The sequence below is a fragment of the Oceanobacillus polygoni genome, assembly GCF_008304605.1.
Taxonomy (GTDB): domain Bacteria; phylum Bacillota; class Bacilli; order Bacillales; family Amphibacillaceae; genus Oceanobacillus; species Oceanobacillus polygoni.
In genome coordinates, this window is record NZ_PIJY01000041.1 from 24,867 (window position 1) to 105,607 (window position 80,741).

At 39.5% G+C, this 80,741-nt stretch carries 77 protein-coding genes and 4 pseudogenes; 44 read left to right on the top strand and 37 right to left on the bottom strand.

Annotation, left to right across the window (positions count from 1 at the left end):
• Window positions 1-94 precede the first annotated feature (94 nt).
• On the bottom strand, window positions 95-1,972 hold the full coding sequence (gene htpG / locus F1560_RS18155; RefSeq protein WP_149476060.1) for a molecular chaperone HtpG: 1,878 nt from the start codon (window positions 1,970-1,972) through the stop codon (window positions 95-97).
• Between the two features lie 150 nt (window positions 1,973-2,122).
• Here htpG and F1560_RS18160 point away from each other — a divergent pair, with 150 nt between their 5' ends.
• Complete coding sequence (locus tag F1560_RS18160; RefSeq protein WP_149476061.1) at window positions 2,123-2,833, top strand: NAD-dependent protein deacylase; 711 nt, start codon at window positions 2,123-2,125, stop codon at window positions 2,831-2,833.
• A gap of 62 nt (window positions 2,834-2,895) precedes the next feature.
• On the opposite strand, the gene F1560_RS18165 is transcribed toward F1560_RS18160, so the two are convergent.
• Window positions 2,896-3,513, bottom strand: coding sequence for a YpjP family protein (locus F1560_RS18165; RefSeq protein WP_149476062.1), 618 nt, complete (start codon window positions 3,511-3,513; stop codon window positions 2,896-2,898).
• Between the two features lie 175 nt (window positions 3,514-3,688).
• On the opposite strand from F1560_RS18165, the pseudogene F1560_RS18170 reads away from it, so the two are divergent.
• The 3 genes and pseudogenes from F1560_RS18170 to F1560_RS18180 form a co-directional block, all read left to right on the top strand.
• A pseudogene (locus tag F1560_RS18170) lies at window positions 3,689-4,291 on the top strand (GyrI-like domain-containing protein); the annotation flags it as partial.
• A 464-nt stretch (window positions 4,292-4,755) separates the two neighbouring features.
• A complete protein-coding gene (locus F1560_RS18175) occupies window positions 4,756-5,787 on the top strand; it encodes a S66 family peptidase (protein WP_149476178.1) in 1,032 nt (343 codons plus the stop codon).
• Window positions 5,788-5,799: 12 nt separating this feature from the next.
• Window positions 5,800-6,243 (top strand): VOC family protein, encoded by a 444-nt coding sequence (locus F1560_RS18180; protein WP_149476063.1) that lies wholly within the window; start codon window positions 5,800-5,802, stop codon window positions 6,241-6,243.
• Window positions 6,244-6,518: 275 nt separating this feature from the next.
• On the opposite strand, the gene F1560_RS18185 is transcribed toward F1560_RS18180, so the two are convergent.
• From F1560_RS18185 to F1560_RS18245, 13 genes are all read right to left on the bottom strand, one after another.
• Window positions 6,519-7,391 carry an ABC transporter permease subunit gene (locus F1560_RS18185; protein WP_149476064.1) on the bottom strand — a complete coding sequence of 291 codons (873 nt, stop codon included), beginning with the start codon at window positions 7,389-7,391 and terminating at the stop codon, window positions 6,519-6,521.
• The gene (gene phnE / locus F1560_RS18190; RefSeq protein ID WP_149476065.1) at window positions 7,391-8,176 is read right to left on the bottom strand and encodes a phosphonate ABC transporter, permease protein PhnE; all 786 of its coding nucleotides are present in this window, start codon (window positions 8,174-8,176) and stop codon (window positions 7,391-7,393) included. Before phnE ends, F1560_RS18185 begins: the two co-directional genes overlap by 1 nt.
• 13 nt (window positions 8,177-8,189) lie before the next feature.
• On the bottom strand, window positions 8,190-8,954 hold the full coding sequence (phnC, locus tag F1560_RS18195) for a phosphonate ABC transporter ATP-binding protein (RefSeq protein WP_149476066.1): 765 nt from the start codon (window positions 8,952-8,954) through the stop codon (window positions 8,190-8,192).
• Window positions 8,955-9,041: 87 nt separating this feature from the next.
• Complete coding sequence (locus F1560_RS18200) at window positions 9,042-10,082, bottom strand: PhnD/SsuA/transferrin family substrate-binding protein (RefSeq protein ID WP_149476067.1); 1,041 nt, start codon at window positions 10,080-10,082, stop codon at window positions 9,042-9,044.
• A 169-nt stretch (window positions 10,083-10,251) separates the two neighbouring features.
• Window positions 10,252-11,058 carry a PHP domain-containing protein gene (locus F1560_RS18205; RefSeq protein ID WP_149476068.1) on the bottom strand — a complete coding sequence of 269 codons (807 nt, stop codon included), beginning with the start codon at window positions 11,056-11,058 and terminating at the stop codon, window positions 10,252-10,254.
• On the bottom strand, window positions 11,048-11,767 hold the full coding sequence (gene phnL / locus F1560_RS18210; RefSeq protein WP_149476069.1) for a phosphonate C-P lyase system protein PhnL: 720 nt from the start codon (window positions 11,765-11,767) through the stop codon (window positions 11,048-11,050). The genes F1560_RS18205 and phnL overlap by 11 nt, the downstream gene beginning before the upstream one ends.
• A 16-nt stretch (window positions 11,768-11,783) precedes the next feature.
• Window positions 11,784-12,965 carry a phosphonate metabolism protein PhnM gene (gene phnM, locus F1560_RS18215; RefSeq protein WP_149476179.1) on the bottom strand — a complete coding sequence of 394 codons (1,182 nt, stop codon included), beginning with the start codon at window positions 12,963-12,965 and terminating at the stop codon, window positions 11,784-11,786.
• Between the two features lie 73 nt (window positions 12,966-13,038).
• Window positions 13,039-13,875, bottom strand: a complete 837-nt coding sequence (locus tag F1560_RS18220) for an ATP-binding cassette domain-containing protein (protein ID WP_149476070.1) — start codon at window positions 13,873-13,875, stop codon at window positions 13,039-13,041.
• Window positions 13,868-14,734: an alpha-D-ribose 1-methylphosphonate 5-phosphate C-P-lyase PhnJ gene (locus F1560_RS18225; RefSeq protein ID WP_149476071.1), complete on the bottom strand. Its 867-nt coding sequence runs from the start codon at window positions 14,732-14,734 to the stop codon at window positions 13,868-13,870. The genes F1560_RS18220 and F1560_RS18225 overlap by 8 nt, the downstream gene beginning before the upstream one ends.
• Window positions 14,724-15,839: a carbon-phosphorus lyase complex subunit PhnI gene (locus F1560_RS18230; protein WP_149476072.1), complete on the bottom strand. Its 1,116-nt coding sequence runs from the start codon at window positions 15,837-15,839 to the stop codon at window positions 14,724-14,726. The genes F1560_RS18225 and F1560_RS18230 overlap by 11 nt, the downstream gene beginning before the upstream one ends.
• Window positions 15,840-16,439, bottom strand: coding sequence for a phosphonate C-P lyase system protein PhnH (gene phnH, locus F1560_RS18235; protein ID WP_149476073.1), 600 nt, complete (start codon window positions 16,437-16,439; stop codon window positions 15,840-15,842).
• Window positions 16,440-16,547: 108 nt separating this feature from the next.
• Window positions 16,548-16,970: a phosphonate C-P lyase system protein PhnG gene (phnG, locus tag F1560_RS18240; RefSeq protein WP_149476074.1), complete on the bottom strand. Its 423-nt coding sequence runs from the start codon at window positions 16,968-16,970 to the stop codon at window positions 16,548-16,550.
• Window positions 16,971-17,104: 134 nt separating this feature from the next.
• A complete protein-coding gene (locus F1560_RS18245) occupies window positions 17,105-17,821 on the bottom strand; it encodes a UTRA domain-containing protein (RefSeq protein WP_187773778.1) in 717 nt (238 codons plus the stop codon).
• A 162-nt stretch (window positions 17,822-17,983) separates the two neighbouring features.
• Between F1560_RS18245 and F1560_RS18250 the strand changes: the two genes are divergently transcribed.
• Both F1560_RS18250 and F1560_RS18255 read left to right on the top strand, forming a co-directional pair.
• Window positions 17,984-18,319: a L,D-transpeptidase gene (locus tag F1560_RS18250; protein WP_149476076.1), complete on the top strand. Its 336-nt coding sequence runs from the start codon at window positions 17,984-17,986 to the stop codon at window positions 18,317-18,319.
• 310 nt (window positions 18,320-18,629) lie between these two features.
• On the top strand, window positions 18,630-18,833 hold the full coding sequence (locus tag F1560_RS18255) for a hypothetical protein (RefSeq protein WP_149476077.1): 204 nt from the start codon (window positions 18,630-18,632) through the stop codon (window positions 18,831-18,833).
• Between the two features lie 144 nt (window positions 18,834-18,977).
• Here the strand turns inward: F1560_RS18255 and F1560_RS18260 are convergent, their stop codons facing one another.
• Window positions 18,978-19,967, bottom strand: a complete 990-nt coding sequence (locus F1560_RS18260) for an arsenic resistance protein (protein WP_149476078.1) — start codon at window positions 19,965-19,967, stop codon at window positions 18,978-18,980.
• Window positions 19,968-20,176: 209 nt separating this feature from the next.
• Window positions 20,177-21,226 (bottom strand): NAD(P)/FAD-dependent oxidoreductase, encoded by a 1,050-nt coding sequence (locus F1560_RS18265; RefSeq protein WP_149476079.1) that lies wholly within the window; start codon window positions 21,224-21,226, stop codon window positions 20,177-20,179.
• 223 nt (window positions 21,227-21,449) lie between these two features.
• Between F1560_RS18265 and F1560_RS18270 the strand changes: the two genes are divergently transcribed.
• From F1560_RS18270 to F1560_RS18295, 6 genes are all read left to right on the top strand, one after another.
• Window positions 21,450-22,250 (top strand): ABC transporter ATP-binding protein, encoded by an 801-nt coding sequence (locus tag F1560_RS18270; protein ID WP_149476080.1) that lies wholly within the window; start codon window positions 21,450-21,452, stop codon window positions 22,248-22,250.
• Entirely contained in the window at window positions 22,247-23,155 is a 909-nt protein-coding gene (locus F1560_RS18275) for an iron-hydroxamate ABC transporter substrate-binding protein (RefSeq protein ID WP_149476081.1), read from the top strand. The genes F1560_RS18270 and F1560_RS18275 overlap by 4 nt, the downstream gene beginning before the upstream one ends.
• A 26-nt stretch (window positions 23,156-23,181) precedes the next feature.
• A complete protein-coding gene (locus F1560_RS18280; protein ID WP_149476082.1) occupies window positions 23,182-24,192 on the top strand; it encodes a FecCD family ABC transporter permease in 1,011 nt (336 codons plus the stop codon).
• Window positions 24,189-25,196 carry a FecCD family ABC transporter permease gene (locus tag F1560_RS18285; protein ID WP_149476083.1) on the top strand — a complete coding sequence of 336 codons (1,008 nt, stop codon included), beginning with the start codon at window positions 24,189-24,191 and terminating at the stop codon, window positions 25,194-25,196. Before F1560_RS18280 ends, F1560_RS18285 begins: the two co-directional genes overlap by 4 nt.
• A gap of 324 nt (window positions 25,197-25,520) precedes the next feature.
• A complete protein-coding gene (locus F1560_RS18290; protein ID WP_149476084.1) occupies window positions 25,521-26,723 on the top strand; it encodes an MFS transporter in 1,203 nt (400 codons plus the stop codon).
• An 85-nt stretch (window positions 26,724-26,808) separates the two neighbouring features.
• The gene (locus F1560_RS18295; RefSeq protein WP_149476085.1) at window positions 26,809-27,528 is read left to right on the top strand and encodes a YebC/PmpR family DNA-binding transcriptional regulator; all 720 of its coding nucleotides are present in this window, start codon (window positions 26,809-26,811) and stop codon (window positions 27,526-27,528) included.
• A gap of 109 nt (window positions 27,529-27,637) precedes the next feature.
• Here F1560_RS18295 and F1560_RS18300 read toward each other — a convergent pair whose 3' ends face one another.
• The 9 genes from F1560_RS18300 to F1560_RS18340 form a co-directional block, all read right to left on the bottom strand.
• On the bottom strand, window positions 27,638-28,270 hold the full coding sequence (locus F1560_RS18300) for a precorrin-2 dehydrogenase/sirohydrochlorin ferrochelatase family protein (RefSeq protein WP_149476086.1): 633 nt from the start codon (window positions 28,268-28,270) through the stop codon (window positions 27,638-27,640).
• Window positions 28,270-29,046: a sirohydrochlorin chelatase gene (locus F1560_RS18305; RefSeq protein ID WP_149476087.1), complete on the bottom strand. Its 777-nt coding sequence runs from the start codon at window positions 29,044-29,046 to the stop codon at window positions 28,270-28,272. The genes F1560_RS18300 and F1560_RS18305 overlap by 1 nt, the downstream gene beginning before the upstream one ends.
• 152 nt (window positions 29,047-29,198) lie before the next feature.
• Complete coding sequence (gene cobA, locus F1560_RS18310) at window positions 29,199-30,683, bottom strand: uroporphyrinogen-III C-methyltransferase (protein WP_149476088.1); 1,485 nt, start codon at window positions 30,681-30,683, stop codon at window positions 29,199-29,201.
• 113 nt (window positions 30,684-30,796) lie between these two features.
• Window positions 30,797-32,518: an assimilatory sulfite reductase (NADPH) hemoprotein subunit gene (gene cysI, locus F1560_RS18315; protein WP_149476089.1), complete on the bottom strand. Its 1,722-nt coding sequence runs from the start codon at window positions 32,516-32,518 to the stop codon at window positions 30,797-30,799.
• Between the two features lie 26 nt (window positions 32,519-32,544).
• Entirely contained in the window at window positions 32,545-34,371 is a 1,827-nt protein-coding gene (locus F1560_RS18320) for an assimilatory sulfite reductase (NADPH) flavoprotein subunit (protein WP_149476090.1), read from the bottom strand.
• Window positions 34,372-34,458: 87 nt separating this feature from the next.
• Window positions 34,459-35,064 (bottom strand): adenylyl-sulfate kinase, encoded by a 606-nt coding sequence (gene cysC / locus F1560_RS18325; protein ID WP_149476091.1) that lies wholly within the window; start codon window positions 35,062-35,064, stop codon window positions 34,459-34,461.
• 57 nt (window positions 35,065-35,121) lie between these two features.
• On the bottom strand, window positions 35,122-36,198 hold the full coding sequence (locus tag F1560_RS18330; RefSeq protein ID WP_149476092.1) for a sulfate permease: 1,077 nt from the start codon (window positions 36,196-36,198) through the stop codon (window positions 35,122-35,124).
• 25 nt (window positions 36,199-36,223) lie between these two features.
• A complete protein-coding gene (gene sat / locus F1560_RS18335; protein WP_149476093.1) occupies window positions 36,224-37,369 on the bottom strand; it encodes a sulfate adenylyltransferase in 1,146 nt (381 codons plus the stop codon).
• A 57-nt stretch (window positions 37,370-37,426) separates the two neighbouring features.
• Window positions 37,427-38,140 (bottom strand): phosphoadenylyl-sulfate reductase, encoded by a 714-nt coding sequence (locus F1560_RS18340; RefSeq protein ID WP_149476094.1) that lies wholly within the window; start codon window positions 38,138-38,140, stop codon window positions 37,427-37,429.
• 628 nt (window positions 38,141-38,768) lie between these two features.
• Between F1560_RS18340 and F1560_RS18345 the strand changes: the two are divergent.
• Window positions 38,769-38,909 (top strand): annotated as a pseudogene (locus F1560_RS18345) (YebC/PmpR family DNA-binding transcriptional regulator); the annotation flags it as partial.
• Between the two features lie 76 nt (window positions 38,910-38,985).
• Here the strand turns inward: F1560_RS18345 and F1560_RS18350 are convergent.
• From F1560_RS18350 to F1560_RS18360, 3 genes and pseudogenes are all read right to left on the bottom strand, one after another.
• Window positions 38,986-39,270: an RNA polymerase alpha subunit C-terminal domain-containing protein gene (locus F1560_RS18350; RefSeq protein ID WP_149476096.1), complete on the bottom strand. Its 285-nt coding sequence runs from the start codon at window positions 39,268-39,270 to the stop codon at window positions 38,986-38,988.
• Window positions 39,271-39,379: 109 nt separating this feature from the next.
• Window positions 39,380-39,756 (bottom strand): annotated as a pseudogene (locus tag F1560_RS18355) (alpha/beta hydrolase).
• 23 nt (window positions 39,757-39,779) lie between these two features.
• A complete protein-coding gene (locus tag F1560_RS18360) occupies window positions 39,780-40,259 on the bottom strand; it encodes a GNAT family N-acetyltransferase (RefSeq protein WP_149476180.1) in 480 nt (159 codons plus the stop codon).
• 211 nt (window positions 40,260-40,470) lie between these two features.
• Between F1560_RS18360 and F1560_RS18365 the strand changes: the two genes are divergently transcribed.
• From F1560_RS18365 to F1560_RS18380, 4 genes are all read left to right on the top strand, one after another.
• The gene (locus F1560_RS18365; protein ID WP_149476097.1) at window positions 40,471-40,695 is read left to right on the top strand and encodes a DUF1659 domain-containing protein; all 225 of its coding nucleotides are present in this window, start codon (window positions 40,471-40,473) and stop codon (window positions 40,693-40,695) included.
• 387 nt (window positions 40,696-41,082) lie between these two features.
• Complete coding sequence (locus F1560_RS18370) at window positions 41,083-41,301, top strand: DUF2922 domain-containing protein (RefSeq protein WP_149476098.1); 219 nt, start codon at window positions 41,083-41,085, stop codon at window positions 41,299-41,301.
• A 76-nt stretch (window positions 41,302-41,377) separates the two neighbouring features.
• Window positions 41,378-41,542, top strand: a complete 165-nt coding sequence (locus F1560_RS18375; RefSeq protein WP_149476099.1) for a YvrJ family protein — start codon at window positions 41,378-41,380, stop codon at window positions 41,540-41,542.
• A gap of 98 nt (window positions 41,543-41,640) precedes the next feature.
• Window positions 41,641-42,678 (top strand): DnaD domain-containing protein, encoded by a 1,038-nt coding sequence (locus F1560_RS18380; protein ID WP_149476100.1) that lies wholly within the window; start codon window positions 41,641-41,643, stop codon window positions 42,676-42,678.
• A gap of 204 nt (window positions 42,679-42,882) precedes the next feature.
• Here F1560_RS18380 and F1560_RS18385 read toward each other — a convergent pair whose 3' ends face one another.
• Window positions 42,883-44,493 (bottom strand): glutathione ABC transporter substrate-binding protein, encoded by a 1,611-nt coding sequence (locus F1560_RS18385; protein ID WP_149476101.1) that lies wholly within the window; start codon window positions 44,491-44,493, stop codon window positions 42,883-42,885.
• A 260-nt stretch (window positions 44,494-44,753) separates the two neighbouring features.
• On the opposite strand from F1560_RS18385, the gene F1560_RS18390 reads away from it, so the two are divergent.
• Window positions 44,754-45,398, top strand: a complete 645-nt coding sequence (locus F1560_RS18390) for a hypothetical protein (RefSeq protein ID WP_149476102.1) — start codon at window positions 44,754-44,756, stop codon at window positions 45,396-45,398.
• Window positions 45,399-45,460: 62 nt separating this feature from the next.
• On the opposite strand, the gene F1560_RS18395 is transcribed toward F1560_RS18390, so the two are convergent.
• Together F1560_RS18395 and ggt are read right to left on the bottom strand one after the other, a co-directional pair.
• A complete protein-coding gene (locus F1560_RS18395; protein ID WP_149476103.1) occupies window positions 45,461-47,071 on the bottom strand; it encodes an L-lactate permease in 1,611 nt (536 codons plus the stop codon).
• 31 nt (window positions 47,072-47,102) lie between these two features.
• Entirely contained in the window at window positions 47,103-48,752 is a 1,650-nt protein-coding gene (gene ggt / locus F1560_RS18400) for a gamma-glutamyltransferase (protein ID WP_149476104.1), read from the bottom strand.
• 230 nt (window positions 48,753-48,982) lie between these two features.
• On the opposite strand from ggt, the pseudogene F1560_RS18405 reads away from it, so the two are divergent.
• The 8 genes and pseudogenes from F1560_RS18405 (at window position 48,983) to F1560_RS18440 (ending at window position 56,408) form a co-directional block, all read left to right on the top strand.
• Window positions 48,983-49,489, top strand: a pseudogene (locus F1560_RS18405) (DUF1648 domain-containing protein).
• A gap of 54 nt (window positions 49,490-49,543) precedes the next feature.
• Window positions 49,544-51,904, top strand: coding sequence for a polyprenyl synthetase family protein (locus F1560_RS18410; protein ID WP_149476105.1), 2,361 nt, complete (start codon window positions 49,544-49,546; stop codon window positions 51,902-51,904).
• Between the two features lie 83 nt (window positions 51,905-51,987).
• On the top strand, window positions 51,988-52,839 hold the full coding sequence (locus tag F1560_RS18415) for a GNAT family N-acetyltransferase (protein WP_187773770.1): 852 nt from the start codon (window positions 51,988-51,990) through the stop codon (window positions 52,837-52,839).
• Window positions 52,840-52,886: 47 nt separating this feature from the next.
• Window positions 52,887-53,483, top strand: a complete 597-nt coding sequence (locus F1560_RS18420; protein WP_149476107.1) for a class I SAM-dependent methyltransferase — start codon at window positions 52,887-52,889, stop codon at window positions 53,481-53,483.
• A 357-nt stretch (window positions 53,484-53,840) separates the two neighbouring features.
• Entirely contained in the window at window positions 53,841-54,374 is a 534-nt protein-coding gene (locus F1560_RS18425) for a helicase (RefSeq protein WP_149476108.1), read from the top strand.
• Window positions 54,375-54,722: 348 nt separating this feature from the next.
• Entirely contained in the window at window positions 54,723-54,950 is a 228-nt protein-coding gene (locus tag F1560_RS18430; protein ID WP_149476109.1) for a hypothetical protein, read from the top strand.
• A gap of 629 nt (window positions 54,951-55,579) precedes the next feature.
• Window positions 55,580-56,116 (top strand): GNAT family N-acetyltransferase, encoded by a 537-nt coding sequence (locus tag F1560_RS18435; protein ID WP_149476110.1) that lies wholly within the window; start codon window positions 55,580-55,582, stop codon window positions 56,114-56,116.
• An 85-nt stretch (window positions 56,117-56,201) separates the two neighbouring features.
• A complete protein-coding gene (locus F1560_RS18440) occupies window positions 56,202-56,408 on the top strand; it encodes a hypothetical protein (protein ID WP_149476111.1) in 207 nt (68 codons plus the stop codon).
• Window positions 56,409-56,670: 262 nt separating this feature from the next.
• On the opposite strand, the gene F1560_RS18445 is transcribed toward F1560_RS18440, so the two are convergent.
• Window positions 56,671-57,405, bottom strand: a complete 735-nt coding sequence (locus F1560_RS18445) for a YqcI/YcgG family protein (RefSeq protein WP_149476112.1) — start codon at window positions 57,403-57,405, stop codon at window positions 56,671-56,673.
• Between the two features lie 331 nt (window positions 57,406-57,736).
• Between F1560_RS18445 and F1560_RS18450 the strand changes: the two genes are divergently transcribed.
• The 8 genes from F1560_RS18450 (at window position 57,737) to F1560_RS18485 (ending at window position 67,930) form a co-directional block, all read left to right on the top strand.
• On the top strand, window positions 57,737-58,432 hold the full coding sequence (locus F1560_RS18450) for a response regulator transcription factor (RefSeq protein WP_149476113.1): 696 nt from the start codon (window positions 57,737-57,739) through the stop codon (window positions 58,430-58,432).
• Window positions 58,425-59,429: a sensor histidine kinase gene (locus tag F1560_RS18455; RefSeq protein WP_149476114.1), complete on the top strand. Its 1,005-nt coding sequence runs from the start codon at window positions 58,425-58,427 to the stop codon at window positions 59,427-59,429. Before F1560_RS18450 ends, F1560_RS18455 begins: the two co-directional genes overlap by 8 nt.
• Window positions 59,430-59,529: 100 nt before the next feature.
• Window positions 59,530-60,291, top strand: a complete 762-nt coding sequence (locus F1560_RS18460) for an ABC transporter ATP-binding protein (RefSeq protein WP_149476115.1) — start codon at window positions 59,530-59,532, stop codon at window positions 60,289-60,291.
• Window positions 60,281-62,233 (top strand): ABC transporter permease, encoded by a 1,953-nt coding sequence (locus F1560_RS18465; RefSeq protein ID WP_149476116.1) that lies wholly within the window; start codon window positions 60,281-60,283, stop codon window positions 62,231-62,233. The genes F1560_RS18460 and F1560_RS18465 overlap by 11 nt, the downstream gene beginning before the upstream one ends.
• A gap of 491 nt (window positions 62,234-62,724) precedes the next feature.
• Entirely contained in the window at window positions 62,725-63,534 is an 810-nt protein-coding gene (locus F1560_RS18470) for a YitT family protein (RefSeq protein ID WP_149476117.1), read from the top strand.
• A 341-nt stretch (window positions 63,535-63,875) separates the two neighbouring features.
• Window positions 63,876-65,627, top strand: a complete 1,752-nt coding sequence (locus tag F1560_RS18475; RefSeq protein ID WP_149476118.1) for a sensor histidine kinase — start codon at window positions 63,876-63,878, stop codon at window positions 65,625-65,627.
• Window positions 65,615-66,346, top strand: coding sequence for a LytR/AlgR family response regulator transcription factor (locus tag F1560_RS18480; protein WP_149476119.1), 732 nt, complete (start codon window positions 65,615-65,617; stop codon window positions 66,344-66,346). The genes F1560_RS18475 and F1560_RS18480 overlap by 13 nt, the downstream gene beginning before the upstream one ends.
• 132 nt (window positions 66,347-66,478) lie before the next feature.
• Window positions 66,479-67,930 (top strand): carbon starvation CstA family protein, encoded by a 1,452-nt coding sequence (locus F1560_RS18485; protein WP_149476120.1) that lies wholly within the window; start codon window positions 66,479-66,481, stop codon window positions 67,928-67,930.
• A gap of 166 nt (window positions 67,931-68,096) precedes the next feature.
• On the opposite strand, the gene F1560_RS18490 is transcribed toward F1560_RS18485, so the two are convergent.
• Window positions 68,097-68,399, bottom strand: coding sequence for a metal-sensitive transcriptional regulator (locus tag F1560_RS18490; RefSeq protein WP_149476121.1), 303 nt, complete (start codon window positions 68,397-68,399; stop codon window positions 68,097-68,099).
• Window positions 68,400-68,793: 394 nt separating this feature from the next.
• Here F1560_RS18490 and hxlR point away from each other — a divergent pair, with 394 nt between their 5' ends.
• From hxlR to F1560_RS18510, 4 genes are all read left to right on the top strand, one after another.
• Window positions 68,794-69,150, top strand: coding sequence for a transcriptional activator HxlR (gene hxlR / locus F1560_RS18495; protein WP_149476122.1), 357 nt, complete (start codon window positions 68,794-68,796; stop codon window positions 69,148-69,150).
• A gap of 660 nt (window positions 69,151-69,810) precedes the next feature.
• Window positions 69,811-70,299, top strand: coding sequence for a hypothetical protein (locus tag F1560_RS18500; RefSeq protein ID WP_149476123.1), 489 nt, complete (start codon window positions 69,811-69,813; stop codon window positions 70,297-70,299).
• 77 nt (window positions 70,300-70,376) lie between these two features.
• On the top strand, window positions 70,377-71,183 hold the full coding sequence (locus F1560_RS18505; RefSeq protein ID WP_149476124.1) for a helix-turn-helix domain-containing protein: 807 nt from the start codon (window positions 70,377-70,379) through the stop codon (window positions 71,181-71,183).
• A 63-nt stretch (window positions 71,184-71,246) separates the two neighbouring features.
• The gene (locus tag F1560_RS18510; RefSeq protein ID WP_149476125.1) at window positions 71,247-71,360 is read left to right on the top strand and encodes a GapA-binding peptide SR1P; all 114 of its coding nucleotides are present in this window, start codon (window positions 71,247-71,249) and stop codon (window positions 71,358-71,360) included.
• Window positions 71,361-71,480: 120 nt separating this feature from the next.
• Here F1560_RS18510 and F1560_RS18515 read toward each other — a convergent pair whose 3' ends face one another.
• Window positions 71,481-71,792 carry a hypothetical protein gene (locus F1560_RS18515; RefSeq protein ID WP_149476126.1) on the bottom strand — a complete coding sequence of 104 codons (312 nt, stop codon included), beginning with the start codon at window positions 71,790-71,792 and terminating at the stop codon, window positions 71,481-71,483.
• Window positions 71,793-72,447: 655 nt separating this feature from the next.
• Between F1560_RS18515 and F1560_RS18520 the strand changes: the two genes are divergently transcribed.
• The 6 genes from F1560_RS18520 to F1560_RS18545 all read left to right on the top strand — a co-directional run bounded on the left by F1560_RS18520 (window position 72,448) and on the right by F1560_RS18545 (window position 79,627).
• A complete protein-coding gene (locus F1560_RS18520) occupies window positions 72,448-72,825 on the top strand; it encodes a cupin domain-containing protein (protein WP_149476127.1) in 378 nt (125 codons plus the stop codon).
• Between the two features lie 152 nt (window positions 72,826-72,977).
• A complete protein-coding gene (gene eat, locus F1560_RS18525; protein WP_149476128.1) occupies window positions 72,978-74,351 on the top strand; it encodes an ethanolamine permease in 1,374 nt (457 codons plus the stop codon).
• Between the two features lie 643 nt (window positions 74,352-74,994).
• Entirely contained in the window at window positions 74,995-75,978 is a 984-nt protein-coding gene (locus tag F1560_RS18530) for a heme-dependent oxidative N-demethylase family protein (protein ID WP_149476129.1), read from the top strand.
• An 18-nt stretch (window positions 75,979-75,996) separates the two neighbouring features.
• Window positions 75,997-76,824: a dimethylamine monooxygenase subunit DmmA family protein gene (locus F1560_RS18535; protein ID WP_149476130.1), complete on the top strand. Its 828-nt coding sequence runs from the start codon at window positions 75,997-75,999 to the stop codon at window positions 76,822-76,824.
• 1 nt (window position 76,825) lies between these two features.
• Window positions 76,826-77,788, top strand: a complete 963-nt coding sequence (locus tag F1560_RS18540; protein WP_149476131.1) for a PDR/VanB family oxidoreductase — start codon at window positions 76,826-76,828, stop codon at window positions 77,786-77,788.
• 234 nt (window positions 77,789-78,022) lie between these two features.
• Window positions 78,023-79,627 (top strand): trimethylamine N-oxide permease, encoded by a 1,605-nt coding sequence (locus F1560_RS18545; protein WP_246811953.1) that lies wholly within the window; start codon window positions 78,023-78,025, stop codon window positions 79,625-79,627.
• 312 nt (window positions 79,628-79,939) lie between these two features.
• Here the strand turns inward: F1560_RS18545 and hxlB are convergent, their stop codons facing one another.
• Window positions 79,940-80,506 carry a 6-phospho-3-hexuloisomerase gene (gene hxlB, locus F1560_RS18550; protein WP_149476132.1) on the bottom strand — a complete coding sequence of 189 codons (567 nt, stop codon included), beginning with the start codon at window positions 80,504-80,506 and terminating at the stop codon, window positions 79,940-79,942.
• A gap of 11 nt (window positions 80,507-80,517) precedes the next feature.
• On the bottom strand, window positions 80,518-80,741 hold a 224-nt coding region (locus F1560_RS18555), incomplete at its 5' end, for an orotidine 5'-phosphate decarboxylase / HUMPS family protein (protein ID WP_187773771.1).

The following is an 80,741-nucleotide window of genomic DNA, read 5'->3' on the forward strand; positions in this document are numbered from 1 at the left end:
GTGGTGTCTTAGTTTCGAGTTTCGTGCGGACGAGTTTCATTTCTTAGCAAATATACAAATTAGGCCCCTGCATCATGCAGGGGCCTTGTTAGTGTCACACCATTACTTTACAAATATCATTCGTAAAGTCAACTGGGTCTTCGATTGGCAGTCCTTCGATGAGGAGTGCTTGGTTGTAAAGAAGGTTTGTATATAGATTCAATTTTTCTTTATCTTGATCTTGAGCGTTTTTCAGCGCTTGGAAGATTTCATGATTTACATTGATCTCTAGCACTTTGTCAGCCTTGATGTTTTGGTCATCTGGCATTGCATTTATTATTTTTTCCATTTCAATAGAGATTTCGCCGTCAGCAGTTAATACGACAGGATGTGATTTTAATCGTTTGGATGCGCGCACTTCTTTTACTTTGCCCGCTAAGACTTCTTGCATTGCTGCAAATAGGTCTTTATTTTCTTGTTGCGCTTCTTCTGTTGCATCCTTTTCATCATCCTCGATACCTAGATCACCGCTGGATACAGACTTGAACTCTTTTTCTTTATAATTCATCAGCATGCGGATGGCAAATTCATCGATTTCATCGGTAAAGAACAAAATTTCGTAGCCTTTATCTGCTACAAGTTCAGTTTGTGGAAGCTTTTCAATGCGCTCATTGGACTCACCAGTTGCATAGTAAATATACTTTTGATCCTCTGGCATCCGTGATACGTACTCATCCAATGTGACGAGCTTCTTCTCTTTTGAAGAATAGAACAATAATAGATCCTGCAGCAAGTCTTTGTTCTGACCAAAGTCGCTATATACACCGTATTTCAGCTGTTGACCGAATGATTTATAGAACTTCTCATATTTCTCACGATCATCTCTTAAAATACTTTGTAACTGTGATTTGATTTTCTTATTCATGTTTTTTGCGATTAGCTTCAGCTGGCGATCATGCTGGAGCATCTCTCTGGAAATGTTCAATGATAGATCTTCAGAGTCTACCATTCCTTTCACAAAGCTAAAATAATCTGGGAGTAAATCTGCGCATTTATCCATGATCAACACGCCATTGGAATAGAGCTCAAGTCCTTTTTCAAATTCCCTCGTATAATAGTTATGTGGTGCGTTTTCTGGAATATACAGAATCGCGTTATAACGAATCGTACCATCAACATTAATGTGGATATGCTTTAATGGCTTGTCATAGCCGTAATGCTTTTCATTATAGAAATTCTCATAATCCTCGTCAGTAAGTTCGCTTTTGTTCTTTTTCCAAATTGGAACCATCGTATTGATTGTTTGCTCCTCAATCACGTCTTCGTACTCGTCCTCTGTTCCTTCTTTCAGCTTACTTTCTGTGATATCCATTTTGATTGGATAGCGGATAAAGTCAGAGTATTTTTTAATGATTTGTTTCAAACGATATTCTTCTAGGAATTCATCAAAATTCTCTTCTTCTTCATTCTCTTTGATTTCTAAAATGATTTCGGTACCAACCTCTGTTTTTTCAGCTGATGAAATGGTGTAGCCATCAGGACCCGTTGATTCCCATTTAAATGCTTCATCACTTTCAATTGACTTACTGATCACTGTTACCTTGTCAGCTACCATAAACGCCGCGTAGAAGCCGACACCAAACTGACCGATAATATCATGGCCATCTTTGATTTCATTCTCTGTTTTAAATGTATGGGAACCACTTTTCGCAATGACACCAAGATTCTCTTCCAAGTCTTCCTTTGTCATTCCAATTCCAGTATCCGTAATTGTTAAGGTGCGTGTATCTTTATTCGCATCGACCTTTATGTAGTAGCTATCTTTATTGAACGTGAGTGAGTCATCGGTTAGTGCTTTGTAATAGATTTTGTCAATGGCGTCACTCGCATTGGAAATAAGCTCTCGTAAAAAGACTTCACGCTGTGAATAAATGGAGTTGATTACCATATCTAATAGTTTCTTTGATTCTGCTTTAAATGCTACCTTGCTCATACTATCCATCTCCTCTTTTCAAGCAGTCTTTTAGCACTCTAAGACAATGAGTGCTAATCCCTAATCATTTAATAACACATCCTTTTTTTGATGTCAATTAAAATAGCTGTTGTATAATGGAACTATCTAGAATGAATCGGAGGGAATCCTATGTTGAAAGAATGGTTGCGTGATGCAAGCTATCCCGTTGTCTTCACGGGGGCGGGGATGTCAACCGAAAGTGGACTGCCAGACTTTCGCTCGGCAAACCAAGGGCTCTGGCAGAAAAAAGATCCTAGTAAAATTGCTAGTACGGATGCGCTAAATAATAATGTACATGAATTTATTGCATTCTATCGTGAGCGGGTACTTGGTGTGAAGGAATATCATCCACATAATGGCCACCTGATTTTAGCGGATTGGGAAAAACGTGGCATTATCCAATCGATTATCACCCAAAATGTCGATGGCTTTCATCAACTTGCAGGCAGCAAACGAGTTGCCGAGCTTCACGGCACATTGCAAAAGCTACACTGCCAATCCTGTGGCAAAGTGTATGACAGTAAGGAATATATTAAAAAGGAGTATCACTGTTCTTGTGGCGGAATCTTGCGCCCTTCTATTGTATTGTTTGGTGAAACTTTGCCAGAAGATGCTTTTCAATTGGCATTGGAAGAAGCTGAACGAGCGGATCTGTTTATTGTACTGGGTTCCTCGCTAAGCGTTACACCAGCAAACCAATTTCCCCTTATCGCAAAGGAAAGCGGGGCTAAATTGGTGATTGTGAATCAGGAGAAGACTGCGCTTGATTATGCTGCAGATGAGGTAATTCGTGATCGGAAGATTGGGAAGCTGTTGGAGGAGTTGGATGGTGCTCCATAAAAAATATAAGCTGCTTTCTCATTGTTAGATTGTCTCTAACAATGAGAAAGCAGCTCACGACTCTAAGCCATCCACCTCGGTGGTGTATTTTTATCCCAATAGATTTCGCCAATATCGTGATGCTCCTTAAATCCATCGCTGCTGACATGGTAATGGAAATTGAAATAATGCCCTTCTAGCGGACGGTTATCCCGGCGCACATGGAACTTCGCAACATCTTGCCCTCTTTTTTCATCATATACATTAAAAATGCGTTCACCATAGCCTTCTGCCGGGTTTTCTGTAATTGCAAAATAGGCGTAATTATCTGTACCAGATTCGTCTAAAATAGAAGCTAGAACTGCTTCGATGTTCGGTAAAATGATGTCTGTGAACTCTGCTTCTACTTGGCTTGCAATTCTAGAGCCAAATTTGATAATCGCTTGTTCCTTTGCCTGTTCAGTTAACTCTTTCACGGCTTGTTCTTTCGGATTCGCCTCTACTATAGGCAAGGGTATCGTATAATCAATTTCTTCTCGTAATTCCGTTACAGGACCAGAATGGTTGTTTATATCTGCTCCAGAGGAAAATGCGTCTTCATTTTCCTCTGCATCGATCTCTAAAAGAGCTGTCGGACTGTACATTCCTAATGTGAAAATAGTTACGAAGACAACCGCTAGTTTTCTCATCCAAAGCTTCATCGAATCTCACCTTCTTATGTAACTTCTATTTCAATTTTAACATGTTATCCGGACAAGTCTATCCTATTTTTTATTTTTACTAAAATTTTACACAATTACTTTCAGATAATACTATAGGGATGGAAGTACCCTGCCAAATCGGGCACATAATGTCGGGTAGCTCTATTCACTTCTTGCTTTTCACAGTTTGCACGGAGTCACACCATCTGAAGCGAGATTGAACGGAAAGGAACTAAAAGCTTTTCCACGAATGACCTTCCAGTTAACGATAAAAGGAGGAAGTGAAATGAACTACCGAATTGAAGAAAAAGGAGCATTTCGTATTGTTGGTCTAAAGAAAAACGTACCGATTCAATTTGAGGGGGTAAATCCAGAAATCGCTGCTATGTGGGAAAGTTTAACAGAGGATAAAATTTTGCAATTAAAGGAGTTATCGAATGTCGATCCACGCGGTCTTATTTCCGCATCGGCGAATTTTTCCGAAGAGCGCATGGAGGAAAAAGGTACGCTTGATCATTATATCGGTGTGGCAACGACGAAGGATTGCCCAGATAACTTCACTGCGCTTGAAGTTGCTGCAACAACATGGGCAGTTTTCGAAGCAATCGGCCCATTCCCCGACACGTTACAAAATATCTGGGGACGGATCTATTCGGAATGGTTCCCATCCGCAAACTATGAACAGGCAGAAGGACCCGAAATTTTATGGAATGAAAATAAAGATGTATCGTCGCCAAATTTTAAAAGTGAAATATGGATACCGGTTTTGACGAAGTAACTGGCTTACAAGGGGACTGAACGTATGTTCAGTCCTTTTTTGTGTATAGAGCGCTTCAACTTAGCTGCTGCTAACGCGACACGGACTGGGCACGCTCTAATTGTGAACTGCAGCATCTGTCCTACCAACTCCAGCGTTTAGAACAACACTAGCCTATCCTGAGAGGATTGTTAATATTATGATCTCGATTATCTTTTTTTAAAAATAAGACAGACTAATCAATAAAGGAGGGATTCAGATGTCAGGAAGACCAAAATCGAAAAATAAAAGCAAGGAAGAATTAAATGCATTAAAAAAAGAGAATAAGACTGGTGTTAAATTGCATGGACCGAATCGTCCATCACCATAACTGGATCAAAGAAGGAGCTGCTGATGAAGCTCCTTCTTTTTTTACTAATGAAAGCAGGAATTTAGCAAACAATCACGAATGTATATATATTATGCACACAAAGGAACGTGATTTGATGTTAATAAAACCAAAGAGACTACAGCCTGGGGACAAAGTTGCAACGGTTAGCCCTTCTTGGGGCGGTGCTGGGGATGAACCACTACAATGGCGCTATGAGCAAGGTGTCCAACGATTAAAGGATGTATTCGGTCTAGAAGTTGTCGCTATGCCAAACAGCTTAAAGGGATCGGATTATCTTTACGCACATCCAGAAGCTCGAGCCGAGGATTTGATGACGGCATTTGCTGATAACAGTATTAAAGGAATTATCGCTAACATTGGTGGAGAAGAAAGTATCCGTTTGCTTCCATATATCGACTTCGATACCATTCATGAAAATCCGAAAATATTTATGGGATATTCCGATGTCACGATAGCGCATTTATTTTGTCATAAAGCTGGGATTTCGTCATTTTATGGTCCAGCCATCTTAACGGATTTTGCCGAAAATATTGAGATGCACCCTTACACCGTAAATAGCATTCAGCAAACACTTTTCTCGAATGAAAAAGTTGGAGAAGTTAAACCTGCTAAGGAATGGACGAGTGAATTTTTAGAATGGGATATCGCAAACAAAGATACTCGGAGGCAGATGCAGCCCAATTCAGCTTATGAAGTGCTACAGGGAAATGGTGTCGTACAAGGCAGATTGATTGGCGGATGCATGGATGTTCTTGAGTTCGCAAAAGGGACAGCTCTCTGGCCAGAGTCAAGCTATTGGGAAGAAAGTATTCTTTTCTTTGAAACGTCAGAGGAACAACCCAAGCCAGACCTGATCAAATACTGGCTGCGAAATTACGCTGCACAAGGTATTTTACAGAAAACAAATGGTATCCTTGTTGCCAAGCCTTATGATGAAATGTATTACACTGAATATAAGGAAGCGATACGCACAGTTATGCAGGAATACGGATTAGCGGACTTGCCAATTCTTTATAATATGAACTTTGGCCACACTGAACCAAAATTCATTCTTCCATATGGGGTACAGGCTGAAATAGATTGTAATGAGGCTAACTTCTCGATTATTGAAAATGCTGTAGAATAGGGAGATGATTGCATGAATCGTTTAAATTTAATCACATTAGGTGTGAAAGACATGGTAGAATCGTTAGCGTTTTATCGCGATGGACTTGGATTTGACGTTGTTGTCTATGGTGAGGAATCTGATCCAGATGTTATTTTTTTCAATAATGGCGGCACAAAAATATCCTTGTTCCAAATTGATCGTTTAGCAAAAGATATTAATGAAGAGAATCCCCCGCAAGTTAGTACGGGATTTAGTGGAATTGCGCTAGCATATAATGGAAAATCCAAAGAAGAAGTCGATGAAGTTTTTGCAGTTGCCAAAAGAGCTGGAGCAAAAATTGTAAAAGCACCTGAAATTGTATTCTGGGGTGGCTATAGCGGTTATTTCCAGGATCCGAATGGATTTTATTGGGAAGTTGCTTATGGCGAGAACTGGCAATTTGATGAGAATGATATGTTGATTGTGAAAGAATAAAAGTATTTACTCGAAAGGACTTGTCATGTTTTATAAAGCCTTTTTTGAAGATCGAACTAAACCCTGACCACAAAAGCAATGCGCCCCCGAAGCTTTTGTTGATATTGTTTTAAAATCGTTTGGAGAAAACGAAAAAACAGTGCACAGGGATTATCCACTAACACAATTTAAATCAATATGGATGTACGTGTTAATAGAAAAAAAGACTACTAAAAAAAGATTAGTAGTCTATCTTTTGTTACTTATAGAGTGTGCCTAAGGATTTTATACCAAACTCAATTCTTTGTAGCCGCTGGGAAATAACGATTTTTCAATTGTGTTGAAACTATTTCTAAAAATATCGCGATAATGAGGATTGCGTACGTAATAAATCCAACCTCGCGCAAGTCAAAATAAAAACCGGATGCCATAAAGAGCTCAAATCCAATACCGCCTGCTCCTGCCGCGGCTCCCATTGCAACAGCGACACCGAAATTAATTTCGAACCGTAAAAATGTCCAGGATAATAAATACGTAAAGGTTGATGGGAGCACACCATGTGTCACCATATGCCACCAGTTTGAGCCGGTTGCTCGCATTGCATCTAAAATACCTGGATCGACCTCTTCAAACGATTCGGAGAAAGCCTTCACCAAATAAGCGATTGAGTGAAATAGCATACCGAGTACAGCAGCTTCACTGCCAAGACCTGCGGCAATTGCAAAAATGAGCACCCATAATACGGTTGGAACGGCACGAATAAATGCGACAACAACACGGACAGTTTTTGATATCCATGGCTTGGATAGATTTTCAGCTGCTAAAAAGGCTAGAAATAGGGCAATAATCGCTCCAATCACCGTTGCTAAAATACCTAAACCAACCGTAATACCAATCTGATAGAACGCCTCTCCCCAGCTAAAATGACTTAAAGTTGGCTCTAAAAACATCGTCTTTAAATTATATGCGGTTTCCGTAATTGCGCGTTCTAACTGCAACCCTGTGTAGTCAAAGAAAAAGAAAGCCATAATTGTTAAAACAGACAACATTGCGATCGTCCACTTCGTCACGAGCTCGACCTTATTTCCAGCTTTAATATTAATTCTGCCAGTTCGTGTTCGTTTTATGTAGGTTTGCTTTGGCTGTGCCCCTCCTCTTAGTATTTCCATTATAAGATCACCTTCCGTATCCGGTTTGAAATCAGTTCAATAATGATGACAGCAATGACAATCGTAAAGGTTACAAGTGCTACTGCATTATAGTTTAGCGATTTATAATATAAATCAAACGTATACCCGATTCCCGTACCGGTTAAAATCCCGACTAATGTAGCGCTTCGGATATTCGTTTCAATCATAAATAAAATCCAGCTCAGCATTTGTGGCAGGCTTTGGGGAATGACCGCCTTGTTTACAATTTGTGCATACGTCGCACCAGTAGCTTGCAGTGCTTCCACAGCGCTTTGGCTAGCCTCATCAATTGATTCGATAAATGCCCTTGTTAAAAATCCAAGCGTACCAACAAATAAAGCCAAAAACCCGGTTAAAGAATTTTGTCCGAATGAAATCAATAAAATGAGTGACCATGCAACGACCGGTATGTTTCGTGAAAAAGAGGCAATCAATCGAGCAAGCATACTGAAAACATTGTTTACTTTTGTTGTTTTTGATCCCATTAAACCTAGGAATAAGGAAATAATTGCCGCAAGCGTTGTTGCTGCTATCGACATAAAAATCGTTTCATTAAGCTTCCCTAAAATTGCGGGCAGTCTTTCCCATGTTTCTTGCGTGATCCAGAGATTTGCAAAGATCCAGCTTAACGCTTTTGGCAACGTTGCGATTCCGTCGATAAAGTTGAACTTTGTTATCATTGCTGACAAGTACGTAATACCTATAATGATGATTAAGAAAACTGTCGTAATCCATCTGCTTTTTCGCATCGCTTTTTCATTCACGCTTAATTGCTCCTTATACCGTAATTAATTCCCGTCGTTCCGTACCATAAATATGATTAATTTGTTCCTCACGCAGAAGAGCACTCTTTCCATCAAATACAATTTCGCCCTTTCTTAGCCCAATAATTCGATCCGAATAGCCTTGGGCAACCTCTACTTGATGTAGATTTACTAGACAGGTGATGCCAAGTTCATTTGTGATTGACTTTAAGTGATCCATAATAACCTTGGAGGAGTTGGGGTCCAAAGAGGCAATTGGCTCATCGCAGAGAATAAGCTTTGGATCCTGTATCAGTGCACGGCAAATGCCAACACGTTGCTGCTGCCCACCACTTAATTGATCACAGCGCTTATATGCATGCTCTTCAATCCCAAGTTTCTGAAGCAAGAAAAATGCCTGTTCCTTCTCCTCTTCACTAAATCGCCCTAACACGCCTTGTAAGGTTGTTTTGTAACCAAATCTACCATGAAGTACATTCTCGATTACGGTTAAACGTGGTACTAGATTATAGTGCTGAAATACCATCCCGATATCGGTACGCAATTTCCGCAAATCTTTTTTCTTTAAAGATCCGACATCTGAATTATTGAAAATAACTTTTCCTTCATTTATTTCAACCATCCGATTTATACAGCGTAATAGCGTAGATTTCCCCGCACCAGATGGACCAATGACAGAAACAAACTCACCAGTTTCCACAGTAAAATTCACATCTTTTAACACTTGCGTTTCCGAGTTATACGATTTTCCAAGGTTATTTACTTGTAGTAATGACATCTTTTTTCCACTCCTTTGTCACCTATTTAGTAAAATAGAGCATGCATTCAACCTTACATGCACACTCTATCTCCATGTGTAATCTACTTATTCTGAAAGCTCACGGATTGGGTCAAACCAGGAGTCTTCAACAGGAATAAATCGCTCCTCACCTGATTTAAAGAATAATCCAGACTCACCAGAATCTTCTGGTACAAAGATTTGCTCGTTATTTGCAATTTCATCCGAAGAAAATAGTTCTTGTAACGTATCAAAATCCTCTTGTCCTAACACATCTAAATTCGCAGCAAATGGTGCATTCAATACTGGAGTTACACTCATTAATACAAATTCACTTCCAGCAACGGTATTGAATGGCTCTGCAGCATCGTCTTTAACACGATAAACAGACCCAGGTGTGTTTGCTTCCCCTTCAACAAGCTCAACATAGCTTTCCACACACGTATCACAGAACGCTGCTACCTCAACAGAATTATTTAAAAGATTAACTGCTGAACCTTGGTGTGATCCACCAAATAATACTTGAGAGAATAATGGACCGCCTTCCATTAGATCCTCCCCAGTTAAATCTGCATATTCCTCTTGCTCACTGAAATATTCAATGATACCAGAAGATGGTACGACAAACCCTGAAGTTGAACTGTTTGACACAAAAGAGAAAGGTTTATCAGCAATCGTATCTAATGAAAACTCTCCGTCCACTTTAAAGTTATCTTGTTCATCCACGTTTACTGCTAACCAGCTATAATAAATGGCATCGTCTAATGTACCAGATTCACCAGATGGAACGACTAAAGGTTCTACCGCATCATTTCCATTTTTAGCCTCAATGTATCCAACTGCCCCCATAAACGCAACATCTGCATTATTATTAACAAGTGTTTCAATTGCAATGGCATAATCGGTTGTTAGATGGTGTTCTACTTCCTTGTCTGTTGCCTCTTCTATCACTCGTCCAATTTCATCACGTGAAGATTTCATATCATTACCAGATTCATTCGGGTACCATACAATGTTAATCACATCATCTACTTCTCCATCCTCACCTGAAGCTGTTCCGCCAGAACAAGCCGCAAGCATTACAAGTACTGCAACGAGCATTCCTACTAAATACCAGTTATTCTTCATGAATGAGTTCTCCTTCACCTTTTAAATTTAGATGTGCAGTATAACCATCGGTCATAAGGATTGCTGATTGTCAGTTCAACCCCTACCCACACAGCTACTATTAAAACATAATTTTTTCGAAAAAATAGGCTATTTACAATGTTTTAACATTATCTTAAGATAATTCAAACTAACTAAACAATGGGTATATCGGGCTCGTTATATTTCCTACCTGAATAGCTTCTCCAAATGTACCGTGATAGTCCGTTCCACCAGTCATCATTAGCTCATAGCGATTCGCTAGTGATTCAACTTTTAGCACGTCTTGTTCATCGTGATCCATATGATTACGTTCAATGCCACCTAATCCTACCTCTACAAGCTCTGGTATAAGGGCATAGGAATTCAATTGCCCTGGATGCGCAACGACCGCAATCCCGCCATCAGCGACCACTGCACGAACAGCGTCAAACGCATCAACATATTCAATATCGCCTGCTGCCGGCCCGTCTCCTTTAAAGAGCTTCTTGTAAAGCAACTGATAGGCAGCGGATGAAAAAGAAGCACTTGTCAGCTGCTGCATCACATGCTGCTTATAGACCGTTTTACTCGGCTTTGCAGCTTCAGTGATTGCTGTTACATCGAGTGAGTAGCCGGCTTGGCGTATCTGCTCGATTTGCCAAAGCGTGTGTGCATGACGACGTTTTAGGAGCGGATCACAAAGCTGTTTAATATGACGTGCATCTGGCTGATAGTTATATCCAAGAATATGCACTTTAAGATCTCGCTTAAAGTCGTATGCTGAAATTTCGATGCCAGGAATAACCTCAATTCCATACTGTTTTCCTAACCGTTGCGCTTCATGCAATCCCGCGGTCGTATCATGATCCACAAAGCTAAGATGTGTTACACCATTCAACTGTGCTTCACGCATCACCTTTTCAATCGAATCAGATCCATCGGAATACATACTATGCACATGTAAATCAGCCTTCATTTATAACACCAGCTCCAGCAAGAAGCTTACCAGCGCGCATATCGTAAACCTTATTGCAAAGCCCCTCCATAAATTCAATATCATGAAAAATCCCTACGAGCGTCGTCCCATTTGCTTTTAATTTTTCAATAATTTCACGTACCTTTAGCTTCGATTGCTGATCCAAGCTTGCAGTCGGTTCATCAAGCAATAAGAGTCTTGGTTTTTTTACCGTTGCCATCGCAATATTTAATCGTAACTTTTCTCCACCTGAAAAAGTGTTCGGGTATGTATCCCAGAGCTTCGGGTCCAATTCAAAATGGGTGAGCGCCTTCTCCGCTTCAATCTGCGCAATTGATTCCGTTTCGCCCATCTCAAGGAGCGCCTTTTCCACAAGCTGTCTTGATGTCGTTCGTGGCATCACATTTAAAAATTGCGACACATAGCCGATCTCATATTTCCTTAAATAAAGCATTTGTCGTTCTGAAGCCTTACATAAATCAATCCTTCCAAACCGTGCAGAATCATACATAATTTCTCCCATATCTGGTAAATAGGAACGGTAAATACTTTTTAAAATAGTCGATTTTCCGCTGCCACTTTTACCAACAATTCCAATAAATTCACCTTTCTCAATCGAAAAATTAACCTGTTCTACTGCTTGCATTGTTTTATTTAAATGATGGATTGTAAACCTTTTGCCAAAATCATTCACTTCAAGCATTGTCATATTAGCTACCCTCCCTTTAGTTCAATCGGTAGTTCGTCGTCGTGATAACTGCTCCGTTTACCATTGTCATTGTCAGCATCGGATAACCATCATCCATCCGCTCAATAATTAAAAGATCTGCTTTTTTACCAGGTTTAATGGAGCCAAGCTCATCATCCATCCGTACCGCTCTGGCTGGATTAATGGTGACCATTCGAAACATTTCATGTAAATCATAATGATGCTTTTCGTGTAATTCGAAGATGGCATGGAGTAATGCAGCTGGATAGTAATCACTGCAAAGAATGTCAATACAGCCATGGTTGATTGCTTCTGCTGCTGATAAATTTCCTGAGTGCGAGCCGCCTAACAGTACATTTGGAGCTCCAGCAACTGTTTGCAATCCCATTTCCTTAGCCTTTTTAGCGACCTCCAATGTAATCGGAAATTCACTAATCGTCGTTCCAAAGGATTTTACCAAATCAATCTTAGCAACATCATCATCGTCGTGGGAGGCAACGGCAATACCTTTCGCTAAAGCTATCTCCGCAACTTCTTTTATTTTTTCAATCGTCATAAAAGTACTGTTTTGACGTTCTGCGATGATCGTTTGCACATCGGAATCAGAGATATCGCGATAGCCTTTTAACGTTTCCCGGTAAACTTCTAAATCTCTGTACTGCCCTTGACCTGGCGTATGATCCATAAAGGATAGCAAATGTACCTTGTCATTTTCAATATTTTCAACAAGCCGTTCCACTTCATCGATATTATCAATTTCAAAGCGTGCGTGCAGGCGATGGCGAATCAATCGCAATTCATTATGCGTCGCGTCAATCGCATCCACTAAACGCTGAACATTTTTCGGATAGCGCATCGGTTTATGGGTAAACACATCTTCTCGATAAAAGGATAGCGAATGGAACATCGTCGTAATCCCATGGCTAATTAGAATTTTCTCTGCTTCACGCAAGCTAATATTGACATCCATCATGCTAGTCGGACGTGGTGAGACAATTCCTTCAATATAATCGGAATGGATGTCGATAAAGCCCGGGGAAATATAACCTCCGTTGGCATCAATTAGCTTGGCAGTCGGGTAATCAGACAGCCTATCTTCCGGGATAATTTCCTGAATGGTTTCTCCGCTCACAACTACTGCATGACCTTCTAAAATTTCATTTTCTGTTACGATATTTCCATTATGAATGATAAGCACCATCAACGTTCCTCCCTATAATTACAAGTTCAAAAAGGATACCGGACTTTTTGAACAACTTCTAAAACAACTTCTAAAGTAATGAGTAAACCAATTGCTGTGTATATGCATGCTGCGGATCCTCTAAAATTTGATCTGTCAGACCTTCCTCAATAATGGAACCATTCAGCATCACAATCGTACGATCTGCCAGCATGCGGATAACCGCTAAATCATGGGAAACAACGATCATGCTAATCCCAAGTTCACGTTGAATTCTTTTAATAAGATCTAGCACATTTGCTTGCACAGATAAATCAAGACCTGTCGTTACTTCATCTAAAAATAAAATTGGCGGGTTATTTGACAGCGCCTTGGCAATCTGTACACGCTGCTGCATGCCACCCGAGAAATTCCTCGGCTCTTCCTTCATTCGAAACAGCGGAATATGTACATTTTGCAATAAATTTTTACTTGTTTCCTCCATCTCGGATACATTCCGCTTCCCAGCTGCAATGAGCTTTTCCGCTATATTTCCAACCGAGGAAAAATTCATTTTTAATCCATGCACTGGATTTTGATAAACCATGCCGTACTGATGATTGCGAATGTACCGTTTCTGCTGGGACGACAGTTCAAATACATTCTGTTCGGCTGAACCTGGTCCAGCATCAATGTATGCCGCTCCAGATGTGACCTCCGCGTCAAAATACAAGCATTGCATCATCGTCGATTTACCACTTCCGCTTTCCCCGACAATTCCAAGTATCTCTCCGGCAAATAAATCAAATGAAATATCCTGACAAGCATAGACCGTCCCGCAATTTGGACAGTAATTTTTTTCTAAGTTCTGTCTTTCCTTACACCTGCTGCATCCATCGCCAAACTGTTTTTGTAAATTCCGCACCTTCAATAGAGGCTCTTCATGCATGGCTTGTCTCCACCTCGACTTCCTCGCTCTTATTTAATTGTTCAATGCAATAGCTCGTATCATTGCATTGATAGATTGTTTCATTAGTAGCTGGATCAACTAACTCATCTAAAAAGACATCCTCCGCACCGCATAAATGACAGCTCTTTCCGGTAAAGGATTCTACTGAAAATGGATAGTCATCAAAGGCAAGCGACTCCACATCCGTATAGGGTGGGACTGCATAAATTTTCTTTTCTCTCCCTGCACCAAGTAAAATTATTGCTTCCGATTGATGCAGTTTCGGGTTGTCGTATCTTGGAATCGGACTCGGCGCCATCACATAGCGGTTATTCACGTACACAGGATGGTCTGCCCCTGTAGCTGTTCTGCCGTACTTCATAATTTGTTCAAAAAGCATGAGCCATGCACCACTATAATCATTTTCTGAATGTAGAATTTTTGTTTTGTATGCACTTTTTTCAACACGTCGCAGTGGTTCTGGTTCTGGAACTTGTAAGACAAGAATTTGCTCTGGGGTTAGCGGCACTTCTGGAATTCGGTGCCGTGACTGGATAATACTTGCCTCTTGCGTGCGTTCGACAAGCTCCACTCCGGTCGTTGATTGCACTAATTTCTTGATGCTAACAGCGTTGACCGATTCATCCGCACCTTGGTCAATCACCTTTAATACGTCATTTTTTCCAATAATCGATAACGTAATTTGCAGTCCGCCAGTTCCCCAGCCACGCGCAATCGGCATTTCTCTCGAAGCAAATGGCACTTGGTACCCTGGTATCGCTACAGCCTTTAAAATCGCTCGGCGAATTTCCTTTTTCGACCCTTCATCAAAAAACGCAAAATGGGATTTAGTTTTCATCTGTATGTCCCCCTTTCTTGACGTTACGGATACTATCCAATTTCGATTGGAATGTAACATAATGCGGCAGTTTTAAATGCGATATAAACCCTGTCGCTTCCACCGAGTCAATATGCAATAAAACAAATTCTTCATCGTGTGTCGGAAAACTCGATTCCGGATGCTCCAAGCATTGATCTAAAATACTCATCGCAATTGCCTTTGTTTCATTTTGGCCGTAGCAAATACCGTAGCCTATTTCGAATTCCAGTTCCTGGTCATTCGCCTCATTCTTTTTCGTAACTGGAACAAACGACTCCACTTCGGTAACTTGAATTTCACCGATGTAGAACGCATCCTCTTCATCCATCTCGCCTTCATTTGGATGCGCGACATAGATCGGCAAGCTGCCAACACGCACTTCTCCAACAGTTGGATGAACTTGCCCATATCCTCGTAACGAAGCATAGCCTAATGCTGTCACTGCACCTGTCTGCCCTCTCGTTAACACTTGCAAACGAGCACTTCTTGGAGCCGGAAACGCTATGCTTTGCTTCGTAATATCGACTGGAGCTGTATTATCTGGCTTATAGTTTTCAAATAAACCCTCTTCCCGCAAGTAATCTACCACTTTCGGAAAATATGCTACCGTATCGGATGCTTTTACTGCTTCTGATGCCTTTTGATAGAGGGCTAGCCACGCTTCATTTTCTGCTCGATCTTCCTCTAACAGCTGAAAGTCTAGTAAACGATGCGTGTAATCCTTTGTTGCTCCAAGGATCTGCCCACCAGGAATATCTTTAAAGCTAGCAGAAATTCGTCGTTCCACAAGCATTGTTTCGGATTCAACTGCTTGGCTGTAATAGAGTCTCGGTAATGTCGAGCGATGTGCCCGCATTAAGAATACAGCCTCTTCCATGCTTCCCTCTGCTTGTTTAATAGCAAGAGCTGCCAAGTATGGGGAATATAAACTGCTCTCCGACATAATTTGGTCAATCAAACTTTTCATTGTTGCCATAATCGTCTCAATCTCGATGATTTCCTCATTTTTTAACCGTTCATAAGTCAACCGTTCGATGGAAGCATCAATCGCCTGCGTTCCACCTTTTACTGCCACATAGCCCATCTATTCCACCCCCATCATGTCGACCTTCGTTGTCCGAGGTATGCAAACAACTTGTAATTCTTCATCTGTCAACATCAAATCAATCCCTAATGGATATTCCGCCACACATGCATTCCTCGCCTGCCACACAGCTGGTGTTAGCGCTGTTCGTAGCTTCGTTTGATCTTTAATCCCAGGGCCTGTTAACAGAAGCTCACTCTCTTGCTCGTCACTAAACGCGCTTTCGATAATCCAAGTAGACGATGCATGTGGATCGATTAAGCTCCCTTTCTTGCATTGTGCCATCGCTTGGATAATCGCTGTCTCTGGTGTTCCATTTAGTGCGATGACAAAGTCTGCTTGATCGATGGTTGTATGGAGTGCTAATGTATATTCTGAAATTTTTTCTGCTACGTTTTCTTCGTTTTCCGTAAGCACATGAAATGTCACCTCTCGATCGAGAAGGGACATGATTGTAAGCAACGTTGCATCCAGCATTTGCAGATTGTAATCACTGCGGCCTTCTAACGCTTGAAGCGATGCAATCTGACCCGGACGTGACATACTATTCAATATTTTTTTGTAAACAAACTGCAAATCATGCACGTGATCAATAGCCATTCGTATCTCTCCTGTCTGACGTATTAAGGAATAAAACTTTACGAGCTAAGCGAAAGCCAATTTTCGCAACTGCTACCTTTGACTTTTTTTAAATGTATATGTATTTACTTAAACATCCATCGTCTGGAAATCGACTTTTGTTTCAAATAGCTTCGCTTGATCTTTTGCTCGTTTTTGGATAATTTGCTTTTCCGCTTCTACTAACTCCGCTTCCCATTCTGCTGTTTCTGGGAGGTTCGCTTTGTATGCCGCGTCAATTATCGCTAGATTTCTAGCAAGATCGCCTTTCATGCCAACAACGATTCCAATCCCGATGCAATCTTTGATTTCTATTTTTGCTTCGGTTACTAAGACCTCACCCATGTAAAATAGGGAATTCTTCGCTGACTCTCGCATTTTAACCATCGTCAGTCCTTGCTGTGGGGCAATAATTTCACGATAGCCATAAATGGCTATAATGGATTCCGCAAGCTTTTTTGCTAATGCAGGATCACCTTGAATAAGAATTTCTGTTCTTCTTCGTCTTTTCATATTCGGTACGACCTCCTTCACAAACCAAGCTTAACTTGTCGCCAAGTTGTTGTGTGTTAAGAGAGTGTATCTTTTTTGTAAATATTTTTAATATAAAAAAACAGGTAAGCAACCCATATTAGGCTCTTACCTGTTTAGTCCATCGTAATATCATACTGAAACTTATCACTTCGATATAAAATCTTCGTGTATTCCAATACCTTTTCAGATTCCCTATCCATACAATTACTTTCAACGACGATGAGCGGAACCATGCTTTTGCAAGCAAATAACTGCTGTTCACCAGCTGTTGGAAAGGTGATGCTCAGTAATGTTTTGCTACTTGAAAAATCATCGTACCCATGTGTTCGATAATAGGCAAACATCGATTGAATCGTTGGTCCATCCTCCTGAATCATTGGAAAGCTCTTCTCTCTCACAAACGAATTATGGATGGCGATGGGTTCATCATCAATATAGCGCATTCTGCCAATCTTGTAGACAGCTTCATCCTCTTCAGCCTGAAGGATCTGATAGATTTTCGCATCATAGGGAACTTTTTCACAATCAATATTTTTCGTTGTCAAATCATAGCCCAGCTGCTTCATTTTGTCAGTAAAGCTTACCTTCCCAGTTAGATGCAACCCAATTTTCTTTGACTTCTCTCTTAAGTAGCGCCCTTTTCCTTGCACCGAATAGACCATTCCCTGTTCTTCCAGCTTCGTCAGAGCACTTCTAACCGTCATTCTGGGTACTTGGTATTTTTCCCGAAGTTCATTTTCAGACGGCAGCTTAGCTCCTGGCTTCCATGTCTTTGAGACAATCTGCTGCATCATATCATCGATGATTTGTGTGTCTGTTATAATTGGAATCCTCTCCCTTCGAGCACTGACCTACTTATGCCAAAATTATATGTTTATTGTAGCATGTTCAGACTCAACGGGAATAACGAAAATAGCGTGCTGAACCGTTTAAGAACATAAATAGGCGTGATCCCATATATATAAACAAAATAAATGCAGGAGTTGATTGTGTTGGTACGATGGATTGATATATCTGTAAGTAATCGCCAGCTGAAATTGTATGACGCAAGCACATTATTAAAAACATATCCGATTGCTGTCGGAAAAGTTTTAACACCAACGCCGACCGGAAACTATATTATTGTGAATAAAGAGGCAAATCCAGGTGGACCTTTTGGTGTGTTATGGATGGGCTTATCGAAACCGCATTATGGGATTCACGGCACAAACGATCCGTCTTCGATTGGAAAAGAAGTGTCTCATGGGTGCGTCCGGATGTACAACAACGATGTTACCGAGCTTTCATCTATGGTCCCAATCGGAACCAACGTATATATTCATACTTAACGAAGCAATATCTCCTCGTCATCTCGATTGGTCAGACGTCGTGCGACTTCAATTGCTTTAGCATATTTTCCCCTACGATCACTGTACACTGACAAGGCAAATTGCTTCACCCGTGCAATTTTCCCTATTTCATTTTTCTTATGGAAGTTACTACTTACCCAAACAAAAGATTGATAAGTAAAAAAATGCTAGGCAATAAGTAGTGTTAATAGTTTGATTTATTTAAATATTTTAACTCTGAGTTAACCATACATTAATAATTTTCCACTATACTGAAGGGGAATCAAATTTTCCTGAAGAGGTGATGACGTTGAAATTAAAGAAATTAACTTTCGCAACAATGTCAGCAATGCTTTCGACAGCTTTATTATTTGGATGTGCATCAGAGGATGAAGAAAATCCTGAAGAACCAGCAAATGGAGAGCCTACAACTGAAGAGCCAGCAGACCAAGATGATTCAGGTGAACCAGAAGTAGATGAGGGAGAAGGAGAAGAAGAGGAAGGACAAGAATAAAACGCATCGACTATTAAGAGAATGTCCGCATAGACTGTACATGACTGAGGTTTTACGAATGCTGAGAGCCGTTATACGATATAACGGCTCTCTTTCTATACGTTTTAGTATTCACAGATTTTTCGCTCCATAAAAACAATCACTTCAAGAAATCCTCTCATCTGAATGCCCATCCTTTAAAATCAGGTTTGGTACTGCCTGAATATAGATTAATTCTCCTACTAGCTCTACTATCGTCTGCGTCACAATAACAGCTGCAGCTAGCGTTGCCATCGGATCAGGTAAAGCTAACGCCAAAGGAAGTACAACAAGGGAATTTCTCGTCCCCATACTAAAGATTAAGGCTCTTCCTGCACCCAGGTCTAGCTTGAACATGGATGCAAGCAAGCGAGATATGATCGGTGTAATAATTAAGAACAAAACATAAATCGGAATTACCCGTACAACAATATGAAGATCATTGTATATTTTATTTATTTGCGATGCTGCAACAACGAATAATACGAGTGCCATAAAAGGCACCGGGAGCCAAGCTGTTTGTGCCAAAACCTTTTCACCAAGCTTTTTCCTTTTAGCCCATATTTGAGTGATAACAGCGATAATTAAGGGGACTACGATCAGTAATACAAAAGCTTCCAGGAATGGTCCGACCTGAACAACTTCCAACATCCCTTCACCTATAAATAGCCACAAATAAAAGGGTAGTAATAGCATTTGTACAACAAATAAAAGAGGTGTCGCAGCTAATACTAACCGCTCATTTCCCCTTCCAAGCTGCGTAAAAACGATGACATAGTCAATACATGGAGTAAGCAAAACTAAATATACCCCTAATAAAATGGGTGAAGGTTGTGGAAAAAATGCTGTTAAAACCCATACGACAATAGGAACAGCAATAAAATTTCCTATTAATAATGCCATGAGAAATCTAAAATTAGAAATTGCTTCACGTAGTTTTAAGAAAGGAATTTGCGCGAACATCCCGTACATGAGAATAGCAATAAGCGGCGAAATGATCCACCCCAAGCTCGAACCTGCATCTTCATATGTAATACCGAGCATCCCTCCTAATACAATAGAAAGGCCAAATATCCAAACCTGTTGTTTTTCTAATTGTTCCCTCATCCTAAACATCTTCAAAATCCCTTCTCGTTTGTGCTATTACGAATTATAGTGCAGGGATCCTTTTTGACCAAAGCCCCTACACAATAAAAATAGACCTCCAGCATAAACAAAACCGATTCTTCATAAGTAAAGAACCGGTTTTTTAAATATATGAATTTAGAATTTTCTTTATTTATAAATGTTGGCATTAACGACATACAAAGGATTGCCTCATCCAATTAATGCACCATGTTCTGAATAATTTCACGGTTACGCTGTTTGAAAAGCTCATTATGTGAAGACACCATACCAAACTTTTCTGCACCTGGCTGAATATATTGCTTCGCCTTATTAACAGCATTTGCAGCATCTTGGAATGCGCCTGCAATGAGATGTAATTTCCCTTCATGATGCAAAATATCTCCAGCAGCATAGAGTCCAGGAATAGAGCTTTCACTGCTCGCATTTCCAGCAATATAGTAGCCCTCTGCTATTTCAATATCGATTGGACTGTTTTCAAGAAGAGATGTGTCACGCTCATAGCCATGATTGATAATCACTTCATCTATTGGCAATGAAACGATCTCTTTCGTTTCATGGTTCGTTAGCTCAACATGCTCAATTAAATCCTTATTAGAACGAGCAATTAGCTTTGTAATCGAACAATTAAAGTAACAAACTGCTGAACCATTTAATAACCGGCTCGCTTGTGCCTCATGACCGGATAGAACATCCTTCCGATATGTAAGAAACACATTCTTCGCAATGCTCTGCAGCTCATTGGCCCAATCAATTGCTGTATTTCCTCCACCAGAAATAATTACCGTTTTATCTTTGAAGCGTTGAAGTGATTTCACCGTGTAATTCAGGTTCGAAACCTCGAATCGCTCGGCACCTTCAATATCGAGTCGTTGTGGATTCAAGATTCCACCACCAACAGCTACGATTACCGTTTTCGAATAATGTATTTGTCCAGATGATGCTTGTAAGAGGAATATGCCTTCTTCATTTTTATTGATGGATTCAATCTTCTCATTCATTACTACGGTTGGATGAAAGGTTAAACCTTGCTCAATGATTTGATCAATAAATTTTGCTGCAGGGGTCGGTGTTAACCCGCCAATATCCCAAATCATTTTCTCAGGATATACATGAACTTTCCCGCCAAGAACCGGCTGAAATTCGATAATCTTAGTCTTCATTTCCCTTAAACCACTATAAAAAGCTGAATATAGCCCAGCTGGTCCTCCCCCAATTACCGTCACATCAAATAATTCATCCTGTTTCACTTTCTTTCACTCCTTAAAAAAGCTTCCACTGATTATCATTCTCAATTGAAAACGCATTTTTGTCAAGTGCAAATCGATAAAATTCCTTATAATATGTACAAAATAAATACAGGAAAAAATAATGTATTGACAAAAGAAACGATGCAAATTATAGTTTAGGAGACTAGCCCGATAATGAGAATCATTATCACTACCCGAAGCTACCTGAAAAGAGGGACCTAACATGTTTCGTCTACAGACTGAAAATATAAATATTGGTTATGGAGAACACTTAATTGTAAAGGATCTCACTGTTGAGATTCCAGATAAAAAAATCACAACCATCATCGGATCGAATGGCTGTGGAAAATCGACTTTGTTAAAAGCGATTACGCGAATTATTGCACACGAATCTGGAACCGTCATTTTGGATGGTGAGGATATTTCGAAGCAAGACACAAAAAAACTAGCAAAAAAAATGGCCATCCTCCCGCAAACTCCTGAAAGCACAAACGGTTTAACGGTTGGAGAGCTTGTTTCTTACGGTCGCTTCCCTTATCAGAGTGGATTTGGACGATTAAAGAAACGCGATTATGAAATGATTGAATGGGCACTCGAAGTGACAGGAACCATCGAATATCGCTTTCGTCCAGTGGACGCACTATCCGGAGGACAAAGGCAACGCGTTTGGATTGCGATGGCGCTTGCGCAGGAAACAGAGATTATCTTTTTGGATGAACCAACAACATATTTAGATATGGCACATCAGCTTGAAGTTTTAGAGCTTTTGCAAAAGCTTAACGAGGAACAAGAAAGAACCATTGTGATGGTACTTCACGACCTTAATCAAGCTGCTCGCTTTGCTGACTATATTATCGCATTAAAAGATGGACAAATTGTTCAATCTGGGAATTGTGAATCAGTCATCACCCACAATGTACTGAAAGAAGTGTTCCATATTGATGCGGAAATTGGCGAAGACCCTCGTACAGGAAAACCGATGTGCATCACATACAACTTAATGAAAGAGGAGAAACAACAATGAAAAAATTAATCCTTCCATTTGCAATCCTGCTTTTACTGCTGATCGCTTGTAGTAATGAAAGTACAGAAACAGACAATAATGCGGATAGCAATTCAGATACAATCACCTATGAATCAGAAAACGGACCAGTTGAAGTGCCAGCCGATCCACAACGTGTCGTTGTTCTTTCATCCTTCGCTGGAAATGTGATGGATTTAGATGTAAATCTTATTGGGGTTGACGCTTGGGCGAAAATGAATCCTCAATGGGAAGAGGATTTGGCCGATGTAGAGGAAGTTACAGACGAAAGCCTGGAAAAAATCCTTGAACTGGAGCCCGATTTAATTATTGGTCTATCCGGTATCAATAACGTGGATAAATTAAACGAAATCGCTCCAACCGTATTGTTTACATATGGAGCTGTTGATTACTTAACACAGCATCTAGAAATTGGTAAACTGTTAAATAAGGAAGAGGAAGCTAAAAATTGGATTGATGATTTCAAACAACGTGCCGCAGAAGCAGGTGAAGAAATTCGAGCAGAAATTGGCGAAGATGCGACAGTTTCTGTCATTGAAAACTTCGATAAACAGCTTTATGTTTACGGCGACAACTGGGGCCGTGGAACAGAAATCCTTTATCAGGAAATGGGTTTGAAGATGCCTGAAAAAGTAGCCGAAGAAGCACTGGATGCTGGCTATTATGCCATGTCTTTAGAAGTACTTCCTGAATATGCTGGCGACTATATGATCTTTAGTCGATTTGATGAAACAGACAATTCCTTTATGGAATCAGACATTTACCAAAACATTCCTGCAGTCGCTAATGACAATGTATTTGAAGTGAATGGACATGAATTTTATTTCAATGATCCATTAACATTGGAATATCAGCTTGCTTTTTTCAAAGAAGCTTTCCTTAACTAACTATGAAGAGAAAAGATGAGTCACTTATGAAAAAGGAAACGAAAACGTCGATACCCTTTCGTTATAAAATGATAACAGTCCTCCTGCTCTTTGTCGGGACATTTATTGTATCCATTGTTTATGGAGCTGCCAATATTCAAGTAAAAGATGTGTGGTTGTCACTTGCCTCCAATGCGGAGGGAAGTGACATTTCCATTATTCGGGAAATTCGCTTACCACGAGAGATAGCTGCTGTATTTGTTGGAGCAGCATTATCTATCGCTGGTGCGATCATGCAAGGCATGACGCGAAATCCGCTAGCAGATCCTGGGTTACTTGGACTAACAGCAGGAGCAAACGCTGCACTTGCGGTTGCAATTGTACTGTTACCATCTCTCAATTATTTCGGAACCATGCTTGCATGCTTTCTTGGTGCTGCAATTGGAGCAGGGATGGTGTTCGGGATTAGTGCCATTAAGCGCGGGGCTTTTTCCCCGTTCAAAATTATCCTTGCTGGAGCGGCAGTATCAGCGTTCCTTCAAGCCATTTCGGAAGGTATTGGAATTTATTTTAACGTATCAAAAGAGGTATCCATGTGGACTGCTGGAGGGCTAATCGGCACAACATGGGGGCAGTTGCAAATCATAGTGCCATTTATTGTGGCAAGCATGCTCATTGCAATCGGTCTTTCCAGACAGTTAACCATTTTAAGTTTAAATGAGGAAGTTGCTGTTGGACTTGGACAAAAGACAGCACAAATTAAGGCGGTTCTTTTTGTCATCATTATTCTACTAGCAGGTGCAGCGGTCGCATTGGTTGGAAATATGGCCTTCATCGGTTTAATGGTTCCACATATTGTTCGAGCAATCGTTGGTACAGATTACCGTTATATCTTACCAATGTCTGCCTTTGTTGGAGCAATTCTAATGCTTCTTGCTGATACACTCGCTCGTACCATCAATGCTCCATGGGAAACACCGATTGTAGCTATTATTTCGGTTATGGGTCTCCCCTTCTTCCTACTCATTATCCGTAAAGGTGGGAGGGCATTCACATGATTCATCCGACGTTAATTAAAAAGCAACGCATCGTTCTATGTTTATTAGCAGTTTTGATTATACTCACTGTTATGATCAGCATGGGAATTGGAGATGCTGCATTATCCTATGACCGGATTCTTCCAACCTTGTTTGGTGCCGGATCATTTAAGGAGTCTTTTATTTTATTTTCTATTCGTTTGCCAAGAATTATCATTACCGTTCTAGCTGGAATGGCGCTTGCTCTCTCAGGAGCAATTCTTCAAGGGCTAACACGTAATGATCTTGCTGACCCAGGAATTATCGGGATCAATTCTGGTGCCGGGGTGGCAGTAGCGATTTTCTTTTTATTTTATCCCGTGCAATCTGGTACATTTGTTTACTTGCTGCCAGTAGTTGCCTTTATTGGGGCATTTCTCACTGCCCTGCTTATCTATATTTTTTCCTATGAGAAAAAACAACCGCTCAATCCGACACGCATGATTATTATTGGTGTTGGTTTTTCACTAGCGTTATCTGGTATTATGATTGTCCTAATTTCATCACAAGAGCGTGCAAAGGTTAGCTTTATCGCGAAATGGCTAGCCGGAAATATATGGGGAACGGACTGGCCATTTATTTTGGCAATATTACCGTGGCTACTCATTTTCATCCCGTATGCACTGTATAAGGCAAATCGCTTAAACATTCTTGCCCTGAACGAACCGGTCGCAATCGGTGTTGGCGTCGCCGTAAAAAAAGAACGTCTTCTTTTACTCTTCACTGCCGTAGCACTGGCTGCTTCAGCTGTTTCCGTTACTGGTGGAATTGCATTTGTCGGACTAATGGCACCGCATATTGCAAAATCGCTAGTCGGGCCGCGCAATCAACTATTTATACCAGTAGCGATATTATTAGGAGGATGGTTACTGTTAATTGCAGATACCATCGGAAGAAACCTCGTCTCCCCTGACGGCATTCCAGCAGGGATTGTCGTTGCTCTTATTGGAGCACCGTATTTTATGTATTTATTGTTACGGAAATAGAAAGTATGGCTGACAGTCTTGACCTGAGACTGTCAGTTTTTTGTTTTGGTGAAGAGCGTACAGGTCGATTGGGGTTTCACAAAAGCGAGCGTAAACGTATGTCGTCCAAGCAGTGCCTGGACAAGATTGAGCGGTTACCTATTTTTCAGAGCATCACTTGGGCCAAGACGAGCGATTACATGCTTTTTCCGAGCAGGTCGCTTCTTCAACCGAGATTATCCAGGAATTCCGTCCCCTATACGTATCATCCAATTTATGATATATTATTTAGTTATTCTAAAAAACTATTTTATGTGCGTATATATAACGAAAGGAGAAACAACATTGAAACAATCTAGACCAAAGCTATGGACGAAGGATTTTACGATCACTTCTGTCGTTAACTTTTTCTTAACGCTTGTCTTTTACTTACTCGTCGTAACGATCGGAATTTACGCAGTAGATGCGTATCATGCTTCGACAAGTACGGCTGGACTTATTACAGGGATGTTTATTATCGGATCCTTAGTTGGAAGATTATTTACGGGACGCTATATTGACTCTATTGGAAGTAAACGGACATTGATGATCGGCCTTATCCTATGTGTTCTTGCCACGTCCTTTTATTTCTTGAATTTTGGTATTAGCTTTCTTTTAATTACACGCCTCATACACGGAATTGTGGCAGGGATGGCTAGTACGGCAGCTGGTACCATTATTGCGGAAACCATTCCAACATCACGTAAAGCAGAAGGTATCGGCTATTTTAGTATGAGTGCAACACTAGCTACTGCCATTGGTCCGTTTATTGGCTTGCTCATGGTTCAACAAACAACCTTCCCAGTCATTTTTGCTTTCTGTCTTGTATTAGGTATCATCAATATATTCATCGCCTTATTCGTGCGGGTAATGGAATCACAAGAGGAGCCTACACCAGGGGAAACAAAAGGCTTTAAAATTTCAAACTTTGTTGAGCCAAAAGCATTTCCAATTGCTTGCATTACGCTCTTAATTGCTTTTTGTTATTCCAGTGTGCTCTCCTACATTAATTTCTACGCTATTGATATCGATCTTGTGGAAGCAGCTAGCTTCTTCTTCCTCGTTTATTCAATTGCTGTTTTGATATCACGCCCAATAACAGGACGTTTAATGGATTTAAAAGGCGCAAATATAGTCATGTATCCTGCCCTCATCATTTTTGCTGGTGGGATGCTGCTTTTAAGTACCGCTACTAGCGGATTTACTTTATTAGTAGCAGGTGCACTAATTGGCCTTGGCTTTGGTAATTTGCAATCTGGTTCGCAGGCGATTGCCGTTAAATTAACCCCGCCACATCATATGGGGCTTGCAACCTCTACCTTTTTTATTTTTCTTGATGCAGGACTTGGGTTTGGCCCATACTTACTCGGGTTCATCATTCCATTTACAGGCTATCGATCGCTTTATGTCTTATTAGGCATAACGGTTCTAGTTATCATGATTCTGTACTATTTTCTACATGGAAAAAAGGATCGAATAATTGTCGAGGGGCATGCATCCGAATACTAGAAATGATTTTCCGAAAAAAAATCTGGAAATATGCCTCTAAAAGTTTTATAGTTTTATATAGACACACAGAAAGTGAGTGGTCCAAATGGGACGTAAATGGAATAATATTAAAGAAAAGAAAGCATCAAAGGATAAGAATACAAGTCGAATCTATGCAAAATTCGGCCGGGAAATCTATGTCGCTGCAAAACTTGGTGAGCCAGACCCCGAATCCAATCAAGCTTTAAAAGTAGTGCTCGAACGAGCTAAAACATATAGCGTACCGAAGCATATCATCGATCGCGCGATTGAAAAGGCAAAAGGCGGTTCAGAAGAAAATTATGACGAAAATCGTTATGAGGGCTTCGGCCCGAACGGATCAATGGTTATTGTTGACACACTAACCAATAATGTCAACCGCACCGCATCGGAAGTCCGTGCTGCGTTTGGTAAAAATGGTGGTAATATGGGTGTCAGTGGATCTGTAGCTTATATGTTTGATCATGCAGCTGTCTTCGGTGTAGAAGGAAAAACAGAGGATGAAGTGCTTGAACTGTTGATGGAAGCAGATGTTGACGTCCGTGATATCGCAGAAGAAGATGAATCTGTGATTGTTTATACGGAGCCAGACCAGTTCCATGCAGCACAGGAAGCATTCAAATCCATTGGCATTACCGAATTCACAGTTGCAGAGCTAACAATGCTCGCGCAAAATGATGTAGAGCTTCCTGAAGCCGATCTGGAACAATTTGAACAAATGATTGACGCATTAGAGGATCTAGAAGACGTGCAAAACGTTTATCATAACGTCGATTTAGGAGAATAAATCATTAGAGGCGAGCCATTTAGGTTTGCCTCTTTTTTGTTTTTTAGGTAGAGAACACTAGTGATTTTTGCAGGAATACCCAAGCACGGATGCCGATTGATATAGAGTTTTATTGATAGTTACTTGTTTCTTCCTTCAAAATCTCAAGTAGCTTATCAAACTGGTTCTGCCGGTTCTCCTGCCTTAGAAATTCTTCCGTTGTAATTTGTTCCAGCAGTTGTTTCCTCTGCTTCGGCTTCAAGGGATGCGCAATAATTCTTTTTCGTGCTTGATCAAGGAAATCGAGATCCCCTTCGATATCAGCAGGGAGCTGATCGGCCAGCTTATTTCGCAGTCGTTTTGCATAAATAGGGCTGGCTCCGTTCGTAGACACAGCAATGGTTAATTGTCCTTTTTGCAGAACAGCAGGAAAATGAAGATCACTTTTCTGCGCATCATTTGCTAGATAAACAAGCTGGTGTGGCTGTTTTTTTTCATAAAGTGCCTGATTCAGCTCTTCCTTTTCTGTCATTAACAGAAGCAGCCTGCTATTAAACTGCTCATTCACATACGCCTCTCTTGCCTGCCATTGAATCTGCCCGCTTTCATACAATTGCTGTAAAACAGGATGAAGCGCTGGGGCAATAAGGGTTATATCCGCACCAGCATCTAACAACGGTGGCACTCTTCTTGCTGCAACTACTCCTCCGCCAACTGCAATCACTGTTTTATTTGCTATTTCTAACAGGACAGGGATTCGCATCAGCTGACCTGCTCCTCAAGTAATTTATTGACCCGGTCAACTAAGACATTCACGAGCTGGTCATCGAAGCCTAAATACGGGCAGAGAATAAATTGTTTATCTGTTCGCTTGGATAATTCATCTAATTTTTGACGCAGTTCTCTCATCAATACACCGGAGAATAACAAATATGGCACAACAAATACACGAGAATAAGGACCATGAACCAGCTGCTCCAGTCCTTCATCCAAAGTTGGGTGTGTTGCAGCAAGATAGCAGGTAGTTACCTCTTTTACCGGGGCAGCCTCCCATAGTAAGCGTGCAATTTTGGTAAGATCACTATTGGCATCCGGATCACTGCTGCCACGACCGACAAGTAACACAGAAGCCGATTCACGTTCTTCGTAAATTGGCGCTCTGCTTGTTTGCGGAACACCGCGCATTCCGAGGCGAACGCTCAGTAAATCAATCATGGCAGGATCGACCCCCATTACCTTTCCATAAGAAAACTTAACGGCTGGATATCGCTTTTTTGCCCCTTCTATTTCTTTTGGAATGTCTAGCTTTGCATGACCTGCACGGAGCAGGAGGACAGGCACTACGGCAATCTGTGTTGCTCCCTGTTGGATACAGTTGTCGATACCCGTTTGAATCAGTGGTGAAGCAAGCTCAATAAAACAAGTTTCTTGAATCTTGATTTGCGGATTTCTTTCCTTCGCCTTATCAACAAAAGCTAATAGCTCCTCATTTCCTCGCTGTACCCGGCTTCCATGTCCAATATATAAAATGGCCTGCATTCGACTTCACCTTCTTCTTCCATGTTCTATAAAATCCCTGTTCCAATAAGCGGGGTTAGTTTAGACAGAATGATAATCCGTCTGAACTAGAATTTATTCCATCCAATGAATGGGAATTTGTATTTGCATGATAGTTAGTTGCCACAATATTTTTAGGATAAAACGACTGCATGTGGAGCTTCTTTCTTTAAGAGTTCTTCAAACAAGGCATCTTCTGATGGGCGGGCCAGCACTGTATGCACTGAATAGCCTGCGTTCGTGGCAGCCTGCTTCGATTTTCCCCCGAAACAAATCACACGTGCGTGACGACTGATAACAGATGGCGACTCCCCGCACGCCTGAAGCCCTGCAGTCACTGTCTCGACAGAACGAGCATTGGGAAAAATAATCGTATCAATCCGCTCTTCATCCCGGAGTCGGCTGAAGGTATGCTCGGTTTGATGCACACGGTCATATGCATGCGTGATGATAAAATCATGTTCCAATGCGAAACGCTCACGCTCTTCTTCCAGATCTGCCCAGCTGGTATCACCAAATATCAACAACCGAGAATCATTTGAAGTCCGGTCAGCGATTTCTTCTGCCCGACAATGATATGCTTCCAGAGCCATTATTGTTTTTTTCGACAAGCCATACAGATTTCCTTGAATGGTGCGGATATCGATTTTATTTCTCTGTAGTGACTCAAAGAATACCTCTACACTTGCTGGTGACAGGAAGAGTAGATCTCGGTCAGTAGCCATATTGGCTTCGGTGAGCCGATACTTCTTCACCTGCATTCGGGGAAACTCGAATACTTCTGCTCCCTTGTCTCTTAGATGCTCACCTATCTCACTTGGTTCTTCATTTGTTCGACCGAGCAGCAAATGCTGGCTAAATAATGGCTGGCTTTCAAACCAACTTTCTCCTTTTTTCAGTTTACTTACCTCTCCGACTAATATAATGGCAGGATTTTTAAATTGTTCTGCTTTTGCCCGTTCTACAATAGTTGCAAGGCTTCCTTGCAGCGTTCTCTGCTTTCCCGTCGTTCCCCACTGAATCAGTAAAACCGGCGTTTCCGACGAGCGGCCATGGGAGATAAGCTGATCTGCAATATAAGGAAGATTGGCTAATCCCATATAAAACGCAATCGTATCAATCCCTTTAGCCAAGGCTTGCCAATCAATCAATGGCTCTCCCGACGGGGACTTATCGTGCCCTGTTATAACAGCAAAAGAGTGACTATGCTCGCGATGTGTAACCGGAACATCTGCATAGGCAGCAGCCCCGATTCCTGCCGTGATTCCTGGAACAATTTCATAGGCAACACCTGCATTTTTAAGTACCTCCACTTCTTCACCGACCCTCCCAAACACACTTGGATCGCCGCCCTTCAAACGTACAACATTCTTTCCTTCTAAACCATGCTGCACTAATAAATCATTAATAGCTTCTTGACGCAGTATGTGTTTCTTTGGCATCTTCCCACAATAAATAAATTCAGCTTGAGGTGGAGCCCATTCCAGTAAGAGAGGGTTCACAAGTCTGTCGTATAAAACGACATCCGCACGCTGTAAATACGTATAGCCTTTTAATGTTAATAACCCAATATCTCCGGGGCCTGCTCCGATCAGATAGACACATCCTTGTTTTCCCATCGTTTGTTTAACCCTCTTTTCTCTCTTTAATTTTCTTTTTCTATAATGAAATAAAAGGAAAGCAGAAAAGTGCCCCCTGCCTCCCTATTTAGGATTTTTCCAATGCCAGACGATTAATCGTGAAAGTCTAATCCGGAGGTAACAGCTTTCACATATCCTGCTCGAATGACAAAATCACCAAAATGTTCCCCGTCTAGGCGTTCCTTCGCATAATGCTGAATGATTGGCTGTAAGGTCTCTAAAATTTCTTTTTCTCCAATGCTCTCACGATACAGCTTATTTAAACGCTCACCGGCAAATCCTGCACCTAAGTACATGTTATACTTTCCAGGTGCTTTTCCAATAAAGCCGATTTCACTTAATGCTGGTCGTGAACAGCCATTTGGGCAACCCGACATCCGAATCACAATTTCTTCATCACGAAGGCCCTCTTGTTCGAGCAACGCTTCAATTTTCTCAACTAATGAAGGCAAGTAACGCTCTGATTCAGCCATTGCCAATCCACAGGTTGGGAATGCCACACAAGCCATTGAATTTCGCCGCAGTGCAGATTGTTGCTTTCCGTCTAACAGACCATACTTCTCGACAAGTTCGACAATCTTCTTTTTCTGCTGGCTAGAGACATTTCCAATAATCAGGTTTTGGTTAGCCGTCAAACGAAAATCTCCGGTATGGACTTTGGCAACTTCACGTAATCCTGTCATAAGCTGATAATCATCTTTATCTTGGATTCGCCCATTTTGGATAAACAGGGTTAAATGCCAGTGGTTCTTGATTCCCTTTACCCAGCCATAGCGATCACCGGTATGATCAAAATGGACGTCACGAGCTTCATCGAGTTCCCATCCTAACCGTTCATGAAGCTCACTTTTCAACCAATCGAGCCCACGGGCATCAATGGTATATTTGAAGCGTGCATATTTTCTTTCTGAACGATTTCCATAGTCTCGTTGAATGGTAATGATTTTTTCCGCCACATCAGAAATTTGCTCAGGCTTGCAGAAACCGATTATTCTTCCTAACTGCGGGTAGGTATTGGTATCACCGTGCGTCATACCCATCCCACCGCCCACTGAAATATTGAAACCTTGTAGGCGGTCATCCTCTAAGACAGCAATGAAACCTAAATCCTGTGAAAAGATATCCACATCATTCGATGGCGGGACAGCTATACCAATCTTAAACTTCCTTGGTAAATAGACCGCCCCATACATTGGTTCCACTTCTTCACTTTCTTTGGAATCGACGACCTTCTCGCCATCAAGCCAAATTTCGTGGTAAGCATTCGTGCGAGGGGAAAGATAGTTACTTAGAACCCTAGACCATTCATAGACCTCTGCGTGCACCTCGGATTGATCTGGATTCGGGTTACACATAACGTTTCTGTTTACATCTCCACAAGCGGCAAGTGTATCCATCAACGCATCATTAATACGCTTTACACTTGATTTCATATTCCATTTTAGAATTCCATGCATTTGGAACGCTTGTCTTGTTGTCAATTTAATTGTCTGATTCCCATATTTACGGGCTAATTCATCAATGACCAGCCATTGCTCCGGTGTTGCAACTCCTCCCGGCACACGGACACGTACCATAAATTGATAAGCAGGCTCAAGCTTCTGTCGTTGTCGTTCCGTACGTAAATCCCTGTCATCCTGTAAATAACTTCCATGAAACTTCATTAACCGATTATCATCATCTGGAATTCCTGCACTTAATCGATTATCCATTGTTTTCGTTAATGTTCCACGTAAATAATTACTCTCTCTTTTGATCCGTTCCACATCACTGGGTGGTCCGTCCTTTGCGTGAATCGGTTTATCATTTGTCATTTCTCTTTCTCCCTTCTCCTTACTCCTTAGTAGACATCTCGCTGATAACGCTTCTCCTGCTGCATTTTAGCTAAATAGGCATGTGCCTCTTCGGTACTGAAACTTCCTTCACGTTCAATGATTGTCAGTAACGTATCGTGAACATCACTTGCCATGTTCTTCTCGTCACCACATACATAGACAGTTGCACCTTCTACTAACCACTGATAAAGCTCCTTGCTGTGCTCTAGCATGCGGTGCTGAACATACACTTTCTCTGCTCTATCGCGTGAAAAAGCAACATCCATTTTAGTTAAAACGCCATCCTTCAGCCAACGTTGCCAATCCGTTTGGTAAAGGAAATCGGTGACAAAATGCTGATCTCCAAAGAAGAGCCATGACTTTCCTTCTGCCTCCGTAACTTCACGTTCTTCAACAAAGGAACGAAATGGTGCGATACCTGTTCCAGGACCGATCATAATGATCGGTTTGCTTGAATCTTCCGGCAGCTTGAAGTTCGGGTTTTTATGAACATAAATGGATAACGTTTCTCCTGGATTTTTACGGTCCGCACATTGAACCGAACAAACGCCATTACGCTCCCGGCCATGCGTTTCATAGCGGACTGTACCAACCGTTAAATGAACTTCATCTGGATTCGCCTTTAAACTGCTGGCTACCGAGTAAAGCCGCGGCGGCATTTTGCGTAATAATGGCAAAAATTCACTAGCCGGCAGGCCCGTAAGCGAATAATCATGAACCAAATCTAATAAATCACGACCATGGATATATTCAGTTACAGCTGCTTCATTCCCAGGCTCCACTAAATGTTGCAGCTCCGGGTTCTGTGTAAATGCAGCAATCTTTTGCAATAATGGCTTCGTTAATACTGTAATTTCAAAATTATTTCGCAATGCTTCTTGTAATGGAACTTCTTCCCCTTTCTTGTTGATCGGGATAAGCCCATTTGGATCCCAGCCAGTTTCTTCGATAAGCAAATCGACAATATTTGGATCATTTTCAGGATAAATACCGATACTGTCTCCCGGCTCATAATGGATGTTCGACCCTTCTAGTGATAACTCCATATGATAGGTTTCTTTATTGGACCCGCGTCCATTCAAGTTCATACTTTCAAAGATTTCTGCATCGAACGGATTTGTCCGCGAAAATGCTGATGCTTCGGTCCCTCCTGAAACGATGGCATCTGGCTGAACCTGAACAGATACCTGAGATTCAGCGAATTTGCTTAATACTTCCTCAAACCATTCTGCAGCCGGATCGTCATAATCTAAATCACAATCAATGCGATTAGTAAGCCTTGTAGCTCCTAATTCCGCTAATCGTTCATCAAACTGTTTGCCTGTTTCACAGAAAAGTTCATAAGAGCTGTCTCCTAAGGCCAAGACTGAATAGTTTAGATTCTCCAACTTTGGAGCCCGGCGTCCATAAAGAAATTCTTTGAATTGGATAGCAGTATCCGGCGGGTCTCCCTCTCCTTGTGTACTGACAACAACAAGTAAATTTTGAATTTTTTTAAGTGCATTTGCTTTAAAGTCATTCATTGAGGTGAGTGCAACTTTAAAACCTCTTTCCTCTAGCTGTCTAGACATTCCTGCCGCTAATTCCTGACAATTTCCTGTTTGCGAGCCAAAGAGGACGGTTATTTCCACAGGATGAGCCTCGTTTTCACTCGCAGATGGAGAACCGACAGCAGCTAAGTCCGCTGTTGAAACATCTGGACCGACATTTTTCAAAGCAGAGAGATAACCGCCCAGCCAGATTTGCTGTGTTTGTGACAGTGTTGGTAAAAGAACATTGAGCAGTTCAACTTGCTCTTGATTAAAAGGACTATTGTTCACTTGAAATTGCAACGATATCTACCTCACAAAAATTAATTTTTATCGGTTTCCAAACAAGCACCTTTATTACATCAGCACCTAACTTAGGAACCTACTTTCTCAGGGCAAAAGATTTCTTTCTTTTAAAAATGCGATAATTTTGTCCACACATACCTCGATTGAATCTTGGTCAGAGTCAATAACCAATTCTGGATGCAACGGCTCCTCATATGGGGAGCTGATTCCTGTTAAATTACTGATTTCACCTGTACGCGCTTTTCTGTACAAGCCTTTTGGATCACGGTCTTCGCAGGCTTCCAGCGGGCAGCGCACATAAATTTCAATAAATTCATCCTTCTGCACTAATGCCCGGACACGGTTGCGATCTTCTGCAAACGGAGAAATAAATGCGGTGCAAACAATTAAACCTGCATCAACAAACAGCTTTGCCACCTCTCCAATTCGCCTTATATTCTCCTTGCGGTCGTCTTCGCTAAAGCCAAGCCCTTGATTTAAGCCGTGTCGAACATTATCGCCATCCAGCACATAGCTATTTAGACCTTGCTTAAACAGATGGTGCTCCAAAGCGTTAGCTAATGTCGACTTACCTGCTCCTGAAAGTCCAGTGAACCATAGGATATAGCTACCATGCCTATTCCGCTCCTGCCGATCTTCTTTTTTTACTGCTGTTTCATGCCAAACAATATGATTTGTTTCCTGTTTCATATAAACACCACCTATATTTAATACATTATTCTTATAAACTTACTAACCTTTAACCTGTTAAATGCCCCCGCCATCGTCATAGGTCGAGCGACGCTCCGCTCGACTGGACATATAGAGACTATAAAAGCCAGCCGTCGCAATGAAAACCGAAGTAATCACGACAAGTGAATAGTAATCTGCTTGCTTGAATAGAAGAATAAGTCCATACGAGATAACAAGGGAGAAAACAGGCGACACAACCCATACCTTGATAATTTGTTTGATAATACCTTGCTGCCATATGTGAAATCCTCTGTCTGCTGTACCAATACCAACAATGGCAGATGTCGTTATTTGTGTCAGCGGTACCGGCAGGCCGAAAATGGATGCTGTAATTACTAAACTTCCTCCAGTTAAGGAAACGGCACTGCCTTGCAGTAAGGAAAGTTTCGTAATTTTTTTCCCGTTTGTTTCTAACACTCTACCTCCGAGCAACACAGCACCAAGTGATACAAAGATTCCGCCAAGTAAAACAGCTGTCGTCACGTCTAACAGTCCTACACCAACTAAAGGACCAACTGCATTGGCAACATTATTCATCCCCGCGGCGTAAGCCTCCATACAGCCGGCAGCGATAAGTAAAAAAGCCAGCGGCCTCTTCCATTTCCCAAGCCCAGTTAGCTCCGGCCAACGGTTTTCAGCATAACGTATCCATTTTCCAAAGATCAGTCCAATCAAAAAGGCAGCAAAAGGAGTAATGAGCCAAAATGAAACGATCACCAGCAACCGATCCAAAAACACGGATTGGTACGCAATACCTACTCCCACAATTGCCCCGACAACCACCTCGCTGGTGGATAATGGAATTCCCACCAGATTCGCAATGAATAAGGTCATACAAGCAGCACCTAATACAATCACAACAATCTCCACATCAAGCACTTCAGCAGGAATAATGCCATTACCAATTGTCCGAACAACTTCTCCACCAGATAATGCACCTAATAATGCAAAAATACTGACAAGAATCATTGCAACTCGTTTCTTAGGAATCGCCCCACTTCCATAGGCAGGCCCCATGGAAGCAGCCGTTCCACTGGCTCCAATGTTCATGGCAAAAAATAGCGCAATTATAAAGGCAACAGCAATTAGCATGATGCCACACCTCTCTCCCTCTTACCTACACATTTACTTGTTTCTTCATTCCCCGGATCAGCACCTCAACCACTTCTTTCCTGCTGAATTCAGAAGGAGGAGTAATTCCATTGCTTAGCATCTCTCGTACCTTTGTTCCGGATAAAATTACATGATCTTCTTTATCATGAGGACATGTTTTCGTTGATGCCATATTTCCGCACGCTTTACAATAAAAACTATGTTCAAAAAATAACGGGATAATGCCGAGCTCTTCTTCCGTAAAGTTCCTGAAAATCAATTGAGCATCATAGGTTCCATAATAATTCCCGACACCTGCATGATCCCTCCCAACAATAAAATGCGTGCAGCCATAATTCTTACGTACAAGTGCATGGAAAATAGCTTCTCTCGGGCCTGCATAACGCATTGCAGCTGGAAACACCGCTAAAAATACCCGGTCGCGAGGATAGTATTTCGCTAAAAGTGCCTCATAGCTCTCCATTCTCACATCCGCTGGGATATCGTCTGCTTTGGTTTCTCCAACTAGTGGATTTAGGAAAAGACCATCAACAATTTCCAATGCAGATTTCTGAATATATTCATGTGCACGGTGAACAGGGTTCCTTGTCTGGAAGCCGACAACCCGACTCCAGCCGAGCTTATCAAACTGTGCTCTTGTCTCTTTTGGATCAAGATAATACGTTTCAAAACGATTACGCGGTAACCGTTTTATTAAAGTAATTGGTCCAGCTATATAGTAATCAGGGCGCTCGAACAGCTTCTTCACTCCTGGATGATCCTTATCCGTTGTTTGATATACCTGCTCTGCCTCTGCCAATTTATTCGGCTCATATATTTCGGTAACCTCTATCACACCGTAAACTTCATTGTTATAGAGGAGCTTTGCTTGTTTTCCAATTTCCAATGTACCTGCTGCCTCTTCTGTAATAGGTAAAGTGATTGGAATACTCCAAGCCGTTCCATCTGCTAAATGCATATTTCTGACTACAACCTCATAATCTGCTTTTCCCATAAACCCGATTAATGGACTGAATGCCCCTATACCGATTAACTCTAAATCTGACAAGGCAAAGGAATCTAATTCCAGCTCCTGTGCAATCCCTGTGATATCGTAATCTGGTTCGTAACGTTGAATCAATGTACCTCCATGCGGTGAAATAGCTGCCATAAAAATTACCTCCAATAGTTATCGATTTCATCATTCATCATATAGCCGTGCTGCACCCTATCCTTGCTGATGTAATCCACATTCTGTTTTATTTGTATTCGCCCACCTACCACTTCTTGGATCTTCCCCCTTCTGAACAGGTTTCGTGCAATATTCACAGCCGATACTTGGATAATTCCTATCGTGAAGTGAATTGTAAGGAAGCTGATGTAAGTTGATATACATCCAGATTTCCTCTTCTGTCCAGTGAATCAAAGGACAAATTTTAATAGATTGAAAGCGTTGATCTTGATTGACAAATTGGGTGTTTGCTCTAGTTGATGATTGCTCTCTTCGTAATCCAGACATCCATGCAGTATATTTATTTAATTCCTGCTCTAAAGGAATCAGCTTACGAATTTTACAACATAGATCTGGGTTCACCTTCCATAGTTCAGATCCATGTGCCTCAGCCTGCTCTGCTGGTGTCAGTCCAGGTTTAGTCAACTCTATCCTTAAGCTTGGATAACGTTGCTTCACTTGATCAATCAATTCATACGTTTCTTTAAAATGAAAGTCGGTATCTAAAAAGACAATTGCAGCCTCCTTTTTTACCTTATAAATCATATCTATCAGCACCATGCCTTCTGCCCCAAAGCTGCAGGCATAAACAATATCATCACCATAGGCTTGATACGCCCACTTTAGTACCTCTAGGCTATCCTTTTTTTCCAGCTTTTGATTAATTGCTTCATAATCCTCGGCTGCTGCTTGTTGATAAGCTAACTTCATTCGTACTCACCTTCTTTCTCTTGAATAATGTCTGACCATAAAAAAAGACGCCGTTCCTTCAGAACTTCTTCTGAAAGGAACGCCGCCTCTAGTTTTCTAGTCAGCAGTGTTGTTTCTTTTTGTTTTTGTTTTTACTTCAATATTACTTTTTGACTTTCTCCCGTTGGACTACTTTCCGTTTTGAATCTAATAGTTCCTTAACTTTTAACAACCAATTGTCAACTACTTTGGTTTTGGTCATGCCTGCTTCCTCGCGATTATTAGTTTGAGGAAGGCTAATTCCTAGTATTAAGATAATATTTATTAGTTTGATAGTATTCTATCCAGTATTTTACCTTTTGTCAATACTAATTTGAAATTTTTAAAATTATGCGTTAAGTGAATTTGATGAGAGTATAAAAATTCGTAAGGTTACCTAAACACTCCCTCGTTTTTTTACTTACTGGGAAGGTATTCTTATCTTAATGATATGATTTAATCAGGGGGAAAGACACTATTATTCTCCGCTCTTAAATAAACCGGACTCTAAGATACGGACAGGCTTATCGGGGCAAAAAGCAGTTATTAAAGATATTATTAGTAGATACATTGGAGAATTATAAAAAACTGGCCAATGGCGTTGAAGGCGGTCACAGAGTTAACAATGCTTTCACAAAATGATGTAGAGCTACCTGAAGCAGATCTTGAACAATTTGAACAAATGATTAATGCTTTAGAGAATCTTGAGGACGTACAAAACGTTTACCATAATGTGGATTTAGGAGAATAAATAGTTAGAGGCGAGCCTGTTTAGAGGTTTGCCTCTTTTTTTTGTTCTTCAAAAATTAATCTCATTCCATCTATCATTAACTTTTAAACGATAAACCGTCCGCCTCCAAAGCCGCTCTCAACTTCGGTAAGGAAGCCGGCCCCATGCCATGAAGCTTTAAAATCTCTTTCTCCGTAAAATTTGATAGCTGTTGTACGGTTGTTATTCCTTCATGTTCTAACGCGCTCCGTGCAGGCGATGAAAGCAACGATAAAAATCCTTCTTTTGGCTTTCGTTCCTTTTCACAAGTCGGGCATGTTCGGCAATCACTGCTTTTATAATACGTATGCCCGTTCGGACAAACTCTCTTTGTAGCTGTCATTTCCGTTTCTCCTCCTCTCTTTCTATTTATTGGTTAAGCTTTTCAGATAATAGATCCGTGCGTAAAATTATAATAAAACGCACCAAATCATTCAAGTTTATGTCCTGTGCTACCAGCTTAGCGAATCCAAAAAGGCACAAACATCTTCACAAACTTGTTCACGCTCTTCACCTAACGTAATAATATGTCCTGATTGTTCATACCACTTTAATTGCTTAGTTTCTGTCTTTACCTGTTGATAAATAATAGATGTGCTCTCCTTATAAAGTGAATCATCGAGAGAGCCTTGGATTAAAAATGTGGGTGATTTAATCGAATCGAGTTTCTTACTCGTTTCCAAAATGGTTTGTTGCAGTTCTTTTAACGCATGCATTGGTTTGTTGTTCGAGTACCTCACATTGTATTGCCTGTAAAACCATGTAATAGAAGAACAGCCTTATCTCCCCCTCCTCTATAAGTAAATGGCTTTGGAGCAATGACTTCCATAGCTTTCTCCTCCCCAGTTGCTTTTATGATAATTCTTTTATATACCAAACTTCCATCGCATTATGCTCTGAACCTGCTAGTGCTTTTTCAAGTTGTTGAAAGCCTAATTTGCTGTATAGAGCATTAGCTGATTCCAGTTTCTTCAATGTCTCTAAGTAACAGTGTGTATAGTGCTCCTTTGCGTAGTCGAGCGCTACTCTCATTAATTCCTTTGACAGACCCATTCCTTGAGCACTAGAAGCAATGTATAGCTTTTGCAACTCGCAAATCCCCTTCTTTTGTCCAAATGGGGCAATCCCCACTCCACCCACCACTTCATCTTGTTCATTCACTGCAACCCAATACTTAGCATGTGTTTGTTTCTTGTAAAATTGTGCAAGACTACTCAGCTGTGGATCGAAATAGGCTGTACCTGGAATGTCTAAGTCAAATGACTCCAATGACCGTTTAATAATTTGTTCCATTGCTTGGTTATCCCTTTCTTCCATTTCACGAATCCGCATTGTTTCAACCCCCATATTTTCCACCTCTTCTTAAATCCGATAATCGCACCAAAGGATTTTTAATTCATTTTAACACAGAAGCTTCCACGCTATTATCCATTCTTCTCAGTAGTAGTTAATACCCTTTTTCCCTTTTCACGAAAAAAATTAAAATAATTCACCCCCTAAACGCATTTTTTTTCGATTGTAGTTGTGAATGGAGGTGATACACATGGCAATTGCAGATCTAACAAAGTCTACCCTGCAGTTAGTGCTACAAGACGGGATTGATTCTGAGTCTGGATCACCCATCTTAAAAAACAAAAGCTTCAACAACGTAAAAACAAGTGCGACAGCAGAGCAATTACTTGACGTTGCGACCGTTTTCGTAAGCTTGCAGGAGCGCCCGTTATATGCGATTAACCGTCGGGATACGACAGACATTCGAGAAGGTTAATTCAGAACAAAAGCGGAAGCGCCCGATTAGCGACGTACGGACTGCGCCCCGAACTTTGGGGTGGTTCGACTTGTCGAACATTCTTACGGAGGAGATAAAGGAAACATGCCCCTTTAGGGGTATGCCGATGTTAGGCGTAGCCTGATTTTAATCGGCCATCCTTTTACCTAGAGTCGATGCCCGATTTCACCGCAAGGGTATAAGTGCGACTAAGCCTCATGTCTTGACAGTCGGCAAGTCTTCTTTATCGTACGGAGGTGAAGGAAGTCTCGCTAACGCTTAAGCGCTGGAGCCGGACGTAGCTGTTTCGATGCATTAAATAGTTACAGCCAAACTTAATACTTTTTTATCTAGGTAAAAAAATCTATACAGAAAGGAGCGTAGATCATGCGTCGATTAGAACTGAAATTCACCAATCAAGACGGGAAAATTGTTACGTACACATTGGATAAGCCGGTTGAACCAGTAAGTCCAGCTGCTATTAATGCAGCAATGGATACGATTATCGGGCAAAATGCCTTCACATCGGGCGGCGGCGATTTAGTTGCTAAGCATAGTGCACGTATCGTTGAGAACACGGTCGAAGACATCGACTTAGAACAATAACCGAGTGAATATGGCCAGTGGGCAATCCGCTGGTCCTATTCCTATTTTTAAAAGCTAATAAAAGGAGGAATACATGATGGAAGCGTGGATAGCTTTTCTGACCGAAGTCGGATTCCCGGTTGCCGTTACGTTCTATTTACTGCACCGCATCGAGGGAAAGCTGAATCAGCTGATAGCATCGATTCATGCACTGCCTGAGAAGATGGACGAACGAAAAACCTACTACAAGGACGGAGCATAACAGACGGATTCTGATTCTCAGCGTACCTTTTTTTCAATTTAAAGGCACGCTGAGAACTAATTTTAAAAAATTACGAGAAAACGAAAGGATGAAACCAAATGAATTACATAAAAGAAATTAATGCATTTTACAATCATATGGAACGAATTCCCCTCTCGGCATCGGCAGTTGCACTTTGGCATGCCCTTCTGCACATCAATAATAAGGCAATGTGGATTGAAGAGTTTACAGTATCTGGTGTCGTATTGCGGGTGAAAGCTGGACTAAAGGAAAGCTCATTTAAACGAGCACGAACAGAATTAAAAGAAAAAGGTTATATCAACTATCAATCTCGCAGCCGCAATCAGGCACCAATCTATCGGATGGTTCGACTTTCTTTTGACAAGAATGAAATTTATCAAAGTGAGCTTGCTGATGCAACTATAGAAAATGAACACGCACATCATCCAATAGATAGTACAGTGAAGCCCATTGTTGACCAACCTAAAGACGAGCTTCAAGATGGTAGCCTAAACGATGAAAAAGTGGTTCACAGCGCGGACCACCAAGCAGGCCACGATATAACTCCTTATAACAGTATGGTCTACCTTGCGAACCACCCGACAGACCAAGGTATGAACCATCAAGCGGGCCACCTTACAGACCGAGAAGCGGCCCCTTTAATTAAACAGAAACAAAACCAAACGAGACAAGACAAAACAGTTGCTATAGACGCGCTGCAATTTTTCCAAGAAAACTTTGGAAGGATCAACCCATTTGTCATGGAAGATTTATTGCACTGGGTTAAAGAAATTGGCGAACCCTTGCTCTTACATGCGATGAAAAGGACCTTAGAACAAGGTAAAAGCAATTGGGCGTATGTGAAGGGCATCTTGCAAAGTTGGATACGAAAAGGAATTACCACCGTGGAACAGGCTGACGCTGAAGAGATTGCATTTCGTAAACAACAGCAGCAACCAAAAGGGAGTGGTGTGTCTACATTTAACAACGGTCCTACAGAAGAAGTCGTGCCAGATTGGTTTCGAAAACAAAAGCAACAAGAGAAGCAATTGCAAGAGAAAACTCAGAAAGCGAGCCATTCTTCCAAAGAGCTGTTTGCGGATGTAGAAAGGCGATTGGCGACGTATCGAGGTTAACTTTTATTCTTAGAAAACTTGGCATTCGTTAAAGGGATTCTTTCGAAACCGCTCTTTACTATCTTAGAAGCCCTTATACTTTGGAGTGCAAGCCTTGAGGCGAATGCCTTAGTTGCACTTATGCAGTCTTTCTTATCTGCCAACTAAAAAATATCACCCGGTATCCAATATAGCATACCGGGTGACGGTCCAATCATCGTTCTTTTATTGAATGGTTACATCTTTCAGCTGATACAGTCCAGATGCATCCGACCAGAAACCTTTTACTTCATCCCGATAACCCATAATGCGATCTGGGTGATAAAGAAATGCCATCGGGGATTGTTCATTCAAGTAGTTTGCTGCTTCAACATACTTGTCCAATCGAACATCTTCATCCTGTTCGATACGGGCCTCGTGTAGCATTTGGTCAAATTCATCGTCTCGCATAAAGGTACGGTTTCCTGTAGTACCTACGTTTTCTGAATGGAAAAGCATATGCATTGGGTAATCCGCATCGCCGGTCCCAAGAGAGAGTCCAAGGATAAACATATCATGCTCGCCATTTCCTGTACTCTCCAAGTATGCTCCCCATTCAACAACTTCAATCGATACATCGACCCCGATTTCAGCTAATAAAGATTGTGAATAAGTCGCAATGTCCATTCGTTCCTGGGAATCATTTGTCCAAATTGTTGTTGAAAAACCATCCGGGTATCCAGCTTCTGCTAATAATTCCTTGGCACCTTCAACATCATATTCAATTGCTTCGATGTCATCACTGTAGCCAAAGTTCGTATCGTTAACTGGACCTACCGCCACTTCACCAGCACCATCCAAAATTCCATCTACCATTTCTTGTTTATTTAATGCCATTGTAACAGCTCTTCGGACTTTTGGATCATCAAACGGTTCTTTATCCATGTTGTATCCAAGATACGTGATTGTCGCTCCATTTCGAAGATACACATTTGCTTCAGCACTCGCCTCTAATTGCTCCATATTTGTAGCTGTTAATGGATCAACAATATGAGCTTGTCCAGTTTCTAATTCTGCAACTCGGGTTAATGTTTCAGGCACGACTTTGAACGTTACTGTATCAACCTTAACCCCGTCTCCCCAATAATTTTCATTTTTCGTAAGTGTAATCTCCGTTCCTGGATCCCAGTTTTCAAATTCAAAAATTCCAGTCCCTGTTGGATTTTCATTCACATAGGAGCCATAATCTTCTCCCGCAGCAACAGCTTCATAGTCCGCTTCAATCACTTCCGGACTAATAATACTTGATGCATAATGGGCAAAATGTGCCGGAAGTGGTGCAAATGGAAACTCCGTTATAATTTGTACCGTATAATCATCGACTACTTCTACCTCTTCAATAAGATCAAAAAGCACCCTTCTTGGCGAAGCAAGATCCTCATCCAGAACTCGTTCGACATTTAACTTTAATACCTCTGCATTAAATTCAGAGCCGTCATGGAAGGTCACTCCTTCTTTCAGCTTAAACTCCCATACATTATCCTCTATCGCTTCCCAGCTTTCAGCCAAAAGCGGCTCAAGCTCCATCTCATCGTTAAACCTTGTCAATGTTTCATAAATATTAATTTGAATATTCCCTGATGGCACGTCACTAGAAATATGTGGGTCTAATATCGTTGCATCGGATCCTGTAGCAATAATTAGATTCCCGCCTTCTGCTCCTACTTCTTCACTTGCATTTTCCTCTGCTTCAGCGCTATTCGTTTCTTCATTCGAATCCGGTTCACTTGCACAAGCGACCAGTGTAAAGACTAACGCTAGAAGTAATACCACTAGCTTCCATGCATGGTTTTTCATCCTGTTTCCCCCTTGTTTTATGTAAAATTCTATTTTAAATAATTTGATTATTCAAATTATTTAAAAGCGCACACTTCTTCCTCTTATCACTTTAGACAACACCATGTTTTATGTAATTTTCTTACTTTTAAGCGGTTACAAAACTCCCCCTCATCATAACCTATAAAGGAATTCCTGTCACTTCAAATATCAAATTGATTTTTTCACACAAATCGTATTTACTTAAACTAAAGATATTGAATGGGGGAATATTTTCAATTATGGGGTTACTACTCAACTATCAATGGGAAATCTTTATTGCATTAGAAATTATATCCGTGTTATCGCTTCTCATCTTTGGTGTTATCCGCTATTTTTTCAACAAACAAAAACTTAGCCTGCTCTTTCTTCTATTGTTTATCATTCTATTGATTTTAGAAGCTCTCTTAGGTCTATTGATATACCAAGAAACTGGAGAGATTTCTACCTTTTTAATTATCATTAGCCTTTTTGTTATCTATGCATGTACATTTGGAATCTTTGATTTTATGAAGCTTGATCGTTGGATGCGACATAAAATTGGCGGATGGCGTGGGATACAGCTGCTCACTGAAAAAGATATTCGTATCATGGACAGACAAAAGGACCCGAAATATACCGCTAAAAAATATCGCCGGAGTTCTACTGTTCACCTAATCGTGTTTGTTACTGTCCAAGCTGGATTTTGGATTTACGGAACAGGAGGTACTAGTGATTTATTGGATTATATAAGAGATCTTTCTTGGATTGGAACAGAGAATGTTGCTGAGACACCGTATGCAAATGATACGATTTACGGGATATCGATGATTTGGGGACTTATTTTTATTATCGATTTTATTTGGTCATGGTCGTACACCGTTTTCCCTGCGAAAAAGAAAGATTGAGTTCTATTTTAAAAACTTAAAATCATCGATGAAGCCGTCTGCTTCACCGATGATTTCTCTGTTTAACCTCCTATAAAATGCAATAATACCGTCACAGCTGAGACACTAACACCTGCAATCAATGCGAAGATAAGCGTAACCTTGTACACTTCCGACTCTCTTCCTTGCGCGTTCGCTGTACTTGTTCCTAACACAATATTGGCTGGTGCAATGACATTACCAATTGCTCCACCTGTTGATTGTGCGGCAATAACGAGTGGCAAGGATAAGCCTTCCATCGAATTTACAACAGATCCATGTAATGGCGAGAACAGCACATTGGATGACGTATTCGATGACGTCATAAATGCACCAATAATCCCAATGACATTTGCTAATCCAGCATAAACAGCTGGTGGTGATACTTCGGCAATTCCAAGGGCAAGTACGTTTGTTTGTCCAGCATTTTCCATAATCATGGTCATGGTTAAAAATCCAGTTATTGCTAGGGATGCCCCTAGAGCATTATCTTTTAAGCCAGAAAATACATTTTGGGTCGTATTTTTATGATGTAATCCTAAATGCTTGTACCAGAAAAAGGCAAAGATAACCGACACAAGTAAATAGAATCCTGGATGCGTAAACGGAGAGATAGGAGAATACGCTTCTTCAGCTTCCATTTCAAAACCATATCCCGTTTCAACTGCCGGAAAGGAAGGTCCAATTTGAAATTGATCTAGAAAGCTTTGAATTGGTCCGATTCCAAGAAACACGATACTAACTACCGACAAGACGTAATATGGCATAAATGCTTGGTGTAATGATATATCCGGCTTCTCTTCCGATTTTGAATCCGTTTCTTCAAGAATGTCCGTTAACTCTTCCGTCTCTGATTTTTCTCTGTATTTCTTTCGTTTGGAAAGCATAAATAAGGCACCAAAAGCTAAAATCGCTGGGATAAACGTGCTTAGCTCAGCGTTAAAGCTTACCATTGCAAGCTGTCCCCCACCATGAATAACCGAAATAATCACGACAGCTAGAAAACCTTCCTTGACACCTTTCCATTTAGCAAATAACCAACAAATCATTAGCCCGCCTATTATATTTGGTAGCCATAAAAGAATACCCGTATATAGAAGTGTTAATGTCGTATCCTCAATCTGCACTGCATTTATCGTAGCAATCCAGCCGACACCGAGCGTTCCGAACATATTCGCCCAGGAATGTCCAATTAAAGGGATGACAATTGCAGCGACAGGCTTCACACCTAATCCCACTAAAAGTGGTGCTACAACAGCGATCGGCACACCGAATCCTGCTACACCTTGAAGAAAAGAAGCAAATACCCAGCCAAATCCAAGGACTAGAAACAAGTAATTTTCACTATGATTTTGTACCTCTTCCCGAATGACTTTAAACGATCCGGATTCATCGGTAACATGGTAGAGCAATAAAGCAAACCATACAACGAGCAGGATAAAAAATGCTTCCCACAGTCCTTTTCCAAATCCAACTGCCAAATTATCCAAAGGAGCTTCAAACATGAAGTAGCCTAGTAATGTCGCCACCCCCATCGCAACCCATCCCGAGGTACCACCAGACCACTTAAAGACAACTAACATGAGTAAAAGCAGGACTAATGGTGTGATAGCTAATAGCCAATGTAATAAATCAAGCGGTAAATTATTTTCCATCATTAATTCCTCCAAAAATCAATTAAAAAGATTACCAGCACAAGGCAATTCCATCCCCACGAGGGTCCGCACCAGCGCTGTATACGCCTCTTTCTTGATCAATAATAATTCCCTGTGCATGGCCCATTGTCTGGGAATAATCCTCTACGATTTCAACCTCGTGTCCGCGTTTTCGTAAATCATTAATAATTTCATCTGGAACTCTTCCTTCCAGTTTAAGCGTAGAACTGTTTTCACCCCATGTTCTGCCATACAACCAACGCGGCGCTTCAATTGCCTGCTGCATGTTGTACCCAAAATCGATAACCTTTGTAAGCATGGCACATTGCGTTTGAGGCTGTCCTTCTCCCCCCATCGCTCCAAATAGCATGAATGGCTTACCGTCCTTCAATGCCATTCCTGGAATGATGGTATGAAACGTACGCTTATTCGGCTCTAGTGTATTGGGATGATTTTCATCCAAACTAAAGTGGGATCCTCGATTCTGCAAGAAGAAACCACATCCTTCTGGCATAAATCCCGAACCGAATTCATGGAAAATACTTTGTATGAGAGAGATACTGTTCCCTTCTTTATCAACGACACTAAGATAAGCTGTATCCCGCCCGATATCAACTTCCGGAAGCTCTTCTAGTTGTTCTTCTTGATATACTTCATCCCAAGAAAAATGGTCGTAAACCTCTGATGAAAAAGATTTAGATAGGAGCTCATCGTAAGGAAGATCAATCGTTTCGAGATCTGTAACCCATTCGTCCCGAAAACGAAATTTAAGCTTAGCAGCTTCAGCTAGAAGGTGATAATATTCTGGAGTACCATCTTGAATCGAGGTCATATCGTTTTTCTCTAACATGTTTAGCATCATTAATACAGCAATACCTTGTGTGTTCGGTTTTACTTGATAGATTTCATATCCTCTATAACTAGTAGATAATGGACGTTCCCATTCGAGGCTGTGTTCTTTAAAATCCTCTTTTACTAGAAGACCATCATGTTTCTCCATCGAAGCAATTATCTTGTCGGTAATTTCTCCATTATAAAAGGCATCTCTTCCCGATTGAGCTATTTGCTTGAAAGACCAAGCTAAATCAGACTGAACGAGCAGTTCCCCTGCTAAAATGGGACGGTCATTTTTAAAGAATACTTGTTTTGTAGTAGACTGCTCACTTAATAATTCAGCTTTCTCTTGAATAAAGTTACTCACCTTATCCGTGATTGGAAAGCCATTCTCAGCATAATGAATCGCATCTTCAAACAAAGTTTCCCACTCTAGCTTTCCATATTGCTGATGCAGCTCCCACCAGCCATCCACAGTTCCTGGAATCGTGTTCGCTGCTAATGGTCCACGTTCTGGAATCTCGCCAAGATCTTTTTGTTTGTATACCTCTCGGGTTACACGGCTTCCTGACTTACCGCTTCCATGCATCGAATTGACTTCTTTCCCATGCCGATCCCAGATTAAGGCGAATAGATCCCCGCCTAACCCTGCCATATGTGGAATAACAACACAAAGCACAGCATTAACAGCAATTGCTGCCTCCACCGCATGACCACCTTGATCTAGGATTCCTTTCCCAGTTTGCGTAGCTAAATAGTGAGGTGACGTTACAGCACCATTAATTCCCTCTGCTACTGGCCTCCCCGTCTCCAAAAAAGAGTAATTTTTACCTTTGTGAAGTCCCAAATAAAATACCTCCTGTATGATTAATTTGCATTCCCTGTACCTTTTCCCCCAATCGCTTTCCATAAAAACGTTAATTTTAAGGACTTTAGACTTTCCTTCAATTTTTGGGCGAATGTGATCCAGTTAAATTGACGTGACGAATAAAAAATCACTCAAACAAAAATGAATCTTTTTTCACCCCTAGCACGTATTTAAACAAAGCTATATCGTTATAAGAGGAGAAATTAAGCATGGCAACTACTCCAAAACGTCCAAAGCTTATAATTCCAAAAAACAAAAGTGAATGGGTATGGGATGGTATTGGCTTTCCAAGTTATATTGGCTCCATTTTGTTATTAATCATTAATTGGGATTCACTGCCAGACCAAGTTCCAGCACATTATAATGCGATCGGAGAAGTAACTCGTTGGGGTGCGAAATGGGAGCTGTTGATTTTACCAAGTATAGGTGTTTTCATACTGGTTTTGATGCAGCTATTTGAGAAGTATCCTGAAATGCATAACTATCCCCAGCGACTCAACGCAACCAATGCGGAACAGTTTTACCAAAATAGCAGAAAAATGATCAATCAGATTAAAAATATATGTCTCATCCTTTTTGCTTACATTCTCTATGCATCAGTTTCTATTGCATTAGACTGAGGAAATGCTCTGGGAAGCTTGTTCCTGCCTATAGCTATACTGAGCGTATTTATTTCGATTATCATAGGGATTGTAAACCAGCGTAGAATATACTAGTATGGATTAAAATTTTTATATAGAAAAAACCAGGAATTCGAGGTAAGTAAACATATGAGTGAAAAAACAATTATCAACGCAGACAACGCTTATCATACAGCAGAACAAAGAGCCAAGGCGTATTTTAATTCCTTGTCGGTTCAGCATGCTGACCAATCGTATATTCAAGCATTAATAAAGGACTTTGAAATATGGAAACAGGATCATGTTCAGCGTCGCTCGTTATTTTCCACGTTATCAAATAAAAAACAGCAGGATGATTACAAGTTTCTCCAATCGTTGAAGATGACAGGGAAATTAGATCCGTATCTGGATCGAAGCATTTCCTATATCTTCATGCGGGACATGGGGCATGCGCTTGATTCTCCAGCTACACAAAAACGGATTCAGCGTGTTGTCGATCGGTTAAAGAAGCAGCTCACCAGGAAGAAATCTGATCAAGATGACATGTTTAGCATGACCAAATTGTATCGGATGGCTGAGAAAAATGGGATTGAGTCAACATTTATTTGGATAACGGAAAAGTTAAATAGGGTTACCGATAATATACCAGCGGGTATGGATGCCGAAGAAGCGCAGCGTAAATTAATTAAGATTATTGCTGGATTAGTCATGCAGGCAGTAGAAGAAATGGGAGATGACATCACGCAGGAAGAGAAGTCCTCCAAGCTCGAGCAAGCAATTCGACTAGGCTATGCCTATGGTCTCACCTATCCATTTATTGATGATTTACTCGATTCCAATGTATTATCTGCGGATGAGAAAAATCGTTATTCCCAGCTGATTCGAGTCACACTCGTTACAGGGGTTGTTCCCCCGTTAGGTGAATGGACTGGAAAAAACGGGAAGCATATGCGCTTTATTCATTCCGAGCTGAAGGCTGCGTTTGAATTGATTCAGGAAAGTCTTCCTGCTGAGGACTGGGAAGCTTTCCTCGAACAAGCTTTTGTTTTTTATCAATCACAGGAAGTTGAGCGTGTAAAGGATTTAGAAAATGACACGTATACGAATGAAGAGCTGTATATTCCCGTTATTTTAAAATCGGCGGCATCTCGGCTAATCGTTCGCTCGATTATTGATGCTTCGGTGGATGAGGGGATTGATCAACGGACATTTTATTATGGAATTTACAATCAGCTTGCAGATGATTTTACCGACATGGCCGATGACCGGCAAGGCGGCAGAGTAACACCGTATACCTATTACCTGGAGCATCATGAGAAGCGGAAGGATCTGATTAATCCGTTTGAGCTTTATTGGACGGTCATCGCCAACTTCATTCACAACGTGTACGATTCCGAGCCACAGGCGCGTGAAGTGATTCTATCTCGGGCAATCAATAGTTTGAAGCGATTTAAGGCGAAAAAAGGAGAGCAAAAATATGCGCAAGTGATGGGTCTCCTTTTTTCCGGGATTCCCTCGTTACAGCAAACCGTTGATGATCTCGTTCAACACGCAACAGACGTGGAATTTTTTGATAAATTAATTCGTGATCGTATGATTCGTAACTTGCGACAAGATCGGGAAGAAGAGGACGTTTTTGTCACACAGGCAAGAAGGGTAAGAGAGGATTTAAATGCAAGCCTGCCGATTTCTCAGGCAGAAGAAAACGTTCTAATCGACGAGCCAATGATGGAAGCGGCGAATTATAGCTTAGGTAGCACGGGAAAACGGCTACGTCCGATTATTACCTGGTTTATGGGTATAGAGGAGTATGGCTTGGATAAACAGGCAATCCAACCGCTTTTAAAATCGTTGGAATATATGCATACTGCTTCCTTGATCTATGATGACTTACCAGCTCAAGATAATGCGGATTTTCGTAGGGGAAATCCAACCTTACACCGAGCATATAATACAGCTACCGCAGAGTTAACTGGTCTTTATTTAACGCAACAAGCGGTGGCAGAGCAGGCATCTCTTGAAAGTTTTGATGCCAAAACTGTCCTCCACCTCATTCACTATTCGGCAAATGTGACGGCTGACATGTGCCGGGGACAAGCGATGGATTTGCAGACAAAGGGAGAGCAACTGACACTGGAGCAACTGAATGAGATGTGCTTTTATAAAACCGGACTAGGATTCGAGGCTGCCCTTATGATGCCAGCAATTCTAGCTGGTGCAAGTGAATCCCAGAAGCAAGCATTGAAACAATTCGCACGTCATGCAGGAATTGCCTTCCAGATTAAGGATGACTTGCTTGATGTGGAGGGAGATCCAACGACACTTGGTAAATCTCCATTTCGAGATAAAGAAAATAACAATTCCACGTTCGTTTCCGTTCTCGGGATTGAAGCTGCGAAAAAAGAAATGTGGGAGCATTATTGTTTGGCAATGGAGACCTTGCAAGCATTAAACCATAAAAATCCGTTTTTAAAACATGTGTTGAATTATTTTGTGCATCGTGGGTATTGAGGTTAGCGCAAACATGGAAAATGACTAGCAAATTGCAAGAAGGTTTGTTAGTCATTTTTTTACCAAATAACTGGAGGTGCAATATGAATTATAAAAGGTGTTCAGAAGTAGATAGGTCATTGATTCATCAAGCATTTTTAAATGGTTACGCAGACTATGCCATTCCGATGAATATACCACTTGAACCATTCTTTGAAAGATTCTTTGGACCTGAAGGAAATACGTTAGAAGACTCCTTTATTGCCTTTCAATCTGATGAACCTGTTGGATTAATATTTGGCGGTATCAGAACCTTTGATGGGTACAAAAACTTACGATGTGGCACCTTATGTGTAACGCCCAAATACCGTGGAGAAGGTGTGAGTCAAGCTCTATTCCGCTTGTTTGTGCAGAATGGAACCGATCAGCTTTGTGACCGATTTAGTTTAGAAGTACTATCAGACAACGACCGTGCCATCCGTTTCTATGAAAAACAAGGTTATAAAAAGAACCATACACTCAGCTATTTCAGTAAATCAGTGGAAAACAATCAATTGAAACATACGATAGTGGATCATATTACGATTAAAGCGGTTGAATTACCTGTAGCAGAAGCAGTGAGAAAGGCTATTTTTTCTACCCATATCAACTGGCAAAATGAAGTGGAGTATTTCATGAAGGATCATACTGCCCATTGTTTTGCTGCTTATCTCGATAAACAAATAGTAGCTACTATGGTCGTTACAGATGCGGGTAAAATTTACTTTTTATATGTAAGTGAAGATGAAAGGCATAAAGGAATTGCCAGTAATCTTTTAGCACATGCAATAAACGAACGAAGCCTGAAAAAGCTAACGATCAGTATGCCTGATAATATTGATATGAATGAATTTCTTAGAAAGCTTGGATTTAAGAAAGCGAATATAGAGCAATTTGAAATGGTTAAAATGGTTTAAAATGGCCACTTATATAGCTAAAATTTTTAATAATAAGGGAGCAGCATATGGAAGATAACGTTTTTGAACAGCTGGCAAAAAGATACGATACAGAAGAAAGAATGGAATTAGCTAACGTGATCGTGAAGGAAGTAAGAGCCAAATTACAAAATAGTAAATCAAAATCTTTACTTGACTATGGAAGTGGTACTGGCCTCATTAGCTTGGAAATATCAGATTTAGTAGATTCTGTTTTATTGGTGGATTCATCCGAACAAATGCTGGAGGTTGCGCAAGCTAAAATTTCTCACAGAGGAATTACCAATGCAAAAGTGCTTTATTCCGATTTCACGCAAGAAATTCCGGAACTTAAGGCAGACATCGTGTTCATGTCATTAGTCCTTCTTCATATTCCAGATACGAAGAAAATTTTACAAGCATTGTTCAATATTCTAAATGATGGCGGCAAGCTAATCATTATTGATTTTGACAAAAATGATAAAATAAATCATCCGAAAGTTCATAATGGCTTTTTGCATGAGGAACTAAAGGAAAAATTAGCTGAAATTGGTTTTAAATCAAGTGAAATGAAGACCTTCTATCATGGAAATCGGATTTTTATGAAGCAAGATGCTTCCATGTTTATATCGAGTAGTATGAAGTAATTTCTTGTTTTTAGGTCACGTTTATTGCAGCAACAAGTGCACGTATTGCACAAGTGAGATCATCTATTGATGGTCTTTTTCTTTCGTTGCTAATTTCAGAAATTTGCAACTAATGCATTCAGCATTATGGTATTATTTGTTTAGATATTAATTTAATGGTAACTTTATTCATTTCATTTATTATCAATCTTTTTAATCATCTTTGCTATTATACGTCTTGTAATCGCAAAAAAGAAAACGGTATAACCTAGGTTAGAATGTCTTGTACGAACTTGCGCTTTAACTTAAGAAGGAGTTCTCCTATTGGTAAGTTGTTTATTGAGCTCCTGCTACCCTATTTAGAAGGAGTTATCGTAAATGAAAATATACCCTGACTGCCCAGTTATTACGAGAACAATAGAGATTGGCGGGCTAACGAATATACAGCTTACTCAAAAAATGCAACAACACGCTATCATGATGAATGAGTATGGAGAAAGACTCTTAACAGATGAAAGATTTACTACCTCTGAAACAACGTACAGCTTAAAGACCATTGAACTAACCGTTAGGAACCTTGGCTTCCCAGACGGAGCTACTTTGCCTACCATTTTTAAACGGGCAAGCGAACTTGGTTTGGAATTGTGCCCTCATGAGCTGGGACCTCACCTAAGATTAAAATATCTAGATCAGCCTGAAGGTCATTCAGGAATTTCTTCGTCCCAGCATCAGGCCCCTTCTGGTTCCATCACAATTGCATCGGAAATAATAAGTGAAGACGATGATTTTCCAAAAGGCTTTTACATTAGAAAAATTAACGACGAGTTATGGCTACGCGGGTACGTTGCTGATCATCTGCACGTTTGGAATCCGAATGATCACTTTATCTTTTGCCAAGCAAAAAACTTATAGAAGTGAAGTATTAAGAGAACGAATTACCAACTTTTATTCCGTGCAAAACGGTGCAAGAATTTAACTAGATGCTCATCCAAAAGATAATTGATTTAGTTTCACTTTATAAGCTTGGAGGATATCTAATGACTTTTTTATCAACTGTAATGGATTTTTTCTATCAAAATTTTATTCTTCTATTACTCTCACTTTTCATTATCAAAGTTATTCTCATGTTTTTTATCAAAATAGGAACCGCTCTCATTATCTCTACTTGTATAGTGGTAGTGATGGGAATAGCAGCAACTTTCGTGGTAGATCAAACGAGATATACAACATTTAAAGATGCTTTTTCGGATAAATGGCTTTATGGGTTTAGAACTGAAAGAAGATAAGGTTCCCATTCCTAATGATTGGGATTACACTATTTCAATTACCACAAATAATCAAATAAGAGAAAGTCTTTCCGTCACAGATCGCCTTACTTTTAACGTGAATGATAGTCATATTAATAACTATGAAGTTGTTGATGAAAGAAACCATCTTAAAACAGTTACTTCTCTCATGGAAAGTGATGAAGTTGAGTGGGATATGTAGAGATAGGTACGTTATATTTCTTCAAGTAAACTGGTACCTTATAAAAATGGAACTCTTAAGATATATAGGTAACTATCAAAGAAGTGATTTTTTAATAGCGGAGGCGTGTTATTTTGAAGAAATTCCCTCTTATCGGAAAAATAAATGTAGGATTAGGAATTATTTTTTTCTTATTTGGTATTTTCTTGCTCATAGAAGAACTTAATCAAATCTCCTCTTTCAAAGATTTCCTTCTGTCCATTTCCTTTATTCTTATTGGAATAACTATATTTTTATCGGCATATTTTTACAAAAGTAATTAACAAAAGGAGGACATTCATTTGGAACCAACTCCACTAACTTCTCGCAATACTGAAATAGGAAATAAAGAAATCACTTTCAGAAAGGGACTAAATATATATGGGACTATTACTATTCTTGGACTAATACTGTCAATTTTTACGAACCCTATTTCTATAAATGAAAGTATGCAAATTTTTTATAATGAAGACTTAATGATGGATGAGAAAAAGTTGAAGGAATTTTCACTATTCATTTTTGGTGCTGCATTCGTGTACTTTTCCTTAGTAAATCTTTATTACAAATATATGAGGTGACTGAGGTATGTATCAAAATAGGAGTTGTCAACCATGAATATAACAATTGCGCAAGAACACCCCACGGATTACGAACTAACGGAAAACGTTGTAAAGGCTGCCTTTGAGCATGCAGAGTACAGCGATAAGAGTGAACACAAACTAGTATCTCGACTTAGAAAATCAGACGCATTCATTCCAGCGTTATCTTTAGTGGCAAAGGATCGAGAACAGAACAAAATTTTAGGACACACTCTTTTATCTAAAATAATAATTCGTAATGACAGCCAAAGTACAGCATCACTTGCCCTTGCACCTGTTTCTGTCTTACCAGCGTATCAAGGCAAAGGTATGGGCAGCCTTTTAATTACCGAAGCATTGAAAAAAGCAAAAAAACTTGGATATAGCTCTGTTGTGGTATTAGGACACCCGGAATATTATCCGAAATTCGGATTCCAAAAAGCATCCTTATGGGGAATAAAAGCACCTTTTGAAGTGCCAGATGAAGCATTTATGGTAATTGAATTAAGTGGAAATGCTCTTCATACTATTTCAGGGGTCGTGGAATATTCAAAAGCGTTTTTTGAGTAAGTGATTTAAAGAAAAGAAATAACTAAAGTTTGTAAGAGTTTGAGCTGCTAGGACAGATTCATTTTATAAAAAATGAGGTGATGTAATGGGATTTTATTATTTTATCATTCTTTTTATAGGCGTTTTTCTTATTTTAGGAGCGGCTTTACAGGCATTTAAACATCTTTCACTCTTAAATAAACGAGTGATATTTTTAGGCTCTACTGGTGTTCTCTTAATTGGTTTATCAATCTTTTTATTTACACCAGGCAGCTCCGATGTTATTGCTGAGATTTTTGGATTGACTAACTAGACGTGATGGCGATAGTTGAGGCTGAAACAGAAGTGATACTTGAACAATGATCCCTTGGTTAGTGCATTGGAAAATATATTCCAAATATCGGCAATGATCCTACTACTATTTTAGAAGCTTTAAGAAAATAAAAAGAGAAAGAAAGTTAACATAAAACAAATAAGAAATGCTTAGAAATATATTTCCATATGTTTAAGAACATTACAGCAATGCTTTCAGCCCTTCAATAAAAGGGTCGAAAGCATTTTTTGTTCATAGCAATTTAGGCTTGTGATTTATGATGGAATGGACATTTTCCTTGGATTGGCTCTATATCATCTCCGATAAAAAATTGCTTCCATTCGTTATGGGTCAGGTCGCCAAAGTGCCCGATATCGGGGTGTTTGGGCAGTTCATCCCAAACCTCTACACGTTCACGGACTTTTTCACGAGACATTATACCGGCTTTTTCGGTTCCTTCCAATCCTTCAAAGATTTTACGAGGCTGGAATCCAAGCACCATGGCATTTCCAAGATCCCGTGTTTTCCTCTTCTTATATGCTGGCGCATTTCCAAATGCGAAAATTGGCTCACCATTAAAATGAAAATCCCATAAATAATGATCTGGATCACGAGGAGCATATGCTGGCCACTCCACACCATCTGCTTCATGCAAATATTGCAGAATCTCCCAAAATTGCTTGCGGTAATCCTCCAGATTGCCCTCTTGCTCAAAAGGCTCAACAAATACAAAAAGTCCATGCCTTTTATAGTTTGGTGATTGAAACAGCTGAAGAAAGTTTTCAATTGCGGACGGTAAATTACTCCAGTCGTCTTGGCTGATAAAAGCATAACGAAGCTCGCCCCTTAATTCGGCTCTCATCCCAAAAAAACAAGGAAATGTTTTATCTGTGACCGTGTTATGAAAAGTTTCATATTCTTTATGGAGCCAACTCGGCAGGTCTGTTCTGTTATAAAAATCCTCTTTTATTAGTAGCACTTTTTCCTTCGTAGTCATTGTTCGCCTCCACTGCATGTATTCATATTTCCCTTAAACCACCTTTACCCTTCTTGTCTTTTCTAGAAACGATTTTCTTTAAATACTAGTCAAACTAAGCTTTATTATTTCGTTAGAAAAACACCGTATTTTTATAATGATGGAACATAATTATCTATGCTTCGGATTCAACTACGAAGGTACCGACCCTGAAGGCTAGAGTAGAGAAACTAGCTTTCGGGGTAACAACCAAACCCTTATTTCTTGATAACATATATCCAAAACCCTAGCAGCTCCCTCCTTTTTCCGATACAATTATAATAGAATGCAATTTAGAAATGTGGTGGCTTCCTTGTTTAAGATTATGCTTGTTGAAGACGATGCTTCCTTATTTAATGAAATAAAAGAACGGTTATCCCAATGGTCGTATGATGTGTACGGTGTTCAAGATTTCAATCATGTGATTCAGGAATTCACAGCGGTGAAGCCTGATCTTGTCATTATTGATATCCAATTGCCGAAATTCGATGGTTTTCATTGGTGTCGTATGATTCGCTCACATTCCAATGTCCCGATTATCTTCCTGTCCTCACGTGACCACCCAACAGATATGGTCATGTCCATGCAGCTTGGCGCAGACGACTTTGTTCAAAAGCCTTTTCATTTCGATGTGCTCATCGCTAAGATTCAAGCAATTCTTCGCCGTGTGTACAATTACAGCAACGAACAAACAGAATTGCGGACATGGTGCGGTGCAACGGTCGATTATATGAAAAGCACCATCAGCAACCATCTAGGAAGTCTTGAATTAACAAAAAATGAAATGTATATTTTGAACGTTTTAATCGAGCAAAAAAATCAAATTGTTAGCCGCGAAGAGCTCATTAAACGTTTATGGGATGATGAGCGTTTTGTCAGTGATAACACCTTAACCGTTAACGTTAATCGGCTACGCAAACGCTTGGGAGAGCTTGGGCTTGGACGCTTTATTGAAACAAAAGTTGGACAAGGCTATATGGCGATAGAAGAGGCTTATCGGCATGATTAAAAAGTACGTAAGTGAAAGACGCAGCTGGATCATCCTCTTTCTAGCCCTGCAAGCCCTCTTCCTACTAATCGCTTACCTTGACGCATCAATCCACTTTCAATCGATTTTGTACATTGTTTTTTTGAGCTTTATTATTTTCATTCTTTTTTTGATGATACGTTATCAGAAAGAGGCAACCTTCTATAAGGGATTAGAAGCGTTGGACGATGACTTTGATTTAACAAGCTTAAGAGATGCAAGGACACCGTTTGAAAAAATAACAGAAACACAACTAACTGAACAAGCGAAGTATTACAAAGAATCGTTATCTGATCTCCTTATCAACGTCGAGCAGGAAAAAGATGATCTCTTAGGTTGGATTCATGAGGTGAAAACACCATTAACGACCATGCAACTAATGATGGACCGCCTGGAAGATGAACGGTTAAAAACGCAATTAAATAATGAATGGTTACGAATCCATCTCCTGCTCGATCAGCAGCTCCATCAGCGACGTATCCCTTTTATTAAAAACGACCTATACATCGAGGTCACTGCTTTGGAGCCGCTCCTTTACAAAGAAATAAAGGACTTAAAATCATGGTGTATGCAAAAAGGAATCGGATTTGATATTTCCTTACAGAGATCTGAAGTTCTAACCGATGCAAAGTGGCTTGCTTTTATGATTAGGCAGCTGTTAACGAATGCCGTCAAATATAGTGAGCAATCCGACATCCTCATTTCAAGTTATCTAGAAGAAGGCCAAGTTAAGTTAGCGATTAAAGATGCAGGACGAGGTATCGACCCGAGAGACCTTTCTCGTATTTTTGACAAAGGCTTTACATCGACGACAAGTCACCATGACAATGCCGCAACTGGCATGGGTCTATATTTGACCCAAAAAGTAGCTGTATCTTTAGCTATCGAGATTAATGTTCAATCAACACTTGGAGAAGGCACGACCTTCACCTTAACCTTTCCAAAAAAGAATGCATTTGTACAACTCACAAGCATGTGACAAAATTGTCATATGCTTTTTCTTTTTGTTCGGTAAATCGAAGGAAACGAGTAGGGAATTCACTTAAGATAAAACTAACGAATAAATTAGGAGTGGAAACATGCATATTCTACAAGCAACTAAAATCCATAAAAACTATGGAAATAAATTTAATAAACAAGAAGTGCTTAAAGGCATCGATATGACCGTTGATAAAGGTGAATTCGTTAGTATTATGGGCGCATCAGGTTCCGGAAAAACGACCTTGCTCAATGTGTTATCCTCTATTGATGAAGTTAGTCAAGGGTCGATTAAAATTGAGAACACCGATTTTACGCGCATGCGTGAAAAACAATTAGCCGAATTTCGTAAGCAGCATTTGGGTTTTATTTTTCAGGAGTATAATTTGCTCGATACGTTAACCGTTAAGGAAAATATTCTATTGCCATTATCAATCAAAAAGACGCCGAAAAAAGAGGCAGATCAAAAATTCCATGCACTTGCTACAGAACTTGGCATTGCTGAGTTACAAGATAAGTATCCAAATGAAATCTCCGGTGGGCAAAAGCAGCGTACATCAGCAGCCCGCGCTTTCATTCATGAGCCTAGCATCATTTTTGCAGACGAGCCAACAGGAGCTCTCGACTCCAAAGCAGCTTCCGATTTATTAAATAAATTAAGTGAGCTGAATGAAAAGCTACGATCGACGATAATTATGGTAACGCATGATCCTGTAGCTGCAAGCTATTCTTCCAGAGTAATTTTTATTAAGGACGGTCAAATCTATACCCAATTAAATAAAGGGGACCAAACAAGGCAAACGTTTTTCAAGGATATTATGAAAACACAAGGCGTATTAGGTGGGGTTCATCATGAGCATTAATCACTTGATTTATCGAAACCTAAAGAAAAACCTGAAAAACTATTATCTTTATGTCTTTGCCCTAATCTTTAGTGTCGCTCTATATTTCGCGTTTGTTACTTTGCAGTTTGACCCGGCAATGGATGCGGCAGAAGGGTCGATTAAAGGAGCTGCCGGAATTCGAACTGCTTCCATCGTTCTTGTCGGTATTGTTACGATCTTTCTGTTATACGCGAATACTATTTTTATTAAGCGACGAAGTAAGGAAATAGGATTATTTCAATTGATCGGGATGACAAAGGGGAAAATTTTTCAAATCCTTACGATTGAAAATCTCATTTTATACTTCGGATCACTTTCTATCGGGATTTTTATTGGCTTTGCTGCTTCGAAGTTTATTATGATGATTCTATTAAACGTTATTGGCATCGAGCAGGTAGCAGCTTTACGTTTTTCAACCGAGGCCTTGATCCAAACACTACTCGTTTTTGCAGCAATTTACTTTTGCATTATGATCATGAATTTACTATTTATTAAAAGGCAGAGCATCCTATCCTTATTCCGCGTTCGCTCATCGACAGAAGCGAGGGCCAAAAAAATGTCCATCTTCGAAATGATTATCGGCATTATTGGAATCGGACTTATCATTCTCGGCTACTTTGTCTCAACAAAGCTATTTAGTGGTGACTTTGTCACATTTCCCCAATTAATCATAGCAATGGTGAGCATCCTAGCTTCTGTCATTATTGGGACATATTTATTTTACAAAGGGAGCGTCAGTTTTATCCTTCATCTCATTCGAAAAAGTAAGGGTGGCTATTTAAATCTGAACGACGTCCTATCCCTTTCATCGATTATGTTTCGGATGAAGTCGAATGCATTGCTTTTAACTATCATCACTACGGTATCTGCCCTGGCGATTGGATTATTATCCTTAAGCTATATCTCCTATTATTCAGCAGAAAAATCAGCAGAACAAAGTGTGCCAGCTCATTTTTCAATAGCAGCTGCAGAAGATGCAGAAGCATTTAAAGCTGCATTAGATACAGATAAAATCGCATATGAGGAAACGAAAATTGATGTCGTTCAAGTTGATGTAGATGTATCACAAATCATGGAAACGGATTTCAGTGAATCAGAAATGGTAGCCGATCCAAATAAGATGATCTTACCTGTAGTCAGTGAGGATGCTATTAAAGGAGTTGATGTATCTTCTGAAGAAGTTATCTTTACTGGTTACAGCGGGGTTCTCCAGCAGTTTATTTCATTGAAAGAATCTGGCGAGGTAGCGTTTGTAAACCCAAACGGAGAGATTAAGCAACACTATTTAGGCTTACGCGAAGGCACTATCCTTTCTTATAACTTCACAGGTGGCGGATTACCAACCGCTATTGTTGATAGCACGGTCTTCGAGCAGTTAATGCAAGACATGGATCCAGTTATTCAAGACCAGCCACCAATTTATATTGGAATCGATATTGCAGACCAATCCGAATTAGCACAGGCTGACGGAATCTTCCAATCTTTAGAATTACAAGATGATAGTGCGAGTCTCTCCCAGCTTGCGTTATTCCAAAATCAAAAAAGTGCAATGGGACTCATTATGTTTATTGTTGGATTTCTAGGCTTAGCCTTTCTTATTACGTCCGGGTGTATTCTATACTTCAAGCAGATGGATGAAAGTGAAGAAGAAAAAGCAAATTATACCATTTTAAGGAAACTAGGATTTACACAAGGCGACTTATTGCGTGGTATATGGCGAAAGCAGCTCTTTAACTTTGGGATTCCATTAGTGATCGGACTCTTCCATAGCTATTTCGCCGTTAAATCTGGTTGGTTCTTTTTCGGCACCGAATTGTTGACACCTATGATTATCGTCATGCTCGTCTATACGGCACTGTATTCTATTTTCGGCATATTGTCAGTGCTGTATTATAAGCGGGTGATTCGCGAGGCGTTGTAGTTTTTGGTGATGTGACTTTGAATTCATGGGAGGTTATTGATGCGCCACTCCGGTCAGCTAGCGCTCGTTACACGACGACGAATTGCCGGAACTATCCTCCCCAAAGTTACTTCGATATTAAAAGCAGTGAATCTTTTTACATGGTTCACTGCTTTTTTACATTACCGTTTAACAGGTAACGAAACCCAATAATCAGGAAGGCTATAATGGAAGCTAAATAGATGGAAAGACTGACAAAAGCTAACCCCATTCCTTCCCCCTCCTATATAGTTCATCTTTTCAAAACGATCTCGATGGCACAAATCTTACCGCACTGCTAGAACACCTTCTATAATTGGTTTGAAAAAGAAATTCATGATTTCGTAACAAAAAGCGAAAACTAAGTTAAAAAGTGCTGACAACAGGTGTGTTTTCAGATAAGATGTTGTGGTGGTTAAAAACGATCGTCTAGCATCAAGAATTCACATCATTTTTCTAGGAGGTTCCAACAGATGAAAAAAAATATAATGGTAATCGCTGGCTCCCTGCTTGTTGCCTTTGCATTTAACTTCTTTCTTGTTCCATTTGAAATTTTGAGTAGTGGCGTTAGTGGAATTGCTATTTTACTTGGATTGCTCACTCCATTTGATACGGGAGTGTTTAATCTCGTTCTAAATATACCAATTCTTATCCTTGGCTATTATAAGCTCGGAAAGGAAATTACCATAAATACGCTTGTTTGCGTCGTAACACTGTCCATCTTCTTATACGTGTTACCTGTTATTAGTCTGACAGACAACATATTGCTATCCGCCATATTCGGAGGAGTTCTCGGCGGGATTGGGATTGGGGTCATCATGAAATTCTCAGCAACATCTGGTGGCTTTGATATTATCGCAATGATTATTTCCCGTACAAGTAATTTCAGCGTTGGTTTACTGCTTACAGGAATGAACGGCGTTATTGTTCTTTTTTCTGGCATGATTTTCGATTGGAATATCGCATTATACACCTTGTTATCGATTTATTTAACCGGTGCGATGATTGATAAAATTCATACGAATCATATTAAATTAACGATGCAAATCGTCACAACAAAGGGTGAGCTTATTCGTGAAGAGTTACTTCAATCCATCTATCGAGGCATTACGATTACAGATGGGTATGGCGGCTACACTAATGAAAAGAAGCAAATTATGATGATGGTCGTAACCCGATATGAAACATTACAGATTAAAGAAATTGTTCGCTCACATGATGAAAAAGCATTTATTAACGTATTTGAAACCGTTGAGGTTGATGGTGAGTTTGCGAGGAATTGACTCTATTTCTACGCTTTAAGGAGAGAGTGCTTTCTCTCCTGGCTTTCATCCATCGACAAACCATTATCAAATAACTGATAGACACATTTAAAATCTTCTTAACGGAATAGCTGTACACGATTTCACGATTATTTACATTCCAATGCCTCCTTATGATTTTCTTCGCAAACAATTTAATTTCGTAAATTACGTTATCATTCATATTTAGAATGGATAAGAATCTCTGGTCAGAACCCTGCTACAATCTTATTTAAGCCAATTTTCAAACATATACGAACCTGTTATACTAATTGAAAACCCTTACCTACTAATCGAAATTCATTTGTAAAAGGAGGCTTTCGATGTTCGAATTATTGGTGACATTGGTAGAACGCGTGGGAATTATTGTAACAATCGCCTTTATTTTAACGAGATTTCACTTTTTCCGGAACATGTTTTATCAAGACCAGCTCAACCGGAAGCAACAGCTTACTGCTATTATTTTCTTTGGCTCCTTTGGAATTATTGGTACCTATACAGGACTGAGCTTAAGTACTGAAAGCCTCCAATTTAACCGTTGGGCAACCGATTTGACGACCGAGGAAGCACTCGCTAACTCCAGAGTGATTGGCATTGTGATCGCTGGTCTACTCGGTGGCCCTAAAGTCGGGATTGGCGCAGGGCTTATTGCTGGGCTGCATCGCTTTACATTAGGTGGTTTTACAGCGATTGCCTGTGGGACAGCTACTATCCTTGCCGGGATTCTCGCTAGCCTTTTCCACAAGAGAAATAAACGTATGAAGCTACGAAGCGCCTTCCTAATCGGCGCACTGGCAGAAACGATTCAAATGCTTATCATTGTACTCGTTGCACGTCCTATGGAACAAGCTTGGGCCTTGGTCAATATTATCGGTGTCCCGATGATAGTAGCGAATGGGATGGGCACCGTGCTCGTTCTTTTAGTAATCAAAAGTGTTCTAAGTGAAGAGGAAAAGGCAAGTGCCATGCAAGCCCAGAAAACATTACGAATTGCAGATAAGACACTTACACATTTGCAAAGTGGGCTCCATACCAATTCCGCAGATGCTGTCTGTCGTATTATTCATAACGAATTGAAAACAAGTGCCGTTTCCATAACAGATAAAGCCGAAATTCTTGCACATGTCGGTCTTGGACATGATCATCATCAAAAAGAAAAGCCAATCCAGACGCAGATTACGCTCGATGCGATTAAGCGCGGTAAAATCCTTATTGCCAACCCAGATTCGATCCATTGCTCGGTAGAAGGCTGTCCACTTGGTCCAGCCGTTATTGCGCCATTAAAACAACGCGGCGAAACAATTGGCACGTTAAAATTTTACTTCCAGTCTGAAAATGACTTAACCAATGTGAATATCGAACTCATTACGGGACTAAGCTCGATGATGAGTCACCAGCTTGAAGTGGCACAAGCAGACCGAGCATATCAATTAGCGAAAGATGCAGAAATAAAAGCCCTGCAAGCACAAATTAGCCCACATTTTCTATTTAATACGTTAAACACGATTGTGTCACTGATTCGCCTTAACCCAGCTAAAGCACGGAAAATGCTCGTTTCGTTATCACATTTCCTCAGGCAAAACTTATCTGCCACCACACAGGAAGTGACGACATTGGAACAGGAACTGAGGCATGTAAAAGCCTATTTAGCATTAAATAAAGAGAGATTTTACGATAAATTAACCGTGAACTATACGATCGAACAGGATATACTTTCACACCATATTCCACCGCTCACGCTTCAGCCAATGGTTGAGAATGCAATCACCCACGGATTTAAAGATAAGGACAGTGATTGTAACCTAGAGATTGTAATGAAAAAGCAACAAGGAGCTATCTATGTTAGCGTCGAGGATAATGGAAAAGGAATGAGTAAAGCTACAGCAGCTAAGATACATCAAGCACCAATTGACTCTGATACCGGAAATGGCTTAGCACTTTATAATGTAAATCGCAGGCTGAGTATGATGTTTGGTGAACACGCAGCACTTCACGTAACAAGCACTATCGGCAGTGGTACAAAAATTTTTTTTTCTTTGCCGTATGAGGAGGTACAGAAACAATGGATCAGTTAATCCGTGCACTCATCGTTGATGATGAGCCCTACAATCGAAAAGAACTGAAGCATTTATTAGGTGATTTCCCTCAAGTAAACCTGATCGAAGAAGCCGAATCAGGGGAAGCTGCCATTATGAAGACGATTCAGCATCAGCCAGATGTCGTCTTTCTTGATGTTGAAATGCCGAAAATAAGTGGCATGGAGACAGCAAAGGCAATTAAAGAACTCAAAAATGCACCCTTAATCGTCTTTGCCACTGCATATCCACAATTTGCTGCCGAAGCCTTTCGCTACAATGCCGTGGACTATTTGCTTAAACCTTATGATGAAGAACAATTGCAGGAGACGATCGAACGAATTGAAAAAAAGCTTGGAGCAACAATGGACACTGACCCGGTAAAATCAACTGGAAAACTAGCTGTAGAAGCAGATGGTGACATCTTTTATGTTGAACCAGAAGATATTTTATATATGTCAAGAAACGACAAGCGAACCAAGCTCGTTACCAAAAATGGCGAATTTGAGACAAAGATTGCCCTCAAAGACTTAGAAAATAGACTGCTAAGCTATGATTTCTTTCGAATCCACAAAAGCTTCTTAGTCAATTTAGAGTATGTCACCCGTTTAACCCCATGGTTTAACGGCGCGTACCATTTACAATTGGAAGGTAGCGAGGACACGCTTTCAGTGAGCAGAAATTATGTAAAAGCATTACGCAGTCGATTAGAAATATAGCTTGCATCTTAACCCAGTCAGCTGACATGATAATTCGAAATAATTACCTTTTACGCCCGATTCTCCCCTCCTGCTCTTTGATTCTTTTATACTATTATGAAACCGGATTCATAACAAAGGAGGAGACGTAGGTTGTATACATTTCTTGCAGGTATCGCACTATTAATTATTGGTTATTTTACGTATGGGAAATTCATCGAAAAGCTCTTCGGTGTAAAAGACGAGCGTCCAACACCTGCCTATGTGAATAGTGATGGTGTGGACTATATTCCGATGAGCACACCAAAGAATTCACTAATTCAGCTACTGAATATCGCTGGGACAGGTCCCGTATTTGGTCCAATTATGGGTGCACTTTATGGACCAGCAGCATTTATTTGGATTGTTGTCGGGTGTATTTTCGCAGGGGCAGTTCATGATTATTTGACGGGAATGATTTCTATCCGAAATCGTGGTGCTCATTTACCAGAGCTTGCCAGTAAGTTTCTCGGAAAGGTTATGAAGCATGTCGTTAATGGCTTTGCAGTTCTGCTTTTATTATTAGTTGGTACAGTATTTGTTTCCACACCAGCTAGCTTGCTTCATCTACTAACAGACGGAAGTGTAGCATTATGGATCTTTATCGTAGTTATTTTTGCTTATTATATTATCGCTACACTACTTCCTGTAGATAAAGTAATCGGACGCTTATACCCATATTTCGGTGCGTTGCTGTTAATTAGTGCGCTTGGCGTAGGGATTGGTTTAGTAGCTACAAATGCACCAATTCCAGAGCTATCCTTCCAGAATTTCCATCCAGAAGGAGCAGCGATTTTACCGCTATTATTCTTTACGATTTCCTGTGGTGCGCTTTCCGGATTCCATGCGACACAAACACCAATTATTTCCCGTACAACCAAAAGAGAAAAAGAAGGTCGTAAAATTTTCTACGGGATGATGATCGCAGAAGGAATCATTGCCATGATTTGGGCTGCTGCGGCAATGAGTATGTTCAATGGCTATAATGGTCTAAATGAAATCTTAGCAGCTGGTGGTCCTGGTGCAATTGTTAGTGAGTCATCAACTATTCTTCTAGGAGCAATCGGTGGAACACTTGCTGTACTTGGTGTCGTTGTGTTACCAATCACTTCTGGAGATACTGCATTCCGAAGTGCACGGATGATTATTGCTGACTACTTGAATATTGCACAGAAGAAGTTTTCAAGCCGCATGTGGATTGCTCTACCACTTTTTGCAATCTCCGTCGTCTTAACGCAAATCGACTTTAACTTATTATGGCGATATTTTAACTGGGCGAACCAATCAACAGCGGTCATTGCACTCTTTGTTGGATCGATGTATTTGTATATTGCTCGGAAAAATTACTTTGTTTCGCTCATTCCAGGTACATTTATGCTGGTAATGGTCATTACCTATATTATGTCACAGCCAATTGGTTTTAATTTACCAATGAACATCTCATGGGCTGGTGGATTTATTGGAGCAGCAATCATTCTCGTACTGTTCTTTAAGGCTGCTAAGAAAGCAAGAGCGAACAATATCCCACTGGAAATTGATGTTTCGGATTGGAAGAAGGCTTCTTAAGAGAGATTCCTTTTAGATAAAAAAGATGAGTAGGCTCTGCCTATTCATCTTTTTTTATCACTTCCATAAGGTAATTAATTATCCTTCATCACAATCGGTTGTAATTTGTATCAATGTGAAGTTAAACCAGCAACAGAACTACTTCAGGAAATTTTTAACACGCCAACTACCGAGAAAATTGCTTCATTACGTCGAGAAGTTCCTCAATTGCTGCATCCCCTTTACGATCTTGGATAGCATGTGCCACACAATGCTTTGCATGCCTTTCTACCATAGAAAAGCCAACTTTCTTTAGCGCTGCATTGATTGCACTTATTTGCACCAGTACATCTACACAATAACGATCCTCATCAACCATCTTTTGAATTCCACGCACCTGCCCTTCAATTCGCTTCAAACGATTGACGATAGCTTGCTTTTCTGAATTAGTGCGTGGAGTTAATGTGTGATCATGTAAGAAGTTACTCATTCGATTCCCTCCTTTTTAACAATATATAATTTTATCTATTGTATACGCATCATCTGGTTTATACAAGCATATTTATTTGTCTATTCTAACTTTTCTTACATTCATTAATAATAATGCAATTCTTCTTTCCTTTCAGTTAAGCGTACCTGCTTAAAAGGGAATCAATCGATTAGAATTGTATTTGCGTCATCATCTGGTTACTTAAATATCACTATATGATGATAAAGTACGTACTTATAAAAATAATTCTTATATGTTAAACTAATCTAAATAGTTAAAAAGTGGGGTGGTCTATTCATTTAAGGATTTCATTGAAAGAAAGTTCTTGAATTCTTTAGTATCATACTTAAACTTTGTGGTGATATTCTTAAGAATTTGGAATGGAGGTGAATAAATGAGTCGTATTAATTTAAAAACCCTTAATTGTGAAAAAGAGCTTACACTTGCAATTATCGGTGGTAAATGGAAAATGCTAATTATGTGGCATTTAGGAAAAGAAGGAACCAAGCGATTTGGTGAACTTAAAGCTTTAATCCCAGGAATTACGCAACGAATGCTCGTTAGTCAATTAAGAGAACTAGAAGAAGACCTTATTATTCACCGAGAGGTCTATCCAGTTGTTCCTCCAAAAGTGGAATACTCATTAACTGAAAAGGGAGAAAGCCTGATGCCCATTCTTGAATCGATGTATGATTGGGGTAAAGACTACATGGAAAATGTTCTAAAAATTGAACTGACAAATACTGAATGAACCAGGATAAGGATGTAGTACACCATTCTCTATAAATATTGCCCCACTTTCTTTAGAGAACATTCTATTTCTGATTTTATAGTATTTAAGTTAGTAGATTCACAGCAACAATGTTAGTTGCTGTGAACCTTTTATCTTGCTACTAAAAAGTCCAATATTATAAACCCTGTCAGTAAAGCACTAATGAATATAGATTTCGTTTCCTATTTTAAAAAAAGACTAGTATCAAGTAATTAAGCTCGAATAGTATATATTTGCACACATTATGACTAAAAAGTGCGTACTTCCCTAATACTCGACTAGCACTTATAATATATAAATAATAAAACAACTAATATAACATAGTAAGATTCATTAAGATTGAGTGTTATTTCCAACGAGACCAATCCTAGGAACTAAAGATGCAATTAGCATTATTACGATTTAACTTACATCAAATAAAAGGAGTGGTATATTTGAAAGCGCTTACAACAACTTGGATAGACCATAATAATTGCTAATTACAAAATGATAATGTAGAAAAGTTACCCGTTTAGGAATCTCAAAGAAACTACTTTTTGGAGGGAGAATATGTTACTAATAATAGGCACTATAATAATTTTGGTTTACACGACTGTATGCTTAATCAAGGTCTATCAAAATAAGGAACTATTAGCAAACATGACTGGGATGGCAATTGCAATGGCACTAGCTATGATTAGTAGTACAGCGATTGGCTTAATCTTAGGTGTCCTGTTTAAAGGCGACTTAACTTCTTCTACAATAATTGCAATGAATTTTGCCCTTATCGTCGGAATTTTAGTTGGGAAACCAATTAGTCTGCTTGCCATGGGTGAAGGTGTTGGAGGCGGAGCAATGGGGGGAATGATGGGTGCAATGATAGGTGATATGATACCATCAAATAATTATTCACTCATGTTGGTATATATCGTTATTTTTTCTATAGTGAGCTTTTTGTTCATTATTCATTTAATTAATACGAAAGTAAATGAGCACCCTAAAAATAAGACAAGTCGTACTTGGTCCACTGCTAATAAAGCGATAATTTCAATTTCTGTATTGCTTACTCTTGTTATTTTAGGACTTCAAATTGAAACAACTGACCATAAAAACAATCAGAAAGTAGATGAGGTACATCATCACCACTAAATAAGTAAAATGGATATGTTCTTTTGCAGTAACTGTTAAGTGAATAATTAATAGCTCATTTATAGGAGGGGATTGGAATGAAGTCTACTCTTAATTTTTTTCCTGCTCAACCTGAGATTGAATACAAAATGGAAAATTATGTAGAAAGAAAACCGATTGGAAATTCAATCACTCATAAAAGCATTGCATTATTTTACCAATTTAAAACTAAAAAAGAGGCTTCTAACTCTTTCTCACTTATTCCTGACGGTTCTATTGATTTATTGTTTTGTTGTTCTGAAAAGAAACCATCCATATTCCTTTGGACCAGTCCAAATCAACGAAGTGAAAGATTGGACCTATTAGAAAATTGCGAGTATTTCGGTGTTAGGCTTTTTCCAGAACAAAGATTACTAGAATTAAAATATTCAATGAGGGAACTTTTAGGCAAAACAATCCCCTTATACGATGTGATATCCATCGATACTTCTCTTTTAGAGCAAATATCATATGGAACGTCTTTTGAAGAAAGAATACGTTTATTCGAGAGATTTTGTGAAAAATTTTATTCTAAAATGGATTATCAAGATTTAATTGATTACTCCGTTAAACAAATTTATTCCACTAAAGGTAATATAAATATTAAACAGCTCTCACTGGATATAGGATATTCAGACCGATATCTGCGTAAGAAGTTTGAAGAATCTATAGGTTTTACACCAAAGCAATTTTCTGAAATGGTCAGATTTCAAAACTCTTTAGCAACAATGATGATTAATCACAATAATTATAATCCGTTAGACATTGTGTATGAGAACGGATACCATGATCAAGCGCATTTTATAAAGGGGTTTAAAAAATTCGCTGATTTAACCCCTACTCAGTTTATGTATAACCTATTTTAGGATATTTAAACACTAAAATAGAATAAGCCCCTTCGTAAACTACTATAAAAAGGAGTTGAAGTAATGAGACAGATCATTTGCCAGAAATGCGAAAAAATTATTGAGTATACTGAGTGCGAAAAAGTTGATACACTTTACGGAAAATGTCCAGACTGTCATCCCGATAAAAAATCATAATTCCTGTAAAAAGCAATCTTGTTTCTGCTTTTTATAGAGATTGAACATTCAGCCTGCTTCGTCCATATAGTGGACAATTAGTGGACAATTGAATAAGAGATATAAAGAAAAAATCTCATTTTAATGGTACCAATCATAACAAGCTAAACTATTATAAAATAGCTCGCGATTCCTGCGTATTGTTTTCATATTGTAAGTAGTGTCATAGACGGCTTTTATTTCTATGACACTATTTACAATAGCAGCTAATGTTTCCAGCTCCAATTGTTTAAACAAAGTGATAGCCTCAGGGACTTTCATGGTTAGCATTATCAACCTACATAATGGTGTTAGTTTATAGGCCTTCCCTTTTGGCATTTGATAGATTTTAGAGGTAGAAGCATTGTCAAATATAGACAAGTTTTTATAATACTCCGCATTATTCCCAGCCAATATTCCCTCATTTGTGTCAAAAACAACTAAATATCAATCCAAATTGACGCGATATCTACATCTAAATTTTGAAAATATTTCACAAAAAGTGTTCAACTGTCTAATTTTGCACTAAACTACTAAGCAAAAAGCACAGTGAACACTCTTTTACTTACACACATTTCAATATAAAAATTCTTGAAGTTATTAAGAAGCTGCAATCTATATATAGTAGTTTTCAATTCAATACTTAAGCTATAATCGTCTCTATATCTTGCTCCAACAACCTTACACACCGTACCATACTCCTATCCATCCAACTTTTAATGTAAAGATGAAGCAACAAAATAACAGCACGAATTTCAGCTTAAATTGTTCATTAGTGTAATTTTATACACCATGTGATTTCAAAGTGCGTACTTCATTTGCTGAATAATCTAAATTATAATAAATTAACACATTACTTGAAAGGAGTGCCAAAATATGAACTTTAAGTTTTTTAGGGTGGTGCAACAAAATAGTTCTTGAGTATACCATGACGAAAGACAAGAATGTTAAAACATCTTGTAATTGCAGATAGCTAGATAGGAAAAAACGACACCATTTCAAAACAGAGATTTACGAAGAATAGTTATACAGAAATTCAGTTGTAAACTATTGTATTGGAGTGATAAAGATGACTGGAACAACAATATCAAAAATAAATTACAAGTATTTAAATCAAGGACCTGGTATACAACTGATTAAAGCAGGTAGTTATGAGCCGAAAAAACTTACAAATAACATTCAACTTTTTGATATACCTATAAGTTCAACGCAAATGGGTTACTTTGATATGAATAAAGATGAATTTGCGATCACTTATGAGTTATTAGAAATACAAACAGTTACAAAAGGAAAGATTGTTGTAAGAGACGATAAAGGCAGGAAATTTTCAGCTGAAGAAGGTGATGTACTCATTTTCACACCTACTACAACAGCTATTTTTGATGGGGAAAGTGATGGAAGCGCTATCTATACAACACATCATCAATCTGAGTATGCAATAAAGTGAGTAAGTGAGCCGTATTCTTTGGACAAGACCAATTCACCAATTCAACAAACTGAACAGCTACATCTCCCTGTGGATGGCGTATTTTCATGTGAAAATCCTTTTCAAGCGTAAACGAGGAATTCAAATATCTACCAAAATAAGGAGGGAAAATTTTGAGTAATACTAATTTGGAATTAAAAAAGGTTTTAGGTCCTATACAAATATGGGGACTAGGCGTGGGAATCGTTATTTCGGGTTCATATTTTGGTTGGAACTACGGTCTAGCTGAATCAGGTTTAATTGGGATGTTAATTGCTACGGCAGTAATCGGTCTTATGTATGTAACATTGTGTTTATCATTATCGGAGTTAACGACATCAATGCCGCATGCTGGAGGAGCATATGCCTTTACTAGAAGAGCAATGGGCCCATTTGCTGGGTTTCTTACGGGCGTAGGGGTTACATTGGAATTTGCGGTAGGTACAGCGGTGTTTACCTCAGGGGCAGGTTATTACGTAAATTTCCTAATTCCTGCAATCGATCCTATTCTAGCTGCTGCAGTTTTATATATCTTTTTCTTTATTGTTCATATTTTAGGTGTAAATGAATTTGCTACAATCGAGATGATTCTCGTAACGATATCAGTAGCAGTTGTTCTTCTTTTCTCTTTTTATGGCATGCCACATATTACCGCCGAGAAATTATTTGAAGGCGGACTTATTCCGGGGGGAATTTCTGGTATATGGGCTGCTCTACCTTACGCGATGTGGTTGTATATTTGCATGGAAATGTTACCAATGCTGTCTGAAGAATGTCGTGACCCCGTTAAGGACATGCCTAAAGGGATTATGAGAGCAATATTCACGCTTGTTATCCTTGCGTTCCTTGTAGTCACAGTTACCGTTGGCCTTGGTGGAGCTGCTGGAGCATCAGTTGAAGAAAACCCACTTTCCTATGCGATTGCCACTGGTATTAATGGTAATTCATGGTTAATTAGTGTTCTCTCTGTAGTTGGTTTATTCGGAATGCTTTCAAGCTTAGCAGGAGCAATTTTAGCTTATTCCCGACAAACTTTTGCATTGTCAAGAGCTGGTTACTTTCCTAAATTTCTATCTAAATTAAATGAGAAGCGTCGCACACCTTATATGGCAATCCTTGTTCCTGGTGCAATGGGATTCGTGTTTGTTCTAATGTTTAACCCGGATCGATTAATTTTAATAGCTACGTTTGGAGCATTAGTGTCTTACGTTATGATGAACATATCACTAATGGTCTTAAGGAAAAGAGAACCTAATCTGATTCGCCCGTATAAAGCACCATTTTACCCATTAGGTCCTATCGTTTGTATTATTATTAGCATAATTGCTCTATTCTCAAGTATTTTTAAGGATCCTATATTCTTCCTAATTAACATCGGTATTTTTGCTGCAGCAACTATTTATTACTTTACATGGGCAAGGTATCGTATTAACAAAGATGCTCCAGAAGAACAATTTGCTGCATTTTACGAAGTAGAAGAACAGATAAAAAGAACCCCTTCTGCGTAATAGATCGATTTTATGTAATCGCTTACCACAGTATTCCATTGAGCCACTTGTTCTACTACATTAATAAAATAGTGGCTCAAAACTATTATTGCTATGCGATACGTTCCAGTTTAGACAGCTTTTCCATTAATGTCAGAATCATGGACAATATAAATTATAATTTCCTTTTAACGAAATAAAGCGATGTATATTAATGAGGAATTATATACTATATGAATTAAAAGTGCGTACTTTATTCAGTTATTAATCTAATTTATAATAAAGTACATATCAAAACAATAAACAGAAAGGAGCAACCAAACATGGGCTAAATAATTTCTTACACCTATTGAAAAAAAGCAAAACAGTATTGTAGGTAAGATTAAACAAAAGCGAAATCATAAGTCGCGATGTCTTCTTATCATGTGTTGTCAATTGTAGTATTACTAGATAGGAAAACGATAAGGATTTGCTAAAAACAAGGAACGACAACCAGGATGTTCTTGCCCACTTCAACTATCGGAAATAATGAAAGCGTTATCTAAATAACGATAATGTAAGTAATTGTAAGGAAGGAGCAGGTAGAGAGACTATATCGATTTAATTGTGTTAATAAAAACCAGTAAGCCTATTATAAGATAGCTTACTAAGGAGGAATAACATAATGGTTTTCCAAAGCGCAAATATTATGAGCAAGCCTTTATTAGATCGCTTTCCATTCCCTTTTGATTCAGATTCCTATCGATATTCTAATAATTCTAGAAAGCTTGATCCACCGAATGTACTTGACATTACTCCAGAGTACTTTGAAGAAATCAAACTAAAACGAAAGCTCTTAGAGAATAGAAAAGAACAGACTTTCCAATCCTTCCCACATTCTATCGAAGCACAGTGGGAAATATTAGAAATGATTATGAACGAAATGATAGCAAATCACCCAAACTATTTTAGTCTAAAGAAAGAAAGAGATTACTGGATATTTCAAAACCACTTGCTAGGAGAAGAACAAACCTTTACTTTTGGAGATCTTTCTAGTTTACCCTGTGAACCATTAGATTTTATTGGTCGACATGTCCAAGAAGATTTAATTTATCTGGGACAAAGAGATGGGAAGCTTTATATGGATGCTGGACAGCTATGTTTCCCTGCCGATTGGTCAATTGCATTTGACTTAGGTATGGAATTTTTAGAAATTCATACTCCTGTTCCCCAACCCTTTACTGGAACCGGGCTCGTGGAGAAGGTTCGAGACTTTTTATTAAGAATGGAAGCCGGAGAGCCTTGGACCAGATATAATTGGACATTAACAGTTGAGCATATCCTGGATACTGCTCCGGAAACATTTGGTGAATGGGGTACTAAAAAGGAAAATGTTACTGCATTCAACGCTGGTCAACTTGTTAATTTACGAGTGGAAGATCAAAGGCTATTTCGCCTACCACTTAGTAATGGTATCTTATTTAGTATTCACACACACCTGATTACTTTAGAAGAGCTAACGAACAATGCCCAATGGAAATATCAATTTTATAATATATTAGATGATATACCGAATGAACTAGCAGAGTATAAAGGGTTTATCTCTTATAAAGACAAAGTCTTAAAATACTTGGAACAGAGGATAGCAGACTCTTCTTCAATTAAATAAAAGAAGGGAAGAAAGAATATGCGTACAATTAAATGTAAGATTACTAAAATAGAGAAGACATTTAATCAAGGCCATGTGGTTGAAGCTGAGCTGATTGAAGGTTCTATTCCGAACTTAATTACCTATGCAGATCATGTGAAAAGCGATGGAACCATTTTTCAAATTCCAACCTATCTAATAGAAACAACCAACAAAGATATTTGTCGGCTTTATTTCCATACTACACCCAACAATGATGAATGGCTTTTTAACTTTGAGGGTACTTTTTTTGAACTTCATGTTTCAGAATATTCAAATTTTATCATTCCCCAACACTGTAAGAAAATGTTACTGTTAATTGAAGAATCGGCTCTTTTTGAGAATCTAATAATTATTGACTTTCTTGGTATTCATAAGATAAAGACCGACGTTTATATTAAAACAGAAGCGCAAGGAGAATTGCTAAATTATCTTCAACGAAGGATGAACAATAACATTACTTTATTACCGTCCTTAGAAACGCGTACAGTGCATTCTATTTTTACCAACCAAGAAATCGGGACAAGGTTATACATTTCTGGATCCTGGTCGATGATCAATCATTTGAAAAACATTGCTTTTGAAATAGGTTTAACAGATGATGAAATTCAGTTCAAGGGCTTGGGAGTACAAAAGGAAAAAATAATGTGTGTAAAATGCTATTCTTTTAATATTAATGAAACAAATGATGAGATAGAGGAAATGAATTGCGTTCATTGTAATACTACGCTTGAGGTTTCTAGTCATTATTCAAGAAGACTTGGTGCATATCTTGGTTATGTTAAAGCTGTCGAAGCAGTAGTAGGTGCGGAAAGGAGAAAAAAATAAGATGTCTGCAAATACAATCGATGTTGTTGTCGAAGAGATTAGAAATGAATCTCCACAAGTTAAAAGTTTTAAATTAAAACCTTCTGACACCTCAAGACTATTACGCTGTGGCGCAGGGTCTCATGTTAAGACATATGTACAATTCGATCAGAATCTTTTTGAAAATAATTACTCCTTAATAAATGATCCGGATCAATCAGGTTACTACCAAATTGCTATCCGTCGAAGTGATGAGTCAAAAGGTGGCTCGGTTTGCTGGCATGATCAGGTAAAAGAAGGAGACCAGCTGAAAATCAGTTATCCTAAAAATCATTTTTCACTAAGCTTCAGCGCTAAACACCATGTCCTAATTGCTGCTGGTATTGGGATAACTCCTTTTATTGCCATGGCAGCTGATTTGAAAAAGAAAGGAAAATCATTTGAATTGCATTATGCTGCACGTTCAAATGATTTATGTGCTTTCCATTCATTTCTAAATTCAGTTTATCCAGACGAAACTCAATTTTATTTTTCAAAGCAAGGAAATAGGATGACAACGGATGTAATGAATAATCAACCAATCGGTACCCATGTTTATTTTTGCGGTCCCGAAAAAATGATAAATGAATATGCAGAAGCAGCAAGATCATATGGATATCCTGATTCGAATATTCATTTTGAACTTTTTGTCCCACCGGATTTTGGTCCAATGGAACCTTTCCAAGTTAAGCTAAATAAAAGCAATAAAATAGTTGAAGTACCAGAAGATAAATCTCTGCTTGATATTTTATTGAAACATGGTATTGATGCTCCATATTCATGTAAAATCGGAGGATGTGGCAGTTGTCAAGTTGATGTACTGGAAGGTGAAGTTGATCACAGAGATCTCTTCCTTACAGATAAAGAAAAAGAAGAAAAAAGTGTCATTTGCACATGTGTATCACGAGCAAAAGTAAAGAATGGCAGCATTGTTTTAGACTTATAGTATCGTCCAACAAAACGACAAACCACTAAATTTAGGTATAGACTGCTAGCATTGCGCATCGATAATTGCGTAAAGACAATTATCGATGCGCTTTTATTATAGTTAATATATGGAACTGAAGTTCTATCGCAAGCTAGGTTTGTCATAGATTTAGTTGCACCTTGTGTATAACTTTATGAAGAGTAAATAGATTAATTCTTTAATGTTTAAATACCAAGGAGGTTTCGATCGCTTGTGAGTGAACTATTAAAAGAATCAGTACTGGAAGAGACAAGCCCGGAAGATGATGGCAATTCTCGCGGATTAAAAAAAGAAATGACATGGAAGGATGCTTTTTGGTTTGCAACTGGGGTACCAGCCTTAGTTTTATTTTCAATTGGGGCTATTGCAGCCACTGTAGGGGGGCTATCCTGGTTGGTTTGGACATTATCCATTTCAATTGGGTTTATTCAGTCTTTTGTTTATGCTGAAATTGCAGGTCTTTATCCGAAAAAGTCTGGTGGGGCATCTGTATATGGTGCTATGGCATGGGTGAAATATTCGAAGTTTTTATCTGCAATGTCTATATGGAGCAACTGGATCGCTTGGACTCCTGTATTGGCTCTAGGAACGAAACTAGCTTCAGGTTTCGTCTTAACGACATTTTTCCCAAATGCAGCTATTACTACGTGGGGTATTACACTGCTAAATTTAAGTTTTATACGCCCAGATCTTACAGTTCGTTTTGATTTTAGTTTCGTACTAGCTCTCGCTTTTCTTGCAGCTGTTTTTTTCATCCAAAATCTGGGTGCGGTAAATGCTGCACGTATTCAAAGAATTCTTGCTGTAGTGGCTCTGCTACCACTCCTTATTGTAGGAATCGTGCCGTTAATTACCAATGGAATTAATGTAGAAAATATAACCCCTAGTCTTCCGACTGGAGTTTCTTGGGATGCAGCAGGTTGGACGTTACTATTTGGAGGATTGTTTTTAGCTGCTTGGTCTACGTATGCTTTTGAAACTGCTATCTGCTATACTAGTGAATTTAAAAACCCTAAAAAAGACACCTATAAAGCGATCATATTTTCAGGGCTATTATGTTTACTCGTATTCACACTTGTTCCGTTTTCCTTTCAAAACTTTTTCGGGCCAGATGGCTTACTAGACCCCGGTATTGAAAGTGGTATGGGAGTAGGTTCAGCAATGGCCATGATGGTAGGCGGTGGTCTGCTAATAGAAACGATTCTTGTTCTATTGTTAATTCTCTCAACAGTATTATCCATTATGACTTCTATGGGCGGATCGTCTCGTACAATATACCAAGGATCTGTGGATGGATGGTTTCCAAAGTTCATATCTCGTGTGAATCGTAACGGGGCACCTACTGGAGCTATGTGGACAAATTTAGGTTTTAATGTTATTTTGCTTTCGTTGTCAGACTATACATTTATCCTCGCTATTTCAAATGTAAATTATATTATATTTAACTTTTTCAATTTGAATGCTGGATGGATTCACAGGATGGATCGCCCAAACTGGGCACGACCGCTTAAAATACCGACTTGGCTTTTATCAATAAATGTTGTATTAGCTTTTGTAAATATCGCTTTCTTAGGTTTGGGTGCACTCGTTTGGGGTACAGGAACGCTCATATCAGGATTATTAGTTGCGTTAATAGCTATTCCTTTGTTTGGGTACAGGCATTTCTTTAGAGACAAAGGTAAATTTCCTGAACCAATGCAAAACGATTATGAAGAAGAAGGATTCGTGAAAAAAGCAGGTATTTTACCATATATTGCGGTTGCTGCAGCAATCGTACTCATCATCATCACTAGTCAATTATCCGTTTATAGTCTTTAAGGTTATTGAAAAAGCCCAATCTCTTTGTGAAATTGGGCTTTTTCAATATACTTTTTTCACCTAATGACAAGGCATATTTAAAACGGAGACTATAGAGCATAGTAAAACATCTCCGTTTTTCATACTATAACTGTCTTATTTTGCACATCTATTAAAATTTCGTTTAATGCTAAATTACATTTTTTACAATAGCATAATTTATTTTTTTTACTTTGTAGTGAACAACATTTTGGACAATATCTCCATAATTTCATCACTATCATTCACTTTCTATTGGATACTTATTATAGAATAAATGGAATTGCAAAACTGTTATTCAAGATTTGCATGCTTACCAAACATCGTTTCTCCGTCTTGTTCTTTTTTATCCATCATTCTCAATACTAAAGCATCATAGAATAAGAGGAGACTTTGTTCAAACAATGATCCCATTGGTTGTATGGATTTATGACCGCTATCTGCACCAGCTTCTTTTGGTTTGGCAGGTATCTTTACAGTGAGATCACTTAACTCGCCAATAGGAGATTCAGGTGAAATTGTAACAAGCGCTACTTTTGCACCTATACTTTTAGCCTTTTCAGCCATAGAAATTAATGTTTTAGTTCCCCCTGAACCAGATGAAAGAACTAATATATCGTTCTCATCTATCCCTGGTGTAGCTACTTCACCTACAACATAAGCGTCTAGCCCCATATGCATCATACGCATTGCAAATGATCTAGCCATTAATCCCGAACGGCCAGCGCCAGCTACAAAAATTTTCTTCGATTCAAGGATACTATTCATTAAATCTTGAGCTTCTGTTTCAGTTATTAATTCAGTTGCGGTATTTAATTCTTTTAAAATCTCATTTAGGAATGTGCTAGTTTGCGTAGTCATATAAATCCTCCTTAAGCAAGACTTTCTTGCTTCATTAAACGCTGAATCGCAGCAGCTTCGCCCTTTTTGTCTTCTTTGTTAGCAATACCCCCACCAACGATGACTAGGTCAGGTTGTGACTTCAATACTTCTGGCAACGTTTCCAATTTGATACCACCTGCAATAGCTGTTTTGGCATTCTTTACTACACTTTTAATTGTTTCTAGATCTTTAAAAGAGTTTTTACCTTCTGCCT

Coding starts and splice junctions, on each gene's coding strand:
- F1560_RS18505 (WP_149476124.1), top strand. CDS start 70,377: ATGAAGTCTACTCTTAATTTTTTTCCTGCTCAACCTGAGATTGAATAC.
- F1560_RS18295 (WP_149476085.1), top strand. CDS start 26,809: ATGGGACGTAAATGGAATAATATTAAAGAAAAGAAAGCATCAAAGGAT.
- cobA (WP_149476088.1), bottom strand. CDS start 30,683: ATGGGAAAACAAGGATGTGTCTATCTGATCGGAGCAGGCCCCGGAGAT.
- htpG (WP_149476060.1), bottom strand. CDS start 1,972: ATGAGCAAGGTAGCATTTAAAGCAGAATCAAAGAAACTATTAGATATG.
- F1560_RS18160 (WP_149476061.1), top strand. CDS start 2,123: ATGTTGAAAGAATGGTTGCGTGATGCAAGCTATCCCGTTGTCTTCACG.
- F1560_RS18330 (WP_149476092.1), bottom strand. CDS start 36,198: ATGCTAATTGCTGTTGCCTTTATAATTGCGCTATTTTTTGCCATGAAC.
- F1560_RS18480 (WP_149476119.1), top strand. CDS start 65,615: ATGGATCAGTTAATCCGTGCACTCATCGTTGATGATGAGCCCTACAAT.
- cysI (WP_149476089.1), bottom strand. CDS start 32,518: ATGACAAATGATAAACCGATTCACGCAAAGGACGGACCACCCAGTGAT.
- F1560_RS18270 (WP_149476080.1), top strand. CDS start 21,450: ATGTTTCGTCTACAGACTGAAAATATAAATATTGGTTATGGAGAACAC.
- F1560_RS18260 (WP_149476078.1), bottom strand. CDS start 19,967: ATGTTTAGGATGAGGGAACAATTAGAAAAACAACAGGTTTGGATATTT.
- F1560_RS18175 (WP_149476178.1), top strand. CDS start 4,756: ATGTTAATAAAACCAAAGAGACTACAGCCTGGGGACAAAGTTGCAACG.
- F1560_RS18220 (WP_149476070.1), bottom strand. CDS start 13,875: ATGCATGAAGAGCCTCTATTGAAGGTGCGGAATTTACAAAAACAGTTT.
- F1560_RS18410 (WP_149476105.1), top strand. CDS start 49,544: ATGAGTGAAAAAACAATTATCAACGCAGACAACGCTTATCATACAGCA.
- F1560_RS18165 (WP_149476062.1), bottom strand. CDS start 3,513: ATGAAGCTTTGGATGAGAAAACTAGCGGTTGTCTTCGTAACTATTTTC.
- F1560_RS18445 (WP_149476112.1), bottom strand. CDS start 57,405: ATGACTACGAAGGAAAAAGTGCTACTAATAAAAGAGGATTTTTATAAC.
- F1560_RS18440 (WP_149476111.1), top strand. CDS start 56,202: ATGGGATTTTATTATTTTATCATTCTTTTTATAGGCGTTTTTCTTATT.
- sat (WP_149476093.1), bottom strand. CDS start 37,369: ATGGCAGCTATTTCACCGCATGGAGGTACATTGATTCAACGTTACGAA.
- F1560_RS18280 (WP_149476082.1), top strand. CDS start 23,182: ATGAAAAAGGAAACGAAAACGTCGATACCCTTTCGTTATAAAATGATA.
- F1560_RS18535 (WP_149476130.1), top strand. CDS start 75,997: ATGCGTACAATTAAATGTAAGATTACTAAAATAGAGAAGACATTTAAT.
- F1560_RS18380 (WP_149476100.1), top strand. CDS start 41,641: ATGAATTACATAAAAGAAATTAATGCATTTTACAATCATATGGAACGA.
- F1560_RS18470 (WP_149476117.1), top strand. CDS start 62,725: ATGAAAAAAAATATAATGGTAATCGCTGGCTCCCTGCTTGTTGCCTTT.
- hxlB (WP_149476132.1), bottom strand. CDS start 80,506: ATGACTACGCAAACTAGCACATTCCTAAATGAGATTTTAAAAGAATTA.
- F1560_RS18465 (WP_149476116.1), top strand. CDS start 60,281: ATGAGCATTAATCACTTGATTTATCGAAACCTAAAGAAAAACCTGAAA.
- F1560_RS18205 (WP_149476068.1), bottom strand. CDS start 11,058: ATGAAGGCTGATTTACATGTGCATAGTATGTATTCCGATGGATCTGAT.
- F1560_RS18230 (WP_149476072.1), bottom strand. CDS start 15,839: ATGGGCTATGTGGCAGTAAAAGGTGGAACGCAGGCGATTGATGCTTCC.
- F1560_RS18305 (WP_149476087.1), bottom strand. CDS start 29,046: ATGCAGGCCATTTTATATATTGGACATGGAAGCCGGGTACAGCGAGGA.
- F1560_RS18375 (WP_149476099.1), top strand. CDS start 41,378: ATGGAAGCGTGGATAGCTTTTCTGACCGAAGTCGGATTCCCGGTTGCC.
- F1560_RS18475 (WP_149476118.1), top strand. CDS start 63,876: ATGTTCGAATTATTGGTGACATTGGTAGAACGCGTGGGAATTATTGTA.
- F1560_RS18200 (WP_149476067.1), bottom strand. CDS start 10,082: ATGAAGAATAACTGGTATTTAGTAGGAATGCTCGTTGCAGTACTTGTA.
- F1560_RS18360 (WP_149476180.1), bottom strand. CDS start 40,259: ATGCGGATTCGTGAAATGGAAGAAAGGGATAACCAAGCAATGGAACAA.
- F1560_RS18180 (WP_149476063.1), top strand. CDS start 5,800: ATGAATCGTTTAAATTTAATCACATTAGGTGTGAAAGACATGGTAGAA.
- F1560_RS18425 (WP_149476108.1), top strand. CDS start 53,841: ATGAAAATATACCCTGACTGCCCAGTTATTACGAGAACAATAGAGATT.
- phnC (WP_149476066.1), bottom strand. CDS start 8,954: ATGTCATTACTACAAGTAAATAACCTTGGAAAATCGTATAACTCGGAA.
- F1560_RS18430 (WP_149476109.1), top strand. CDS start 54,723: ATGGGTTTAGAACTGAAAGAAGATAAGGTTCCCATTCCTAATGATTGG.
- F1560_RS18385 (WP_149476101.1), bottom strand. CDS start 44,493: ATGAAAAACCATGCATGGAAGCTAGTGGTATTACTTCTAGCGTTAGTC.
- F1560_RS18460 (WP_149476115.1), top strand. CDS start 59,530: ATGCATATTCTACAAGCAACTAAAATCCATAAAAACTATGGAAATAAA.
- F1560_RS18530 (WP_149476129.1), top strand. CDS start 74,995: ATGGTTTTCCAAAGCGCAAATATTATGAGCAAGCCTTTATTAGATCGC.
- F1560_RS18500 (WP_149476123.1), top strand. CDS start 69,811: ATGACTGGGATGGCAATTGCAATGGCACTAGCTATGATTAGTAGTACA.
- F1560_RS18510 (WP_149476125.1), top strand. CDS start 71,247: ATGAGACAGATCATTTGCCAGAAATGCGAAAAAATTATTGAGTATACT.
- F1560_RS18390 (WP_149476102.1), top strand. CDS start 44,754: ATGGGGTTACTACTCAACTATCAATGGGAAATCTTTATTGCATTAGAA.
- F1560_RS18185 (WP_149476064.1), bottom strand. CDS start 7,391: ATGGAAATACTAAGAGGAGGGGCACAGCCAAAGCAAACCTACATAAAA.
- phnG (WP_149476074.1), bottom strand. CDS start 16,970: ATGAAAAGACGAAGAAGAACAGAAATTCTTATTCAAGGTGATCCTGCA.
- F1560_RS18520 (WP_149476127.1), top strand. CDS start 72,448: ATGACTGGAACAACAATATCAAAAATAAATTACAAGTATTTAAATCAA.
- F1560_RS18455 (WP_149476114.1), top strand. CDS start 58,425: ATGATTAAAAAGTACGTAAGTGAAAGACGCAGCTGGATCATCCTCTTT.
- F1560_RS18300 (WP_149476086.1), bottom strand. CDS start 28,270: ATGCGAATCCCTGTCCTGTTAGAAATAGCAAATAAAACAGTGATTGCA.
- hxlR (WP_149476122.1), top strand. CDS start 68,794: ATGAGTCGTATTAATTTAAAAACCCTTAATTGTGAAAAAGAGCTTACA.
- F1560_RS18365 (WP_149476097.1), top strand. CDS start 40,471: ATGGCAATTGCAGATCTAACAAAGTCTACCCTGCAGTTAGTGCTACAA.
- F1560_RS18540 (WP_149476131.1), top strand. CDS start 76,826: ATGTCTGCAAATACAATCGATGTTGTTGTCGAAGAGATTAGAAATGAA.
- F1560_RS18435 (WP_149476110.1), top strand. CDS start 55,580: ATGAATATAACAATTGCGCAAGAACACCCCACGGATTACGAACTAACG.
- F1560_RS18285 (WP_149476083.1), top strand. CDS start 24,189: ATGATTCATCCGACGTTAATTAAAAAGCAACGCATCGTTCTATGTTTA.
- F1560_RS18420 (WP_149476107.1), top strand. CDS start 52,887: ATGGAAGATAACGTTTTTGAACAGCTGGCAAAAAGATACGATACAGAA.
- F1560_RS18275 (WP_149476081.1), top strand. CDS start 22,247: ATGAAAAAATTAATCCTTCCATTTGCAATCCTGCTTTTACTGCTGATC.
- phnH (WP_149476073.1), bottom strand. CDS start 16,439: ATGGCTATTGATCACGTGCATGATTTGCAGTTTGTTTACAAAAAAATA.
- F1560_RS18225 (WP_149476071.1), bottom strand. CDS start 14,734: ATGAAAACTAAATCCCATTTTGCGTTTTTTGATGAAGGGTCGAAAAAG.
- F1560_RS18370 (WP_149476098.1), top strand. CDS start 41,083: ATGCGTCGATTAGAACTGAAATTCACCAATCAAGACGGGAAAATTGTT.
- F1560_RS18340 (WP_149476094.1), bottom strand. CDS start 38,140: ATGAAGTTAGCTTATCAACAAGCAGCAGCCGAGGATTATGAAGCAATT.
- F1560_RS18350 (WP_149476096.1), bottom strand. CDS start 39,270: ATGACAGCTACAAAGAGAGTTTGTCCGAACGGGCATACGTATTATAAA.
- F1560_RS18490 (WP_149476121.1), bottom strand. CDS start 68,399: ATGAGTAACTTCTTACATGATCACACATTAACTCCACGCACTAATTCA.
- F1560_RS18415 (WP_187773770.1), top strand. CDS start 51,988: ATGAATTATAAAAGGTGTTCAGAAGTAGATAGGTCATTGATTCATCAA.
- cysC (WP_149476091.1), bottom strand. CDS start 35,064: ATGAAACAGGAAACAAATCATATTGTTTGGCATGAAACAGCAGTAAAA.
- F1560_RS18395 (WP_149476103.1), bottom strand. CDS start 47,071: ATGGAAAATAATTTACCGCTTGATTTATTACATTGGCTATTAGCTATC.
- phnL (WP_149476069.1), bottom strand. CDS start 11,767: ATGACAATGCTTGAAGTGAATGATTTTGGCAAAAGGTTTACAATCCAT.